This window comes from Streptomyces sp. HUAS TT11 (assembly GCF_051553595.1).
In the GTDB taxonomy this organism is placed as follows: Bacteria; Actinomycetota; Actinomycetes; order Streptomycetales; family Streptomycetaceae; genus Streptomyces.
In genome coordinates, this window is sequence record NZ_CP196184.1 from 1138103 (window position 1) to 1250791 (window position 112689).

A 112689-nucleotide genomic window follows, 5' to 3' on the forward strand; every position below is an offset into this window, starting at 1 on the left:
CCACACACAGCCGCTCGCCCTCCCGCAGCGGGGAGGCCACGGTGAGGCGGGCCAGGTCACCGGTCGCCTCGCTCTGCGTCGTGGTCCGCCCGGGGCCTGTGACGACGTGGTCGGCCGCTGCCCCGATCCTGAGGCCGCTCCTGCGCGTACGGTGCACCAGCCTCAGCCTTCCGTCCTCGGCGAAGTGCTCCTCCGTCTCCAGCGGCGAGTCCAGGACCACGGCGGCGCGCGGATCGCCTTCGCGCGCGGGCAGTTGCTCGTTGGCGACCAGTTCGGACTGCACGACGATGCGGGCCGGACCGCCGACGGCCTCCACCTCGTAGGCGACCGCGGCGATCGCGCGCTGGGTGAAGGAGACGAGCCGGGTGGAGCGCACCCGGACCGTCGTGCCGGCCGGTGAGGTCCACTCGCAGGTCCGGGTGAGCGTCCCGGCCCGCAGATCGAGCACTCGCTCGTGGGAGCGCAGCAGCCCGTACCGCAGATCGAAGGGCTCGTCGTCCACCAGCAGACGGATGATCTTGCCGTTCGTGACGTTGATGACCGTCTGCCCGGACTCCGGATAGCCGTACCCCGCCTCCGCGTACGGCAGTGGATGCAGCTCGTGGACGCCGTTGAGGTAGGAGCCGGGCAGTCCGTGCGGCTCGCCCTCGTCGAGGTTGCCGCGCCAGCCCACATGCCCGTTGGACAGCGCGAACACGGACTCGCTCTGGGGAAGGACCTCCAGGTGGAGTCCCCGTTCGCGCAGTGTCCAGGGGTCGACGGCATAGGACGCGTGCGTGATCACGAGCGCTCCCCCAGTTCGGCGAGGTCCGTGACGACGACGTCGGCACCGTGGGCGCGCAACGCGTCCGCCTGGCCGACCCGGTCCACTCCGACGACGTACCCGAAGTGGCCCGAGCGCCCGGCGTCCATGCCCGCGAGCGCGTCCTCGAAGACGGCGGCGGACTTGGCCTCGACGCCGAGGTCCCGGGCGGCGGCGAGGAAGGTGTCCGGATGCGGTTTGCCCGGCAGATGCCGCTCGGCGGCGACGATTCCGTCGATACGCACGTCGAAGAGCTGTTCCGCGCCGATCGACCGCAGGATGTCCCGGCAGTTGGTGCTGGAGGAGACGACGGCCGTTCGCAGACCGGCGGCGCGCACGGCCTCGACGTACCTGATCGTGCCGTCGTAGGCGTCGACGCCGCGTGTCCGGATCAGCTCGAGGACCAACTCGTTCTTGCGGTTGCCGAGGCCCTGGACGGTCTCCCTCTCCGGCGGGTCACCGGGACCGCCCTCGGGCAGGTGGATGTCCCGGGAATCCAGGAAAGTGCGCACCCCGTCCGCGCGGGGGCGCCCGTCGACGTACTCGTCGTAGTCGGCGACCTCGTCGAAGGGCCGGAAGGAGTCCCCGTCCCGCCGGTGCAGGAAGTCGTCGAACGTCTGCTTCCACGCGGCCGCGTGGACGACGGCGGTCTTGGTGATGACCCCGTCGAGATCGAAGAGGCAGGCCTGGATGCCGTCCGGAAGACCGAGCTCTGTCATAAGGGCCAGCTTCCCCGAAGTACGCCGGGCAGTGGGTGGCGAGCGCCACATTTCGGCGCCCGCGCACCACGGACGGGCGACGGCGGCGGCACGGACGGCGCGGTGCCGGGGCGCCTCACGAACGTCTGACGCGTTCGCCGCCCCGGCCTCGGCCCAGCTCGTGCAGGTGCTCCAGGGCGTCCATGACCACCGTGCGGTCGTACCAGACCAGCCACTCCCCCGCCTCGCGGCCCAGCATGGCGAGGGTCCGGGACTGGGCCGCCGTCAGCCCCGGGACGGGGTGCTCGAGATGGGCCGACGCCATCCCCACACACGCCCCGGACACCGTCGCCAGCGGCACGCTGTGGCAGGCGCGGCTGCCGGCCCGGAGGATCGCCTCGCGCGCGGGTTCGGTGAACACCGGGTCCGTCTCGACGTCCTCGACGGTGACCTGTGCGACCTTGCGGGCGGCCATCGCACAGGCCGTGCCCTCCTCACCGACATGGCCGAAGAAGTCGACGAAGTCGGCGGAAAGTCCGGTGTGCTTCTCGATGCGCAGACCGCCTTCCGCGCGGTCGACCGTCTGGACGTTGCCCATGCCCGCGTCCATCACGGCGAGCGTCTGGCTGAGCACGGCGCTCAGCATCGCACCCCGGTTCCCGCCCCGGGCCCGGTGGGCGGTGTCGAAGGTGAGCCGAGGCTCGGGCCGCCGGACCCGTCGGGGAAACCACAGCGTCCGGCGCGGGTCCGGGCGCGGGGCGAGCACCAAGGCGCCCGCGAGGACCCGCAGCTTGACGTTGTACTGCTGGGAGGCGCGCTGGAGCAGGGCGAAACCGCTCTCCGCGTCCGGCAGCGCATAACGCTCGCGCAGCAGTCCCTGGGCCTCGGAGATCAGCGGATGGGCCCGCAACCGGGCCCGCAGATGCCGGACCTCGGCCCGCAGACGCTCCAGCTCCGTGTCCTCGTCGTCCTGAGGTGATCGCAAGTCGCTCATCCGACGCCCCGGTCTCCTTCCCCTGCCCTCTCGAGCCGCCGAGCCCGCTCGGGCAGGCACACTGTGCGCGCCTTCCCCGTTCGCCCGCTCGTAATCCGGCGAATCCCCGGACCGCGTGGCCGGGGGTTCGCCGTGCTCGCCATCCGTCGCCGCCTCTGGTCCAATGACGAGGACCAACTCCCCGGCACCGAGCGGCGCACCCACATGAACTTCGACGACCTGCTGAAGCGGGCCGCGTCCCTGGTGGGACCCGGCCGCCGCGCGATCCTCGGCATCACCGGCAGCCCCGGGGCGGGCAAGAGCACGCTCGCCCGGCAGGTGGTGCGGGAACTGAACGGCGACGGACCGCCATGGGTGGCGCACGTGCCCATGGACGGCTTCCACCTGGCCGACGTGGAACTCGACCGCCTGGGCCGCCGCGACCGCAAGGGCGCGCCCGACACCTTCGACGCCGCCGGGTACGCGGCACTGCTCGATCGGCTGCGGACGGAGGACGACGAGACCGTGTACGCGCCGGGTTTCGAGCGCGTGCTGGAACAGCCGATCGCGGGCGCGGTCCCGGTGCTCGCGGCGGTCCGGCTCGTCGTCACGGAGGGCAACTACCTGCTGCTGGACAGCGGTGCCTGGGGGCGGGTCCGTGCACGGCTGGACGAGGTGTGGTTCTGCGAGATCGACGAGGACGAGCGCATCCGGCGACTGGTGGCCCGCCACGAGGAGTTCGGCAAGGACCACGGGACGGCGGTGGCGTGGGTGCTCGGCACCGACCAGCGCAACGCGGACCTGGTGGCGACGACCAGGGACCGTGCGGACCTGATCGTTCCGAGCACGGCGCTGCCCGCGCCGTGCACCCCGACCGGTGCGGCCGAGCCGCTCCGCTGATCCGCGGGCGGGCTCTCACCCGTGCAGTGTCAGTTCCGGATTTCCATGGGCATCGCCGTCGATCCCGCCGACCAGCGCGGTGAACGCCTCGGTCCGTACGGTCAGACCCGGTGCGGCCGCCTCGAAGGCGGGCGTGAACGGGCCCGGCGTGCCGTACCGCACGGCGAAGACGTGCAGGTCCTGCGGTGCACCGGCCACGGGGCCGGCCTCGAGCGCCGAGGAGGACACCAGATGGCGCCAGCCCTCGTCCGGGTCGCCGTAGCCCCGCGGGTCGGCGGCCAGCGCGAAGGCCGCCTGCTCCTGCGTGGTCTGCGTGCGGGTGTCGAAGTGGTCCGGTGCCTGTCCCCATGGGTGGGTGAGGCGCAGGTCGCCCGCGGAGGCCACCTGCGCCTCGGCCGTCCTGCGCACCCGGTCGCCGTCGTCGGCCGCGTACGGCAGCCCGGCGAGCAGGTAGGGCTCTGCGCCGAGCCGTTCCACGGCGACCGTGACCCACAGGCTCGTACCGTCGGTGACGTACAGGGACCGCACATGCCGCAGGACATGGTCGCGGTCGACGACCGGTTTCGTGACCAGTTTGGCCGCCAGGTCCGCGGTGCGGACGTCCCGCACCCGGACCTCGCCCATCGGCCGGCACAGCAGGAATCCGTCGACGACCGGTCCGAAGCCGTGCCGGCGGTCCACCGCGGCCGCCAGGCAGTAGGTGCCCGCGGCCTCGATCAGCGCCGGGGTCATACGGTCGTCGAAGGCGACGGACACGGTGCCCGCGCGCAACTGGTGCCGGGCGACCGCGGTCGAGGGTGTGCGGTGCCAGCGGGTCGGGTCCTGGATCTGCCAGACGAGCATGAAGGCGAAGTGGCCGTCGATGCCGCCGTCCGGATGGACGGCATGCCGTCCCCAGAGGGTGTCGCCCCGGTAGCGGCCAAGGTCCGAGGCGATACGCCGGCTGAAGTAGCGCAGCCCCAGGACGGATTCGAAGCCGGAGTGCTGTTCGCTGTAGCGCGGGCCGCCGATGTCGAAGCCGCCGTTCGTCAGGCGTGCGTCGATGTAGCGGGCCAGTGCCTCACCGTCCCGGGCGAAGACCTCCTCGCCGCTGATCCGGTGCGCCTGGGCGAGGAAGGAGAGGGAGATCGGACCGTAGTTGTTGTCGTACGCGCCACCGTGCTCGGGCGGCAGCAGCGCGCCCCGGTCCCGTACCCGGCGGGCCCGGATTCCGTCGGCGTACAGGGCCAGCGCCCGCGCGCGGACCGGCTCGCCCTCGGCCGACGGCAGGTGCCGGGCGAGCATCAGTCCGCCCACGACGCATCCGATCGCCTGGTTGCCCGCCTGCTGTGGATCGAAGAAGGTCGCCTCGGTCAGCCAGCGCCAGTAGCCGTGTGCCACGGCGAGGAGTTCGGCGCGCTGGGCGCCGTCCAGGAGCCCGTCCGCCGCGTCGAGGACGTTGACCGCCTGGAGCAGTGCCCACACCGTGCTCGGCCAGTCGCCGATGGGGTGGGCCCCCGCTTCGATGACGTAACGGGCGTACGGGAGGCCCGAGTTCCGGACCCTCAGGTTCGGGTAGCCGGGATTGTCCTGTGTGTAGACCCGCTCGCGCAGATGGAAGGACAGGCTGCGGCGCACCGCCTCGGGCACCCGCGGGTCCTGTGTGCGCTGCCATGCGAGCGCGAGCAGCGCGGTGATGCCGAGCGAGGTGTCGCCGACGTCGAGCACGGCACCGGGATGTTCGAGGTTGCCCTCCGGTGTGATGCGCTCCAGAGCCTCCTCGGTGACCTCGGCGAGGACGGTGCCGTACGCCACCGGGGTGTCCGCCAGGTCGTGCAGCGGGCCGCGCTGGTAAGGGAGATGCACGTCGGTGAGCCCTTCATGCCGGAGGTCGCAAGGCCTTCCACCAGCCTCGGCCGTAGGGTGAGGGAGCAGATGAGCGTCGGGAGGAGGGCGAGCGTCGGCAGGGCGAACATCGCGCCCCCCCGGGGGCTTCGCTTCCGCCGCGCGTGTCGGCCCGTGAGGCCTGACCGCTCGGGCGCGAACGGGAGGAGCCGTCGGCGCTTCACCGCGCCGCGGGAGGTGGCGGTGCGAGTGCCCCGGTGACGGCGTGGATGCCTCGGGCCACCGCGAGACGGGCGGCCCCGGCGACCGTGCCGCTCTCTCCGGCCTCGCAGCCGGCCACCTCGGTGGGCAGTCCCAGGCGGTCGAGTTCGGCCCGGACGCCGGGCAGCAACTGCGGGTTGGCGCCGATGCCGCCGCCGAGAACGATCAGGCCGGGGTCCAGTACGGCGGTGACCGCGGCGGCGAGACGGCCCACCTCGCGGGCGTGCTCGTCGACGAAGGAACGGGCCTTGGCGTGTCCCCCGGATGCGAGCGCGAAGAGTTCGACGGCGTCGTGCGGTTCCGGGCCGTCGGCGGCGGTCCAGGCGGCGGTGACGCGTCGGACCAGGGAGCCGGCTCCGGCGTACTCCTCCAGGCCCTCCGGGACCGGCTCGTGTCCCGAGCCCCACGGATAGGGAAGGCGGGCGATCTCCCCGGCCGCGCCGGCCGCCCCGCGCAGCACCCGGCCCCCGGCCACGATGCCGAGCCCGATGCCGTGGCCGACCTGGAGATAGCAGAAGATGTCGCGGCCGCGGGCCGCACCCTCGTGGAGTTCGGCAAGGGCGGCGCAGTTGACGTTGTTCTCGATCCGGACGGGAACGCCGGCCGGCAGGCCGAGCGTGTCCACGGCGGTGGCGACGGCCGGGGTCGCGGGGCAGGGACCCGAGCCGCCGGTGTCCCTGGCGATGTCCGGGACGGCCACGACGGCGGCCCGCACCGGGCCTGGTGACAGTGCGTCGAGGACCGCGCGCACGGTGTCCGCGGGCCGCGGGTCACCGTAGGTGGTGCGGGCGGCGAGGACGGTGCCGTCGAGTGCGCAACCGCGGACGGCGGTGCGGGTGGAGCCGAGATCGACAGCGAGAACGGTGCCCGCGGCCGGGCCGAGGCGGTAGACGGCGGCCGAGCGTCCGGTCGCTCCGTGCGCGGTGCCGGACCGGGCGGCGAGGCGGGTGCCTTCCAGCTCCGCGACGGCGGAGGACACCGTCGGCTTGGACAGGCCCGCCAGGTGGGCCAGTTGGGGTCGGGTCGCGCGGCCGGCCCCGGCCAGCACGGCGAACACCGCGCCCGCGCTGGCACTCGGCCGAGGACCTGCCGCAACGTCGTGCTCCACGATTCCCTCGCAGGTCGCGGCCGCGCTCCCGGGGACGCTGGTCCGCGGAAGGACGGCGACGGATCTCGGGTCCGGCGCGTCTCGGGCCGCGGCCCGCTCCGACGGCGCAGTGCGCGGCCCGTCTTGACGCACCCTACTCGGTTAGTTAATTTCCTGACGAAATCAGGGTACTCACCTGCCGTGTTCCGCCGGAAGCCCGTACCGGGGCACTCGACATCCCCGACTCCCGTTCGCCCGGGTGCGGTTCGCCCACCGCCCGTAGCACGGCGCGACGATCGAAAGAGGATCCGTGCAGGACTCCATACCCCTTGTGGTCGGCATCGACGTGGGCGGCACCAAGACGCATCTCCGCGCCCTGACGGGGAGCGGATCCGTCGCCGATCACGTCCGTCCGAGCAGTGGCTGGCGGCCGCACGAGCCGGCAGTGGCAGCCGACTGGCTGACCGCACTGATCCAGGAGGCCCTGCCGCACGGCGCCCCTCCCTCGGCCGTCGCCGTCGGCGGGCACGCCTGCGAGACGCCACGCCAGTGCGAGCACATACGCGCCGCCCTTCACCAACGGCTGGGCGTACCCGTGTCGGTGGTGGGCGATGCCGAACTCCTCGTGCCCGCGGCAGGCCTCGACAAAGGCGTCGGCCTCGTCGCCGGCACCGGTTCGGTGGCCGTGGGCAGGCTCTGCGACGGCACAGCCGTCCAGGTCGGGGGCTGGGGCGCGGTCCTCGGTGACGAGGGCGGTTCGGCCGGTCTCGTACGGGAGGCCGCACGGGCCGTCTGGGCGGCACACGACTGCGGTGAGGCACCGGACGAGCTGGCGCTGCGGCTGATCGCCGCGTTCGGAGTGAGCGAGGTACCCGCGCTCGGCGCGGCGTTGGAGGGTGCGTCGGACGTCTCCGCGGAGTGGGGTCGGCATGCGCCCGCCGTGTTCGCGGCCGCGGAGGCCGGTTCGCGCCTAGCCGCGGAAGTGATCGCCGAGGGCGGCCGAGCGCTCGCCGCGCTCGTCGTGCGGCTCGCCGAACGCGGGGTCCCGGTCGACGACGTCGTCGTCGCGGGCAGCACCGTCCTGGCCCAGCCCATGCTGTACGGCGCCTTCACCGCCTCGCTCCGGACCGTGCTTCCCGGGGCCCGGCCAAGGCCGCTGGACGTCGCTCCGGTCGACGGCGCGGTGGCACTGGCCCGTTCGATCCTGTGACCGGGACGCCGCCGGGCGCCTCGCGGTGCTGCCGGAATCCCCGCCCCGGGAGGACAGGCGTGTCGCGTCGGGGGAAATGCGACACGCCGTCCTCCCGGGGGGCACGGAGCCGTACGGCTCAGGGTGAGCGGCCACCGTACGCGCACCGTGCCCACTGCCGCACCCGCTACAGCGTGGTGCGGGTCTCGAGGTCGCGCCGGGTGTCGTTGCCGTACACCCCCGTCTCGTCGCCGCGGATGCCGTACCAGAGCTGGAAGCGGGCGACGGCAGCGGTGAGCGCGGCGTCGTAGCGGCCGTCGATCGCGCCGCGGGCGTAGACGTCGGGGATCCGCGACAGGCGCTTCTGCAGTTCGGTCACGTCCGGTCCGCTGTCGCCCTCGCGCAGTGTGCCGGGTCCGTCGGGGTCGGTGCCCCGCTGCCGGTCGGAGGCGGTGGCGGGCGCACTCGGCGGCATGGCCGCCTGCTGCCGCGGCGCACCGCCGTTCTGTGGGCCCGGGAGGAGCAGGGCGGCACCGAAGCCGATGAGGGCGGCCGCGGTCACCCCGACCACGACCGCGGCGCGGCGCAGGGTGAGACCGTCGTCGGACGCCACCCGGCCGCCGACGGACGGCAGCTGCTGCGTGGCGTCCTCGGCGGTGGGCGGCGCGACATGGACGACGACGGGTTCGTGGACCGGCTCCGGCGCGCGGGACTCGCCCTCCCGCAACTCCCGCACCAGTTCGGCGAGCGCTTCGGTGCGACGGCGGCGCACGATGTGGGTGGGTTCCAGCACCGGGCGCTTCGGTGGCTGCCCCGGCTCGGTCGGTGTCGACACACTGCTCTCCTTCCGTGCGCACTGTCCCCTGCCGTCCCCGGAGAGTGATACGTGGCCGCCCGCCGCGCGGTTCACCGTCCGGTTCCGGGATCGCCACTGATCGTGGCGCCTGGGAGGGGCGGCTGATGCCGGAGGTCATGTCGTGACCTCCGTGCTGGTCCTTGGGGCGTCCTCCTCGGGGCGCCGCGTCAGGACTCCTCTCCCACCCGGACGGTCCATCTCGCGCCACTCCGGCCGCAGTCCGGCCAGGTTCGTGGTGAGGAAGTACACGGCCCCGCAGGCCAGTAGCACCGGCGCAAGCCCGACGGAGACCACCGCAGCTCCGGCGATCAGTCCACCGACAGGGATGCCCGCCCATGCCAATGAGTCACCGAGCGCGTTGACCCGGCCCAGCATCCGGCGCGGCACCCGTTCGAGGAGGACGGCCCCGATCACCGGGTTGATGAAGCCCGCGCCGAATCCACTGACGGCAAAGACGGCCAGAACCGCTCCCAGCGGGACGTCGAAGGCGAGGATCAGGAATCTCGGCGCCCCGGCCAGCAGGAACCCGGTGAAGAACACGACTCTGCGCCGCAGCTGGTGCGAGGCCAACGCGGCGATCAGGCTTCCGGCCACTGCCGCGATCCCCATCGCGCTGCCCATGAGGCCGATCGCAGACGGCCCGTTGCCGGACTCCTTGGCCCAGACAGGCATGAGAACCGTCATGAACGCCGCGTCGAGCAGGTTGGTGATCCCCACCATGACGGCGACGGTGAGCAGCAGCGGCTCGGTGCGCAGAAAGGTGAAGCCTTCACCGAAGCGCTTCCAGTAGCCCGCTTTCGTCTCTCCGGCCTGTGACGAATCGCCCTCGGCAGGCCTTCCCACCCGGCGCGGCAGGGCCAGTGCGATGATCACGGATCCGAGAGCGAAGCAGCCTGCGTTGACGACAAGACCCGTCAAGGGGCCGAGCAGTGCCACCAGGGATCCGCCGGCCGCCGGACCGACGGTGGAGGCGAGCCGCTCGGTCACTCCGGACAGCCCGGTGGCCCGCTGCAGTGGCACCCCGCCGCGCTCGGCCGCTTCCGGGACCATGACTTCCTTGGCCAGGTCGCCGGGTCCGCGGGCGGCGCCGATCACCGCGACCAGGGCCAGCAGGAGCGGAAAGGACAGCAGATGCACGGCGTGGAAGAGGGGGACGGCCGCGGCGGCGGTTGCGCTGGCGAGGTCCGTGGTCCAGGAAACGGTCCGTGGGCCGACCCGGTCCACCAGTGGTCCGGAGAGTGCCTTGACCACCACGTAGGGAGCCATCTCGAAGAAGGCGACCAGTCCGGTCCGGGTGGCGCTGCCGGTCGTGACCAGTACGAACCAGGGCAGCGCGACCGCCGACACCCGCGTACCGGTCAGCGACACGGCCATGGCCGCCAGCACTCCGCCCAGCGGCCGTAAGGACCGCCTGTCGGATATGCCGTTGGCGCTCCGGGGGCCCTCCGTCACGACGTCTCCGTTCCTGTCACGGTCTCAGGGTCGGTGTGCACCTCCGGCGTGGTGGGCGCGTCCAGTTCCGGCAGGAGGTGCGTGACGACGCCGACCCGCTCGGCTCCCTCCGGGGCACTCGCTGCCGCCTCGGGCGTATCTCTCCGGTAACGGGCGATGACGGCCCCCAACTCCTGCCGCAGGGCGTCGGCCTCTTCGGGCGTCAGCCGCAGGGCCCAGTCGCTCATATGGAAGGTGTCCCGCCACGCACGGGGCATCGTCTGCAACTCGTTCAGCGTCTGCTGAGTGCGCAAGGTGTAAGTGGCGGCGACGGACTGCAGGAAGGCCAGCGTGGCCTCGGGCTCTCGATCGGCCAGCTCCCGGTCGTTGAACTCCGTCGTCCGGTGCACCGAACGCCACCAGCGCTCGCGCGCGTTGCCGCGCTCGGCGTCCTCCTCGACAAAACCGGCCGCTCCGAGCTGGCGCAGGTGATAGCTGGCCGTCCCGGAGTTCACGCCCAGCCGCTCCGCGAGGCGGGTGGCTGTCGACGGGCCGTACTTCCGCAGCAGGCCCACCAGCTGCACGCGCACCGGATGCGCCATGGCGCGCAGCCCCTTGGCGTCCAGAACGACCGAGTCCTCTTCAACGTTCGGGCTCTCGGGCCTCTTCACCGCATCGGTCACCCCGCAAGGCTAGACCGCATAGACTTCTTCGCAAAGAGGTCTTCGCGAAGAAGTCTTTGCGGTTTGTTCGCTCGCGAGGTTCCACTGCTCATCCGCCCACAGGTGGCGACCCGCGGCCGGAACGGCGCCTGAGCATGCGCGAGAAACGGCGTCAAGAAGTCGGCGCGCTCGAGAACCCGGGACACTCCGTTTTCTGTACGATCTCGCGGGTGCAGACGGCTTCGGACGGCGACACCGCCGATCTACTCGCCCCACTCCCCACCGCGCAGGGCGCGTTCGCCGGGTATTCCCGGGTCCCGGCTCGGGGACAGTTGCCCTCACTCGATCGGCCCGACCGCTCGATTCAGGACCTCGTCGCCATCGTCTCCGGCCCACGAGTGCGCGGCATCGGCTTCACCTGGCCGCACGAGGCACTCGGCACCACCAACCCGGGCGGACGTCTGCACGCCCGGGACCCGCGCGCTCGCCCGGAGATCACCCTCACCTCGATCGCCCGGCTCATCGGTGTCCACCGCGACACGATCCACACGTACACACCCGGACCGAAACGCGGCCGGGCCACGCTCGGCGAGACGACGAGTACGCCCCCTCGGCCCCGCTCCGCGCAGTCGGCGGACTGATCGACCGCTACCGCTCAGTTCCGTTCCGACACGCCGCAAGGCCGTACCGGACCGTCAGGGAGAAGGGCATCCCTCATGTGGCATGCGATCGGGCACGCGTTGTCCATCACCGGCTCGATGACCTGGGAGATCGCCTGGGCGCTGGTCCTCGGGTTCACCCTGTCCGCCGTGGTGCAGGCGCTGGTGCGCCGGTCGACGATCGTCCGGCTGCTGGGAGACGACCGGCCGCGGACACTCGCTCTGGCCTCGGGCCTCGGTGTGGCCTCCTCCTCCTGCTCGTACGCGGCGGTGGCCCTCGCGCGCTCGCTGTTCCGCAAAGGGGCGAACTTCACGGCGGCGATGGCGTTCGAGATCGCCTCGACCAATCTGGTGATCGAACTGGGCGTGATTCTCGCCTTGCTGATGGGATGGCAGTTCACCCTGGCGGAGTTCGTCGGCGGGCCTTTGATGATCGTGATCCTCGCCGTCCTGTTCCGTGTTCTGCTGCGCGAGCGACTGCTGCGTGAGGCCCGCGAGCAGGCCGAGCGCGGGCGGGCGGGATCGATGGAGGGGCACGCGGCGATGGACATGTCGGTGGGGGGCGAAGGCGGCTTCCTCCGGCGGCTGCTCACCGGCAAGGGCCTGACGTCCGTGGCGCACATCTTCGTCATGGAGTGGGCCGCGATCCTGCGGGACCTGGTGGTCGGCCTGCTGATCGCGGGCGCGATCGCCGCCTGGGTGCCGGACGACTTCTGGCGCACGTTCTTCCTGTCCGACCACCCGCTCGCGGCCAGGCTGGTCGGGCCGCTGGTCGGGCCGCTGGTGGCGATCGCCGCCTTCGTGTGCTCCATCGGGAACGTCCCGCTGGCGGTGGTGCTGTGGAAGGGGGGCATCAGCTTCGGCGGCGTGATCGCCTTCGTCTACGCGGATCTGCTGATCCTGCCCATCCTCAACATCTACCGGAAGTACTACGGCGTGCGCATGGCCGGGTTCCTCCTGGCCACCTTCTATGTCGCGATGATGGTCGCCGGATACGTGGTGGAGTTCGCCTTCGGCGGACTCGGACTGGTCCCCGACCGGTCCGACGCCAGAATCCCCCACGAGGGCCCCACCTGGAACTACACGACCTGGCTCAACATCGTGTTCCTGCTGCTGGCCGCGGCGCTGACCGTACGCTTCGTGCGCACCGGCGGCCCCGCCATGCTGCGGATGATGGGCGGCACACCCGACGGTGGTGCACACCACGGGCACGGCGCGAGCCGAAGCGGCCACCACTGATCGGCAGCGCACCGCAGAGGACGCCGCAAGGAAATCGCGGCGTGGACGCACGGAAGGATCACCTGCCGCCTTTCCCCCCGCACGGCCGAACCTCGATGATGGGACGATGAGACGACGGGCACACCCGGACGAGAACTGGGCCACACAGCCTGACCCCCTTCTGGCCCTCGCCCGGAAGGACTTGGCGTTCTACGGCCGGCAGCGTGATCGCGCGAGGCGGGAACACTACGCCACGGAGATCGGAGCCCTAGCGGCGACGTCGTCCACGGTCGTCGCGGCCGGACTGCACGCACCGGCCTGGCTGACCGCCCTCATCGCCGGCAGCGCGGTCTTCTTCACCGGTATGCGCCAGCTGTTCAACCCGGCGCCGCGCTGGGTGCTCGCATCGCAGTCCGACCAGACTCTGCGCAGGTCCCTCGATCGCTATCTGCTGCTCCCCGAGGCGGAGCGCGACACGGCGGCTCGGACGGCGTTGCGCACGGCGATCGAGGAGGTGGGCGAGAACGAGCTGCGCGAGTGGGCCGAGTCGCAGCGTGGTTCGGCACCGCCCGCCCCGACCGTCGGGGCCTGATCGGCGGCCGACCCGCCCCCCTCGTCCGACGCACGCCGCACACTTGACGGCTCGTCATCCGCGCACCATGCAGGGCCGTTTGCCGTCGAAGGTCCAGTCCTCGATCAGATACCGCATGCCCACGGCGTCGTCGCGGTCCGACAGGTCCATGCTGCGGTAGAGGTCGTGGGCGGCCAGGAGCCGGTCCCGGTCGAGCCGGACACCGAGCCCGGGGGCGTCCGGTACGGCGATCTCGCCGCCGCTGATCCGCGGCGGGGCCGTGGTGAGGCGCTCCAGTCCCTCCTGCCAGATCCAGTGGGTGTCCAGCGCGTTGTACTCGCCGGGAGCCGCGGCGCCGCAGTGGGCCATCATGGCGAGGGAGATGTCGAAGTGGTTGTTCGAGTGGCATCCCCAGGTCAGCCCCATGGTGTGGCACAGCTGGGCCACCCTCACCGACCCCTGCATCGTCCAGAAGTGCGGGTCTGCGAGCGGGATGTCGACGGACTGGAGCGCCAGCGCATGGGTGAGCTGGCGCCAGTCCGTCGCGATCATGTTGGTGGCCGTGGGCAGCCCGGTGGCCCGCCGGAACTCCGCCAGGATCTCCCGGCCGGAATAGCCCTCCTCCGCACCGCACGGGTCCTCGGCGTAGGCGAGGGTGCCGACGAGGGGCCGGCACAGCTCGACGGCCTCACGCAGGGACCACGCCCCGTTCGGGTCGAGGGTGATCCGGGCCTGCGGGAAACGCTCCTTGAGTGCGCGCACCGCACGGACCTCCTCCTCCCCCGGCAGGACTCCGCCCTTGAGTTTGAAATCGCTGAATCCGTAACGGTCGTAGGTGGCCTCGGCCTGCCGGACGATCGCTTCGGGGGTGAGCGCCTCCTCGTGGCGGATCCGGTACCAGTCCACGCTCGCGTCGGGTTCGCGGACGTAGTCCAGGTCGGTGCGGTCGGGATCGCCCACATAGAAGAGGTAGCCGAGGACGCGGACCGAGTCGCGCTGCTTTCCGTCGCCCAGCAGAGCGGCGACGGGCACCTCGAGATGCTGCCCGAGGAGGTCCAGGAGCGCCGACTCGACGGCGGTGACCGCGTGCACGGTCGTGCGCAGGTCGAAGGTCTGCTCGCCCCGGCCTCCTGAGTCCCGTCCCGCGAACCTCTCCCCCATCTCGCGCAGGACGCGCTTGTGATCGCCCAGGCGGGCACCGACGACGAGCGGTCCGGCCTCACGCAGGGTCCGGGTGATCTTCTCCCCGCCCGGCACCTCGCCGAGTCCCGTCCGCCCCTCGGAGTCCTCCAGGACGACGACGTTGCGGGTGAAGTAGGGGCCATGGGCTCCGGAGAGGTTGAGCGCCATGGAATCCCGGCCTGCGACCGGATACACGGAGAAGGAGGTGATGGTGGGCTGGCTCATGGACGGGACTCCTCGGAACGGTGGCAGGGGTCGGCGGCGGTCCGTATGTGTCAGGCGTCGAGGATGTCCGGGATCGACTCCGCGGCCAGGACGCTGCCCGGTCCGGGGACCGCGAGGACCAGGGCCGCGTCCGTGAACGCCATCCCCCTATGAAGATAGCGTCTACACATGGAGATGGAAGGCCGGGGTGACGGACAGCCATGGTCAAGGGGTGGATGTGCGCCGACGACTACGACCCCGCGTCCGCGCGCGACGCGAATCATCGTCCGACCGGTCGGGGGTTCCGTCACCGGCAGGAGGGGCGCGAGACGCACGGGAGGACGGCGCGGGCGCGGTGCGTCCGGGAACGGAGCACCGCGCCCGGCCCGCCGGGGTGTTGTCCGCTCGCCGCCGTCCCGGCGGCGAGCGGGTCACGCCGAGAGCGTGACCCGGATGCCCACCGTCCCCTCCCGGCCCCGGCGCAGCCGGCTGCCGAGCAGGGTGAGACGGCCGAGGACCCCGTACTTGCGCCCGATGAGGTCCCGATAGCGGGCCGCGGTGGCCGGATCACCGATCTCGGCGGTGGCCGCGACCTGATCACCCGTCGGATTGCCGCGCACGTCGCAGGGGCCGACCAGGACTTCGGCGCGGGCCCGGATCCGCTTGACCTTCCAGGAGTCACCGACGGTCCAGACGCCGAGCGCATCGCCGTCGCGCACCACCCACACCGGGGTGGCGACCGCCGTTCCGTTCTTGCGGTAGCTGGTGACCAGCAGATACTTGCCGGTTGCGAGCCGGTCCAGCGTGGCTTCGTCCATGGGGGCAGTCTAGGCACGGGGTGCTGCCGTGCGCAGGGCGCCGGCACGGACGTACGTCCGTGCCGGCGCCCTGGAGCCCGAGAGGTCCGTCAGGACAACTGGCCGTCGTAGTCGGGGAGCTTGAAGGTGCGCTCGGCGTGTCCGCCGACCAGGTCGGAGGCATTGTTGCCGACGTTCGCGATGATCGAGTAGCCGAGGGCCTCGATCGCGGCGCGCTTGCCCGTCTTGTACTCGCTGACCTCGTCGAACAGGTCGGGCAGATCACGCACGTACAGACCGTCGACCGGGTAGCCCACGGCCTTGAGGTTCCACTTGGTCTCGGACGCGATGATGCCGGGGCGCGCGGTGACGAAGAAGACGGAGACACCACGGGACTTGGCGTACTTCGCCAGCTCCAGGGAGGGCCTCACCGCGAGGGTGGGCAGCTGGTACCAGGGGTGGAAGTCCGTCTCCAGCGTGGTGTTGTCGATGTCGAAGACGATGGCCGTCCTCTGCCCGGCGGTGTTCGCCGTGCGCTGCTGGACGTACAGCACCGCCTGGTCGACGACCGCCTTCACGTCCGCCTGCCAGGTGGCGTAGTCGACCTCGGAAGCCCGCGCCGCCGCCGCGCTCACAGCGATCCGCGCGGGCGCGGCGGAGGCCGCATGCGCCGCCGTGACCGTGCCACCGAGGCCCAGCGCCACGACCACCGAGACCGCACCGATCCGGCGTCCCACACCCGGTCTTGTCATGCCCGTCCCTTCTCCAGGGTCCAACTCGCGCCAAAACGGGGACAGTTCCTCGACCGTCGCCGCTGCTCGCCATGTTCACGTCCAAGGATGGACGACAGACGACCGAAAAGTTACTCCCCGGTAGACAGTTACTCGCGAGTAGACACAACCGTGCCGCGTGCAGCTCGCCGACTTCCTCGCCGGGATCGCCGGAAAGATCACCTCGGACGAACTGAACGAGCGCAACGATCCGGGGCTCACCGCGCTGCCGCGGCCGTACGGTGGACGGCGACTCGCTGTGGAGCGACGAAACCAGCGGTGACTCACTGCTGCCGTCCTCTGCGTCACCGACGGGGTGACTCGCACCGGTCGTCGGTGAACTCCCGTGCCCCGGCCCACGTATGTAGTGAGGGCGCTCGCCGACCGGAGCGCTCCGCGGTGGTCACGCCGTGCCGTTCGGGGTTCGGGAGCCATGGATGAGGCATGCACGACGACGGATCGTCCGGCGGGGGGCACGCATCGCCGCCCTCGGCGGAGTGCTCCTGGGAGGCCTGATGGTCACCCAGGCCCTGGCCGTCGAACCGTCCGGCGCGCCGGACCCCGGCGGCGCGTCCGCGCAGGGCACCTCCCGGACGGCTGCCGGACTGATGTCGCAGCTCGGCATGGCGCGCACCGCGGGCAGTTGGATCGGTCCCGACGGGAAACCGGTCGTCGCCGTGACCGACAGGGCCGCGGCCGGCCGGGTCACGGCCGCCGGAGCCCGGGCCAAGATGGTGCGGCACAGCATGGATCAGCTCAAATCGGCCACCATGGCGCTGAGTTCGGCGCCGAGGGTGTCCGGTACCGCCTGGGCCGTGGACTACCGGTCCAACCAGGTGGTGGTGCAGGGTGACAGCTCCGTCTCCGCCTCCGACTGGTCCCGGATGACCCGGCTCGCCCACGACACGGGCGACTTCGTCCGCATGGAGCGCACGGAGGGCAGGTTCACCACCCGGGTGAACGGCGCCCAGCCGGTCATCTCGGCCACGGGCCGGTGTTCGGCCGGGTACAACGTGACCGACGGGCAGAGCGAGTTCATCCTCACCGCCGGGCACTGCGGCCCCGGTGGCACACTCTGGTTCTCCGACAGCACGGGCCGTACGGTGGTGGGACGGACGGTGACGTCGGAGTTCCCCGGCTCGGGCGACTTCTCACTCATCCGGTACGAGAACGGTCAGGAGACACCCGGCGCGAACGTCGTGGCCATCGGCGGCGGGCGCGGGGTGCGCATCGCGGGGACCGGGGATCCGGTCGTCGGGCAGCGGGTCTTTCGCAGCGGCAGCACCACGGGCCTGCACGACGGCCAGGTCACCGCGCTCAACGCGACGGTGAACTACCCCGAGGGCACGGTCACCGGCCTCATCCAGACCACGGTCTGTGCCGAACCGGGAGACAGCGGGGGCCCGTTGTTCTCCGAGGGCATCGCGCTCGGGGTGACATCGGGCGGCAGCGGGGACTGCCGGTCGGGCGGCACGACGTTCTTCCAGCCGCTCACGACGGCGATGTCGGCACTCGGGGTGCGGCTCACCGGGCAGTCACAGGCTTCGGGGAGCGCGACCAACCAGGCGCCCGCCGTCCCCGCGCCGTCCACTTCGGCCGCGCAGGGTGCGGCCGCAGCCCCCGGTGCGGGGGCGCCGGGGTCCGCGGCACCGGGCGCGGTCCAGGAGGTCGGCACCAAGGGCGGCTTCGTGACGCGGCTCACCGACGTGCGCAACGTAGGCCCGGGGCTGCTGGTCATCGCGGGCAGTCTGGTCGCCCTGGTCGCCACCCGCTACATCCGTACGGAACACGAGCGCAACGCCTACCGCCGGGCCTACTCCGGCACCTGGGGCTGAGCGGGAGAGAGGCGGGCGGTCCCGGGCCGCCCTGCCGGTCGGCGCGGGGACGGCGCGCGGTGAGCGCCGTCAGGCCTTCACGCCGCCTGGGTGGGGTCCGGGGAGACCGTCGCCCATTCCATGACGAGCCGCTGGTACTCCCGCCGCTCGTCCATGTTCAGCATTCCGCCGCTGCGGAACCACAGGGCCCGGATCTCCTCGTTGACCTCGTCGGCGGAGCGTTCCGCTGCGGGTTCAGGAGTAGTGGGCATGGCGTGAAGCATACGGGGCCCGACGTGAAGGCGCTGTGAGCAATCAGGCACCTCCCGGCATTCCGGACCGTGAAGCTGATCACTCCGTGCGCGTCCGGCCCGGCCGTCCCGGGGACGGCCGGGCCGGGGCCGTGTCAGGTGCCCGGCTTGCGGCCGTACACGAAGACGTCGTCGCCGGACTTGAGCAGCGACCAGTACTTCTTGGCGTCGGTCTTCGTCATGTTGACGCAGCCGTGCGACCCGGGCGGGTTCCACATGCTCAGGCCGACGGAGTGGAAGGCCTGGCCGCCGTCGAAGAACTGGCTGTAGGGCATGGCCACGTTGTACAGGCTCGACACGTGGTCGATGTCACGCCAGTAGATCTTCTTCAGACCGGTTCGGGTCTCGTAGCCGTTGCGGCCCGTGCGGACCGGGACCGGACCGTACACGAGCCGGCTGCCGTCCTGGATCCAGCTGAGCTGGAGCGTGAGGTTCACGCAGGCGATACGGCCCTTGTTGACCGGGCACTTCCCGTCCTTGTTGGGATGCTTGCCCACGGCCTTCTGCTTGTTCATCAGGTCCATCACCCCCCAGGTGACGGGGCCCGCGTAGCCGATGGTCGGGGTAATGCCGTGCTTCTTCTGAAAGGCCTGGATCGCCTTGCAGTCGGCGGCGGACTGCTTGCCGTCGACCGGCCGGCCGAGGAACTTCTCGACCTGCTTCTGGTACGGCCCCTTCTGCGTGGTGCAGCTCGCCGCGTCGGCAGGCGCGGTGCCGAGTGCGAGCGTGAGCGGGGTCACCAACGCGGTGACCCCCAGTGCGACGGCACCCCGTCGGCGTATGTCCCCCATGGCGGTCTTCCATCCTCGTCTGCGCGCCTGCGTACGGCGCGTTCCAGCGTGCCTGCCAGATAGACAGGCAACGGGGCTCGCTGGTTGTAGGACGGGGGGCTCTGCGACGAAACGGTGACATTCCGCCGTCCAGGGACGTTCCGCCGGAATCCGCCGGAGACGGACCGCGGGGCCGGGGCGCACGGAGGCGCGCCCGCGTGGAGCGCCGTGCTCGCCCGGCCCGGGGTGAGCTGGACCGGCTCCTCGATCACGGATCCGTGACAGGGATGCAGACCACGATGCGTGCTCCCGGATCGTTGTCCTCGATCCGGATCCGCCCGTGGTGCGCGGCTACCAGGTCGTGCACGATGGCGAGGCCGAGGCCGCTGCCTCCGGTGTCCCGGGCGCGGGCCGAGTCCAGGCGCGTGAACCGGTCGAAGACGCGGCAGCGGTCGGCCACCGGGATCCCGGGCCCGTCGTCGGCCACGGACAGGCACGCCTGTCCGTCCCGGACCCGCAGGCTCACGTCGATGCGTGCGGCGGCGTGACGAAGTGCGTTGTCCAGCAGGTTGCGTACGACCCTGGCGAGGGCGTCGCCGTCGCCGCACACGCGGGCCGCGCCGACGGCGCGCTGGTCGACGACGAGCGGTGTGCGCAGGCGCGCGTGGCGTACTTCACGGAAGACGACCTCGTCCAGGTCCACCGGATGTCTGCGCAGCCGCGGCCGGGCGTCGAGACGGGCCAGCCGCAGCAGGTTGTCGACGAGCCGGGACAGCCGTTCGCTCTCCTCGACCAGGGCCGGACCGCGGGCGTTCCAGTCCGCCGAGGCCGGATGCCGGACGGCCACCTCGAGCTGGGTGTGCAGGCTGCTCAGCGGACTGCGCAACTCGTGTGCGGCGTCCGCGACGAACCCGCGCTGCTGCCGGGCCGAGTCGTCCAGCCGGGCGAGAAGGTCGTTGAGGGTCCGGGCCAGCCGCCCCAGAGCGTCGTCGGCCGGCGGGACGTCCAGCCGGCGGCCCAGGTCGCCGGCGGTGATCTCCGCCGTCTGGGCGCGCAGGTCCTCCACGGGCCGCAACGCCCGCCCGGTCAGCATCCAGACCACCCCGGTGAGCAGGGCGACGGCCGGCGGCACGGAGATGGCCAGCCCCACCGTGAGCAGGGCCAGGTTGTGGTGCACTGCCGCGGTCGGCACCGCCACGTACACCGTCGCCCGGTCGCTGCCGCCGCCCGCCGCGAGACCCACGGCCCGCCAGCTGCCGTCGCCCTTCAACGGCAGATCGCGCACGCTGTGGGCCACGGGCGTGCCGGAGGTGGTCGGAGCGAAGGAGAACAGGGCGGGTTGGCCCGCCAGATTCGCCGAACTGGCCCGCACCCCGCCGCCGCATCCCACGACCTGGACGGCGGTGTCACCGTTGCCCGTGGCCGGAACGATGTGGGGCAGACTGCCGCTGTCGGCGTTCGCCGCGATGACCTGGGCCTGCTGGAGTGCGGCCTGGTCGAGCCCGCTCAGCAGGCTCATCCGCAGCCACACCGCGAGCAGACAGGCCGCGCCGACGAGTGCTGCCGCGATCATCAGAGCCGCCGCGGCGGTCAGTCTGAGCCGCAGGGAGCGACGGGCCCAGCACACCGGAACACGGACGCGCACCCCGTCACCTCCCGGTGCCGCTCAGCCGGTAGCCCGCGCCGCGCACGGTCTCGATCGTCCTGCGGCCGAAGGGAGCGTCGATCTTGCGCCGCAGATAGCCGACGTAGACCTCGACGATGTTGGTGTCGCCGTCGAAGTCCTCCTCCCACACGTGATCGAGGATGTCGGTCTTGCTGACCACCTCGTCGGGGTGCCGGAGCAGGAATTCCAGCAGGGTGAACTCCCGGGCGGTCAGGGTGATCTCACGGCCCGCCCGGTGGCAGCGGTGGCCCGCCGGGTCCAGTGCGAGGTCGCCGGCCGCGAGCACGGCGGGCCGGGCGGGCGCACCTCGGCGCAGCAGCGCCCGCAGATGGGCGACCAGCACCACAAAGGAGAAGGGCTTGCTCAGATAGTCGTCGGCGCCGAGGTCGAGGGCGTCCGCCTCGTCGTACTCGCCGTCCTTCGCGGTCAGGACGAGGACGGGGGTCCACACGTCGGCCGCTCGCAGCCGCTTCAGCACCTCGTAACCGGACATACCCGGCAGCATGAGATCCAGGACGATCACGTCGTACGGCTCGTGCACGGCCCGCCAGAGCCCCTCGACGCCGTCGTACACGACGTCGGCGACGAAGCCCTCCTCGGCGAGCCCATGATCGATCGCCTCGGCGAGCCCCCGTTCGTCCTCGATCACCAGCACTCGCACGAACCGACCTCCCCTCCACCCTACGAAGAGGTCATCGACGCCGCGCGCCGACGGGCCGCGGCCCTGTGCGGGCGAGGGCGGCGCCGAGGGCGCGGGTTCTCTCAGGCTCCTCTCAGCGGCGCTGCAGCAGGCTTGAGCCGACGGAAGCACGAGGGCTTCCGCGCCTGTCAGAGAAGGAGAGACCCGATGACGAACATCCGACGCAGGGTCGCACTGATCGCCGGCACGATGCTGCTGGCCGGCGCGGCGAGCAGTGGGGTCGCCCTGGCGAGCACCCCGACGGCGGCGCCCACCACGGCCGGGACGGCCTGGGCCCACCACGGAGGGCACGGAGGCTATGGCGGCCACGGCCACCACGGCGGCTACGGCCACCACGGCGGCCATCGCGGCTACGGCCGGTAGCACCGCACCGATTCGTCGCCCGGTGCCGGTTCGCGCCGTACGGCGCGAACCGGCACCCGCACGTCAGGCCGCCCGTCGGGACCGGCCCCGGTGATCACGCACGATGTCCGCGTACAGGTGCCCGGTGCCCTTGATCGTGCGGACCTGCGAGCGGTAGTCGACGTGGACGAGGCCGAAGCGCTTGTCGTAGCCGTACGCCCACTCGAAGTTGTCCAGCAGCGACCACGCGAAGTAGCCGGCCAGCGGGGCGCCCTTGCCGGCCGCCGACGCGCAGGCGGCGAGATGCTGCACCAGGTAGTCCTGGCGCTCGGGGTCGTCCACGGTGCCGTCGGGGCGCACGACGTCGGGGAAGGAGGAGCCGTTCTCGGTGACGTACAGCCTGCGCGCGCCGTACTCCTCGGTGAGGCGCAGCAGCAGCGTCTCGATGCCGCTCGCATCGATCTCCCAGTCCATACCGGTGCGCGGCACACCGTCCAGGCGCACCGAGCGTGCGTGCGGGACCGGCCCGTCCGGGTCGTCCGCGACGGTGGCCGGGAAGTAGTAGTTGAGCCCCAGCCAGTCCAGCGGTGCGGCGATCGTCTCCAGGTCGCCCGGGCGCTCGGGGAGCTCGACGCCGTAGACCTCCCGCATGTCCGCGGGGAATCCCCGGCCGTGGACGGGGTCGAGCCACCAGCGGTTGACATGGCCGTCCATCCGGCGCGCGGCGGCCTCGTCCTCCGGGCTGTCGGTGGCGGCGTGCACGGTCGAGAGGTTGTTGACGATGCCGATCGCCGCGTCCGGTACGGCCGCGCGGATGGCAGCGGCGGCCAGGCCATGGCCGAGGAGCAGGTGGTACGAGGCACGGACCGCGGCGGTCAGATCCGTCAGGCCCGGGGCCATCAGTCCCTCGAGGTGGCCGATCCAGGCCGAGCACAGCGGCTCGTTGAGCGTCGTCCAGTGGGTGACCCGGTCGCCGAGACGTTCCGCGACCGCCGAGGCGTACGCGGCGAAGTGCTCGGCGGTGTCCCGCTCGGGCCAGCCGCCGCGGTCCTGGAGCACCTGCGGCAGGTCCCAGTGGTACAGGGTGACGGAGGGGGTGATGCCCGCCTCCAGCAGGCCGTCGATCAACTCGTCGTAGAAGGCCAGGCCCTTGGCGTTCACCGGGCCGTCGCCGCCCGGGACGACCCGGGGCCAGGCCACGGACAGCCGGTAGGCGTTGGTGCCGAGCTGCTTCATCAACCCGACGTCCTCGCGCCAGCGGTGGTAGTGGTCGCAGGCGACGTCGCCGTTGTCGTCACCCGCGATCTTTCCCGGAGTGTGCGAGAACGTGTCCCAGATCGAAGGCGAACGGCCGTCCTCGGCGACGGCCCCCTCGATCTGGTACGCCGATGTGGCCGTGCCCCACAGGAAGTCGTGAGGGAGCGCGGCGAGGTCGATGCGTTCGGACACAGAAGCCCTTTCAGGAATAGGCATGTCGGTCACTTCACGGCTCCGGCGGTGAGCCCGGTGACCAGGTAGCGCTGCAGCAGCAGGAAGCCCGCGACCACGGGCACGCTCACGACGAGCGAGGCGGCCATGATCTGGTTCCAGTAGACGTCGTTCAGCGTGGAGTAGCCCTGGAGCCCGACGGCGAGGGTGCGGGTGGTGTCGTTGGTCATCACCGAGGCGAAGAGCACCTCGCCCCAGGCGGTCATGAAGGCGTAGACGGCGACCGCCACGATGCCGGGGATCGCGGCCGGCACGACGATCCGGAAGAGCGCCCCGAGCGGCCCGCAGCCGTCCACCAGCGCCGCCTCGTCGAGATCACGCGGCACCGAGTCGAAGTACCCGATGAGCATCCAGATCGAGAAGGGCAGCGAGAAGGTGAGATACGTCAGGATCAGCCCGCCGCGGGAGCCGAACAGCGCGATTCCGGTGGCGTTGCCGATGTTGACGTAGAGCAGGAAGAGCGGGAGCAGGAAGAGGATGCCGGGGAACATCTGGGTGGACAGCACAGTGACTGTGAACACGCGCTTGCCGCGGAAGTTGTAGCGGCTGACCGCGTACGCGGAGAACACCGCGATGATGACCGAGCAGATCGTCGCCGCACCGGCCACGACCAGCGAGTTCACAAAGTACCGGGCCAGCGGGACCGTCGACCAGATGTCGATGTAGGGGCGGAAGGTGAGGCCGCTCGGCAGCCACCGGAACTTCCCCGTGACGTCCGCCAGCGGCTTCAGCGAGCTGGAGATCATCACATAGACCGGCACCAGTACGAAGACCGTGAGCAGCGTGAGGAAGATCCCCCGGGACCACAGGAAGGACCTGGGCGGGGCCATCGGCGAACGCGGTGTCCGCGAGGTGACCGGCGGCTGCGGCGCCCTGGTGGTGCTAGACATCGGCCGTCTTCCTTCCCCGGGAGGTGAGCAGCAGGTAGACGCCCGTCACGACGAGCAGGAACAGCAGCAGCAGGACGGACATGGCGGAGCCGGTGCCGAAGTTCCAGGTGACGAACGAGGCCTGGTAGATGTGGACCGAGATGAGGTCCGCGGCCTCCGGTGCGGCCTTGCCGAACAGGACGTACGGCGTGTTGAAGTCGTTGAACGTCCACAGGAACAGCACCAGGATCAGCACCTGGTTGACCGGGCGCAGCGACGGCAGGGTGATGCGGCGGATCTGCTGCCACATTCCGGCACCGTCGAGGGCGGCGGCCTCGTACAGCTCCCTGGGGATGTTCTGCAGGCCGGCCATGACGATGAGGAAGGCGAACGGCCAGCCCTTCCACACCGACACCACGAGCAGCGCGACGAAGCTGTTGTCGCCGATGAGCCAGAAGGACGGCTTGTCGGTGAGGTGCAGCTGGTCGTGCAGGACGTGGTTCACCAGGCCGTTGTCGTGCTGGAACATGAACACCCAGGTGATGACGGCCGCGTACACGGGCAGCGCGTACGGGATCAGGAAGAGTGCGCGCAGCAGACCCCGGCCGCGGAAGGTGTCCTGCATGTAGACGGCGGCGGCCGTGCCGATCAGCCAGCACAGGCCCACCGAGAGCAGGGTGAAGCCGACGGTGACCAGGAACGAGTGGAGCAGCGCCTGGCCCACGGGGGCGTTGAAGTCCAGCGAGATCTTGTAGTTGTCGAAGCCGGACCAGGGCGCGGTGCCCCAGTCGCGGATGTAGAACTGCGTGAGCTCCTTGAAACTCATCACGATGCCGATCACCATCGGCACCAGGTGGACCAGGAGTTCGAGCAGCAGGGCGGGCAGGAGCAACAGGTAGGGCAGTCCGATGCGGCGAATCCGCCCGGTGCGGCGCGGGCCGCGCGCCGCACCGGGGGAGTTCTTGCGCACGGTCCGCTCGCCGGTGTCGGTCGAGGCGGTCGTGGTGGTCATGATGGTGCCCGTGCTCACTTCGTCGGCATCTGCTGCTGGGCCTTCTCGAGCTTGGCCTTCACCGACTCCGTGGTCACCGGCCGTCCGGCTGCGGCGTCGGAGAACAGTTCCTTGACGGCCGTACCGACCGCCGTCTCGAACTGGGACTCGTCGGCGACCTGCGGGAGCGCCGAGGCGCTCGTGGCGAGGGTGTCCTTCAGCACGGCGTTGGACGGCGAGGTGAACGCGGGGTCCTCCTGTGCGGCCTTGACCGGCGGGATGGAGCTGTAGGCCGTGTTGAGGACCTTCTGCTCCTCGTCACTGGTCATGAACTTCACGAACTTCGTGGCCCCGTCGAGGTTGTGGCTGTTCTTGAAGACGGCCAGGTTGATGCCCGCGACCATCGAGTTGACCTGGTTGCCGGTACCGGGGGTGCCGGACTGCACGGGGACCGGGGCGATGCCGTACTGGTCCTCGCTCATGCCCTGCGACTTGAGGTTGGCGGCCGCGGACTGCCACAGCAGCATCGCCTGCTTGCCCTTGGCGAAGTCGCTCACCGACTGGTTCTGCGCGTACTCCGCGTTGCCCGTCGGGATGACCTTGTCCTTGGCCATCAGATCGACGTACTGCTTGACCGCCGCCACCACACCGTCGCTGGTGAAGTCGGCCTTGCCGTCCGGGGTGAAGAAGTCGGCGCCGTGCTGCTTGCCGAAGACGAAGACGTGGTGGATGTTCTCCGACAGGTTCGCGCCCTCGGCGCCGAGCACCGACTTGCCCTTCGCGGAGATCTTCTTGCCGTCGGCGATCAGCTCGTCCCAGGTGACCGGCGGCTTGGCGATACCGGCGTCGGCGAAGATCTGCTTGTTGTAGTAGAGCGCGTACGCCATCGAGTACAGCGGTACGGCGGCCGGGTCCTTGCCCTCGGCTCCGGTCGAGCCGAGCGCCGAGTCGACGAAGCGGTCCTTGCCGCCGATCTTCTCGAAGTTCTTTGCGTCCCACGGCAGCAGCGCGCCCGTGGCCTGCAGGGAGGCACTCCAGGTGTTGCCGATGTTCAGCACGTCGGGGCCCTGACCGGAGGTGGTCGCGGTCAGGATCCGGTTCAGCAGGTCCGACCAGGGGACAACCTCCAGCTTGACCTTGATTCCAGTCTGCTTCTCGAACTTGTCGAGCTCGGGCTGGAGGACCTTCTTGTCGACCTCGATGCTGGCGCCCTGGTTGGAGGCCCAGTAGGTCAGTGTCTTGGGCGAGTCGTTCGACCCTCCGCCCGTTGACGAACCGCCTCCGCAGGCCGAGGCGGCAAGGGCGAGAGACATGGTGACGGCGCCGACGGCCGCGGCTCGGATGCTGCGCATGGCTCCTGGTGTCCCTTTCCGGGAGTCGTGTACGCCGATGAAGGCTCCGGACGACACACGTTCGACTTCCGAAACCCTCACGGCTTAATTTAGGACGTGAGTTAAACCCCGCGCGAAACCCACGTCAAGGGATCCGGCAGGGGTTAATCGCCGGCGGGCCGCGGCACGGGCGGCCAGGTGGGCGCGGTTCGACCGCCACAGGGCATGTGACCTGCGACGGAGGGCGGAGCCCGGCGTACTGCAACGGTTGGGTCTCGACGGGGCGACGGTCCACGGTCCGAGCCGCCGCCGTGGCTCGACCGGGAGGGTCGCCCGGCGGGAACACGTCGGCAACCTCTGACGGAACTCCGACCGTCGCTCGTGGCGCTGCTTTCAAGCTGCTGAGGCAGCTCCCGGACCGGGCGGCGACCCCGGCCCCACATCGTTCACTTCATGAACCCGCCTGCCCGCGGCGGACGTCGGCGTGCCCCGGCCGTCGCCGGGGCACGGACCGTCAGCGCTCCAGGAAGTCGAAGAGCTCCTCCCAGCGACGGGTGATCACGCCGGGGGCGAAACGCCGCACGTTCTGCCGCGCCCTCTCCCCCATCGTGTCGCGGAGATTCTCGTCGGACATCAACCGCACCAGGTGACGTGCGAGTTCGGAGGTGTTGCCGTGCCGGGCCAGCAACCCGTCCTCGCCGTCCGCGACGATCTCCCGCACCCCGGGAGAACAGTCGAACGCGGCACACGGCACCCCGCAGGCCATCGCCTCGAGGAGAACGAGCGGAAAGCCCTCGCCGCGCGAGGACTGCACGAACACCGACGACCGTGCGAGCGCCGCGGTGACATCGTCGGTCCGCCCGGCCCACTCCACCGAGTCGTCGAGCCCGAGCTCCGTGCACTGCTGCCGCAGCACGCCCTCGTGTTCCCCCGCGCCGTAGATGCGCAGGATCCAGCCGGGCTGTCGCGGTGCGGCCTCGGCCCAGACGTCCAGCAGCAGGTCGACGCCCTTCGCGTGGCTGAGCCGGCCGATGCTGGCCACCGCCTTCTCGGTACGGGGCGAGGGGGCGACGGGCGTCAGCGGCAGCGGGTTCGGCATGAAGCCGACGTTGTTGAGGCCCTCCGCCACCCAGCGGTCGGCGTCCTCCTGGGTGAGGACCAGCAGCCGGTCCACGTCCTTGTAGTGACTGCGCACACGCGCGAAGCGCGACGAGCGCCTGGAGGCGTCGAAGGATTCGTGGCTCATGCCGATCACCGGATGCCCGGCGGTGTCCGCGAGCGCCACCCACTCCATCGCCCAGACCTGCGTCACGACGATCACGGCTCCGGAGGCCGCGGCCCGGAACAGCCGGGACAGGCGTTCGGCGGCGGCGCGCATGTCCGCCTCCTGGCGCCGGACGGCCGGATCGATACGGCCGAGCGGAAAGCGGGGCCTGCGCCGGCCCGGGGGCCGCCGCTCGTACAGGGTGAGCGTCTCGAACGGCGGATCCTCTCCGAGATCCATCGCCACCTCGGGCGGGGCGATGCCGATGATCCGCACCCGATGGCCGCGCTCCGCGAGCAGTCGGGCCATCTGGGCCTGCCAGCGGCCCACGCCGCCCAGTTCGTTGACCTCGTTGGCGACGAAGAAGATCTCACGCTGCGTCATCGGGCCTCTCCCGCAGGGCCGAAGAAACGGTCCACGATGCGAGCCGCCGCGTCCCCGCGGTCGTACTCGCCGTACTTGTCCACGAACTCCTTGAGCTGCGCCTCGTACTGGGTGACCACCGCGGGCAGGTCCGACACCGCGGCGAACAGTTCGTCCTCGGTACGCGCCACCGGGCCCGGGGCCTCCTCGAGGAGGTCGAAGTACGTGCCGCGCATGTCCTCGGAGTACTCCTCCCAGTCGTAGGCGTAGAACACGAGCGGCCGACGCAGCAGCGCATAGTCGAACATCACGGAGGAGTAGTCGGTGATCAGGGCGTCGGCGAGCAGCAGGAGCGGGGTGATGTCCGGTTCACCGGTCACATCGATCACCCGGTCCGCCACCGACGGCGGCAGAGCGACCCGGTTCAGGTAGTGGGAACGCACCAGCAGGGTGTACCGGTCGCCGAAGCGCTCGGCGAACCGTTCCACGTCGAAGGGGAATTCGAAGGCCCTGACCGCGCCGTCGGGGCGGGCGCGGAACGTCGGCGCGTACAGCACCACACGGCGGTCCGGGCGGACACCGAGGCGTTCGGCGAGCCGGCGCAGTTCGGCGTCCGGCGCACGATGGTCACGGGCCGCCCGCACAAGGGCGTCGTTGCGGGGATACCCGGTGCGCAGCAGCTTCTCCTCGGGGAGGCGGTAGGCCCGCGCCAGGGTGCGGACATCGTGCTCGCTGCGGACCACGAAGTGGTCGAAGCGGTCCAACGCCTCCTGGTACGAGCGCTGTTCCTGCTCCGACATCACCCGGTGGGCGGGCTCGTCGAACCCCATCCGCTTCAGGGCCGAACCGTGCCACGTCTGGATGTACGTGGTCTCCGGGCGTTTGGCCAACCGAAGCGGGAAGCCCTGGTTGTCGATCCAGAACTCGGCCTGCGCCAGCGCCCTCAGGTAGCGCCAGGACCACCGGCGGACGAGTTCGGCGTCCTCGGGGAAGCCCTCGGGCCTCGCGCCCGAGTACGACCAGATGGCGGTGACGGGCAGCCGGCGACGGCGTAGTTCCTCGTGGATGGCCCGTGGACTGTCGCTGTACTGCCGGCCCAGGTGGCTCTCGAAGACGACGGTGCCCTTGCGTACCGGGAGCAGCCGGAGCATGCGGTGGTACACCTGGACCTTGCGGGCGCCCGAGGCCAGGTCCCTTCTGACGGTGCGGAGCATGCGGTAGGAGCCCTTGATCGTCCTCGCCGCCGGGCCGTGCAGGTTCCGGACCACGACGGCCCGACCGTGCCGGGCCGCGGTGCCGTGCTGGGTGAGCCGGAAGGCGAGATGCCCCTTGGTGGAGACCTGGGGTTCGAGCCGGTCGGCCACGAGCCGGCTCAGCCGGGGCTGCACGGGCACGGACGCGGCGTTCTCCAGGTCGACGCGACCGGCCGTGAGCCGGGTGGTCGTCCTCTTCCCGTCGGCCGTCAGATGCATCCGCACGTCCCACACCTCGTCGACGACGCCGAGCGGCCGGAACCGCGCCGACAGCGGGACGACGGCCTGCCACGTGATCCGGTCGCCCTCGTGACGCACCGTCCGCACCGGGAACCGGAACATCTGCAGACTGCGGCGGCGGGCCCGGAACTCCAACTCGGCGGTGAGAACCGCGTCGGCGGCGACGGTGTGCAGTGGATTGACCATCGCGCCCTCGAGCACCACCAGGTCCCCGCGCACGGCGTAACCGGTGAGCAGATTGCGCAGGAACATCCCCTCCAGTGATCTGCCGTGGTGGCCGAGGCCCGTGACGTCCATGACCGCACGCGACTTCGGGTCGTCCAGGTACTGGTCGCACCAGTAGACACGGCCCTCGCGCTGGACGAGCGGAGCGGAGATCTTGTTCCGGTTGATCAGCGTGTCGACGGCCGGCATCAGGTTGTCCCAGTCCTCCCGCATCAGCAGGTGGGCGCAGATCGCGTGCACCCGGTCCAGCTCGGCGTACGCCTCCTGGGGGAAGTCCTGGACGTAGCCACGGGCCAGTTCCGCGAAGCGGTGCCGGTAGTCGTCGTCGAGGAAGGGCAGTTCGCGCAGGTAGAGGACGAGGTCGTGCTTGAGGAACTTGATGTCCTTGTGCAGCTTGAGCCCGTCGAGTCCGCGCCGGTCCAGCACGGCGTCGATACGGCGGTGGATCTCCAGCCGGTCCGTGAAGTTGTTGATCTCGTGGCGCCGGTTGCTGATCGACTTGGTGGTGGACTTCTCCGCCACGTGCCAGAAGTAGACGGTGTTGGGGATCAGCGTGATCCGTCCGGCCGCGAGATAGGCCTGTGCGGAGAACAGCAGGTCCTCGTAGTGGATGCCGCGCGGGAAGGTGAGCCCGTTCTCGACGAGGAACTCGCGCCGGTAGCACTTGTTGGTCGACAGGGTGTCGAAGACGAACAGGTCCGGCAGCTCGGCGATCGACTCGACGGTCCGTGTGGACCGGTACAGCCACGGGTACCAGGGGACCCTCTTGTCGTGCCTGCTGTCGGTGTGCACCCGGACGCACTGTCCGGAGACCAGATCGGCACCGGTGCGGTCGGCCGCTTCGAGCATGTTGCGGCATGCATTGGGTTCGAGGGTGTCGTCGCTGTCCAGGAACATCACATAGCGCCCGCGCGCCACGGCGAGGCCCTGGTTGCGGGGCTCTCCGCAGCCGCCGCTGTTCTCCGCCAGCCGGATCGCCCGCACGCGGCCGGGGTGGCCGAGGGCGAGTTGCTGTGCGACACCGTAGGAGCCGTCGGTCGAGCAGTCGTCGACGACGACCACTTCGACGTTGCGCAGTGTCTGGTCGAGTACGGAGCGCACTGCTGCCGGGAGGCGCCGGGCATCGTTGTACACGATGACGACGACGCTGATGTCCGGCACCGCGGCGCCTGCCTCGGGGGTATCGATCGACACGGCCACCTCTCGTCTCGGATTCGGCTCTCCGGACGGCGGACCCGTCACCGCCGCGGATCGGCGGCGTTCCGCGAGGGCATCCCGCGGACAGGGTGCGTCCGGGTTCGGCACGGGCCGGCGGCCCCGCTCCGTGCAGGGTCACCGGGTTGCGACTCACCGCGACCGGGCGGTGCCCCACCTCCCTTCTTCCACGCTACGTGAGGACGCGGCCACGGAGGCCCCGCGGCGCCGCCGCCCGGTGCCGAGGCCGTGCCGCAGCGGCGCTGCGGACGGCCTGGGCGACGGTGTGCCGGACATCAGCGGGCCCGGTGGCCGCAGGCGCACCGCGCCACGGCGACCGCCTCCCGCGACGGCGCCTCTGAGACCCTTGGTGCCGCGGCGTCCTCCACGGCGGCCGGCGTGATCTCCCGTGCCGCCTCCGGCAGCGGCGGTGGGACAGCCCGGCCCCGGAGCCCGGCGGCACCGTCCGCGACAGGTCGGCCGACGGCACACACGGCAACCACCTACGTACGGTCGGTCACGCCGAAGGCCCGGTGGGCGCGGGTGACCGGCCCGTCCCGGTTCTCGGCGGCGGGCGGCAGCCCTTCCGTGCCGGGCATCCCGCGCTCCCACCGGGTCGGGGCCGTGCCCTTGGCCCGACGGCGGGTCGGCGAGGAACGCGGCACCGCGAACGGCGCGCTGTCCGGTGAGGTGGGTCATCGTGCGGTCCTGAAGGGAGGGGGACTGCATTGTCTTCCCCGTGCTCCGCCCGTGTACCTCCCGCACGGCCGAGCGGACCAAGCCCTTCACCTGATCGCCGGACCGGGTCGGTGGCCGCCCGTCCCGATCGGCCGAGCGGCCGCCGGATTCCCCTAGGGTCGGGAGCCGCTCTCGGCGCCCGCCCGCAGAGCCTGGTGGAACCCGGTGTTCACCGCGAGCAGACCGCCGTCGACGTGCAGCGCCGTCCCCGTGATCCACGCGGCGTCCCGCGAGGCGAGGAACGCGACGGCCGCCGCGATGTCCTCCGGCTCGCCGACCCGGCCCAGCGGGTAGAGCCGGCTCACCGCGTCCAGTTCCGCGTCACGGCCTTCCCACCCGGTGGTGCGGACCGTACCGGGCACCACGACGTTGACCCGGACGCCGCGGGGGGCCGCGTGTCCGGCGAGGGTGCGGGTGAGGGACGCGAGGCCGGCCTTCGCGGCGCTGTAGGCGTGGTTGCCGAAGTCCTGGGCGCCGTTGACCGAGCCGATGTTGACGACGGCACCGCGCCCCGAGGCGACGAGATGCGGGAGCGCCGCGCGGCTGCAGCGGTACGCACCGGTCAGGGTCCGGTCGATGTCGCGCGCCCACACCTCGTCGGACTCGTCCTCGAAGAGCGCTGCGTCGGGGGTGCAGCCGTAGGCGTTGTTGACCAGGACGTCCAGCGTGCCGAAGACCTCGACGGCACGGGCGACCGCCGCCTCCACGTCGGTCCGGTCCGTGACGTCGCACCGGAACGCCTCGGCCCGCGCACCCTGCTCGCGCAGCGCCCCCGCGGTCTTCTCGGCCTCCGCGGCGTCCACGTCGGTGACGAGCACACCGGCGCCCTCCTGTGCGAGGCGCCGGGCGGTCGCGGCGCCGATGCCGCGCGCCGCGCCGGTGATCAGGATGCCGTACCCCTCGAACCGCCCCATGTGCTCCATGTCGCAGACGCTACAGCGCCGATGGCCGAAGAGCGCCGGTCAGGACGGGGTCGCCGGGGTGGACGCGGGCACCCCCAGGAACTCCTCCCAGCCGCCGATCGGGGACTGTCCGGGGTTGAGGGTGCGCAGCTTCCCGAGGACGGCGGGGTCCTGCGCCTCCAGCCACTGCACCAGCTGGCGGAAGGACACGAAGCGCACGTCGTCGTACTGCGCCATCCGCCCGATGGCCTCCTCCACGGCATCCATGTAGATGCCGCCGTTCCAGCGCTCGAAGTGGTTGCCGATGAAGAAGGGCGCGCGGTTGGTGTCGTGTGCGCGCCGGAACCCGGCCAGATACGTGTCACGGGCCTGGACGCGCCAGGCTTCGTACTGCGCGCTGTCGCCCAGAGGGTTACCGGCGGACTGGTTGGCCATCATGTTGTAGTCCATCGACAGGACCTGGAAGGAGTGGCCGGAGAACGGTATGGACTGCAGGGGGAAGTCCCAGATCCGTCCGCCCTGCACCTTCCCTGGCCAGATCTGCAGGCCGCCGGGCGAGCTGGCGTCGTACTTCCAGCCGAGCTCCGCCGCGGTGGGCAGCAGGTTGCCCTGGCCCTCCAGGCACGGCGTGCGACCGCCGATCAGCTCCTTGCGGTAGTCGAAGGGCAGCGGGTCGAGGTCCGTGAAGCCGGTGTTGGTCTTCCACTCGGTGACGAAGCCCGTCGCCTGGTCGATCTCGCTCCTCCACTCGGCCGGCGACCAGTTGCGCACCCCGTCGGCGCCGCAGAAGTGGCCGTTGAAGTGGGTGCCGATCTCGTGCCCCTCCAGCCAGGCCGCGCGCACCTGCTGGAGTGTGGCGTGGATGTGCCGGTCGGCGAGGTAGCCGATGGCGGAGGCGCCGACCGGGTGCCGCGGCGGACGGTAGAGGTCCTTCTTGGACTCGGGCAGCGTGTAGATGCCGCTGAGGAAGAAGGTCATGGAGGCCCCGTGGTCGGACGCGACCTTGCGGAAGCGGGAGAAGAGCTGGTTGCTGAGCTCGCCGGCGCCGTCCCAGGAGAACACCACGAACTGCGGGGGCCGCTGACCGGGCTTCAGCCGTTCCACCGCGGGCTGGTGCGGCTGAGCGCCGGTGTCGGCGGTGGAGCCGTCGCCGATCAGCTTCAGCGGCCGGGCCTCGACGGTGCCCTTGCCACCGGCGGAGCCCCCGCCGCCCTCGGTGCTTCCCCCACCCACCGACCAGCCGCCGGGCGCGCAGGCGGACAGTGCGCCCAGGGCGCCCGCCGTCGCCCCGGCGGTCAGCAGACGCCTGCGTGTGATGCCGTTCATCGTCGTCCCCGTTTCCTCGTCGCGCGGCTCCCGGAGGGAGCCCTCTGCGGTGTGGGTCGACGGGTTCGATGAGCGGGAAGCGGCGGAAAGATCGCAAAGCCGGGGACGTGTTGCCGTCCTGTGACAACCGCAGCGGTTCCATGACGGACCCCGCTGCCGGCGAGCGGACAGCGGGGTCGGGGAGCAGCGGGGTCAGGCGCCGGTACCGGCGCTGAAGACCGTCAGGGTCACCGTGGAGGAGTTGCCCGAGACGGGGACGGGGCCGCCGGACCACTTCACCTTCAGGGAGTCCTTCTCATCGGGCGGGGTGATCAGGATCGCCGCGGGCGTGGCCTTCTGAGCCTCACTGATCTCGGGGTTGGAGAAGGTCAGCCCGGCCCAGGCGCTCTTGCCCGGGGCCAGCGTGATCTTCGTGGGGCTTCCGGTGCTGCGCTTGGGGTCCGGGCCCAGCTGCTTGCCGGAGGCGTCCACGAAGGCGGCACCCGGGTAGCCGTCGACGGTGCATGTGCGCCCGGAGTCGTTGGTGAGGACGAGGGGGAAGTTCTCCTGGCCGGCACCGGGGTTGTTGCGGCCGACCGTGGCCCGCAGTTCGGACGTGTGGCAGCGGGTGCCGGCGGCCCCGCCCTTGTCGCTCGACGGGGAGGCCGCCGTGCCGGGACTGTCCGATGCCGTGGTCGCGGGCTCGGTGCCGGCCGTGCTCGTCGAGCTGCCGTCGGCGCTTGTGTGGGCGCCGGTGGCGGGCTGTGCCGCCCCGGGCAGCTTCTCCGGGGCGCTGGCGCTGCTCGTGGCATGGCCGTCGCCGCAGGCGGTGAGCAGGCCCAGGGCGACGAGCGCGCCTACCGCGGACACCGCACGCCGTGCCGTCAGGAAGGGGGCCGTGCCGTCGCAGGCCTGGTCCGCCGGGGCGCGTCGGAAGGTCACCATGTCTGTCGCTCCTCGAAACTCACCGCACACGCCGGGCGCGTGGGGACGGTGCCGTTTGCCCGTCCTCTCTGTCCGATGCGCTCCGGTGCGGAAAAGTTCGCGTACATTGTCCGGCCTCCGGGCGCGCCGACGGCCACGGCGTGACGGTTGTCACCCGCTCAGCCGTACGGAGTCCAGAATCCGGTCGGTCTCGTCGGTGCCGCCGTCCTGGCGCAGCTGCACGTACACCTGTGAATCACCGGTGCCGCTGCCGGCGACCGGCTTCAGGGCGGCCTCCGTGACGGATCCACCGCCGCCCGCGCAGTCGTTCCAGGTGCGTACGGTCCCCTGCCAGTCGGTGCCCCGGTAGTCACGGCCGCCCTGGTCGTGGCAGTCCGCGTGACGGATCGCGCGCACCTTGGCCGTGAGGTCTCCGTGCTCGCTCAACCCGATGAAGGCGCCGTTCGCGCCGGTACCCAGGTCCTGCCAGCGCGAGAGGTCGTCGGCCACCGCGAGGGCGGGCTCATGCCCGGTCGGCAGGCCCAGTGACGCCGGGTTCCAGCCGGCGTCGCGCAGCTGGCGCCCCCAGGACGCGGGCACGATCGCGTGGACACGCCCGGTGGAGTCCTGGACCTTCACATCCGCCGCCGGATGCGGCCGCAGCAGCACGGTGGTGCCGGCTGCGGCGGCACCCGCGACGGCCAGGGCGGCCAGGGTGAGGACCAGAGCGCTGCGGCGGCGGCCGGGCTGCCCCGGGGCCGCAGCGACGGCCTCCCCTCGGCGACCGGGCCGCTCGGGCGCCGAGGTGACGGACACGTCCGCAAGCCGTTCGAGGGCGTCCGCGAAGGCCTCGGCGGTCGGCCAGCGCCGCTCGCGCTCGGGGTCCATGGCCCGCAGGACCGCCCGCTGGACCTCGGCCGGCAGACCGGGGCTGAGCCGGTCGGGGGGCACCACCCGGCCCGGGCGTGCGGGGACCGTGCCGGTGAGCAGGTGATAACCGAGGGCCCCCAGGCTGTAGACGTCCGCCCGCGCGTCGATGCCGGAGCCGGGTTCCGACTGTTCGGGCGCCGCGTATCCGGCGGAGCCCGCCGCCATGGTGAGTCCCGAGGCCTGGGCGAGGCTCTTGGCCAGCCCGAGATCGGCGAGCAGCAGCCTGGTGGAGCCGTCGGGCGCGGTCCGCAGGAGGACGTTGGAGGGCTTGATGTCCCGGTGCACGATTCCGGCGTCGTGCAGCGCGGCCGCCGAGCGGGCGGCCAGGGCCGTCAGGCGCAGGGCCTCCGCCACCGGGAGGGGACTGCCGGTGATCCGGTCGGCGAGCGTGCCGCCGTCGGCGTACTCCATGACGAAATAGGGTCTGCCGTCGGGGAGCTCGCCGATGTCGTAGACCTGCACCACCCTGCTGGAGTGGGCCCGGCGCAGCAGGCGCGCCTCGGACAGGAACCGCTCCCGGACATCCAGCCGGTGGGCCCAGTTCTCGGCAAGCACCTTCACGGCGACGGGCGCCTCGAGCACGTCGTCGTGGGCAAGCCAGACGACGCCGAACGCGCCGCTGCCCAGGCGTCGTTCCAAGCGGTAGCGGTCGATCCGCTCCAGGGACTGCATAGGACTATCATGCCTGGTCGGATATCCACATCGAGGGGAGCTCCCAGTGAGGGACGCCGCAGACCCCGAAGAGCTGGCTCGGCGCGCGGCCGCGGGCGACACGGCTGCCCTGGACGCGCTGCTCCATCACATCCAGCCGGAGGTCGTACGGCGCTGCGCGCGCTTCCTGCCGTGCCGGGAGGACGCCGAGGAGGCGGCACAGGACGTGCTGCTGCAGGTGGCCCGGAAGATCGACACGTTCCAGGGCCGCAGCCGCTTCGGCACCTGGCTGTACACGGTCGTCGCCAACTGTTCCCGGCAGAAGTACCGGGAGCTGAAGCGACGGGCCGCCGAGCAGCCCGGACCCATCGACGCCGCACAGCATGTGGATCCACGGACCACCAGTGTGATCGCGGGATCCCGCGTCGATCTGCTGGAGGCCCTGGAGCGACTGGAGCGCGAGCATCCGCACCTGGTGGCGCCGCTGGTCTACCGGGACATCTGCCAGCTGGAGTACGCGGAGGTCGCCGAACGCGTCGGTGTCCCGCTGGGCACCTTGAAGTCCCGCCTTCACGAGGCGCGCCGGCAGGTCAGGCCCTGGCTGGCCGGTTCCCTCTGAGCGCGCCCGTCGTCCTCCGCCGGGGCGGTACCGTCGTCGCGTACCGCCCCGGCGTGTGCCCCAAGAGAGTCAGTGGCCCTTGACGGGGTGCGGCCGGTAGGACTCCTCCAGCGACTGGACGTCCTTGTCGGTGAGCTCCACGTCCAGTGCGGCGACCGCGTCGTCGATGTGCTGCGGCTTGGTGACCCCGACGATCGGCGCGGCGACGGTGTTCTGCCGCAGCAGCCAGGCCAGCGCGACCTGCGCCCGGGGGACGCCCCGCTGGGCCGCGACCGCCGACACCGCCTCGACGACGGCCCGGTCACCTTCCTGGTAGAGCCCCTTGCCGAACTCGTCGGTGCGACTGCGCTCCGTGGTCTCGTCCCAGTCCCGGGTGAGCCGTCCGCGGGCCAGCGGGCTCCAGGGCAGGGTGCCGACTTCCTGGTCCGCGCACAGCGGCAGCATCTCGCGCTCCTCCTCGCGGTAGAGGAGGTTGTAGTGGTTCTGCATCGACACGAACCGGGTCCAGCCGTTCAGGCGGGCCGTGTACTGGGCCTTGGAGAACTGCCAGGCGTACATCGAGCTCGCGCCGATGTACCGGGCCTTCCCGGCCTTCACCACGTCGTGCAGGGCCTCCATCGTCTCCTCGATCGGGGTGACGTGGTCGAAGCGGTGGATCTGGTAGAGGTCGACGTAGTCGGTGCCGAGGCGGCGCAGACTGTGGTCGATCTCCGTCATGATCGCCTTGCGGGAGAGGCCGCCGCCGTTGGGTCCGGGGCGCATCCGGCCGTGCACCTTCGTCGCCAGCACGATCTCGTCACGTCGCGCGTGCTCGGCCAGTGCCCGGCCGACGATCTCCTCGCTGGTGCCGTCGGAGTAGACGTTCGCGGTGTCGAAGAAGTTGATGCCCGCGTCGAGCGCCCGGCGGATCAGGGGGCGGGACGCCTCCTCGTCGAGACTCCAGCGGTGAGTGCCTCGGTCGGGGATGCCGAAACTCATACAGCCCAGGCAGATCCGGGACACATCGAGGCCCGTGGCGCCGAGCTTCACGTACTCCATGCACTCCTGCTTTCCCTCGGGGCGGGGCAGGGCGCCCGGGAACCACGAGTCCGGACGGCCTCGTGCGGTGGCGCCGCAGCCCACGACGACGTGATGCCTGCCCATCCTGAGTGCGGCCAAGCACGGGCGCGTCCTCAGCGGTATCCCGTGGCGTCCGCCGTGTGGCCCTTGTCCTGGACCTCGACGAGATAGCGCCAGGCGTCGGGGCGGCTGCCGTCGCGGTCCGTGAAGCCGTATTCCTGTGCGAGCTGCCCGCTGGACAGCGAGGTCCCGTTCCAGCGGAAGACCTGCGGGTCCGCGGCGAGCGCGGCGACCGCCCGGCCGACGTAGTACGGGCTCTCGGAGATGCAGAAGTGGGGCTCGCGCTCCAGGGCATCGCGCCAGTTCTGCTCGGTCACCCCGAACGTCTCGAGCATCAGCTCCGAGCGCAGCCAGCCGGGGGTGAGGGCGACCGCGGTGGCCCCGCGCGACCCCAGCTCGTGGCCGAGGGCGAACGCCATCCGCAGCACGGACGCCTTGGCCAGGTCGTAGAAGAAGGACACCCGATAGGTGTCGCGGTTGTACTCGGCCGTTCCGTCGGTCATCTCCACGACCAGGCCGCCGGGGTGCCGCAGCAGCAGGGGCAGCGCGTGGTGGTTGGTGATCGCGTGCGTCTCGACGGCGAGCCGCAGCAGACGAAGCCCCTTGTCGAGGTCGTGCTCCCACACCGGGCGGTCCCAGTCGAAGAGCTTCTCGCCGCCCCAGATGTCGTTGACGAGAATGTCCAGGCGGCCCTGCTCGCGCTCGACACGGTCCACGAGCGCGCGCACCTCGGCGGGGACAAGGTGGTCGGTGGGGACCGCGACGCCGTGCCCGCCCGCCGCGGTCACCAGCTCGGCGGTGTCCTCGATCGTCTCGGGCCGGTCGTACTCCGAGCGCCGCTCGCGGGTGCTGCGCCCGGTCACGTACACCGTGGCGCCCGCCGCGCCCAGTTCGACGGCGATCCCCCGCCCCGCCCCTCGTGTCGCCCCCGCGACCAGTGCGACCCTGCCTGTCAGCGGTCCCGGCATGTCCGACCTCCGCGCTCGTTCGTAGAACCGTCTCGCCGAGGATGGCGCGGAAGCCGGACATCTTCTGTCGCCTATTGCGGGCGCCTGCCGGGATCAGTGGCCGCGCGCGATCCACTCCTCGAGGTGGGGCGCCTCGGCCCCGATGGTCGTCGACTCGCCGTGGCCCGTGCGGACCACCGTCTCGGGCGGGAGGGTCAGCAGCCGGTCCCGGATCGAGTCGATGATCGTCGGGAAGTGCGAGTACGAGCGTCCGGTCGCCCCGGGGCCGCCCTGGAAGAGGGTGTCGCCGGTGAAGACGGTGCCGAGGCCCGGGTCGTACAGGCAGACGGCACCGGGCGCGTGGCCGGGGGTGTGCAGCACCGTCAGATCGGCACCGGCCGCCTCGACGACCTGGCCGTCGGCCAGCCAGTGGTCCGGGAGGCGGTCGGGGTGCGTCATCTTCCACAGCGGCAGGTCGTCGGGGTGCAGCCAGATCGTCGCTCCGGTCCGCTCGGCGAGCGCGGGCGCGGCGTCGATGTGGTCGTTGTGGGCGTGGGTGCACACGATGGCCCGCAGTCGCCGGTCACCGACGGCGGCGGCGATCGCGTCGGCGTCGTGGGCGGCGTCGATCACAACGGCCTCCTGGTCGTCGCCGACGATCCACACGTTGTTGTCGACCTCCCAGGTGCCGCCGTCCAGGGAGAAGGTGCCGGAGGTGACCAGTCGGTCGACGCGTGCGCTCATCACAGCACCACCACCGAGCGCAGGACGTCTCCGTGATGCATCCGCTCGAAGGCCTTCTCGACCTCGTCGAGCGCGATGGTCTCGGTCACGAACTTCTCCAGCGGCAGGCGCCCCTGCAGATGCAGGTCGATGAGCATGGGGAAGTCGCGGGAGGGCAGGCAGTCGCCGTACCAGGAGGACTTCAGGGCCCCGCCGCGCCCGAACACGTCCAGCAGCGGCAGCTCCAGCTTCATCTCGGGGGTGGGCACGCCGACCAGGACGACGGTGCCGGCCAGGTCGCGGGCGTAGAAGGCCTGCCGGTAGGTCTCGGGGCGGCCCACGGCGTCGACGACGACGTCGGCCCCGAAGCCGCCGGTCAGATCCCGTACCGCCTCGACGGGGTCGGTCTCCCGGGAGTTGACGGTGTGGGTGGCGCCCAGTTCCCTCGCGGTGCCGAGCTTGCGGTCGTCGATGTCCACCGCGATGATCTTCGACGCGCCCGCCAGGCGCGCCCCTGCGATCGCCGCGCCGCCGACCCCGCCGCAGCCGATGACCGCGACCGTGTCGCCCCGGCCGACGCCTCCGGTGTTGATGGCGGCGCCGAGGCCGGCCATCACGCCGCAGCCCAGCAGCCCGGCCACGGCCGGGGAGACGGACGGGTCGACCTTGGTGCACTGCCCGGCGGCCACCAGCGTCTTGTCCGCGAAGGCGCCGATACCGAGGGCCGGGGAGAGCTCCTGACCGGTCGCGGCGAGCGTCATCTTCTGCTTGGCGTTGTGGGTGTCGAAGCAGTACCAGGGGCGGCCGCGCCGGCAGGCGCGGCACTTGCCGCACACCGCCCGCCAGTTGAGGATCACGAAGTCGCCGGGGGCGACGTCCTCGACGCCCTCGCCGACCGACTCGACGACGCCGGCCGCCTCATGGCCGAGCAGGAACGGGAACTCGTCGGTGATACCGCCCTGCTTGTAGTGCAGGTCGGTGTGGCACACGCCGCAGGCCTGGATGCGCACCACCGCCTCACCCGGCCCCGGGTCCGGTACGACGATCGTCTCGATCCGGACCGGCTCGTCCTTGCCAGGAGCGATCACGCCGCGTACTTCCTGCGCCATGCTGCTGCCGCCTTCCGTCGGTGCTGCGGGCGCCGCACGCGCCCGGCGCGGGCCACAGCGGCCCACACTCGTGATCCTCGCGCGGTGGGCATGTGTTGCGCACGCATTCCGCGCGGAACATCTCGGATCACCCTCGCGACGGGGCATGTCCGACCGGCCTTCGGGTGACACCCCGACACCTGTGAGCGGGCCCCGGACCCTTGCGGCGACCGCCGCCGTGGTGCAACAGCTCCGCGGTCGGCTCGACAGGGGCCGAGTGATTCGAGTCGCCGGTCCGGCTCGGTGGCCGGGCCCGACTCCCTGATCGGGCCGGCGCGGTGCGTCACCACTCGCCGCCCGTGCCCGGCGAGAGCGCCGGACAACGGGTCACTGCGCAGGGCCGTCACTCGTCCGCGGTCCACCCCGGAACAGTCGGGAGTACCGTCTCGGCGACACGGAGGAGCACCGCGTCGTCCGGTACCAGGCCGTCCGTGCGCCACAGGGTGACGTCGAAGGAGCCGCCGCTGTCCTTTGCGTCCCGGGCCACGGTGAGGGCGCGGGCCGGTACCCCCGGGCCGCTGTGGCTGTCGCCGCCGTCGAGGCGGAAACCGATGCTGATGGTGCGGTCCTCGTACAGGACCGCCGGGCGGCCCAGAACGGTCCGCTTCCCCGTGCCGTCCCCGAGAAGTGCGGCGGACTCGGACACCGGAAGACGGTCGTAGCTCTCCGACAGCGACACGGTGTACGTGGTGAACTCGACCCGGGCCGAGGGGTTGGGGATCTCCTCGCCGCCGGTGAGCTTGACGGAGCCGCCGCCGCCACTGGCGCTCTTCGCGGTCTCCTGCGGGGTGCCCAGCAGCCGGGCGAGGTCGGGACGGTTCAGTGCCTCGCACAGCTGCGCCCCTGAGACGACGTCAGGTCCCTTGCCGGGCTTCCCCGACACCGTCTCGGCCTCCCCGCCCAGACACCTCGCCGGCGACTGACCGCTCTGCGAGGACGACGGCTTCGCGAACGCCCACAGACCGACGACGAGTGCGCCGACCAGCACCACGGCCGTGATGGCCTGCCCCCACGGGCCCGCACCCTTCTCGGGCACGCCGTTGTCGTCTGCCATGTCCCCCACCTGCTGTGATCCCCGGTTCGCGCTCCGGCACCCTAACCCGTGTTCACCGGAGGGACCACGCAGTTCCCGTCCCGTTCTCCTGCACCCCTGGGCCGTCGTGCTGCGGGGAAATGACCGGCTCCGACTCGGCCGGAGGCCCGAAAGGCGCAGCGGCCCCTCCGAGTCCCCGGCAGAGAGTCCTGGACGCGCGGCGTCCGGAGCGAGGCCGGCGGACGGCCTCGTCCGCCGCCGCGCGTCCCTTGCCGTCAGATCGGGTGTCCCCTGCGGCGGCCGTTCGTCTCGGGCGCGAGCTCACGGGCGGCCGGTACGGACACCATCGACTCGGGGTCCAGGGCGGTGATGTCGGTCGGCCGCGTGGCGTACGCGTCGGCGCTGCACAGGAGTTCGGTGACGCGCAGGGCAGTGGGGGAACGCGGGCTGCCCACGCCCGCGCGTATGGCGGCTCCGCTCGGGTCCTGCGCCCACTGATCGGCGCACTCGGTGCGGTCACCTCCGTCCTGGCAGCCTCGCCCTTACCAACCGCCCCACGGGCGAGCCCACTCGGCAACCGGACAGGAAGCCTCCTTCGCACCCCGCCGACACATGTCACCACATGAGCCGTGCCGCCACCGACGGGTCCGGCAGGAGTGGGAGGAAAATGGCTGGACCAGGAAATGCACCCCGGGCGAGGGGGCGTTGCGCGGGACCCCGCCGACGGCACCTGTCCCCCCTTCTAGGATGCGGACCGCGTAGACCTCCGCTCTGCCCTCACCACCCCTGCCGGGCGTGGCCCATGGGCCGGAGTGGACCAGCCCCTACTCTGCAAGGACCGCCGTGAGCATCGTTGTGACGGAAGCCGAACCGGGACCGGTGCCGCCCGCCTGGCGGCTGCTCCTCGGATATGTACGGCCGCATCGGTGGTCCCTGCTCGCGGGCGCGGTGCTGGCGCTCGCCACCGGCGCCACCGGGCTGCTCCTGCCGCTGGTCGCTCGCGGTCTGATCGACGACCTCGCGCACGACCGGTCCATCACCCCGGCGCTGCTCGGCATGTCGGGCCTGGTGGTCGCCAACGCGGCGGTGGGCGCCCTGGGTTCCTACGTGCTGCGGCGTACCGCCGAATCGGTCGTGCTGGGTGCCCGGCGCGCTCTGTCGTCGTATCTGCTGCGGCTGCGGATCTCCGTCGTGGACCGTACGGAGCCCGGCGATCTGATGGCCCGCATCACCTCCGACACCACGCTGCTGCGCGAGGTCACCACGGACTCACTGGTCGGGCTCGGCACCGGCGGGCTCACACTGGTCGCGACGGTGGTGATGATGGGACTGGTCGACGCGGTGCTGCTCGGAGTCACGCTCGGGGTGATCCTGGCCGCGGGCCTGGTGCTCGGGCTCATCGTGCCGCGCATCAACCGGGCGAGCCGGCAGGCGCAGGACGCGGTGGGCGCCATGGGCGCCTCGCTGGAGCGGGTCCTCGGCGCGCTGCGCACGGTCAAGGCGTCCGGCGCGGAGCACCGCGAGGAGGAGGCCGTCCACACGGCGGCCGAGGAGTCGTGGCGGCAGAGCGTGCGGGCCGCCAAGTGGGCGGCGGCCGCGGGCAACACGGCGGGTCTCGCGATGCAGATCGCCTTCATCACCGTACTGGCCGTGGGCGGCGCACGGGTGGCGACCGGCGCCGTCGACGTCGGCACCCTGGTCGCGTTCCTGCTCTACGTCTTCTATCTGATGTCGCCCATCCAGCAGGTCGTCGGCGCGGTCACCCAGTACCAGACGGGTGCCGCCGCACTCGCCCGGATCCAGGAGGCGCTGCGGCTGCCCGCCGAACCACCCGCGAAGCATGCGGAGTTGCCGGCCCCGGGCGCACAGCCCGCCACGCTCTCCTTCCAGGACGTGCGCTTCCGGTATGCCGAGGACCTGCCCCATGTGCACCACGGCGTGACCTTCACGGTGCCGGCCCGGGGCATGACCGCGTTCGTCGGCCCGTCCGGGGCGGGCAAGACGACCGTGTTCTCCCTGATCGAGCGGTTCTACGATCCCGAGTCGGGCTCGATCTCGCTGGACGGACGGGACATCGCCGAGTGGGAGCTGCCCCGGCTCCGAGCGGCCATCGGTTACGTCGAGCAGGACGCTCCGGTGCTGTCCGGCTCCCTGCGCGACAATCTCCTCCTCGGCAGTCCCGAAGCCGACGACGCCGAGGTGCAGCGGGTACTCAAGACGACGCGGCTCGACGGACTGATCGAGCGGCTCCCCCGCGGTCTCGACACCCTGGTCGGGCATCGTGGGACCAAGCTCTCCGGCGGCGAGCGCCAGCGTGTCGCGATCGGGCGGGCGTTGCTGCGCCGTCCCCGGCTGCTGCTGCTCGACGAGGCGACCTCACAGCTGGACGCCGTCAACGAGGCGGCTCTGCGGGACACGGTCGCCGATGTCGCGCGCTCCACGACGGTCCTGGTGGTCGCGCACCGGCTGTCCACGGTGACCACGGCCGACCGGATCGTGGTCATGGACGCGGGCCGGGTCCGCGCGGTGGGCACCCATCGCGAACTGATCGCCGCGGACCCGCTGTATGCCGAACTGGCCGCGACGCAGTTCCTCGCCACGGCCGACTGACACCGGGATCCGGGTCAGGATTCGGGGCCAGCGGCCTCGAGGACCTCCTGGCCCGTCTCGTCGTCGACGGCATAGGCGAGGAAGTCGTCGACCATGCGGTGGAAGAGGGTGGCCAGCTGGCGGAGTTCCTCCGGTGACCAGGCGCCCAGCGCCGCCTGCATGCCGCGGACCCCGGCGTCGCGGATCCGGTGGATGGCCTCACGGCCGAGGACGGTGAGTTCGATACGCTGGGCGCGGCCGTCGTCCGGGTCCGGTACGCGGGAGACGTATCCCGACTTCTGCAGCTGGTGCACCTGCCGGGTCACATGGGACGCCTCGACCCCCAGCCGGTTGGCCAGCTCCCCCGGGCGCAGCGGTTCGGAGTCGGCGATCTGCCGCAGCAGGGCCACCGCGGCGCGGTCCAGCGGCACACCCGCCAGGGCCATCAGGCGATCGTGCTGCCGCGCGCGCGTGCTCAGATATGTGATGCGGGTGAGCGCTCGCTCGATGTCGATCACTTCCGGCGATGCGGGGGCGGAGGGGGGCTGCGGGTTGGGCATACCGCCCAGTTTACCATATCGTTGCCTGACTCAAGTAACTACCTGTCTGGGAACGGATGCGGGCCGGGCTAGCCCGGCTTCCCGGGGCGTGCCGCTCGGTGACGCCTGCCGGGTGCGCAGGGCGGCGATGCCGATGAAGACCATGGAGGACACACCCCTCAGCGCGAAGGCGGTGAAGCCCCGGTCGCCGTGACGTCCGGCGAGCAGCCGGCCCCCGAGCCACGGCCCGAAGACGGCGCCGAGGCGGCCCGGGCCGGATGTCCGGCCGACCGCGGTGGCACGGCTGTCGGGGGCGGCGCGGAGGGAGACCGTCGCGTAGATCGTCGTCTGGGCGCTGTGCAGGAACACACCGGTGAGGAACACGATCAGGAAGGTCACGCCGCGCGGCGTGTGGACGCTGAGCAGGAAGACGCCGACGGCGGCCGGGGCGAACCCGCCCCGTCGCGGGGGACCGCGACGCCGCCGTCGCGGCCCGCCGGTCAGTCCATGCGGTAGAGGCAGACGAGAAGTTCGACAACGGGCTGCATGGCGGGATGCGGGCCGTCCCGCCACCAGGCGAGCCGCACGGCGATGGGCTCGGCGTCGCTCACCGGCCGGTAGACGACGCCCGGCCGGGCGTACTGGTTGGCCGTGGACTCCGCCGTGACTCCGATACGGCGACCGGTGGAGATCGCGGCCAGCCAGTCGTCCACGTCGTGCGTCTCCTCGGTGGCCGGGCGCGATTCCTGGGGCCACAACTCCACGCTGGTGGTGCCTGTCCGGCGGTCGACCAGCAGCGTGCGTCCGCTCAGATCGGCCAGGCGAACCGAGCGGCGCCTGGCCAGCGGATCGTCCGCGGCCATCGCGCACAGCCGCTGCTCGAGACCGACGATCGCCGAGTCGAAGCGCCGGTCGTCCACGGGCCTGCGCACCACCGAGAGGTCGCAGGCACCCTCCGCGAGCCCCGCGGTGGCCGAGTTGACGCGCACGAGGTGCAGTTCGGTCTGCGGGTGCCGTTCGCGCCAGCGCCGCTGGAAGGCGAGGGTATGTCGGCCGAGCGCGGACCAGGCGTAGCCGATCCGCAGCCGGGCCGGACCGGAGGTGGCGCCGCGCACCAGGTCGTCGACCTCGGTGAGCACCCGCCGGGCGTGCGCCACGACGCGCAGTCCGGTGCCGGTCGGAGCCACTTCGCGGGAGGTCCTGCGCAGCAGCCGTACACCCAGCGCCTGTTCGAGCGAAGCCAGTGTGCGGGACACGGCCGCCTGGGAGACGCCGAGGGCGATCGCCGCGTCCGTGAAGGTGCCTTCGTCGACGATGGCGACAAGGCAGCGCAACTGCCGCAGTTCCACTTCATGCATGAGTCAAGCGTATGGATGGCCCGCCGGATGCATTTTCCGCACGGGCCGGGTTCTCGCACGATCGGAGCATGCACGGAGCATCGGCACGCCCGTCCGCATCACCCGCACGCCGGTTCCGTCCGGCAGCCCCGGGGCCGGAACCGGCCCGCACGAGCCCGGCCGGAGTCCTGACCATGGTCGGCAGCGGCCTGTCCAACCAGGTCGGCGCCGCGATCGGTTCGCTCGCCTTCCCGGTGCTCGGACCGGTCGGCGTCGTCGCGGTGCGCCAGTACGTCGCCGCGTTCGTCCTGCTCGCCGTCGGCAGGCCGCGACTGCGCTCCTTCACCTGGCACCAGTGGTGGCCGGTGCTGCTGCTGGCCCTGGTGTTCGGCACCATGAACCTGTCCCTCTACAGCGCCATCGACCGCATCGGCCTCGGTCTGGCGGTGACCCTGGAGTTCCTCGGCCCGCTCACCATCGCCCTGGCCGCCACACGGCGGCGTGTCGACGCCTGCTGCGCGCTGATCGCCACGGCCGGTGTCGTCGTCCTGATGCGCCCTCAACCGTCCACCGACTACGCCGGGATGTGCCTCGGCCTGCTGGCCGCCGGCTGCTGGGCGTCGTACATCCTGCTCAACGGCACCGTCGGCCGGCGCATCCCCGGGGCGCAGGGATCGGCGGCCGCCGCCGCGGTGTCGGCGATGGTGTTCCTTCCGGTCGGCGCGGCCGTCGCCGTCCAGCATCCGCCGACCCCGAAGGCCGCCGCCTGCGCGATCGCCGCCGGGCTCCTCTCGTCCGCGGTGCCGTACCTCGCGGACCTGTTCACGCTGCGCCGGGTGTCGGCCCCGGCCTTCGGACTGTTCATGAGCGTCAACCCCGTCCTGGCCGCCGTGGTCGGCCGCCTCCTCCTCGGGCAGCACCTGGAGTGGACGGCATGGGCCGGCATCGGCGCCGTCGTGACCGCGAACACGGTCGGCATCGCCACACGACGTGGTTGACGGGAGCGCCCGCCTCCGGCTCGGCCTCCCGGTGACGGGGGGCCGCACGCGTTTCGGCATCCCGGCGGGCGATTCGATTGCTTGACTCAAGTAAGTCGCTGTGCTTGCCTCTGTCGAGAACCTGAAACCGTCCGGCCGCCACGGTGGTCGTGACGCCCAGGACCGGGGGCCGCCGATGAGCGGCGGCGGACCCCCGCGCACCGCATCCCGTGGGGACGGGGGCGGTGCGTCCTCGGGCCCGGCCCGGCTCTCACCCCGTCCGGAACCGGGCCCGAGGACGACGGTGCGCGCGTTTCCGCGACCGTCGACCCGCGCGCGAGGGCGGTCCTTCGGATCCGCGTGCCGAGATGCGAGGCAGCGGGTGGTGCCGGCCCTCGGCGCGTGACGAACCGGGCCCAAAGGGCCTGACGACCGCTCCCGGTCCGCGGCCTCAGGGCCGGGCGGCGCTCCCTGAGGGCGTGCGCCGCACGCTCCAGTCGAAGCGGCCCCGGCACACGACCCTGCCCGCCGCGTCCGTGATCTCGGCCCAGGTGGAGATCCGCACACGGTCGGTCTCGCCCGCCCACAGCGGCTCGAGGGCACTCCGGGCCTGGTCGTCGAGGCGGCAGCCGGCGGACAGGCGCCCGCGGGCGGGAGCCAGGAACTCCGCTGCGGCCGCGGTTCCCAGGGGCACGATCCGCTCCAGGGCCCCGGCATGCGGCCCCGAGGCGATGAGGGCGGCCAGCCCGGCCGCGTCGAGCAGGGCGATCAGCCCGCCGGAGTGCAGCGAGCCGATGACGTTGGTCAGCTCCGCGGGGGTGTCGCACGCGAGTTCGGCCTCGCCGTCCACGGCCCGGACGACCTCGATCCGGGCCGTGCGATGCGCCGGTACGGACTCGAGCAGCGTTCGGGCCAGTGCCGTCATGTCCACCCCGCCAGCCTCGCAGGGTGCGATGGCGCACGGGTGTCCACCGGGCAACGCCCGGACACCGACGTCCGGTCGCCCCGTCAGAAGGGGTAGTGAGCGTGCCGGGTGGCGACGGTGACCCAGCGGGTGTTGGAGAACGCCTCGATACCCCACCGTCCACCGAAACGGCCGTAGCCCGACGCCCGCACCCCGCCGAAGGGAGCCTGGGGCTCGTCGGCCACCGACTGGTCGTTGATGTGCACGATGCCGGTGCGGACCCGACGTGCCACGGCCAGTCCATGGGTGGCGTTCTCGGTGATGATGCCGCAGGTCAGCCCGTTCTCGGTGTCGTTGGCGAGGGCCACCGCGGTGTCGTCGTCGGCGAACGTCGCCACCACGCACACGGGGCCGAAGGATTCGGTGCGGTACAGGTCCGCGTCCTGCGGTACACCGGTGAGGACGGTGGCCGGGTGCACTGCGCCCTCGGGTTCGCCGCCGACGAGGACCGTGGCCCCCTTGCCCACGGCGTCCTTCACCAGCCCGGCCACCCGCTGCGCGGCCTGCGCGCTGACCAGCGGACCGATCACGGTGTGCGGATGCGCGGGGTCGCCGGACCGCAGCGAGGCGGTCTTCTCCACGAACTTCCGGGTGAACTCCTCGGCGAGCGACTCGTGGACGAGGATGCGGTCGCCGGACATGCAGATCTGGCCGGCGTTCAGGAACACGCCGAAGGCCACCGCGTCGACGGCGTAGTCCACGTCCGCGTCGTCCAGCACGAGGACCGCGTTCTTGCCGCCCAACTCCAGTACGGCGGGCTTGAGATGGCGCGCCGCGAGCTCTCCGACGATGCGCCCGACCCCGGTGGAGCCCGTGAAGTTCACCGCGCGCACCCGCTCGTCGGCTGTCAGCGCCTGTGCGATCCCGGCGGCGTCCTCACGGTCGTTGGTGACCACGTTCAGCACGCCGTCCGGCAGTCCGGCCTCGCGCAGGATGTCGGCGATCAGCAGCCCGCACGCGATCGGTGCGTCCTCGCTCGGCTTGACGACCACCGTGTTGCCGGCGGCGAGCGGCGCCGCAACGGCCCGGACGCCGAGGATGACCGGCGCGTTCCACGGGGCGAACGCCGCGACCACCCCGAGGGGTTCACGCACCGCCAGCCCGAGTACCCCCTCCTCCTGCGCACTGAGCACCTCACCGCGCGGCGCGGTGACGGCGGCCGCGGCCTCGCGCAGGATGTTGGCACCCAGACCCACGTTGAAGAGGGCCCACGGCCGGGTGCCGCCCGCCTCGTGCGCCATGATCTCGGCCACCTGCTCGCTCCGGGCGTCCAGCAGATCGGCCGCCTTCAGGAAGATCGCGCGGCGGGCGAAGGGGGCGAGCGCCGCCCAGTCCGGGAAGGCCGCGTCCGCGGCGTCCACCGCCCGCTTCACGTCCTCCGGGCCGGCCGCGGCGAGCGTCGCGTACACCTCGCCGGTGTAGGGGGCGACGTCGACGGTGGTGCGGCCGGACGCGGCGGGTACGTCCTTGCCGCCGATGAGGAGTTCACGGGTGACAGGCATGACGGCTTCCTTCGGTACATGGCCGGGACGGTGCTCGGAGGGACCGAGCTTGTTCGCCTGGTGAAATGTCATTCACTGATCTGCTGCGATGCTCCGGCCGGTCCCCGCGAATGTCAAGGCCCCCGGCATGCCGCACAGCCGGGGGCCTTGGGTCTTCGTCCCGGGGTCACCTAGGAGGCGACGTCCGACACCAGTCCCGTCACGGGCGCGACCTTGTCGGTGGCCTGCTGCACCGGCTGGATGCCGTTGACGCGGTTCAGCTCCCCGAGCTGCTTCGACGGCAGCGGGACGTCGTCCTTGTACTGCGCCGGGACCTCGCTGTGGGACAGCGAGTCGAGCAGGGTGACCGGGCTCAGCCTGCTCGCGTCCGAGTTGTCGGCGGGGGCCGCGGTGGCCATCGGCGCCGCAAGGCCCGTGACGCCGAGGGCGATACCGACCGCGGCGACGATACGTCGTGTTGAGATCATGCATGCAGCAACGGGGTGGGACACCGGGCGGTCACGGGACCGGCCGCGCCCTCACCCGACAGGCGCACAGCTCCCGCTGCGCTTGCCGGGGGCCCCGTGCCGGGGGAGGCTCGAAGGAGAGGTCCTCGCGGCCCACCGCACGCCGGGCCCGGCCTTCGAAGGAGGTCTCCATGCGCACCGCGGCAGACACCGCCGCCGACACCCGCAACCCGTCCCGCAGTTGCCCGCCGACGCCGCCTGACGGCAGGCTCGCCGGAAAGATCCCCCTCGAGGCATGGGACGGCTAGGCGGGCAGCGCCGTCTGAAGGTCCGGATCAGCTCCCGGCTCTCCTGGACCTTCTCGGCGGGCGCCGAACTCGGCGGCCGGGGCCGGAGGCTGCCGCCGCCCTCGGCGTGCGCGGCAGGCCTGCGCGCCTCCGCCGCCCTGGTGCGGGCGGCGCTGCGGGCGGGCCGTGCGCGCCCCTGCCCCCCGGCAACGCGCGGCGCTCGAAGGCGGCGTCTCGCGCGTCGATGAGCCGCCGCACCCGGAACCCGTCACCTGGCCTCGTCACGCACCCGGAACCCATCCGCCCGGCCGCAGGATCGCGAGCAGCTGCCGGACCAGCTCGTCCACGATCTCGTCGAGGGTCGCGTCCACCCAGCCGGCCCGCCAGTCGTGCAGCAGACCGTTGACGCTGCCGATGAACGCAGTGGCCGCGATCCGGTAGTCACGCGGGGCCGCCTCCCCCCGCGCGGCGGCGTCGGCGGCCTCGGCGCAGATGAAGTCCACCCAACGGGAACGCCGTTCGAGCCGCTGCTCCTCCAACCTGGGGCTGACCCCGATGATCTCGACGAAGGTGATGCGGATCCGCCGCGGATCGCAGGTGACGTTCGCCGCGTACGCCCGGAAGACCGCGGTGGCGCGCTCGGCGAGCGGCAGGGCGCGGGCCTCGGCGAGGGCGGCCGATGCGGCCCCCTCCGCCCAGTCGTTGACCTGGAGGTGCAAGGCGGCCAGCACGTCCTCCAGGGTGCGGAACTCCTCGTAGAACTGGCGCGTCGACAGACCGGCCGCCTCGCTCAGTGCGGCGACCGTGGTGCTCCGGAAACCGGGGCTGTCGCCGAAGAGCTGCAGCGCGGCGTCCAGGAACCTCCGGCGCCGCTCGGCCTGCCGCTCCTCGGCGGACCTGCCCCCGTAGCGGCCCGTCGGCTGCCTGAGCCTGCCTGCCACGCGCATCCCTCAGCTTTCGTCGATCCGTTCGACAGTCCGCCAATTTTGTCGTGCACGAAGTCTTGTGGAGAGGTCCGACTCTTCCTTACTTTCCAGTAAGTCAATCTGAACGCACCCGTATTCAGATTCGCGGGCCGCAACCCCCGGCGGCTCCAACGAACGGCACCACCCCGGCTTGTCATGTCCTCATCACGGCTGACCACCACAGACAGGGACCCGCCATGTCCGTCCTCAGATCCCGTCACCTCTTCTCCCTCGCTGCCGCCCTCGCCCTGACCGCCGGCGGAACGGCGACCGCCGTCGCGCAGGACACCACCGCCGCCCTGCGCGAGGTGATGTTCGTGGGCAACAACTGGGACGGCACCGCCGATGTCATCGAGTCCACCGGCGACTTCGCCCGGCTCGGCCGTGTCGACGTGGTCCCCGACAAGGCACAGCGCATGGCGGAGATCAACGCCGACCCGATCAAGTGGATCTACTTCATGGCCATCCGCAACAGCGTCGGCGAAGGACACGACCAGTTCGTCGACGACATGTACTCCACTCCGGACGGCAGATCGATGGTCGTCTCCCGGCCGAGCTTCGCCGACGTCGTGTCGATCGACCTGACTACCGGCAGGATCAACTGGCGGTTCCCCGTGGCCGGTTACCGCGCCGACCACATGGCGGTCTCCCCCGACGGCACCCGCGTCGCCGTTTCGGCCTCCACCGCCGGCAAGGTGCAGGTGCTGGACATCGTCACCGGCCGAGGACTGGGCGAGTTCACCACCGGCGACAAGCCGCACGAGAACATCTTCACCAAGGACGGCAAGTACATCTGGAACATGGCCATCGGCGAGGTCAACACGGCCCTCGACGATCCCGTCTGGGACTGGACGAAGGGCGACCGCCACATCACGGTCGTGGACGCCACCACGTTCAAGCAGGTCAAGACCATCGACATGCGCGGCAGGCTGGACGCGATCGGGCTGAAGGACTTCTCCGACGCGGTGCGTCCGGCCGTCTTCAGCCCCGACGAGTCCACGCTCTACTTCCAGGTGTCGTTCTTCAACGGGTTCCTCGAGTACGACCTGGCGACCGACCGGATCACCCGGGTGAAGACCCTGCCCAAGAACCCGGCCACCAGCCCGGATCGCACCACGTGGGTCAACGACTCGCGCCACCACGGCATATCGATGAATCCCTCCGGCACCAAGCTGTGCGTCGCGGGGACGATGGACGACTACGCGACCGTCGTGGACCGCGCCACGCTCCAGGAAGGTCCGCTCGTGACCGCCGCCAAGCCCTACTGGGCGACCGTCAGCGGTGACGGCACGGACTGCATCGTCTCGGAGAGCGGCGCCGACCGGGTCACCGCGATCGACTTCGCGACCGGCGAGAAGGTCGCCTCGGTGCAGGTCGGCGACCACCCCCAGCGGGTACGCCTGGCACACGTCCCCGCCGACTGGACGGGGACGTCCGCCGGCTGACCCCCGGGCCGCCCACGACCACGGTTCCGTCCGTGCCGCGCGCGGCACGGCACGGACGGAACCGTGCCCCGACGGGACCGGCGCCCGGAAAGCATGCGGGCCCGAACCGCACTCAGCCACCGACCCGGCGGCTCACCTTCAGCAGATACTCCTTGCGGTTCAGCGGGTTGTGGTCCGTGCGCGGCCGCTCGGGCATCGATCCGCCCGTCACCGGCGCATAGTGCCCGAAGGCGCTCTCCAACTCGCCCTCGCCCCGCGTCAGGCCCGGCAGTTGCTGCTCCAGGGTGTGCACCCACGCCGCCGGGACCGCGCCCTCGAGGACACAGACGGAACCTCGCGTCTCGGTCGCCCGGGGCACCGCCCGCACCGCGGCGAGCACCGGCAGCAGGGCGCCGAGCGTGTCGGCCGGGGCCTCGATGCGGAAGCTGTGCATCGGCTCGTGCACACGGGTGCCCGCCCGGCGCAGCGCCTCGATCAGTACCAACGGGGTCAGGCCCCGGAAGTCCGCTCCCGTACTCGACATGCTCTTGTCGAACCCCTGGTGGGCATGGCTCTGCCGCGGCGAGTAGCCGGAGTGGGTCATCGTGACCGTGCAGTCGGTGACCTCCCAGCCGTGCAGCCCCTGTCCGAGCACCTCCCGCACGGTGTCCTCGACCGCCTTGAAGAACGCGTACGGCATCGAACCCAGCTCCACCTCCAGGCGGAAGTCCACGCCGCCGCCCGGCGGAGCGGGGTCGACACGCAGACCGACCGTGGCGAGGAACGGGTTCAGGTCCCTCTTGTTGAACTCCACGGCCGCTCCGGTGCCCACCGGCCGTTCGATGCACAGCGGGGTCGTCTCCCGGAAGGTGACGTCCAGGGCGAACTCATCGGCGAGCGTGGCCTGGACGACCTCCTTCTGCACCTCGCCGTAGAGGGACACCGAGGTCTCCTGACGCACCTCGTCGTGCCTGAGGTCGATCAGCGGGTCCTGCTCGGCCAGCCGGACGAGCGCCAGATGCAGGGCCCCTCGGTCGACACCCGGCCCCGGTACGACCACGGTCTCCAGCGTCGGTGGCGCGAAGAAGCGCTCCTGCGCATGCCGCCTCGCACCGATGTCGTCGCCGATCCGGACGTCGGAGAGTCCCCACAGCTTGCCGATGCGACCGGCCGGCACGGCGTCCTCACGCACGTCCGTACCCCGGTCGAAGACACTGATCGACGTGACCCGCCCCTCGGGACGGCCGTCGCCGAAGAGGATCCGGTCGCGGACGCGGAGCGTCCCCGTGAACATCCGCGCATAGGCCACCTTCTCCCCCGCCGGTCCCCGCTCGACCTTGAAGACCGTGCCGGAGAGCGGTCCTGCGGGGTCGCCGCCGGCGGCCGGAAGCAGTTGCCCGATGCCTTCGATCAGCTGCGGCACACCGGCGCCGGTGATCGCCGAACCGAAGAACACCGGGTGCGCCCGGGCACGCCGGGTCTGCTCCACGAGCGCGGTGTGCAGCCGGTCGTGGGACACCATGTCCTCGACGTACGCGGCCAGCAGCTCCTCGTCGTGTTCGGCGAGGACATCGAGCAGTCGCTCCGTGAAGGCGGGGTCGTCGGCGTCGTACGGCGTGACCTGTGCGGTCCGCGTGCCGATCCGGTCCGGCCGCACCATGGGGACGACCGACGGGGTCAGCCGGCGTGCCAGTGCCTCGAGCGTGCGGCCGTGCCGCGCGCCGCCCCGGTCGATCTTGTTGATGAACACGAGCGTGGGGATGCGCAACCGCCGCAGGGTCCGCATCAGCACGCGCGTCTGCGCCTGCACGCCCTCCACGGCCGACACGACCAGGACCGCACCGTCGAGCACGCTCAGCACCCGCTCCACCTCGGCGATGAAATCCGGGTGACCCGGGGTGTCGATGAGGTTGACGGTGACGTCGTCCAACGTGAAGGAGACGACGGCCGACTTGATGGTGATGCCGCGCTGCCTCTCCAGCGCGAGCGAGTCGGTCAGGGTGTTGCCGTCGTCGACGCTGCCGATTTCGTCGATCACCCCGGCCGTGTACAGGAGCCTCTCGGTGAGGCTCGTCTTACCGGCGTCTACATGCGCCAGGATTCCCAGGTTCAGCGTGTGCACGAAGCGTCATGTCCTTCGGAAGGGGGGTGGTTCCTTGCTGGCTGGACATGGACGCTGTGCGCATTTCCGCTCCTCTGGGTCGACTGTTCCTCACGCGCAGTGGACCAGCGACCCCTTGGCCACGGCAACGGATTAAGCGTCAACCAATTCCGCCTCCGGCCGCTCTCCGCACCCGGACGGCGGTCACGGACCGCATCCGCATCCGTCCGCTGCGCGCCCGCGAGCCCTCCTCGACCGGGTGCCGCCGCCGGTCGGCCGAAGACCGCCGGCCGACGGTCACCGCCGCCCCGGGGGCACCGACCGCACCGGCCTTCGCACCGGGTGACCCGGTCCGGGCGGCCCCGGACCCGCCCGGCCCGCTGCGCGTCGCCGGCGCCCGGTATGGCGGTGGCGCCGCCGAGCGTGGAGTCTGTTGTCGAGGGGCGGATTCCGGCCACGCCGGAACGCCTGACCGCGGTGTGAGAGGAGCGGAAGCGTGATCGAGGGAACGCGCGATGCGTGAGATCCTCCCGGCGCTGCACCGGTGGTACACGACGGGATCCCCTTTCGGGCTCGCCACGGTCGTGGCCGTGAGCCGCAGCGCGCCCCGCGGGCCGGGAGCGGCGATGGCCGTCGGTCCCGGCGCCGAGGTGGTCGGCAGCGTCTCGGGCGGCTGTGTCGAGGGGGCGGTGTTCGAACTCGCCCAGGAGGTCGTCGAATCGGGCGAGACGCGCGTGGAGACCTTCGGCTACAGCGACGAGGACGCGTTCGCCGTGGGACTCACCTGCGGCGGGGAGATCACTCTGCTGGTGCGCCGGGTGACACCGGCGCAGGACGTCTCGTTCGGGGCGGTGGCCGAGTCGGTGGCGGCCGGTCGCCCGGTCACCGTGGCCACGGTGATCGACGGCCCCGCACCGCGGGGGGCCACCCTCGCCGTATGGCCCGACGAGGTGTCGGGGTCGCTCGGCTCGAGCGGTCTGGACGCCGCAGTGACCGCCGACGCGCGCGGCGGACTCGCACTCGGTGCCACCGGCCGGCGGCACTACGGCCGGCACGGCGAACGACGCGAGGACGCCGTCACGGTCTTTCTGCACTCCTTCGCGCCACCGCCCCGGATGCTGGTCTTCGGCGCCATCGACTACGCGGCCGCGGTGGCCCGTATCGGCGACTTCCTCGGCTATCGGGTCACGGTCTGCGACGCCCGTCCGGTGTTCGCCACTCCGAAGCGGTTCCCGGAGGGCGTGGAGGTCGTCGTGGACTGGCCGCACCGGTATCTGCACGCCACCGCCACCGACGACCGCACGGTGATCTGCGTGCTCACCCACGACCCGAAGTTCGACGTGCCGCTGCTGGAGGAGGCGCTGCGCAGGCCGGCCGCGTACATCGGGGCGATGGGCAGCCGCCGCACCCACGACGACCGGACGAAGCGGCTGACCGAGGCGGGACTGACAAAGGCCGAACTCGCCCGGCTGCGCTCGCCCATCGGCCTGGATCTCGGGGCGCGCACCCCCGAGGAGGTGGCGGTGTCGGTGGCCGCCGAGATCGTCGCACTGCGGTGGGGCGGCACCGGAGGACCGCTGGCGGCGACCTCGGGGGCGATCCATCCGAACCGGGTCCGCTGCGAGTCGCTGTAGTGGTCGTCCGGCGGCGGGCGCCCTCGTCGGGGCGGTCCTGGCGTGGGCCTGCGTGCGACGGTCCGGGCGCGCACGCCCCGGCGGCGTGACGAGCCGGGCTCAGACCCGCGTCGCCCTGCCGGCGCGCGGCGGCAGCCGGTGCAGGACCACGTCCGTCAGCCGACCGCCGGACACCGTCGCGGTCAGGTAGGTGCAGTGCGGCTGACGCCTGCGGTCGGTCGGGGAGCCCGGGTTGAGCAGACGCAGCCCGGTGTCCGTGACGGAGTCCCACGGGATGTGGCTGTGACCGAAGACCAGCACGTCGAGGTCGGGGAAGCGCTCGGCACACCGGCGCTCCCGGCCCTGGGCGCCGCCCGTCTCGTGGACCACGCCGAGGCGCAGACCGCCGAGTTCGGCACGCGCCACCTCGGGAAGCCGGGCGCGCAGTTCGGCCCCGTCGTTGTTTCCGTGGACGCCGATCAGCCGCGCGGACCGGCTCTCCAGCAGGTCGAGAGCGGCGACGTCCACCCAGTCGCCGGCATGGATCACGACGTCGGCGCGCGGCAGTTCGGCGATCAGTTCCGGGGGCAGTTGCCTGGCCCGAGCGGGCAGGTGGGTGTCGGACATCAGGAGCAGACGCACGACGTCAGGGTGTCATGTCGCCGGACCCCCGGCATCCGGGTCAGGGGGGTGGTGCCGACGGCCCCTGCTCCAGGAACACGTCCGCCCACACCTGCTTGCCGCCGCTGACGGGGACGGTCCCCCACGCCGCCGACACGGCCTCGACGAGGAGGATGCCGCGGCCGCCCGTCGCCTCCCAGCCGATGCTCGTCGGCTTGACCGGCGTACGCGGTGAGTTGTCCAAGACCGCGATGCGCAGCCGGTGGTTGAAGAGGGTGAGGTGCAGACGGACCGGACCGCCGGTGTGGACCAGGGCGTTGGTGACGAGTTCGGAGACGACGAGCAGCACCATGTCGACGTCCTCGGTGACGCCCCAGGCGCGCAGGGTGCGCCGGGTGAAACGGCGGGCGTGCCGGACCGCCTCCGGGACACGCCACACCGTCCAGCTCTCGCGCCGCGGGCGCGTCGCCATGCCGTCGTAGCGCACGAGCAGCAGCGCCACGTCGTCACTGCGGTTCGCACCGGCGAGCAGGGCGTCCGCGACCAGCCCGAGGTGGCCCGGATCGGCGGCGGACAGTTCGTCGGCCAGCCGCGCGAGACCGACCTCGATGTCGACGGCCGCCGACTCGACCAGGCCGTCCGTGGTCAGCGCGATAACCGTGCCGGGCTGCAGCCGCAGCGGGCTCATCGGGAAGTCGGCGCGTTCGACGACGCCGAGGGGCGGACCGCCGTCCGACTCGGGGATCTCCGTGCGGCCGTCCGGATACCTCAGCACGGGTGCGAGGTGACCGGCGCGGACACACCAGGCGGAGCCCTCCTCCATGTCGACATCGACGTAGCAGCAGGTGGCGAACAGGTCGGACTCCATGTCCACGAGGAGCCGATTGGCGTGCGAGACGACGACGTCCGGGGGGTGGCCCTCGACCGCGTACGCCCGCAGCGCCGTGCGCATCTGGCCCATCAGCGTGGCAGCGCCGGCGTTGTGCCCCTGGACGTCGCCGATGACGAACGCGACGTGGTTGTCGGTCAGCGGAATGACGTCGTACCAGTCTCCGCCGAGCTCGAGACCCGCGGTGGTGGGCAGATAGCGCGCGACGGCGACCGCGCCGGGCAGCCGGGGCAGGCGGCGCGGCAGGAGGGCCCGTTGAAGCATGCCGATCAGTTCGTGCTCGGCGTCGAAGGCGTGGGCACGCACCAGTGCCTGTCCGGCGAGGCCCGCCACGGCGGTGAGCAGTGCGCGTTCGTCGGGTGCGAAGTCGTGCGGCTCGTCCCAGCCGATCAGGCAGGCGCCGGCGGTACTGCCTCCGGCGGTCAGCGGCAGCACGGCGAGGCCGCCGGGACCGACGTCCGCGAGCGCCGGCTCCAGTTCGGAGCCGGCGGGCCAGACCGCGGCGCGGCCCTCGCCCAGCGCCGCGGCGAGCGTGGGCATGGCCCGCACCGGTGCGTCGGGCCACTCCGAACGCCACTCGGTCCGCCACAGCTCCGGCCATGCCTCCGGTTCCGGCGGGTCGAGCACGGTCACCACGAGCCGGTCGCCCTCCAGCTCGGCGAGGGCGACGCGGTCGGCCCGCAGCGGTTTGCGCAGCGCGGACACCACGGCCCGGCCGACGTCGCGGACGGTGCCCGCGGTGGCGAGGGCCGCAGCGAGCCGCTGGATGCGGGTGACGTCGCTGACGGCGGGGCGCAGCTTGGAGGCGTCGGCGACCGTTCCCACCAGCCGCGCCGGGTGGCCCCGCCCGGCCGGCAGCAGCCGTCCGCGCAGCCGCAGCCACTTGGGCTCGCCGGACGGCTGGAGGATGCGGAACTCCAGTTCCCGGTCGCCGATGGACATGTGGTCGGCCTCGACCACGGACATCAGCGAGGGGAGATCGTCCGGCACGGTCCGGGAGAGCAGGGTCTCCACCCTGTCGTCGAACTCGTCGGGCTCGATGCCGAACAGGCGCAGCATCTCGTCGTCGACCTCGACCCGGCCGCTGTCCACCGCGAGGCTGAAGAAGCTGCCCGACAGCTCCTTGGCGTGGTCCTCGGCCGGAGCGGGACCGGTGACGGCCTCGGCCAGAAGACGGAGACATTCACGTTCCTCGGCGTCGAAACCCTCCAGGGCGTCTCCGACGGCGACCAGGCACCCCCCTTCCCGCAACGGCAGGGCCGCGAGCGAGAAGTCCCTGACGGGCAGGCGCTGCGCGGCGGGCCGGCGGGCCAGGTCCTCGGCCGTCAGCCACACGGGCCGTCCGGAGCGGTGCGCGTCCGCCGCGGGACCACCGGCGGAGAGGGGGTAGACGTCGCGGAGTCCGTACAGCACACGCGGTACGCCGGCGGACTCGGTGAGGCACAACCGGTCCCCGTCGGCTGCCGGGACGTAGACGGCCGCCAGCGTCGCTCCGGCGAAGACGAGCGCCTGTTCCAGGGTGCGGCGCAGGCGCTCGCGCGGATCGAGGTCCGCGCTGAGGGTCTTGAGGGCAAGTTCGGCACGGAGTGTCCTCGTTCTGCGTCCCGCAGCGCCGTCACTGCCCATTCGGCCATTACAGCGCTTTGCAGACGCTCGCGCAGCCCCTGTGAACGTGCCGATCCCACGTGTCGGTGGTGCGCAGCGACGCGCGCCCCGTCGGCCGGCCGGTTCCTGGGAGTGACAGGGCCACCCAGGAATCCGGGACCGGTCCTACGGTGGTCATATGAACGGCACGAACGCGCTCGGCGACTTCCTGCGCGCCCGGCGGGCCCTGATCCGGCCCGAGGACGCGGGCATCGCCGGTGGCGGACTGCGCCGGGTGCCCGGTCTGCGCCGTGAGGAGGTCGCGACGCTCGCCGGAATCAGCTCCGACTACTACCTGAGGCTCGAACAGGGTCGCGATCGCCATCCGTCCGTCCAGGTCCTCCAGGCGCTCGCCCGGGTGCTGCAGCTGGACGACGACGCGACCGCGCATCTGATCGGTCTGACACAGCCCGGTGGATCCGGCTCCCGCAGGAGGACCACGCGGTCCGAGAAGGTCCCCATGAGCATCCGTCAGCTCATCGACGGCTGGACGGGCAATCCGGCGTACGTCCAGAACAGGTTCACCGACGTCCTCGCGGTCAACGCGCTGGCCGCCGCCCTCTCCCCCGCCTACGCGCCCGGTGTGAACCTGCTGCGGGCCGTCTTCCTCGACCCGGCCGAGCAGGCCCTGCGCCGGGACTGGGAGGAGGCGACCGCGGAGGGCGTCGCGAGTCTGCGCGCCCACGCCGGCGCCGATGTCGACGACCCACGGCTGGTGGAGCTGGTGGGCGAGCTGTCGGTGCGCAGTGAGCGCTTCCGCCTGCTGTGGGGCCGGCATGACGTGCGGCCGCGCCGCAGCCGGCTCAGCAGGCTGAACCATCCCCAGGTCGGTGATCTGGAACTGCACTCGAACAAGTTCGAGGTCGGCGGTACGGACGGGCTCACGCTCGTCGTCTTCCACCCCGAGCCCGGCGGCCGCAGCGCCGAACTGCTGGCGCTCCTGGCGAGTCTGCACGCCTCCGGCGAGCGACCGGCCGAGCCCGGCGCGCCGGGAACCGCTGCGGGCACGGCCTTCGGTGCCGCCCCCGCCGGCAGCCGGGGTGCCGAGGACGTCGCACCGCGCACTCGTCCTTCCGGCCGGCACGCCCCTGACGGAGGGTGACCTGCCATGAGCGGAACGGATCCGATCCCCGGCCTGCGGGCGGCCGCCGTACGCGCGGCCGCCCCCGGGGAGAGCCTTGCCCCCGGGGACCCGTAGGGGGCCGAACGAGGAGGTGGTCGGCGTGCCGCAGCGGCAGGCGCCGACACGGGAACCCACCGTCCTGGCGCCGGTGGTACGGCCGCTGCTCTCGTCGGCCCTGGCCGCCATGCTGGACGACGTGCACGCCCAGTCGGGCGCGGTGTATCTGCTGGCGCCCGACGAGCCGGTCCTGGAGATGGCGGTCAAGGCGGGACTGCACCGCGCGTTCACCGCCCCTGGGAGCGCGTCGGCCTCTCCGCGCCGCTCCCGGTCGCCCAGGCCCTCAGGGAGCTGCGGCTGATCTGGGTGAACGGCGAGCAGCAGATGGCCGCCCGCTTCGCGCGCATCGCCGTGGTGCTGCCCTATCCCTTCGCCCTGGCCGCCCTGCCGGTGGCGACACCGGGCACGGTGTACGGCGCCATCTATGTGACCTGGCCCGGTTCCCGTCCGCCGGAGCTCGCCGAGTGGGAGCACGAGCATCTGACCGCCGCCTGCGCGCGACTGGCATGGCGCCTGGAGCAGGCGGACGCCGCCGGTAATCTGCCGCTCGGCCCCGACCCCGGTCGGCTCACCACCCGGCGCACCGGCTCGCCGGGGCCACGGCCGGTGCCACCGAGGCGGCCCGGATGGCGGCCTGGCGCTGTACACCGACGGGCTGGTCGAGTCCCCGGGCGTGGACATCGAGGACGCTCTGGCGGAACTGGGGGAACGGCTCGCACTGTACGGCGACGCGCCCCTTCAGACGCTGGCCGACCAGTTGGTGCGGGACACCGCCACCGCGGTCGAGCGCCCGGACGATGTGGCCCTGCTCCTCCTGCGGGCGGTGAGGCCCGCGTGACACCTGCCGCGCACGGCGGTCCGGCCTTCCCGACGGAGGGCCGGACCGTGTGGTCGTCCGGGTGGGACCCGAGTGGAGTCCCCGTGGGTCAGTGACCCGACTCCGGTGCCTGGCCGGCGCCCGCCCCGGGGCTGTCCGACCGGCCGGACAGATCCGCTCCGCCGGCCGCCGGATCGCCGGCGCCGGACTGGTCACCGGGGTCCGCGGTGTTACCGGGATCCACGCTCCGGTCGCCCGAGCCGGCGGCGTCACCCGCGCCGAGCGTCGCGCCGGTGGCCTGGAGCGCCGTGGTCACCGGCTGGAAGAAGGTCTCACCACCGGACGTGCAGTCACCGCTGCCGCCCGAGGTCAGTCCGACCGCACTGCCGTCCTGGGTGAACAGGGAGCCGCCGCTGTCACCCGGCTCGGCGCAGACGTCGGTCTGGATCAGACCGGTGACCGTGCCCTCCGGGTAGTTCACGGTGGCGTCGAGACCGGTGACGGAGCCGTCGTGCAGACCGGTGGTGCTGCCCATCCGGAAGACCTGCTGGCCCACCGCGGCGTCCGCGGCCTGGTTGATCCGGACCGTCTGCCCGTTGCCGGCGTCGACCTCGCTCGGCGCCTGGGTGGCGGGGTCGTCGTACTTCACGAGCGAGAAGTCGCCGTCGCCGGGGAAGGTTGCCTGGTCGACGGTGGCGATGGGCCGGCCGCCCGCACTGTCCGACCACTGGGCGGCGGCCACACCGCAGTGCCCGGCGGTCAGGAAGGCGGGACTGCCGTCGCTCGCGGTGACGTTGAAGCCGAGGGAGCAGCGGACGGTTCCGCCGTTCTCCTGGGCGAAGACGGCGTCGCCACCCGACACGAACGTCTTGAACGTGCCCGCCGACTTCTTGATGGTGGCCACACCCGAACCGAGGCTCTCCACCGCCGACTCCAGGTTGTTCCACCTGTTGCCGGTGACGGTGCTGTCGGCGGTGACCCGGATCTCGTTGGTCCTGGGGTCGACCGACCAGGCCGTGCCGGGAATGGTCGCCCGGCTCCTGAGCATCCCGGCGGCGGCCCGGAGCGTGGAGGTGCTGTTCTGCACCTGGTTGGGGACGGCGCCCGCGTTCTTGACCGTAGTGACGGCGTTGCGGTCGTTACCGACGACATTGACGACGATCTGCTGCTTGTCCGCGTTGTAGTACGAGCCCGCGAAGGCATCGCCGAGTTGTGAGGCCAGCCGCCCGGCGAGGTCGGGTACGTCGTTCGCCCTGAACGTCCTGGGCGCCGCGTCGCCGGACGGGTCCGTCTGCGACGCGTTGGCGTTGGGCAGCAGAAGGGCCGCAGCTCCGAGCGCCGCCACGCTGCCCGCCGCTATCGCGGCCTTGCGCTTGGGTATGCGTTTGTGACTCAACTCTCGACCTCCTGGGACGGGGTGCGCAGCCGCCGTCCGGCAGCTGACCGGGGCGCCTGGTTGCCCGTTGATACGCACGCGTCACATGAGGTGTTCAACCGCCGCCGCAACTGGTCGAGTTGGCGTATGCAAAAGCGTGAAATAAGTGGCAAACGCGTCTGGCGGGGCGCGGCGGCGGGAAGGAATCTCGTATGACACCTGCCGAGGCCGACAAGCTCCTCTCCGACAACTTCGCCCCCTGGGTGCTCGAACTGGGCCTGACGGTCGTGGAACTGGACGACCGGCGGGCCGTCCTCCGGCTGCCGTGGTCCACGCGGCTCGCCCGGGAGGGCGGGGGCATGTCGGGGCAGGCGCTGATGGCGGCGGCCGACACGGCGACCGTCGTCGCCGTGTCGGCGGCGCGGGGCGGCTTCGTCCCGATGACGACGGTGCAGCAGTCCACCAGTTTCCAGCGCGCGGTGACGGACGCGGACGTCCTGGTGGAGGCGGTCCTCGGCAAGCTCGGACGGCGCATGGCGTTCGCCGACATCACGATGACCGCGGAGGATTCGACGGAGATCGCGGCACGGGCGAGCACCGTGTACGCACTGCTCGGCTGAACACACGCCAGGTCACCGAACCGCCCGTCGCGAGTACGCTGGGCCATCGGCCGGTGACCGTCCGTCTCCGATTCCGAACGAAATCCCGGTTTCAGGGAATCTGCACAGCGAATGCGCAACCAGGTCACCGCGCGCGAGGGATCTGCACACGCGCGCGCCGGTGGGCGCGCCATTGGAGCGGACTGTCCTATTCGGTTCCGGGGCGACAAGGGACTTTTTCGCGACGAAGCCGCGCAGCATGTGAAGAACTCGCCGCCAAGGCGTGCGCAAGCCTGCACGGATCGCCGAATCCGACTGCCAATTGCCCTGGTGGGAGCGGCGGTTGAGTGGAATCGCCGCGCACCGCCGTGCTTTGATCCATTGCACCGCGGGACCGCTGAGGAACCCGGCGACGGGTCCACGCCCCCGCGGGTCCGCGGTCGTTCGCCTTTCCCCAGAGGCGGGCCGCTCTCCCCTTATGAGTACCCATATGAAGGGAAGTTCCCACATGAACTCCACCCCCCAGGTTGAGACCGCCGAGATCTCGGACGCCGAGCTCGACGCCGTTTCCGGTGGTCTGCAGCTGAACGCCGTCGGCACCGTCACCGGCCTGGTGGACGGCGTCGCCCCGGTTTCCGGCCTGGTCGGCACGGCTGTCGGCACCGTCGAGGGTGTCACCGGCCTGAACACCTCCCCGGTCACCCAGCTGGTCTCCGGCCTCTGATCGCACCACTGTGCCGTTGAGTCCCGGAGCCGTATCCCGGCTCCGGGACTCTCCGATGCCCACATCTCTCCGACAGGTGAGGGAAGTTCCGTGCAGTTCCGCCAACAGGCCCTCGCCAAGCTGCAGTCGCCCGAAGAGCTCGACCTCCCGGTGCGCTTCGCGCGCCCCCAGGGCTGGCTCGTACTGAGCGTCACGGTGATCGCCATGGCCGCCGCGTCCGTGTGGGCCGTCACCGGCTCGGTGCCCTCCACGGTCGGCGCTCCCGCCATCCTCACGCACGGGGAAGGCAGTTACATCCTCCAGAGCCCCGTGGCCGGACAGGTCACCGCGGTCCTGGCCAAGGAAGGTCAAAGGCTCCCCGCCGACGCCCCGGTCCTCAAGGTGCGTACCGAAGGGGGCGACTCGGTGGTACGCACGGTCGCCGCGGGCCGCATCACGGGACTCGCCGCCACCATCGGCCAGATCATCCAGACCGGGACGAACGTCGCCGCCGTGGAGAAGGTCGCACACGCCTCCGATCCCCTGTACGCGACGGTGTACGTCCCCGCCGAGACCGCCGCCTCCATCCCGGCCGACGCCTCCGTCGACCTCACCGTCCAGTCGGTGCCCGCCCAGTCGTACGGCGTGCTGCGCGGCCATGTGCGGTCCGTGGACCGCACGGCCCAGTCGGCGCAGCAGATCGCCGCCTTCCTCGGGGACAGCCAGCTGGGCGAGCAGTTCACCAAAAAGGGCCGACCGGTGGCCGTCCTCGTGCGCCTCGACCCGTCGAGCCGCACGAAGAGCGGCTACAAGTGGTCGTCGGCGGAGGGACCGCCGTTCGCCCTCTCCTCCATGACCCTGGCCACTGGTTCGATCCGCCTGGCCGATCAGCGTCCCGTCGATTGGCTCCTGCCGTGACCGCTCCCCAGGACACCTTGCCCCCGGTGCGGGGCAGACGCCGTACCGCACCGCCCAGGCGCACCGTCCCCAAGGGCCGGCAGAAGACCGTGCGCACACCCACCGTGCTGCAGATGGAGGCCGTCGAATGCGGCGCCGCCTCCCTGGCGATGGTGCTCGGTCACTACGGCCGGCACATCCCGCTCGAGGAGCTGCGCATCGCCTGCGGTGTCTCCCGCGACGGCTCGCGCGCCAGCAATCTGCTGAAGGCCGCGCGCAGTTACGGCCTGACGGCCAAGGGCATGCAGATGGACACGGCCGCGCTGGCCGAGGTCAAGGCGCCCGCGATCCTGTTCTGGGAGTTCAACCACTACGTCGTCTACGACGGCATGGGCCGGCGCTTCGGCCGCCGGGGCGTGTACATCAACGACCCCGGCAAGGGACGCCGGTTCGTGCCGATGGAGGACTTCGACACGAGCTTCACCGGGGTCGTGCTGGTGATGGAGCCGGGCGAGGGCTTCACCAAGGGCGGCCGCCGACCGGGCGTCATGGGCGCGATGCCCGCACGGCTGCGCGGTACTTCGGGCACGATGCCGGCCGCGGTCCTCGCGAGCCTCCTCCTGGTGGTGGTCGGCGCCGCGCTGCCCGCGCTCAGCCGCACCTATATCGACATGTTCCTCATCGGTGGGCAGACCTCGCTGCTGGGGGTGCTCTTCACGTCGATGGGCGCATGCGTGGTGCTCACCGTCGTGCTGACCTGGCTGCAACAGGCCAATCTGCTGCGCGGCCGGATCATCTCCTCCACGCTCTCCAGCGCCCGCTTCCTGCGCCATCTGCTGCGGCTGCCGGTGACGTTCTTCGCCCAGCGCAGCCCGGCCGACCTGGTGCAGCGGCTCCAGTCCAACGACGCGGTCGCCGAGACCCTGGCCCGCGACCTCGCGGCGGCCGGCGTGGACGCGATCGTCGTCGTGCTCTACGCGGTGCTGCTGTACACCTACGATCCCCAGCTGACCTTCGTCGGCATCGGCGTGGCGCTGCTCAACGTGGTGGCCATGCGGGTCGTCGTACGGCTGCGCGCCACCCGCACGGCCAAGCTGCGTGCGGACAGCGCCCGGCTCACCAACACCGCGTACACCGGTCTGCAGCTGATCGAGACGATGAAGGCGACCGGCGGTGAGGACGGATACTTCCGCAAGTGGGCCGGCCAGCACGCCACCACACTGGAGGAGCAGCAGCGGCTCGGCGCGCCCAGCGCATGGCTCGGGGTGGTGGCGCCGACACTCGCCACGCTCAACAGCGCGCTGATCCTGTGGATCGGCGGTCTGCGGGCGGTCGAAGGCCATATCTCGATCGGTCTGCTGGTCGCCTTCCAGGCCCTGGTGACCCGGTTCACCGCGCCCATCACCCGCCTCAACGGCGTCGCGGGCCGCATCCAGGACTTCGCGGCGGACGTGGCACGGCTGAAGGACGTGGAGAACTTCCAGGCCGATCCGCTCTACGGGCGCCCCGGCTCCGGGGAGTCCACCCGCCGGCTGCACGGCCATGTGGAGCTGGAGAACATCACGTTCGGCTACAGCCCGCTGGACAAGCCGCTGTTGAGCGGCTTCAGCCTGTCGCTCGGGCCGGGCGAGCAGGTGGCGCTGGTCGGCGGCTCGGGCAGCGGCAAGTCCACGGTGTCCCGGCTGATCTCCGGTCTGTACGCCCCGTGGGAGGGCGAGATCCGTATCGACGGCCAGCGCCTGGAGGACATTCCGCGCGGCTCTCTCGCCGCCTCGGTGTCCTTCGTCGACCAGGACGTCTTCCTCTTCGAGGGCACGGTCCGCGACAACGTGGCGCTGTGGGACCCGTCGATCCCGGACGACGCGGTGGTCTCCGCACTGCGGGACGCGGCCCTGTACGACGTCGTCATGCGGCGCCCGGGCGGCATCCGCAGCCGGGTCGAGCAGGACGGGCGGAACTTCTCCGGCGGTCAGCGCCAACGACTGGAGATTGCGCGGGCGCTGGTGCGCGACCCCAGCATCCTGGTGCTCGACGAGGTGACCAGCGCCCTGGACGCGGAGACCGAGCAGATCGTGATCGACAACCTGCGCAAGCGCGGCTGCGCCTGTGTGGTGATCGCGCACCGGCTCAGCACGGTGCGCGACAGCGACGAGATCGTCGTGCTCCAGCACGGCACGATCGTGGAACGCGGGCGGCACGACGCCCTGGTGGCGTCCGGCGGCGCGTACGCCGATCTGGTCAGGGAGCGGTGACATGACGGCGGTTCACGAGGGCGACCTCGTTCTCGATGCCCTCGGCCAGATGGGAGCACCGGTCGACTGCTCCGGGACGGGCCGGCTCGATCTTCAGGGCCCGCAGGTGCTCTGGCTGGTCGCCTCCGGTGCCCTGGACCTGTTCGCCGTGGACGCGGCCGTGCAGGGCCACTGGCACCATCTCGGCCGTCTGGAGGCGGGCTCCCTGCTGCTCGGCCCGGTCGCGGGCCCCCAGCACACCCTGGTCGCCCGGCCGGTGCGCGATTGTGTGGTGCGCCGTATCCAGCTGCGCGAGCTGTACCAGCCCGTCGACACCCAGACCTGGTCGTACGACGCGTACGGAAACCCCCAGTACGTGCCGCCGACGACGAGCCCGCTGGAGTACGCGCTGGCGCTCGGGGTCGGCCGGGGCCTGTCCATCCTGTTCCAGGCGCCGATGGCCACCGATCGGGCCGCCGACATCACCGACGACGACGTCTTCTGGATGCAGGTCCCGCCGGGCAGCGTCCAGTACGGCTCCGTGTACGGCGCGGAGGCCGCGGCCGACCTGCTGATGGATCCCGCGGTCTGGCAGGGCATGGTCGACCAGCAGTACCGCCTCCTCGCCACCCTCGACCGGTGGATCGAGCAACTGGAGCGCACCCACGAGACCCGTACGGCCGCGGGCATCAAGGCGGGCGAGGCGGTGCGCGCCCAGGCCGACCGGACCCTGCTCGCCTCGATCGGCAAGCCGTCGGCGAAGAACACCACGGCGGCCGACGCCGACGCCACGTACTCGGCCTGCCGGCTGGTGGCGCGTGCCGCCGGGATCACCCTTTCCGAGGCCGCGCAGAGCGGCACGGAGAGCGACCGGCTCGATCCGGTGGAGCGCATCGCGCTGGCCTCCCGTGTCCGCATCCGCACCGTCCGGCTCAACGGGCACTGGTGGCACGAGGACGTCGGTCCGATGGTGGGCCTGAGGGCCCTGTCCGGCGCGCCCGTCGCACTGCTGTGGCGGCGCGGCGGTTATGTCGCCGTCCAGCCTTCGTCGGGGCGGGAGACGCCGATCGAGAAGGCGAACGCGGCGGAGTTCGAGCCCCGCGGCGTGATGTTCTACCGCCCGCTCCCCGAACAGCGGCTGAGCCCGCTCCGGCTGCTGCGCTTCAGTGTGTGGGGCACGCGCGGCGATCTGTCGGCCCTGCTGCTCAGCGGTCTGGTCACCGTCGCCATCGGCGCGCTGGTGCCCATCGCCACCGGCAAGGTGCTCGGTGAGTTCGTGCCGCGGGCGCAGGAGGGGCTGATCGTCGAGGTCTGCCTCGCCCTGATGGTGACCGCCGTGGTGGCGGCGGCGTTCATGCTGCTGGAGAACCTGACCATCCTGCGCCTGGAGGGGCGGATCGAGGCGACGCTGCAACCCGCCGTCTGGGACCGCCTGCTGCGGTTGCCGACGAAGTTCTTCACCGAGCGTTCCACGGGTGAGCTGGCCAGCGCCGCGATGGGCATCAGCGCCATCCGGCGGCTGCTCGCCGGGGTCGGTCCGGTGGTCGCCCAGTCGCTGACGGTGGGCGCCATGAACCTGGCGCTGCTGCTCTGGTACAGCGTGCCCATGGCGCTGGCCGCGATCGGCATGCTGGTCGTCATCACGGCCGTGTTCCTGGGACTCGGACTGTGGCAGGTGCGCTGGCAGCGGCGGTTGGTGCGGCTCGGCAACAAGCTGAACAACCAGGCGTTCCAGACCCTGCGCGGTCTGCCGAAGCTGCGCGTGGCGGCGGCCGAGAACTACGCGTACGCGGCCTGGGCGCGGGAGTTCGCGCACAGCCGCGAACTGCAGCAGAAGGTCGGCCGGATCAAGAACCTGACCACGGTGATGGGCGCCGTCTACCTGCCGTTGTGCTCACTGCTGCTGTTCATGCTGCTCGCCGGGCCGGCCAGGGGCGCTCTGTCGCCCGCCGGCTTCCTCACCTTCACCACCTCGGTGACCATGCTGCTCACCTCGGTCACCCAGCTGACCGGCGCGTTCGTCTCGGTGGTGGCGGCCCTGCCGCTGTTCGAGGAGATCAGGCCGGTGCTCGACGCCACACCTGAGGTGCGCACCGCGAGCACGCGCCCGGGTGTGCTGTCCGGCGCCGTCGAGGCCCGCCGGCTGTCGTTCCGGTACTCCGACGACGGCCCGCTGGTCCTCGACGACGTGTCCTTCTCGGTGAGGCCGGGCGAGTTCGTCGCGATCGTGGGCCCGAGCGGCTGCGGCAAGTCCACCCTGCTGCGCCTGCTGATCGGCTTCGACAAGCCCGTCTCGGGCAGTGTGCTGTACGACGGGCAGGACCTCTCGGCGCTGGACCAGTCGGCGGTGCGCCGCCAGTGCGGGGTGGTGCTCCAGCATGCTCAGCCGTTCACCGGCTCGATCCTGGACGTCATCTGCGGGACCGAGCCCTACACGCCGGAGGAGGCGATGGCTGCCGCGGAGATGGCGGGCCTCGCCGAGGACATCAAGCGGATGCCGATGGGCCTGCACACCATCGTCCAGGGCAGCGGCGCGGTCTCCGGCGGCCAGCGGCAGCGACTGATGATCGCGCAGGCGCTGATCCGCCGGCCGCGCATCCTGTTCTTCGACGAGGCGACGAGCGCGCTGGACAACGAGACCCAGCGCAGGGTCATCGAGTCGACCCGGGCCCTCAACGCCAGCCGCATCGTGATCGCCCACCGGCTGTCCACGGTGCTGGACGCGGACCGGGTCATCGTGATGGAGGACGGCAGGGTCGCCCAGCAGGGCCCGCCGGCGCAGCTTCTCGCAGACACGTCCGGGCGGCTGCACGAGCTGGTGCGCCGTCAGATGGCGTGATCGGTCAGGAGTCGGCGCCGGGGACGGGGGCTCCCGAGGGGATCCCGGCCGCGACATAGCCTTCGTAGAACGCCTTCCAGGGGCTGCTCATCCCGGCGTGCGGGCCCTCGAAGCGCTCGCCGCGCGCCGTGGCGTCCAGGGCGGAGAGGCACACCTCCCAGCCCGCGCCGTTGCGGGCGGCGGTGTTCCGCTCGCCGAGCACATGGGTGAGCGTGAAGCGGGTGCGCTTCTCCTCCACCGCCTCCAGGTCGAAGCGCAGTTCGTCTCCGCCCCACTCGAAGGAGAGGTGCCGGGGCGGGTCGACGGCCACGACCGTACCCGTCGACTCGGGCATGTTCGGGTCCCCGCTGAAGGTGACGGTCCCGCCGGGGCGGAGATCGAACTCCGCGCGGGAGGGGAACCACCGGGCGAGTTCGTCGGGGTCGGTGACAAATCGCCAGACGCTCTCGACGGGGTGGTCGTAGACACGGCTGAAGCGGACGGCGGGGCGGCCGTCGTCGAGGGTGACATAGGTGCCGGTGAGTTCGGCGGCCATGGCGGATCAGTCCTTCGCTGAGGGTTCTTCGTTGTCGTCCGGGGTTTCGTCGAGACGCCTCCCCAGCACGGCCAGGCTGCTGTTCCAGAGCCTGCGGTAGGGGGCGAGCCAGGCGTCGAGGGCGGCGATCGGGGCCGGGTCGAGCGCGTACACCCGGCGCTGCGCGTCGTGGGTCACGCGGACCAGGCCCGCGTCACGCAGCACCTTCAGGTGCTTGGACGTGCCGGGCTGGCTGAGACCGCACGCGTCGACGATCTCACCCACGGTCCTCGGCCGCTCCAGGAGCAGAGCGACGATAGCCCGTCGATGGGGGTCGGCGAGTGCGTTCCACAAGGAGGCGTCGGACACCAATTCAATATGCCTCAACGGTTATATTCCCGTCAAGGCATGTTCGTCGTTGTCGCCGGCCTCCGCCACTCCACCGGACAGTCGGCCGCAGCCGGTCGATGTGACCTGGCACACCCACCTATCGAAACGTTGCCGTTTCGCGAAAACGTCCGTACGCTCTAAGTGTACGAAACGGTTTCGTTTACGAATTCATGACCCGAGCGACGACTTTCCCTGGAGTGGTTCTCCGATGACCCAGACGGTCAAGGACGGCGCCCTCACCGGCACCGTGGACGCGCCCCCGGCGGCCTCACCGAAGCGGTGGTGGATCCTCGCGATCATCGCGATCGCCCAGCTGATGGTGGTCCTGGACGCCACCATCGTGAACATCGCCCTGCCGTCCGCCCAGGCGGACCTGGGCTTCTCCGACGCCAACCGGCAGTGGATCGTCACCGCCTACGCACTGGCGTTCGCCTCCTTGCTGCTCCTCGGCGGACGGACAGCCGACCTCTTCGGACGCAAGCCCGCCTTCCTCATCGGGGTCGTCGGCTTCGCGGCGGCCTCCGCGCTGGGCGGGGCCGCGACCGGCTTCGGCATGCTGGTCACCGCCCGCGCCCTGCAGGGCGCCTTCGGCGCGCTCCTCGCACCCGCCGCGCTGTCACTGCTGAACACCACCTTCACGGACGCCCGTGAGCGGGCGAGGGCCTTCAGCGTCTACGGCGCGATCGCGGGTGCGGGCGGTGCGGTCGGGCTTCTGCTCGGCGGTGTGCTCACCGACGCGCTCGACTGGCGCTGGACCCTCTATGTGAACGTCGCCATCGCCGTCGTCGCCTTCGCCGGCGGCTGGATCCTGCTGGGCAACCACCGGGACGCCGCCGACTCCAAGCTGGACGTGCCGGGCACGGTCCTGGTCGCGGGCGGCCTCTTCTGCCTGGTCTACGGCTTCTCCAACGCCGAGTCGCACCACTGGGGTTCACCGTTGACCTGGGCCTACCTGGTCGTCGGCGGCCTGCTGCTCGCGGCCTTCTCCTGGTGGCAGACCCGCGCCGCGCACCCGCTCCTGCCCCTGCGCGTCCTGCTCGACCGCGACCGGGGATCGTCGTTCGTCGCGGTGCTGATCACCGGCGCGGGCATGTTCGGCGTCTTCCTCTTCCTCACCTACTACCTGCAGTTGAACCTGGGCTTCAGCCCGACGAAGACCGGCGTGGCCTTCCTGCCGATGGTCGGCGCGCTGATGGTGACGGCCCAGCTCGGCACCACGGTGCTGCTGCCGCGGATCGGCCCGAAGACCGTCATCCCGCTGGGTTTCGCGATCGCGACGGTCGGCATGGCCTGGCTGACCGGCATCGGGCTCGGCTCGCACTATATGAGCGCGGTGCTGCCGCAGCTGATCGTGATCGGCGTGGGCCTCGGTCTGGTGATGCCGACGGCGATGCAGCTCGCCACCGGCGGGGTGGCGCCCGAGGACGCGGGTGTCGCCTCCGCGACCGTCAACGCGATGCAGCAGGTGGGCGGGTCGATCGGCACGGCGCTGCTGAACACGCTCGCCGCGAGCGCCGCGACCGGCTACCTCGCCGGCAGGAACCCGGCCGACAGGGCGGCCCGGGCGCAGGCGACCATCGAGAGCTACACCACGGCCTTCTGGTGGTCGGCGGGGCTGTTCGCCGTGGGCGCGGTCGTCACGTTCCTGCTCTACCGCCGCGGCACACGGCAGCCCGGCCCCGACGATGCCCCGGTCGTCCACATGTGATCAGTCCGCCGAGGCCGAGGGGCCGCCGTCCGCAGGCAGACGGCGGCCCCTCCCACCGTTGTGGTGGCGGGCGGCAGCGGCGGCCAGGCGTGCCTGCTGGGCGATCTCGTCCCCCGGAACGGCGGGCCGGTACACGACGAGCGTGCCGCGCCGCTTCTCCAACCGCAGCCCACCGGTGGCCGGATGGACCTCGCCGTCGTACGCGAACGTGTCCGCACCCTCGATATCGTCCATCTGCACCCAGGACACGCGCTCGGCCCGGTACACCCGGGAACGGCCGAGCGCTCCGGCGAGCGCCGAGACCACCACCCTGGTGCGCGCGAGCCGGTGATCGCCGTCGATCACGCGCAGATCGAGCAGTCCGTCATCGAGGCGGGGCCTGAAAGCGGGGGCGAAGCCGTCCGGGACGTAGCGGCAGTTGCCGGCGAACAGCAGCCACAACCGGCGGGAACGGCCGTTCAGGGTCAGCTCGACGGGGGTCGCGTCACGCAGCACCCGCACAAGCGCCAGGCCTGCCGCGGGCCACTTGCCCCACCTCCGCTCGAGCCGCTCGCGGAGGCGGACCAGGTCGGGGTAGAGCCCGATGCTGAAGGTGTTCAGGAACTCCACGGGTTCCGCATCGGGGCCCCCGCCCGCCACGGGTGCGGCCACCGCGACGTCCACGGTGACGGCGTCGCCCCGCACGACCGCGGACGCGGTGTCCTCGGGGTGCGGTACACCGACGTCGAGGGCGAAGTGGTTGAAGGTGCCGCCCGGGAACACCGCGAGGGGCAGCCCGTTCCTGGCGGCCTCCCGGGCCGCCGAGTTGACCGTGCCGTCTCCGCCGTACACCCCGAGCGCGCCACCGCGCTCGACAGCCCGTCGCACCGCACGGTCGAGCAGTGCGGCGACGTCGTCGTCCGGGCCGCACTCGACGATCTCGGCGCGCGGCAGGAGTTCCTCGAGCAAGGCGGCGGGCGGCAGCACCGCGGGCCCGGCCCCTGTTCCGGCGCGGGCGTTGACGAAGACGACGAGCCCGTCGCCGCCGGGCAGGGCGGGCGCCACGGCCGGTGACCGCTCCGGCTCCGGGCTCGCCGGGCGCGGCGGCCACCAGCGGCAGGTGAGCACCGCGGCGCCGGCCCCGATCGCCGCCCCGGCCAGGACGTCCCCGGGATAGTGCACGCCCACGTAGACCCGGGAGAACGCCACGGCCGCCGCGACGGGGGCGATCAGTGCCCCGTAGCGGGTGGATTCGAGGGCGACCCCGGTGACGAACGCCGCGGCCGAGGCGGAGTGACCGGAGGGGAAGGACGTGCTCCGGGGCTGTCGGGTCAGATGGCGGACCGACGGCACGAGGTCGAGGAGCGGGCGCTGACGCCGGGCACTCCACTTGACGACGGTGTTGACGGTCAGCGAGGCCAGCGCGAGCGAACCGATCCCGCGCACCGCGGCACGGCGGGCCCGGTGACCGCCGAGCGCGGCAAGTCCGGCCGCCGTGCCCAGCCACAGCCGGCCGTGGTCGGCGCCACGGCTCAGCCGGGTGAGCGCCGGATCGGCACCCGGCACCCGGGCGGTGGCGACCCGGGTGAACAGACGCTGGTCCAGCTCGCCGAGGATGCGCATGCTCCACGGCTACCGGGGCGGGGCCGCGCGGGCATCCGGGGCGCGCCCAACCGGTGACGGGACTGCCCCGGGCGGCGCAGCGGCAGGGACCGCTCCCACACCTCCGGAACACACCGCCACCGGGCGGAAGCGGAGCCGGAACCACGCCGCCCTTCCCGCCGGGAACGACCGCCCCGGGCCCCGATGGCGACCGGCTCGCGCGGGAGCCGGTCCGCGACCGGCACGCAACGGCGGACCCGGTCGTCGGGGAGCCGGCCCATCACGGATCGGCCGTCTGCCGCGTCGTAAGGGTATGAGCATCACTCTTCGACGGACTCCGCCGGCGGCCCGCCCCGCCGAGGACCTCCGCGCGGTGTCCCCGCGGCCGGCGGCCTCGCGCCTGTGCGCCACACCTGCCGCACATGCCGCGCGTGCCACCGGAACCTCCCGCAGAAGTCGGGTCCGATGATCACCGACCTGCATCTGGACGTGCGCGGACCGGCGCTGCGCGCCGGCCTCACCCACGCTCTTCGGGAGGCCGTGCGCATTGGGCGGCTGGCGCCCGGCACCCTGCTGCCGCCGTCACGTTCGCTCGCCGCCGATCTCGGTGTCTCCCGCAACACCGTGGCGGACTCCTACGCCGAGCTCGTCGCCGAGGGGTGGCTCACGGCGCGGCAGGGCTCCGGCACCCGGGTGGCCCGCCGCGCCGAACCGAACCCGGCCGCCCACCCGGCCGCCCGGACGAAACCCGCACAGCGTCCTGCCTTCGGATTGCAGCCGGGATCACCGGACCTTGCCGGATTCCCCCGCAGGGCGTGGCTCACCGCCGCGCGCCATGCGCTGACGGCGGCACCGCACGACGCCTTCGGCTACGGCGACGCCCTCGGGCAGGTGCAGCTCCGCACCGCCCTCGCGGGCTATCTGGCACGGGCCCGTGGCGTGTACGCCGAGCCGGAGCGGATCGTCGTCTGCTCCGGCTTCCACCACGGTCTCGCGCTGACGGCCCAGGCGCTCAGGACGCGGCAGGTACGGGCGGTGGCCGTCGAGGCGTACGGTCTCGACCACCACCGCGGGCTGCTGACCGGTGCCGGCCTTCGAACCCCTCCCCTCCACGTCGACGAACACGGCGCCCGCATCGACGACTTGGCGCGGCTGCGCGGAGTGGGCGCGGTGCTGCTGACACCCGCGCACCAGCACCCGACCGGCGGCACGCTGCATCCCGACCGGCGCACGGCGGCGGTGGACTGGGCGTGTTCCACCGGCGGGCTGATCATGGAGGACGACTACGACGGGGAGTTCCGATACGACCGTCCGCCGGTGGGCGCACTGCAAGGGCTCGCCCCGGAGCGGGTGGTGTACTTCGGCTCGGTGAGCAAGTCCCTGGCCCCCGGTGTGCGGCTCGGCTGGATGGTGCTGCCGGCAGAACTGGTCCCGGAGATCGTGGCGGCCAAGGGCCACGGCGACTACATGTCCAGCGCCCTGGGACAGTTGACGCTCGCGGAGTTCATCGCCTCGGGCGCGTACGACCGTCATGTGCGCTCGATGCGGCTGCGCTACCGGCGGCGCCGCGACGAACTGGTCACGGCTCTGGCCCGGAGGGCACCGGCCGTCCGCGTGACCGGTCTGGCCGCCGGACTCCAGGCGGTCCTCGAACTTCCCCGCGGAACCGAGTCCTCGGTCGTCCGGGCGGCGGCCCGGGAGGGACTCGCGGTGACCGGGATCGCGGCGTTCCGCTACGAACCGGCGGGATCGGACCGGGAGTCGCCCCGAAGAGACGCGCTCGTGGTCAACTACGCGGCTCCCCCCGACAGCGCGTGGGCCTGTGCACTGGACACCCTGTGCAGGGTGATGCCGTGAACCGCGGCCGTCCGCACCCGGGATGCCGCCGCTGTTCCACGCCCGAGGACATGTCAGCCGGCCGTTCATGGACGTTGCCGGGAGTCAGGAGAAGAGGACACAGATGAACGGCCGCCATGGCATCGCGCCCCTGTCCGAACTGCTCGAAGAGCGGCGGTATCTCCTCGACCTCGCGTACGGCCTCCTCCGCTCCGCGTCGAGAGCGGACGACGCGGTCGAGGAGACCTACAGACGCTGGTACGCCATGGGCGACGGCGAGATACCGAACCCGAGAGCATGGCTGGCCGACACGCTGGTGACTCATTGCCGGTCGCGCCCGGACGCGCCGGGCGACCCCGAGGCGTACGACGCGCCGGAGCGTGCGGAGCGCGGCCACGACATCGCCGCGGCGCGGGACGCCCCGGCACTCGGGGACGTCACAAAGGCCCCCGGCGCTCACGGCCCGGGCCGGAAAGCGGCGTTGCCGGGTGCCGAACCGTTCGGCGCCGCCGCACGCGGGGCGGGCCGGGCCCGTGATCACGGGCCGCGGTACGAAGCCCTCGGGGAGCTGGCACGGCAGTCCTTGCGCGCTCGTGCGGCCGGGCATGTGACGGCGGCGCAGCACCGGGCGGTCGTCGGTGAGTTCCGGACGGCGTGCCAGATCGGTGACGAGGGCCGTCTGGCGGCTCTGCTCGCCCCCGATGTCTCGGCGGTCTTCGACGGGGGTGGCCGGATCCGGACACCGGATCGTCCCGTCGGCGGGGCCCCGCACGTGGCGCGGAGCCTTGCCACGTTGCTGGCTCCGAGTACCGGCACCGCCCTCGCCGAAGAAAGCGTGAACGGCCGGGCCGGGCTGGTGGTGAGGTGCGGCCACCGGGTGGCGGCGGCGATCACCCTGGACACGCGCGCCCACCTGATCGTCAACGTCTGGCTCGTCCTCAACCCGGACAAGCTGCGCGGCTGGAACAGGTCATGACGGGTGGGCCGGAAGTCGCACCGCGCCCGCTGTCCCGGTCCCGCACGTCACAAACGCGCACGCTGTTCCGTCATACAGGGGTGAGGGTGACGGCCCGGCCAGCCGCCGCGGGCCGGCCATGGAACCGTCGCACAGTGACCATAGCCTCTGCCTATCATCGTCCGCGTATATGCGTCTTGGACGTTATGGTACTGGCCTTTCTACCATCCCAGACATGACACTCAGCGTCAGCTCAGGACCGCGGCCGGCGGGCTGCGCCACGTGCACCGCTTCAGCAGCCGAACCCGCCACCGTGCGGACGGCTCGACCAGCAGATTCCCGGCCGGACAGCGCCACCCCGGCGTCCCGTCCCGCGCCGGGGCCCCCGGAGCGACCGGACCGTCCGCGTGAGGAGGTTTCCATGAATTGGCGCGAAGCCGCGGCGTGCCGCACGGAGGATCCCGAGTTGTTCTTCCCCATCAGCGCCAGCGGCCCCGGAGCGGCGCAGACCGCCGCCGCGAAGGCCGTGTGCCTGCGGTGCTCCGTCCGGTCCACCTGCCTGGACTGGGCCCTGAACCGCCATGTGCAGGGAGTATGGGGCGGGACCACGGAGAGCGAACGGCGCGCGATGCACGGTCACGACGCCCGCGAGCGCGCCCGGTCGACGGCGGAAACGGCGGCCTGACCTGGTTCGGCCGTACACCCACTCCATCGCCGTACGCCCGGTTCGTCGCCGCGCGGGCGCGATGGAAGCAAGACACCCACAGAGACCCGGCGCGTTCGCGCGGACGTCTCGTCGTCCCTAGGATTTTGGCTCATGCGGGGTAAGGACGCGGGGCAGCTGAGCCCCGGCTCGAACCCGACACCGGACGACCAGCCCATGCTGATGGCGCTGGCCTTCAGGATGCTCGGCTCGACACACGATGCCGAGGACGTCGTGCAGGAGGCCTACGCCCGGTGGTACACGATGTCCGCCGCGGCCCGCGCGGACATCAAGTCCCCTTCGGCCTGGCTGGTGCGGGTGGCCGGCCGGATCTGCCTGGACCACCTGAGGTCCGCGCAGGTGCGCAGGGAGAAGTACACGGGTCAATGGCTGCCCGAACCGCTGCCGGACAGCGCGGCGTGGAGCAGCGTACCGGCCTCGGACCACACAGGAGATCCCGCCGACCGGGTCGCCCTCGACGAGTCCGTCACCATGGGGATGCTCGTGCTGCTGGAGGCTCTCACCCCGGCCCAGCGAGTGAGCTTCGTCCTGCACGACGTGTTCAAGGTCCCCTACGCCGAGATCGGCGCCATCGTCGGCCGCAGCACGGAGAGCTGTCGGGCACTGGCCGCGGCGGCCCGCAGGAGCATCACCTCCGCGCGCCGCAACGAGGCGGACCTGAAGGAGTACAGGCAACTGGTCCGCGAGTTCAAGAGGGCCTGCCAGACAGGCGAACTGGACAGTCTGATCCGGTTGCTGGACCCGCAGGTCACCGCCCGGGCGGACGGCGGAGGACACGTCCGTGCCGCTCCCCGGCCCGTCCACGGATCGGACAAGGCCGCTCGCTACCTCATCGGCGTGTGCCGCAGGGAGCCCGGTCTCACCATGGCACTCACGACGGTCGAGAACGCAGGGCATCGTCCGGCACTGGTGTGCCGGGTGGACGGAGCGGTGGCGGCCGTCGTCTCCCTGCAGATCGTCGGGTCCCGGATCACGGATGTGTGGATCACTCGGAACCCGGACAAGCTCGCTTCCTGGGCCTGACGACGGCAGCCTGCGGGGCCCGCCCGACGAACGCCGGGCCCACCGGCCGAGCACACTGCCACGGAATGCCCGGAACAGTGATCGACCACCGAATTGTCCCGGGGATATGTCATGAAATTGGACCACACTCCGCTGTCGCCGAGTGCGTAGCCTGGCGGACATGAAGACGAACGAAGCACAGGGGAGTCCGGGGCGCCGCCCCGGGAGCCTTCGCACCCCTGATCCGTCCGGGCACGGCGGTGGGGTGGCACCGGCGGTCCGCCCCGTCTGACGAGCCGAGGCCAGGTCGCGGGCGGGGCGGTGAACGTCCCGTCCTGCCCGCCTCGCCCGATTCGCTCCCCGACCTGATGCCGGCACACACCACCCGGCCACGCACTCGGAGAGTCCGCATCGAGGGGGGACACAGAAGGAATGAACGGTGGGCAGTTCCACGCAAACGGCAGGATCCGAAGCCCGGAAGGCCTTCGAGGCGGTCGGCGCGGCGCTCGCCGTGCTCGACGCGGAAGGCACGGTGGTCGGATGGTCGCAGGCCGCCCAGCGGCTCGTCGGACACTCCGCCGCGGAGGTGGTCGGACAGTCCGCGGCCATCCTGCTGGCGGCCGAGGAGGACCGGGCCAAGGCCGCGGCGGTCGCGGACCGGAGCGGTCCCGGGGGACGCTGCTCCTGCACGGCTCGGGTCCTTCACCGCGACGGCCGCGAGATCGACGTGGGCCTGTGCGCCGAGTCGCTGGCCGGCCCGGACGGCCGGGCCCAGTGGGTCGTCTCGGCGACGGACCCCGCCCTGCCCCCCTCCGGGACGGCGGAGGACACCGTCGCCACGAAGTCGCCCCCGGCCCCTTCCGGCCCTTCGCAGCACCCACCGATCGGCGTCGACATACAGGACACCCGGTTGCGTTGTATCTGGGTGAACGGCGTCCGGGGCGCCCAGGCCGAGATGCTCGAGGGGGTGATGCGCCAACTGCTCGACAACGGCGGCCTGCTGATCGACCCGGATCAGCAAGCCCTCCTTCAGGAGGATGCGTGCCAGGACGCCACGTCGACGGCCCCCGTCTTCCGTCTCGACGACGTCCTGGGCCGTGCGCTGGGCGTGTGCACCGTGAATCCCGGCACCACCGACGCCCGGCGCGCGCGAGAACGCCGGGCGCTTCTGGACGAAGCCGGCAAGCGCATCGGAACCAGCCTCGACGTCATGCGTACCGGACAGGAACTGGCCGACCTCGCCGTGTCGTTCCTCGCGGACTACGCCACCGTCGACCTGGCGGACCCGGTCCTGCTGGGTGAGGATCCGCTGACCCGCCCCGGCCCGGGGAAGCGACGCGACGCCCTCTTCCGCCGCGCAGGCCTCGCCTCGATCCACCCGGGAGCGCCGGAGTCCCTGTTCGCCCGGGGGGAGCCGGTGCTCGTCCCGCCCACCTCGCCCTACACCACCGCCCTGTCCGGCGGATCACATCTCTACCCGGTGGTGGACTCGTCCTCCAAGACGTGGCTGGACCAGGACCCGCTGCGCGCCCGAAGGATGAGCGAGACCGGGATGCACTCCCTAATGATCGTGCCGATCCACGCGCACGGCTCGGTGCTGGGCATGGCGGCGTTCATGCGGAGCCAGGACCCCCGGCCGTTCGAGGAGGACGACCTGCTCCTGGCCGAGGAACTCGTCGGCCGGGCGGCCCTGTCCCTGGACAACGCCCGCCAGTATGCGCGGGAACGCTCCGCGGCCCTGGCCCTGCAGCGCCATCTGCTCCCGCACCGGGCCACCGGCGCGCCCGCCGCCGACGTCGCCTGGCGCTACCTGCCCGCCGACAGCCACCACGGCGTCGGGGGCGACTGGTTCGACGTGATCCCCCTGTCCGGCGCGCGCACCGCGCTGGTCGTCGGCGACGTCCTCGGCCACGGCATCAACGCCGCCGCCACCATGGGCCAACTGCGCACCGCCGTACGCACCCTGGCCGACATGGACCTGCCGCCCGAGGACCTGCTGGCCCACCTCGACGAACAGGTCGTCCGACTCGCCGAGAAGGACGTCGAGCCGGGAGACCCGGCAGCCGCGACCATCGGGGCCACCTGTCTGTACGCCGTTTACGACCCGGCCACCGGGCAGTGCACGATGGCCCGGGCCGGCCACCCGCCGCCCGCGATCATCGACCGCCACGGCCAGGTCACCTTCCCCGAACTGCCCATCGGGCCACCGCTCGGGCTCGGCCTTGGCCCCTTCGAGTCGGTGACCCTGGACTTGCCCGGGAACAGCGTGCTCGCCCTGTACACCGACGGCCTCATCGAGTCCCGCGACCAGGACATCGACGCCGGCATGGACCGCCTGGCGGCCGCCCTGGCCCACCCCGGCCTGGACCTGGAGGACCTGTGCTCGAGCGTGGTGGACGCCCTGCCCGCCCAGGCGCCCATCGACGACGCCACCCTGCTCCTGGCCCGCACCCGGTCGCTGGGCCCGAGCCGGACGGTCTCGTGGGAGTTCGCGGCCGACCCGGCCGTCGTCGGCCACGCCCGGGCCCTCACCACCCGCCAGCTCGCCCGGTGGCAACTGGAGCACCTGGCCGATTCCACGGAACTGATCGTCAGCGAGCTGATCACCAACGCCGTCCGCCACGGCAGCGGTCCTGTCCGGCTGCGCCTGATCCGCCACCGGTTCCTGACCTGCGAGGTGTACGACACCAGTTGCAGCTCGCCGCGCCTGCGCCACCCCCGCGCCACGGACGTGAACGGGCGCGGGCTCTTCCTCGTCGCCCAACTGAGCCGCAAGTGGGGCACCCGCCACACCCCGGACGGCAAACTCATCTGGGCCGAACAGCAATTGACACCGAGGTGCATCGATCACTAGCGCTGCCCGCCGCCGCAGGCCCCCGATCACCGTTCACCGCAAGATCAGCGGTCGCCGTCGGTGTACGCGGGCCCTCCCGGACCGGCCCGGCGCAGTTCCCTGACGGGGTCGCCTCCCGCACCCCTCAGAAGCCGTTTCCGGCCGGTCATCGCTTCCAGGTCCAACTGGAGGGGCGACGGCGGCACGACGAGCACCGGGCACGAGGCGTGGGTGAGACAGTACCGGGCGACCGGAGAGCGCCATCGGCCCAGCCTCCTTCGATGCCCTCCCCCCACGACCAGCAGGTCGTCGTCCCGCCGAGCGATCTGGACGAGCGTGCGGCCCGCCGTCCCGGACACGGCCAGTCCCTCGACCTGCACGTCGTCGTCGGTGGCACCGAACACGTCGTTCAGCGTGTCGGCCAGGAGCCGCATCGCTGCCCTTCTGGTGCCCTTGGGTGCCGACGCGGCAGACCGGTGCGGCGGATCAGTGTCCCTCGGCCGCCAGACCAGTACGGCCAGCAACCGACGCCCGCTGAGCCGGGCTTCGACACCCGCTCGCTGCAATGCAACCACGCTGTTCAGAGAACCGCTGACCCCGACCACGATGCGCCGCTGTGCCGGTCCGTCCATGGGACTCCTCCTCCTGCCCTCGAGGAGATGACGTCCCGGCGCCGGGGTGTGTGATGTAGGACCGCTCACATCCGGCCATGCGCGGTCCTGCCGGCGAGGCGCTGAGACCAGGGGGAGAGCGGGTACGCCGTACGGCGCACCCGTCACGGCTGTGACAGCCGTCACCTCACGCCCGCCCGTGTTGTGTCGTCGATCCGGTGAGCGCGGCCCCCGGCCGTGCACATTCCCGGCGCTGCCTCTCGTCGCCCTCTGCACGCAGTGAGGAGACGTGCCGCCGGCCCCACCGGAACGGAAGGAACACATGTCCGACTGTCTTGAAGAACACCACGAGCCCAAGGGCGTCAGGACCGGCAGGACCACCCGGCGGGGAGCCGGGCGATGACGATCCCACTGCACAAGGACGCCCCCGTCGTCGGAGGAACCCGGCGCAGCGGCCATCCGGGACTCGCGCTGTTCGTCATCGCCACATGCCAGCTGATGATCGTGCTCGACAGCACGATCGTGAACATCGCGCTGCCGGACATTCAGCGCTCGCTCAGCTTCTCCACGACGGACCTGTCATGGGTCCTGAGCGCATACACCCTCACCTTCGGCGGGCTGATGCTGCTCGGCGGACGGGCGGGCGACATCCTGGGGCGCCGACGCGTTTTCACGGCAGGCATCCTTCTCTTCACCCTCGCGTCCCTGCTGGGCGGTCTGGCGCACGAGCCCTGGCAGCTCCTTGCCGCGCGGGCTCTGCAGGGGATCGGCGGCGCCATAGCGTCTCCCACCTCGCTCGCCCTCATCACCACGACGTTCCCCGAGGGACCCGAGCGCAACCGGGCGATGGGGGTGTTCGCCGGCGTCTCGGGCGCCGGCGCGGCCGTCGGTCTCCTGGCGGGCGGCATGCTCACCGAGTGGCTGAACTGGCGCTGGGTGCTGTTCGTCAACGTCCCCATCGGCATCGTGATCGCAGTGCTCGCACCGATGTACATCAACGAGTCCACGCGTCGCCCCGGGCACTTCGACATCGCCAGCGCCACGACCTCCACCCTGGGCATGGCGTCACTGGTCTACGGGTTCATCCGGGCCTCCGAGGACGGGTGGAGCGACTCCTTCACCGTCGCCTCTTTCGTGGCGGCGGCCGTACTCCTCGCCGCTTTCGTGCTGGTCGAATCCCGCGCCGCGGATCCCATCGTCCCGCTGCGCATGTTCGGCGACCGCAACCGCGTGGGCTCCTATGTCATGATCCTCTGCCTGGCCGGCGCGATGTACGGCATGTTCTTCTTCATCGTGCAGTTCTTCCAGATCGTGCTCGGCTACAGCCCGATCACCTCGGGTCTGGCCTCACTGACCTTCACCGGGGCGCTGGTCGTCGCGGTCGGGTTCACTCAGCGGTTCCTGCCCGTCCTCGGCCCCAGGCCGTTCGTGATCGTCGGATCCGCCCTCTCCATCGCCGGGTTGTACTGGCTGACGTTCATCGAGCCCGACAGCACGTACTCGGGCAGTGTGCTGGGGCCCATGCTCATCTTCGGTGCGGGGATCGGACTCAATTTCGTGACGCTGACCCTCACCGCGGTCTCGGGCGTCGCCCACCACGAGGCGGGAGCCGCGTCCGGTGTGCTCAACGCGGCACAGCAGGTGGGCGGCTCCCTGGGGCTCTCCATCATGGTGACCGTGTTCGGGACGGCGAGCCGTGACGAAGCGGAGCGCCGGCTGCCGTCCTTCATGGCACAGGCCAGTCCTGCGGAGAGGGCCCAGCTGACCCGGACGGGGCAACTGCCCGGCCATTGGGGACACGCAGTACTGACACAGGGCATTTCGTCGGCCCTCCTGACCGCCGCGGCCATGGCCGCCGTGGCACTGCTGATGGCAGTGGTACTCATCCGGGTACGCCGGAGCGACGTGGACGTCCTCAACGGCAGTGCCGGGGCGGCGGGTCACGTCCTGTAGCGCGCCGTCCCGGGTCAGAAGCCCGACCGTGCTCGAGGGCACGTCGGCAGGGCTCGCGGGAGGGGCCGGACGTCCGGCCCCTCTCATGAGCTCCACGGTTCAGAACGCCCGCCCGCCGCTCCCCCACGGCGCGCTACGCGGCGTCCCGGCTGCGCCAGGCATGCAGCTTGTCCGGGTGCATCATCACCCACAGACGATCGATGCGGTCCTCGTCGTCGAGATCGATCGCGATGACGAGGACGGTGGCCCCGCCGATCCGCCCGACCAGTCCCGGTCGCCCGCTGACCAGCTCCTCCTCGAAGGAGACTCCCGGCTCCTTGCGCAGGACTCCATGGCAGAACCGCGCGATCCGGTCGGCGCCGACCACCGGCCGCAGCGCGGTGCGGACCTTTCCGCCGCCGTCCGAGGTGGCCGTGGCGTTCGCGGCGAGCAGTCCGACCAGCATGTCCAAGTCGCCGGTCTCACAGGCCCGTTTGAACGCCGACACAACGTCACGATGCCGTGAGCCACGGACGCTCCGCGGCTGCGCCGCTCTGACGCGGCGCCTTGCCGACGAGGCGAGTTGACGGCATGCGGCCGACGAGCGGCCCACGGTCTCCGCGATCTCGGTGAACGGCACTCCGAAGACGTCGTGCAGGATGAACGCGACACGTTCGGCCGGGGTCACCGAGTCCAGGACCACCAGGACCCCCATGGTGACCGACTCGTCCAGACTGACCTGGTCCGCGGGATCCGTTCCCGGACCGGCGGGGCGCCCGGTGTCCCACGGCGCCCCGGGCAGGGGCTCGGGCAGCCACTCCCCCAGGTAACTCTCGCGTCGCACCCGCGCGGAGGACAGCTGGTCGAGACAGATCCTGCTGGCCACCCGCACCAGCCAGGCCATCGGTGTCCTGATGCCGCGCCGGTCCTCTTCGGAGAGGGCGTACCAGCGCGCATAGGTCTCCTGGACCACGTCCTCGGCGTCGTACGACGACCCGAGCATCCGGAACGCAAGGTTGAGCAGGGCCCGGCGCTCGCCGAACACGGCCGTCAGCGACCGGTCGTCGGCGTCGGACAGCGGTGTGTCAGTCATGCGGCTGCTCCCGCAGCACGACCTCCGCGCGGAGGGACCCGGTCCAGGGCTCGCGCTCCGCCTCGCAGCAGTGTCTCTTCGGCATGTCTCTACGACGGAGCGGGACCGGAAAACGTGAGGCCGGCCGTGCGGGTCCCGACAACCGGCCCCTGCGTCGCGCGCCGCGCGTTCCACCGCGACGCGGCCTTCCGGTCCCGGCACGGGAGCGGTGCTGTGGCCTCCGTCACCTCACATCCGCACCTCGCGCACCGTCGTAACTCGCGACACTTCCCGCCCGTGAACCGCTGACGCGGTCCTGAGAGAAGAGCTCAAGGTGACGATCAGCAACACCGAGGACCCACGCGAGTCGCCCCGCGGAGAGCGGCTGGCCGACTGGGCGGACGCCCGGCTGGGCCTCTACACCATCGCCAAGGCCAACATGCGCAAGATCTTCCCGGACCACTGGTCGTTCATGTTGGGCGAGGTCTGCCTGTGGAGCTTCGTCGTGCTGGTGCTGACAGGGGTCTACCTCACCTTCTTCTTCCATCCGTCGATGAACGAGGTCGTGTACCAGGGCGGCTACCTCCCGCTCAACGGCATCCGCATGTCGGAAGCCTTCGCCTCCACGCTCGACATCTCCTTCGACGTACGCGGCGGACTTCTCATCCGCCAGATGCATCACTGGGCGGCCCTGGTGTTCGTCGCCGGAATGTTCGTCCACATGATGCGCCACTTCTTCACGGGTTCCTTCCGCAAGCCCCGGGAAGTGAACTGGCTGTTCGGCTGGATCATGCTGGTCCTGGGCATGTTCGAGGGATTCGTCGGATATTCGCTGCCCGACGACCTGCTGTCCGGCACCGGGCTCCGGTTCCTCGAGGGTGCCATCCTGTCGGTACCGATCGTCGGCACCTATCTCTCCATGCTCCTTTTCGGCGGGGAGTTCCCGGGCACGGAATTGGTTCCGCGCTTCTACTCGATCCATGTCCTTTTGTTTCCCGCCGTCTTCGCCGCGCTGATCGTCGCGCACCTGATCCTGATCGTCTATCACAAGCACACCCAGTGGGCGGCGCCCGGCAGGACCGATCGCAACGTCGTGGGCATGCCGCTGCTGCCCGTCTATGCGGCGAAGGCCGGCGGGTTCTTCTTCCTGGTCGCCGGGACCCTGGCCACCATCGCCGCCATCGCCTCCATCAACCCTGTGTGGAGCTATGGACCGTACCGCCCCGATCAGGTCTCGACCGGAGCCCAGCCGGACTGGTACATGGGATTCGCCGAAGGTCTCATCCGCATCATGCCCGGGTGGGAGATCGACATGGCTGGGCATACCCTCGCCCTCGGTGTGCTCATACCCCTGATCGTGTTCCCGGTGGTTCTGCTGCTCATCGGCGTTTACCCCTTCCTCGAGGCATGGATCACCGGTGACAAGCGCGAGCACCACCTGCTCGACAGGCCGAGAAACCGGCCCGTGCGCACCGGGCTCGGCGTCGCCTGGATGAGCCTCTACTTCTGTCTGCTCGTCGGGGGCGGGAACGACATTTTCGCCACGCACTTCCATCTGTCCATCAATGCCGTCACCTGGGTCGTCCGCATCGCGCTTCTTGTCGTACCCGTGGCCTCATTCGTGATCACCAAGCGCGTGTGCCTCGGCCTGCAGTACCGCGACCGGGAAAAGCTGCTGCACGGCTCGGAAACGGGTGTCGTCCGCCGTCTGCCGCACGGCGAGTACGTGGAACTGCACAAGCCGCTCGATGCCGCACGGCGACATGTCCTGACGTCCCATGAGCAGTACCGGCCCCTGACACCCGGGCCGCAGGGGGACACGCGTGCGCGTTCCCGCCTCCAGCGGGTGAGGGTGCGCCTGTCGCGCGGCTTTTACGGGCCCTCGGCGCAGGTGGCCGAGCCGGCCGACGACGAGACGCGACGCAGCGTCGAGCACTGACCGCCCGGCCTTGCGACGGTGCCGCGCCGTGGCGGCGCCGCGGTGCTCATGACGCAGGGGATCGGCCTCGGGGCGGAACGCGAATGGCGTACCTTCCGGAGTGATCGACCGATGGTCATCAAGGAGGCCCGCGTTGTGGCGCGGGCCGGGAAGGCACGCCTGTGCTCAGTGTGATCGACGGCAACGGCACCGCCGGCGGCGGCTCGGGGATCGGCGAGGCCGTCCGGGGCGGCACCCGTCGGATGCCGACCGCCGCGCCGGAGGCCGATATGGCCCTGCCGACACGGCCTCGATGGGCCGCCGAACTGCTCGGGCGCGCCGAGGGTTTGACCGCATGAGCCGGCCGTCGCACGGCACACTGCATCACGTCGAACTGTGGGTGCCCGACCTCCGCCGCGCGCTCGCATCGTTCGGCTGGCTGTTCCAGGCGCTGGGGTACACCGTCCACCAGAACTGGGACGGCGGCCGCAGTTGGCGGCTCGGGCCGACCTATCTGGTCGTCGAGCGGTCGCCGGCTCTCACCGCCGAACGGCACGATCGCTGCCGGCCCGGACTGAACCACCTGGCCTTCCACGTCGAGGACGCCACCACGGTCGAGAAGCTGGTGGCCGACTCCGCCGGGCACGGCTGGCAGCTGATGTTCCCCGAGCGGCATCCGTACGCGGGCGGCGGGCGGCACTACGCCGCCTACCTGGAGAACGACGACGGATTCGAGGTCGAACTCGTCGCGATCGACCCACCCGAACCGGACCGGGACCGGCCGGCCCACAGTTCGTGACGATCACTCGGGGCGCTCACGGACCCGGCCCGCGCCGCGAGCGCTCGCCGGCGTTCAGCCGTTCTCGCGCCGCCGGATGGTCACATACTCGCGGGCGTCTCCACCGTGCAGCCTCCGCAGCAGGGAACCGGCGATACGGACTGCCTGTGTCTTCGCCAACTCGGCCTTCTCCCCGAGGAACAGCGAGTCCACGGTTGCCCGCCAGATACCGAGCCACCTCGCGAAGTGTTCCTGCTCGAGGGCGATGGAACGGTTCAGGGCCATGTGCGGCTGCAGTGCGTTCCCGTGGTACGTGCCCGCCCTGAAGAGCACCGATTCCCAGAAGTCACACATCACGGGCATGTGCGCTTCCAGATCCATCTGCGCCACGTCGGTGAAGACGGGGCCGATCAGCGGGTCCGCGAAGGCCGCCCGGTAGAAGCCGCGCACGAGATCCTCCACGTCCGTTCTGCCGGACAGATCCGGGAGCGACGGCCGGTCCGGCCCGGCGGCCGCAGGGCTCGCGGGCCCGCTCGGTGTCACCGGGCTCCGGTCAGCGGAAACGGCCTTCACACGACTCTCCCTTCCCAAGTGCACCAGGGGCCGACACACCCCTCGTCGCTGCGGTGCGGCGCCACGGATTCTAGCAAAACTTTCATTCCAGATGCATATTTTCCTTCCGTGACGCCGCTCCCTCCGGCCCCACCCGGGGTCCGGGCGGGCGACCCGCGTCTCGGGCGGTCGGGCCGTCGGGCGGTCGGGCGGTCGGGCGGAACGGGACATCACATTCGTGGCCGCCGTTTCGTCTACTGGGCAGGGTCATGGAAGCGACAGGGAGTACATGACTCCGCGATCCGGTGTCGCGGCGTGCGCACGCCCGCTGGATACGCGCGGCGCGCCCGCACGGGACGCCCGACGACCTCCCCTCATCGATGCAGGAGTTTGACGTGCGTGTATTCGTCGCCGGCGGGACCGGGGTCATCGGCCGGCAGCTGATTCCCCTCCTGGTCAAGGACGGCCATGACGTCGTCGTGGCGACCCGCAGTGAGGGCAATGTGCCGGCACTGCGTGCAGCGGGCGTCGAGGGTGTCGTGATGGACGCCCTCGACGCCGCATCCGTGACGGCGGCCGTCCTCGGCGCCGCCCCGGACATCGTGGTGCATCAGCTGACCTCCCTGGCCACGCACGATTCGGTGGCCAACGCGCGGATCCGCCGGGAGGGAACGCGTCATCTCGTCGACGCCGCCGAGAAGGCCGCGGTCCGCAGGATGGTCGCCCAGTCCATCTCATGGGCCTACCGGCCCGGAACCGGACCTGCGGACGAGGAGACCCCCCTGGACACGGAAGCGGACGGTCCCCGCGCCGTACCGGTCGGCGGTGTGCGGGCGCTGGAGTCGGCCGTGGCCGAGATGGAGGAGCATGTGGTGCTGCGGTACGGCACCCTCTACGGGCCCGGTACCTGGTACGCGCCGGACGGCCTCATCACCGCAGCACTGGCCCGGGGCGCCGTACCGGCCGACGACGCCGTGTCGTCGTTCCTCCACGTGGCGGACGCCGCGATGGCGGCCTTGTCCGCGCTCACCTGGCCCAGCGGAACGTTCAACATCGTCGATGACGAACCCGCACCGGCCCACGAGTGGGTACCCGTCCTCGCCGACGTCCTGGGAGCCCCCGTACCCCCGCGCACGGAGGGAGGCGGTGCCCCCTGGGAGAGGGGCGCCGACAACGCCCGGGCCACGTCGCTGGGCTGGCGCCCGATCCACCCGAGCTGGCGGTCCGGATTCCGGACGGCTCTCGTATGAACGCCGGTCACGTCGCCCCGGTGTGACGGCGGTTCGCGCTTCGGTGGCGGCGCTCATCTGCCCCGTCCCCGTCCACTGAGGCGAAAGCCCGGAGCACAACAGCAGAACCCGAACGAGGAAGCGAAATTCTCATGATCACTGAACTCCTGACACAGGTGCCCCCCTTTGTTCCCGACCGTCCGCACGCCATGACGGTCGTCGTCGAGGTTCCGCCCGGCGACGCCGGAACACCACCGCACCGTCACTCCGGACCCGCCTTCGGCTACGTGCTCGAGGGCGAGCTCGTCTTCGAACTCGAGGGCGAGCCCGAACGGGTCATCAACGCGGGTGAGGCCTTCTGGGAACCGGGCGGCGACGTCATTCACCACCAGGCCGCCAACAACAGGGACGATGTGCCGGTACGGTTCCTGGCCGTGATGCTGTGCGCGGAAGGCGAACCCATGCTCACCCTGGTCGAGCCCGAGGAACTCGAGGCGCGACGCCATCGGCGTGCGAAGCGGCCGGCCGACGCCCGGTTCTGAGCGTCGGGTCAGCGATCGTCGCCCTCCGCGGGCTCGTAGTCGAACCAGTCGAAGGCGACCGTGCCCTCGGTGGCGTACATACCGATCACCCGGCCGGTGAAGCCGGTGGCGACCTGGGTGGAGAGATAGCGGCCGTCGAGTCCGGCCAGGCGCACCGGGGCGCTGCCGCCGAGCGAGAAGGTGATGGTGTCCGGTCCGCCCGCCCGGACGCCCGCACCCTCCTGGCCCTCGGCGATCACGGTGGGCGGCAGCACATCGGCCGTACGGATGTCCACGGTCAACGTCACCTCGCCGGACGCCACCCGGTGCCGCGCCAGGCACTGCCGTACCGGCCCGATACGGGCCAGCACGCTCACCGTTCCGGAGCCGATCTCGATGTCGTAGTGGTGGGCCTCGTCCATGCGAACGGACAGTCCGCCCCGGCCCGGACCGGGGTCCACACGGACGGCCACCCGGCAGTCGTGGTGCTGCTGCCGCCGGCCGACAAAGGTGTGCCCGGGACGGTCGAGGGTGTCCCCGGTGGCGGTGAGGGTCAGCCATCCCGGCCGCTCCTTCAGCGACCAGGAGCCGTCCGGTCTGCGACGCGGCGAGATCCAGTGCGGCGCCAGGTCCGCGGTGTCGAAGTCGTCCCGTACCGGCGGTGGTTCGACGGGCCGCCAGGCCGCGGGGGCGGGGTGCCGCTCCCGCACCGGTCCGACCCGGGGCCAGCCGTCCACCCACTCCACGGGGGTCAGAAAGGTCTCGCGGCCCAGGACGTGGAACTCCGGGAAGTACCCCCGGGGACGGGTCGCCAGCAGCAGCATCCACCAGGTGCCGTCCGGCGCGGACACGAGGTCGGCGTGACCGGTGCTCTGGATCGGCAGATCGGTGCTGCGGTGCGAGAGGATGGGATTGGCCGGGGCGGGTTCGTAGGGGCCACGCGGAGAGCGGGCCCGGGCGATCGACACGCTGTGCCCGTGGGCGGTGCCGCCCTCGGCCACCATCAGGTACCACCACTCACCGACGCGGTACAGATGCGGCGCCTCGGGATGCTGCATTCCCGTACCGGACCAGACGGGAATCGGCCCCTCCAGTACCGCGCCGGTCTCCGGGTCGATCCGGGCCACCCGGACGCCGGAGACCGCGCACCAGCACGAACCGTCGTCGTCCCAGGCGAGGTCGGGGTCGATGCCCTCCAGCGCGATCGGGACCGGGTCCGACCACGGGCCGTGCGGACGGTCGCTGCTGACCAGGAAGTTGCCTCTGCCGCCGACGTCCGTGGTGATCACATGGAAACGGCCGTCGTGGTACCGGATCGTGGGCGCGTAGATGCCGCCGGAGGCGGGCGTCCCGTCCGTCGCGTACCACTGCCCCGGCCGGTCCAGGACGTTGCCGATCTGCCGCCAGTGGACGAGGTCGCGGCTGTGGAACAGGGGAACGCCGGGAAAGTACTCGAAGCTGGAGCACACGGCGTAGTAGTCCTCGCCGACCCGGCACACGCTGGGGTCGGGATGGAACCCGCCGATCACGGGGTTGGCGTACGTCCGCATCGTGTTCGGCACTTCCCTCCGGCGCAGGATTCCGAAAGTTTCGCGCTGATGAGCGAACCTTCCGAAACCGCACTGTAGGTCGCGGCCGCGGACCTGGGCAAGGCAGGGCGTTCATCGGTCCGTCGGGGCCGATTCGGATTCCCGGGGTCGGTCGGCAGTCTGCCGCTCCGCGGGCGCAGGGCCCGCCGCCGGAGTGGGACCCCCGGGCGGGATCCGCGCAGCCGGCGGCCGCCCCTCCGGCGGACCGGCCGCAGCCGGCCGGTGACTACTCGCCCGCGTACGCCTTCTTGAGCGCGGCGATGTCGAGCTTGCCCATGGAGAGCATCGCCCGGGTGGTGCGGGCGGCCTTCTCGGGGTCCGGGTCGGCGGTCATCTCGATGAGACCGTCCGGAATGACCTGCCACGACACGCCGTACTTGTCCTTCAGCCAGCCGCACGGGCCCGGCCGGCCCCCGCCCTCGGTGAGCTTGGCCCAGTAGTAGTCGACCTCCTCCTGGTTCTCGCAGTAGATCTGGAAGGAGATCGCCTCGTTGAACGTGAACTGGGGTCCGCCGTTGAGCGCGACGAACCTGTGGCCGTTGGCCACGAATTCGGCGGCGATCACCGAGCCTGCCGGACCCGGTCCGGCCTCGGTGTAGCGGCCGATCCGTCCGATGCTCGAGTTCTTGAAGATCGAGACGTAGTAGTGCGCCGCCTCTTCGGCCTGGCCGTCGAACCAGAGGCAGGTGGTGAATCCATCGGTGGCCATGAGTTCCTCCTGGAGCAGGATGCGGTCATCCGTATCGACCTGTCCCGGCACCGGAACTCATCGGCCGGACGCGAATCAATCCGGATGGCACGCGAACCGCGCCGAACTAGCATCCCCACCATGACGTCTTCGCCCGAGAGCATCAGGCCCTTCCGTCTCGCGATCCCGCAGAGCGACCTCGACGATCTGCACGACCGCCTCGACCGCACCCGCTGGCCCGGGGAACTGCCCGGGGTGGGCTGGGCGTACGGAGTCCCCCTCGGCTATCTGCGAGAGCTCGTACGGTACTGGCGTCACGACTACGACTGGCGGGCCGCGGAGGCGCGGCTGAACGAGTGGCCGCAGTTCACGACGGAGATCGACGGGGCGAGTGTCCACTTCGCCCACATCCGCTCGCCCGAACGTGACGCCACCCCGCTGATCGTCACCCATGGCTGGCCGGGCTCGATCGCCGAGTTCCTCGACATCGTCGGACCGCTCACCGACCCGGCTGCGCACGGCGGGGACCCGGCGGACGCGTTCCACGTCGTCATGCCCGGCATTCCGGGGTTCGGACTGTCCGGGCCCACCCGGGACACCGGCTGGGAGGCGGGCCGGGTCGCCCACGCGTGGGTGGAACTGATGGAGCGTCTCGGCTACCCGCGCTTCGGCACGCAGGGCGGGGACTGGGGCGCGGCGATCTCCCGCGAGCTGGGCCGAGCCCACCCCGACCGGGTGATCGGCGTCCATCTGAACCTGCTGCCGGGCGCACAGCAGCTCACCGAGCCGTCCCCCGAGGAACTGTCCGCTCTGGACGCCGAGGAACGCAAGCGCACACTCGCCTCGTGGCGGCGCTGGTCGCAGTGGGAGCGGGAGGGGACGGGATACGCGGTCCTGCAGTCCACCCGGCCGCAGACCCTCGCCTACGCTCTCACCGACTCCCCCGTCGGCCAACTCGCCTGGATCGTGGAGAAGTTCAGGGAGTGGACGGACTCCGACGAGCTGCCCGAAGAGGCCGTCGACCGCGATCGGCTGCTCACCGACGTGATGCTCTACTGGCTGACCGGTACCGCCGGTTCCTCGGCGCGGATCTACTACGAGCGGGCACATGCCTCGGGCCGGGCCGCCGCGCCGGCCGAGCCGTCGAGCGCGCCGACCGCCGTGGCCGTCTTCCCCGCCGAGCTGCAGATCCCGCTTCGGCACCGGGCGGAGCGCACCGAGAACATCGTACGCTGGACGGAGTTCGACCGGGGCGGGCATTTCGCCGCGATGGAGGAGCCCGATCTGCTGGTCGACGACGTCCGGGCCTTCTTCCGGCAGTTGCGCGAGAAGGGCTGAGCCGGCCCTCTGCCCAGGGCGAATCTGCGGCAGGCAGAGAAACCTCCTGCGGGCGCCGTCCGCGGTCGACAGTGGAGTCGACGGCTTCCGCGCCACGACAAGGAGACACGATGACTCCACCGACCACCCTCTCGCCCCGTGCGCAGGAGGGCGACACCCCACCCAGCCGCTTCGACGACCATCTCGCCGCACAACTGCTCGCCCAGCGGATCGTCTTCCTGGGCACCCAGGTCGACGAGGTCTCGGCCAACCGGGTGTGCGCCCAGCTTCTGCTGCTCTCGGCCGAGGACCCGCGCACCGACATCAGTCTCTGCATCAACAGCCCCGGCGGGTCCGTCACGGCGGGGCTCGCCATCTACGACACCATGCGGCTCATCCCCAACGACGTGTCGACCCTGGTGATGGGGTTCGCCGCCAGCATGGGGCAGTTCCTGCTCACGGTCGGCGCCACGGGCAAGCGGTTCGCGCTGCCGAACGCGCGGATCATGATGCACCAGCCGTCGGCCGGCATCGGAGGCACCACTGCCGACATCGAGATCCAGGCGGAGAACCTGGAGTACACCAAGAAGGCCATCGAGCGGATCACCGCCGAGCACACCGGGCAGAGCGAGGAGACCATCGCGCGGGACGGCGACCGGGACCGCTGGTTCACCGCGGAGCAGGCCAGGGACTACGGAATGGTGGACAGGGTGGTGGAGTCGCTCGCCGATGTCCGCCCGGCCGCCGCACGTCGACGGATGGGGTTGTGACATGGGGTCGTACACGGTTCCCTACGTCGTCGAGCGGACCGCACAGGGCGAGCGTTCCTACGACGTCTTCAGCCGGTTGCTCAACGAGCGGATCATCTTCCTCGGCACCGAGATCGACGACGGGGTCGCCAACGTCGTCATCGCGCAACTCCTGCATCTGGAGTCGTCGAACCCGGAGCAGGAGATCTCGATCTACATCAACTCGCCGGGCGGATCGTTCACTTCGCTGATGGCGATCTACGACACGATGACGTTCGTGCAGGCCCCGATCTCCACGTTCTGCGTGGGGCAGGCCGCCTCCACGGCCGCGGTCCTGCTGGCGGGCGGGGACCCCGGGCGGCGGTTCGTGCTCCAGCACGCCCGGGTGCTGCTGGGGCAGCCGGCCAGCGGCGGGCGGCAGGGCACGGTCTCGGACCTCAGCCTCCAGGCCAAGGAGATGGTCCGTGTCCGCGCCCAGGTGGAGGAGGTTCTCTCCCGCCACACCCCGCACGATGCGACGACCCTGCGGGCCGACATGGACCGGGACAAGGTGTTCACCGCGCAGGAGGCCGTCGCCTACGGACTCGCCGACGAGGTGCTCAGCCGCCGGCTCGCGTTCGTCTGACGGGGACCGGAGCCCCGTATCTCCCTGAGCCGGTCAGGCGGCGAGGCACAGCCCGTCGTGCTGCGCCGTCGGCGCCGTACGGCCCCGGCCGGACCGCGACCGGGTGTGCTGCGCCAACTCGCCCTGGGCGAGCGAGAGCAGATCCGCGAGGCCGAGGCCGAGGGCCTGGGCGGCGGCCGCGAGGACCTCGGAGGAGGCCTCCTTGCGGCCCCGCTCGAGCTCGGACAGGTACGGCATGGAGATCCTGGCCGACTCCGCGACGTCCTTGAGCGTGCGTTCCTGCGCAAGGCGCTCGCGCCGCAGCACGTCACCGACGAGGTCGCGCCACAACGGCTCCCGCGGAGCCGGGGGGCGCGGCGCCCGCTCCTGCGGCTGCGCAGGCCGGGCCGGGCCGCCGGTGCGGGGCGGAGCGGTCTGCGGACGCAGGGGAATGACACGGGCTTCGTTCGGCGCTCGTTTGCTCACCCCTTCAGCCTAGGCATCGGGGGCCGTACCGGAAGGGAGCGGCATTCCGCCCTGGGTGAATCCCGCTCCGCGGTGGCCGCCACCGCCGGGGCCGAGCCGCGGCGCGGGGCGCCCCTACTGGCCGACGCGCCCGTCGATCCGCTCCCGCAGAAAGTCGGCGTGGCCGTTGTGCCGGGCGTATTCCTCGATCATGTGGACGAGGACCGCTCGCAGAGCGATCGGCTCATCGCCGACCGTTCCGGTGACGTCGAGGCCCGGTGCCTCGGAGACGAAGCGTTCCGCGAAGGCGACTTCGGCGCGCCAGGTCCGCCACGCCTCGGCGACGGCCTCCGGATCCGCCACCGCGCCGTTGAAGTCCGCGTCCCGGTCGTCCTCGGTGCGATAGGGCCGCGGCGTGTCCTGACCGGCCAGCACCTGCCGGAACCAGCGGTGCTCCACGCCGGACATATGACGGACGAGGCCGAGCAGTGAGAGGTCGGAGGGCGGCACCGAACGGCGGGCCATCGCCTCGGCGTCCAGCCCCGCGCACTTCATCTCCAGCGTCAGCCGCTGGTCGCGCAGATAACCCACGAGCGTGTCCCGCTCCCCCACGAAGCCACTCCCGCCACGCGGATCGTCGTCGGGCCGGACGAACATGTCCCACCACCCGAACTTCCGTTCCGCCGAAGGGGACGAGCCTTGTTCCGTTCCGGTGAGATCCGTCATGGCACGAGCATCGGCCGCGGTCCGCCCGCGCGCCACCCGTTTTCGGGACCGCCCTCCCCGTGCCGCGGTGGCCCGTGTCATGCCGGGGTGACCGGTGCCACGAGGTTGTCGCGCATGTGCCCACATGGTTCGCCGAGTCCGGGGTACACGCGCACCCACGACGCCTGGACAACGCCGAGAGGCCCAACAGTGAGTTTCGTGGGAGAGGTAATGGACACCGCCATGAGCTGGTCGACGGTCACCGACAGGACGGTCCGGACCAGGGTTGGTGAGGAGAGCCTGCCGACCGTCACGGACCCGAGGAAGATCGCTCCTCGTGATGCACGGGAGCTGTCCCGTCAGTTCTTCCAGCGGCTGAGCACGTTGGAGGAGGGCACACACGAGCACCAGTACGCGCGCAACACCCTGATCGAGATGAACATGTCGCTGGTGCGGTTCGCGGCCGGTCGGTTCCGCAACCGCGGCGACGACATGGAGGACATCGTCCAGGTCGGCATGATCGGCCTCATCAAGGCCATCGACCGGTTCGAGATCTCCCGCGAGGTGGAGTTCACCTCCTTCGCGGTGCCGTACATCGTCGGCGAGATCAAGCGGTTCTTCCGCGACACCACCTGGGCCGTCCATGTGCCGCGCCGGTTGCAGGAGTTGCGGGTGGAGCTGGCGAAGGCGCGCGAGGAGCTCGCGACCCGTCTGGACCGTGAGCCGACCGTCGCCGAACTGGCCGCGCTGATGAATCTGCCCGAGGACGAGGTGATCGAGGCGCAGATCGCGGCCAACGGCTACAACTCGTCCTCGCTGGACGCGACGCTCACCGGGGACGACCAGGACGGAGAGGCCGTGCTCGCCGACTTCATCGGCGAGGAGGACGACGGCATGGCCCTCGTCGAGGACTTCCACACCCTCGCCCCGCTGGTGGCCAAGCTCAGCGAACGCGACCGGACGATCATCCACATGCGCTTCGTGGAGGAGGCCACGCAGGCGGACATCGGCGCCCGGCTCGGCTGTTCGCAGATGCATGTCTCGCGTCTGATCAAGCGCATCATCCAGCAGCTGCGCTGCGGGATGCTGGACGACGTCAGGCGGGTCGACGCCACCTGACGGGCGGCAGGGCGCGACCGCACGGCGCGGCCCGCGGACACGAGGCGTCCGCGGGCCGCGTCGCGCGGCCTCAGCCCCCGAGCCGCACCACGGCCGTGACCCGCTTGCCGACCGGGACCCGCTCACACGTCACCCGGGTGGCAAGGGCGTGGACGATCTCCAGCCCGTGCATGCCGATGCGCCCGGGGTCCTTCGGATAGCGCCGGGGCAGCGCGGCACTGCTGTCGTAGACGGCCACGGTCACATCGGTGTCGGTGCCCTCGAGCTCGAGGATGTACGGGCCGTGGCTGTGCCGCTGCGCGTTGGTGACGAGTTCGCTCACCACCAGGAGCACATCACCGGTGGTGCGCCCGTCGATGGCGGCGCACCACTCGGACCGGAGCTGCTCGAGGAACAGTTCACCGAAGGCCCTCGCCTCGGTGACGGACCCCGGCTCGCCGGTGTAGTGCGCCGCTCTGCGCAGCGGCTCGACGGGCGTGTCGAAGTGTGTCGGTATCACCACTTCGTCCAGGTGCTCCCTCATACGGTCTCTCTCGAATGCCGGTCCTCGTGGTCACGGCGCTCCGAGGGCACCGCACCAGTGCTCGTACCCAGTGACACGTTCCCCAGTCACCGTGGTTGCCGGCCCCGCCGTCGCGGGGTCGACGGCCCCGTCCGCTGGGGGCATCTTCGCGTCGGTCCGGGGCATTCGCAGGGTACGACGCCCTGCCGTACGCCGTCAGGGCCGGGGTACCGGAGGTGGACCGTGAGCTGGTGGCTGTGGCCGGTCCTCGTGGTGGCGGTGGTGGTGCTGCTGTCCGGGCTGCTCCTGTGGGTGCAGGCGCGCCGGCGGAAGGGCACGGTGATCGCCGTCCAGCGGGGACACGACTCCGGAAGGCAGGAAGCGCGGTGAACGAGCTGACGGGCGCGCGGGAGTTGTCCGGGCGCCCCGTGGTGACCTTGGGCGGGGACGTGGTCGCCCAGGTGAGGGACACGGTCTTCGACGGCCCGGCCGGTCAGGTGACCGGATTCACGCTCAGCGGCCGGGGCCTGCTGGCGGGACCGCTGCGCAGGAGCCTGCCGTGGGCCTCCGTGCACGCACTGGGCCGGCACGCCGTGATGATCCGCGGTGTGGAGGTGCTCGCGGAGCGGTCGGCGGTGGTGGCGCGCAAGGAGGCTGCGCACGGCCGGCTGGTCGGTGCCAGGGTGCTGACGGACGCGGGCACGGAGATCGGTGTCGTGCTGGACGTCGTGGTCGAGGCGGGCACCAGCGGTCGCGTCGTGGGTTTCCGGCTCGACGCCCGTGAGCCGCCGGTCACAGGGTCGCGCAGGCGCCGCCGCCAGGTGTTCGTGCCTCGTGGCGAGACGCTCGCCGTGTCCGGGCGGGCGCTGGTGGTGCCCGCGGACGCCGTTCGGTTCGTCGCCGACGACCTCGCCGGATTCGCCGCCCGGGTCGCGGCGTTCCGGGCACGCGGCAAACCCGCGGCGGACAACGTGGAGAGGGGGCCGCTGCCATGACGACGTACTCCCGGGTCCGGGGCCTGCCGGTGGTGACCCTGGGCCAGGCACAGGAGATCGGGACGCTCGGCTCGCTCACCGTCGACGCTGCGGGCGGACGGATCACACACATCCGGGTGACGGGACGGCGCGGCCGTACGCAGGGGGCGGTCGGCTGGAACGCCCTGCACGCGATCGGCACCGACGCCGTGCTCGTGGAGTCGGACGTCCTGCCGCAGGCCGGTCCACCCGGCCCGGGCCACGAGGCGCTCGGGATCAGGGTGCTGTCCGAGGACGGCGACGACCGCGGGACGGTCCAGGACATCGTGTTCGACGCGTCCAGCGGCCTGATCGAGAAGGTCGTCACCACACTGGGCGAGGTCGCAGGCGATCGGCTCCTCGGGCTCGGGGACTACGCGCTCGTCGTGCGGGGCGACCGGCCGGCCGGTCCGGAGGGCTGAGCGGGGTCGAACGCCCGGGTGGCGGGTCCGCCGCCCGGCGGACGCGACCGGACCGCTCGGCAGGCGCGGCGTGGAGGGGCTGCTTACCGTGGCAGCGTGAGCGCCTCGACCCCGTCCCGACAGGCCGACATCCCCACCGCGAGCCCACCGGCCGTGCCGCACGGCTCGGGCCGGGCTCTCGCTACCGTGCTCGCCGGGCTGATCGCGATGGTGGTGCCGGCCGCGCTCGGCCTGTGGGCGGCGGGCCTCACCGGCGTTCCCGACTACGGCTTCCCCCGAGTGGTCGCGGCCACGGTGGTCGCTGCCGTCGGAGGCACCGTGAGGCTGGCGGGCGACGCCGGCGCCCTCGCCGACACCCGGGGGGAGCTGACGGTGATGCCGTTGTCGGTGACGCTCTGCGGAGCGTTCGTGATCGCCGCGGGGTTTCTGCGCCCGCTGCGCCACCGGGCCGTCGCCCCGGCATCCGAGCTGGCGGGATGGGCGGCCCGGATCGCCGTGCTGTGGCTGCTGGCCCTGCTCGGACTCGCACGGGTGGCCCGTCAGACGTTCACGGCCCCGCCCGGCAACGGGTCCATCGGCGACATCGAAGACCTGCTCGGCGTCGAGCCGCAGATCGGCTACCGGGCCGACCTGCCGCTGACCGTGCTCTTCGGGCTCCTGTGGCTGGCGGGGGTGCTCGTCCTCGCTCTGCTGGTCTCACGCAGCGCCCCGCTCCCGGCCCGGCTGCTGCGCCTTCAGGACCGGGTCCGCCCGGCCGCCTACGCCATGGTGGGTCTGCTCCTCACATGTGTCGCCGTGGGCCTGGTGATCGGGCTGGTCGTGGCCGCGACGCGCGGGCACCCCGCCCGGACGTTCGCCCTCGTTCTCCTGGGGTTGCCCAATGTGGTGTGGCCGGCGCTCACCCTCGGACTGGGCGCCACCTGGAACGGCCGGGTGGACGGACCGTTCGGACTTCCCGTGCCGCACCTGCTCGACCAGGTGCTGCGCACACCGGACGTCTCGACGCTCGACCTCGGCACACTCGCCGAGCACGACGTACGGGTGTGGTGGCTGGTGGCCGTCGACGCGCTGCTGATCCTCGTCGCCGCCTTCGTGATGGCGGCGCGGTCGCCGACTCGGGTCCGGCCCTGGCGGAACTCCCTGCACATGGCCGCCGCGCTGGTACTCACCGTGCTGATGATCTGTCTGGTCTGCCGGGTGTCGGCGCAGTACGGTCTGACCCTGATCGGCATCGGTGACCTGGGAGGCGAGCTGTCCGGCGAGCTGCTCCTCTCGCCGCAGCTGTGGACCGCGCTGGGTCTGGCGGCGTTGTGGGGACTGGTGACCGGATTCGCCGGCGGACTGCTCGCGGGGAGGGTGCGCCGACGACGCGAGGTGGCCTAGGGACCTGTCCGGTCGATCTCGGCCCTGCGCCGAGCGCCGCACGATCAGGTCGTACGGGTCCCGGTCCGATAGGGGGAGGCCGGGTCGGGCCGGCACGAGCGGCACCGCCAGGTGCTCGGACCGCTGCTGAGAACCGGGCCCGAGGTGGTACCCGACGCGGCTCCGGCCTCGGCGATCCCGCTTGTCCTCGGGTACGAACGAGAGCAGCCGCTCGGCTGGAGCGCGGGCAGCGCAGGCAGCCGACGGGTCGGGCATGAGCGGGTGCCGAAGCCCGCGTTGCGGTCCGTGTGAACCCGGAGCACGTCGCCTGGGCATTCGACGAGAACGACGGCCCGGCGCCGTCCGGCCGGCAGAGGCCGACCGAGAGCGGTCTCCGGCCTGCGCCCCGGATTCGTCAGGTCCGAAGCCGGATGACCACGGCTGCCGCCGTCACCGTGCCCGGACAGCACACCTGGCGCCCGAGGGCCGCGAGGCCCGGTGTCAGGCGGCGGGGGTGGACAGCGCGGGGACGAAGCGCTGCATGCGCAGCGCGTCCACGGACTCCGCGAGCAGTTCGTACTCCGTGGTGTCGTCGCTGACGGCGACGCGGACCAGCCGTCCGGCGGCCAACTCCTCGGCCGCTTCCTGCTGTCGGCCGTCGTCACCGCACCAGTCCCGCAGCACGCCCGGCACGTCGGGCACGGTGTCGGCGACGGGGGCGAGGGAGTTCGGCGGGAGGAGCGGGTTGTCGGGGTGCGGATCGAGCCGCTCCGCGATCCAGCACGCACGGTCCCGCATCCACCACAGCGCCAGGGCGAGAGTGGGCGCCCGGTAGGTGCCCAACGGCACACCGACGCGTCGGCCGCCGCAGATGCCGTATGCCGTGACATGGCACAGGAATTCGTCGTGCACGATCGTCCCCCAGTGCGGTACTCGGTGCCGGGTCGGGCCCGTGGTGCCTTGCATGCGCTCGCTGTGCACGGGGGTGACCCGAGCGCGGCGCGACGGCGCGTTCCGGTCCTGGCCGGATCACCCTGTCACTCGAGTATCGCCACTCCTGACTCTCTGTCACCACGCCATTTCGGCCAGTCTCCTGGCATATTCACGCGAGCCCCCTGGCGGAAACGATTCGGCAGAGGCTCGCAGCGTCACTTACCCCGGAGGTAATCGACGCCCGGGGGCGCGTCCGGGCATCGTTGCCGTACCGGTCCGAGGGGCACCGAGCCCCGGGATCCGGCTCCCGCCCGGCACCATGACCTCGATGGAGGCTGATCCGCCATGTCCGCAGACACCGCCCGCCACGAAACCGCCGTCGCCCGCTACTTCGAGGCGTGGAACACGAACGACCCGCAGGCGCTGGCGAAGGCCGTCGCCGCCGCCTGGGCCGGCGGCGGAAGCTACACCGATCCACTGGCCGACGTCAGCGGGCACGAGCAGATCGCCGCGGTGATCGCGGGGGCGCACCAGCAGTTCCCGGGCTTCTCCTTCCGGCTCTCGGGTGCGGTGGACGGACACCACGGCATCGCACGCTTCGCCTGGGAACTGGTGAGCGAGACGGACGGGTCGGCCCCCGTCGCCGGCTTCGACGTGATCACCCTTGCCGACGACGGACGGATCCGCGCGGTCCTCGGCTTCCTCGACCGCGTCCCGGCGGGCGCGGCCCCGAGCCCGCGGTAGACCGCGTTCCGGCAGACGAAACCCCGAGCACACCGCGACCCGCCGGGCGCGGTCCGGAGCACGCGGTCCGGGCCGGCCCGGGGGTCGCTGCCGTCCGCCGGACCGGACCGCCGCTGCCGCTACGCGCCGTCGGTCTCCTTGCCGCCTCCGGACTCGCCCGCCTTGCGGGTCTGTGCGGCCTTCCCGCCCTCGCCTCCCGGCTTGAGACGCAGCGTCAGATCGCCGTCCGCGACGTCCGCCAGGACCGTGTCACCCGGGTTGACCGTCCCGTCCAGCAGCATGTTGGACAGCCGGTTGTCCAGCTCGGTCTGGATGGTGCGGCGCAGCGGACGGGCGCCGAACTCCGGCTGGTGGCCCCGTTCGGCCAGCCAGTCCTTGGCCGCCTCGGTGACCTCCAGTCGGACGTCCTGCGCGTGCAGCCGCCGCCGGGTGCCGTCCAGGAGCAGGTCGACGATCTGCACCAGGTCCTCGCGGACCAGCGAGTGGAAGACGATGACGTCGTCGATCCGGTTGATGAACTCGGGGCGGAAGTGCGCCTGGAGCTCGGCCATCAGATCGTCCCTGATCTCCTCGACGTCACCCCGGTGGTCCAGGATGTGCTTCGAGGCGATGTTGCTCGTCATGATGACGACGGTGTTGCGGAAGTCGACCGTGCGCCCCTGGGCGTCGGTGAGCCGCCCGTCGTCCAGGACCTGCAACAGCAGGTTGAACACGTCCGGATGGGCCTTCTCCACCTCGTCGAAGAGCACGACGCTGTAGGGCCTGCGGCGCACCGCCTCGGTGAGCTGGCCCGCCTCCTCGTAGCCGACGTAACCGGGCGGGGAGCCGACCAGCCGGGAGACGGTGTGCTTCTCCTGGAACTCGCTCATGTCGAAGCGGACCATGCGGTCGGGGTCGCCGAAGAGCAGGTCCGCGAGCGCCTTGGCGAGTTCCGTCTTGCCGACGCCGGTGGGGCCGAGGAAGAGGAAGCTGCCGGTGGGCCGGTCGGGGTCGCCCATCCCGGCCCGGCCCCGGCGTACGGCCTGGGCCACGGCGGTGACCGCCTGGTCCTGGCCGATGACCCGCTCGTGCAGAAGGTCCTCCAGCTTCATCAGCCGCTCGCGCTCGGTCTCCGTCAGCTGGGAGACCGGGATGCCGGTGCGTGCGGAGAGCACCTCGGCGATGTCGTCGACGGTGACCATGGAGGCCGTCGCAGCGCCGCCCTCGCCGATCTCCGACAGCTCCCGCTCCAACTCGGGGATCTGCCGCTTGACCTCACTCGCGCGCTCGAAGTCCTCCGCGCCGACCGCCTGGTCCTTCTCCCGGCGCAGCCGCTCGATACGGTCCTCCAGGTCCGCGACCTCCGTGGAGTCGACCACGGCGCGCAGTCCCACCCGGGCCCCGGACTGGTCCATGAGGTCGATGGCCTTGTCGGGCAGGAACCGGTCGCTGATGTAGCGGTCGGACAGCGACGCCGCGGCGTCCAACGCCTCGTCCGAGTAACGGACCTGGTGGTGGGCCTCGTACGCGTCGCGCAGTCCGCGCAGGATCTCGATCGTCTCCTCGACGCTGGGCTCGGGCACCATGACCGGCTGGAAGCGGCGCTCCAGCGCCGAGTCCTTCTCGATGTGCTTGCGGTACTCGTCGAGGGTCGTGGCGCCGACGACGCTGAGGTCGCCCCGCGCCAGGGCGGGCTTGAGGATGTTGCCTGCGTCCATCGAACCCTCACCGGTGGCGCCCGCGCCGACGACCTGGTGCAGTTCGTCGATGAAGAGGACGATCCCCTTCTTGGACGCCGAGACCTCGTCGATGACCTTCTTCAGCCGTTCCTCGAACTGCCCGCGGTACTGCGACCCGGCGACGAGCCCGGCCATGTCGAGCGAGACGACTCGACGGTCCTTCAGCACTCTGGGCACCTCACCGCCGACGATGCGCTGCGCCAGGCCCTCGACGATCGCGGTCTTGCCGACGCCCGGATCGCCGATGAGCACCGGATTGTTCTTGGTCCGGCGGGAGAGGACCTCGACGGTCTGCTCGATCTCGGAGGACCGGCCGACCACGGGGTCGAGGCGGCCGCTGCGCGCCTCGTCGGTGAGGTCGCGCCCGTACTCGTCGAGCGTCGGTGTGTCGGGGTGCCCGCCTGCCGCCTGTGCCCGGCGGCCGGGGGTGCTCAGCGCATCCGGGGACGCGCCCTCCGACTGGAGGGTGCGGGCCAGCGGGGAGCGCGGATCGTCCAGGAGCGCGGCGAGGATGTGTTCCGGGCCGATGTAGGAGGCACCGGCCGCCTGGGAGCGGGCATGAGCGGCGAGCAGGGCACGTTTGGCCGCGGGGGTGAGCGCGGGCTCCCCGGTGCCGGTCCCGGCGGGCAGCGAGTTCTGCAGATCGGCGGCGAGCCGGTCGGGATCGACGCCCGCCTGCTCCAGCACCTGGCGTGCGGCCGGCACCTGGGTGGCGGCCCACAACAGGTGTACGGCGTCGAGATCGGAGCCGTCCTCGGCGGCCCGCCCGCCGGCGGCGGCGAGGAGCTCGTTGGAGGAGTCGCTGAGCAGGCGTCCGATGGGTACGCGTTGCACGGCCGGCGGCGAGGTGGCCGGGCTCATGCCGAAGAAGCGATTGAAGAGATCGGAAAACGGGTCGCCTGACCCGAAGGGCGAGATCGTCACGATTGCCACCCGTCCGGCGGCGACACACGGCCGCGTATCGCCCGCCGTAGTCGAATTGCCCGTACTTGCCCAGTGTTGGCCAGGTCCTGACGCATCACAACCGCAGCCCAACCCGGTCGATCCGGGTGATTGCGGCGGGATTGCACGGGTACTCGCGCAGCGTCCTGTGCGCCCTCGCCGACCGAAGGGTTCCGGTGCCCCGCCGGGACGCGGGATCTTCCGCACGCACGGACGGGCCGGGGCCCGCAGAACGATCGACGTGGACCGCCGGACGTCCGCGAAGCGATTCAGGCGCACCCGTTCCACGACCCGTTCACGGGCGCGGGTGACGGCGCCCGTGAACCGCCGATACGCGTCGGCCCGGACACGGCGACCCGGGAGCGGACCAGGTGCGGCTCAGCCCTTGACCGCCGCCCGCGCCGCGTCCCGGTAGCGCCTCGGCGCGACACCCACCGTGCGCTTGAAAGCGTTGCTGAAGGCGCTCTCCGAGGTGTAGCCCACGGACTGGGCGAGCGCCGCGACCGGCGTCTCCTCCTCGCGCAGGGCGCGCGCCGCCAGGGTCATGCGCCAGTTGAGGAGATACGTCAGCGGCGGGACGCCGGCCGCCTCCTTGAAGCGCAGGGCGAACGCGGTCCGGGACATGGCCGCTTCCCGGGCGAGTTCCTCCAGTTGCCAGGGGCGCGACGGATCGCCGTGCATCAGCCGCAGCGCCGGGCCGAGGCGCTCGTCGGCGAGGGCCCGCAGCCACCCGGCGGGGAGGACCTCGGCGTCGGCCAGACAGACCCGCAGAACCTGGACGAAGAGCAACTGGGCGAGCTGGTCGGACGCGAACGCGCTGCCGGCCCGGCCCGTCGTCATCTCCCCCACCAGCTGTCCGATCAGCCAGCCCAGCACCGGGGCCTCGACCTCGGCGGCCCGCACGTGAATCAGCTCCGGCAGGGCCCGGCGCAGCAGATCGCCGCCGTCCCGGCTCAGGTCGATGTGGCCGGAGACGCACAGGAACTCCTCGCCGCCGCCCAGGTGGGCCATGCGGTTGCCCGGGTCCATGGCCACCTCGCCCGAGTCCAGCGGCTCGACCCCCGGGGCGCTGCACAGCACATAGGGACGGCTGCCGTCGGAGACGACGACGTCCCCCGCCTCGAGCGCGAGGAACCGCCCGGCGTCCTCGCGGACGAGCAGGCAGCGTCCCCGCACGACCACGTTGACCTTGAGCTTGTCCCGTCCTCGAAGCCTGATGGCCCAGTCGCCGCCGGCCGTGAAACCACCGGAGAAGACACTCCGGGCGTCGGCGACGGCCAGGGCGTCGGACAGGGGATCGGCACGCATGACTGAACTATCGCGCAAGTAATCCGTACTCTCAAGCATTCATCGTACGAACTGCGCGACCTACGGTGGTCCGGACAGCCTGCTGACACCAGCGTTACGAGGAGATGCCCACCATGTCCACCACCCCCCAGCGGCCCCTGCCCTCCGGCTTCGGCGCCGCCTCCACCGCCGACGACGTGATCAAGGGGATCGATCTGACCGGCAAGGTCGCGATCGTCACCGGCGGCTACTCCGGCATCGGCCTGGAGACGGCCCGCGTGCTGCGTGCCGCAGGTGCCGATGTCGTCGTGCCCGCCCGCGACACCGAGCGGGCCCGGGCCGCCCTCAAGGGCGTCGACGGGGTGGAGGTCGAACAGATGGACCTGCTGGATCCGGCCTCCGTGGACGCCTTCGCCGAGACGTTCCTGGGTTCCGGCCGCCCCCTGCACATTCTGGTGAACAGCGCCGGCATCATGGCGACGCCGCTGCACCGGGACGCGCGCGGCTACGAGGGCCAGTTCGCCACCAACCACCTCGGGCACTTCCAGCTCGTGTCCCGCCTGTGGCCCGCGCTGGTGGCGGCCGGCGGAGCGCGGGTGGTCGCGGTGTCCTCCCGCGGGTTCCGCTTCTCCCCCGTCGTCTTCGAGGACCTGCACTTCGAGCACCGGGCGTACGAGCCCTTCGCCGCCTACGGCCAGTCGAAGACCGCGAACGCCCTCTTCGCCGTGGAACTGGACCGGCGCGGGCGGGCGGAGGGCGTGCGGGCCTTCTCCGTGCACCCGGGCATGATCATCGACACAGGTCTCGCCAGGCACATCTCCGAGGAGACGATCCGGGCGGCCGGTGCCGTGGACGAGCAGGGCCGCCCCGTACGCGACCCCTCCCGCCAGTTCAAGACGATCGCGCAGGGAGCCGCGACCGGCGTCTGGTGCGCCACGAGCCCGCAGCTGGACGGGCTGGGCGGCGTCTATTGCGAGAACTGCGACATCAGCCCGCTGGTGACCGACGCGGAGGAGGCCGCCTGGCGGGCCGGGACGGAGACCGCCGGTGTCCTCGGGTACGCGGTCGACCCGGAGGCGGCCACCCGCCTGTGGCAGGTCAGCGAACGGCTCACGGCCTGATCGCCCGGCGGGCCGCCCCTCCCGTTCGGATGCCGTGCACCCTACTTCTTGAGGATCTCCTCGATCCGCGCCAGCTCGTCCGCGTCGAAGTCCAGGTTGCGGGTGGCCGCGACGCTGTCCTCCAGCTGCTGCGGGCTGCTCGCACCGACCAGGGCCGAGGTCACCCGGCCCTCGCGCAGCACCCAGGCCAGAGCCAGCTGGGCCAGCGACTGGCCGCGGGACCCGGCGATGTCGTCGAGGGCGCGCAGCCGGCCCACCAGGTCCTCGGTGACCGACTCGGAGGTCAGGAACGGGCTGTCGCTCGCGGCCCGGGAACCCTCCGGGATTCCGTCGAGGTAGCGGGCGGTCAACAGGCCCTGCTCGAGCGGCGAGTAGGCGATGGACCCGACCTGGAGCTCGTCCAGGGCGTCCAGCAGCCCTTCGTCCTCGGGGCGGCGGTCGAGCATCGAGTAGCGCGGCTGGTGGATCAGCAGCGGGGTGCCCAGTTCACCGAGGATGCGGGCGGCCTCACGGGTCTGCTCGGCCGAGTAGTTGGAGACACCGACGTACAGCGCCTTGCCCTGCTGGACCGCTGAGTGCAGGGCGCCCATCGTCTCCTCGAGCGGGGTCTGCGGGTCGGGGCGGTGCGAGTAGAAGACGTCGACGTAGTCCAGGCCCATCCGCTGCAGGCTCTGGTCCAGCGACGACAGCAGGTACTTGCGGGAGCCCCATTCGCCGTACGGGCCCGGCCACATCAGGTAGCCGGCCTTGGTGGAGATCACCAGCTCGTCGCGGTAGGACGCGAAGTCCGACCGCAGGGCGTCGCCGAGGGCGGACTCGGCGGCGCCGGGCGGCGGGCCGTAGTTGTTGGCCAGGTCGAAGTGCGTGACACCGAGGTCGAAGGCGCGGCGCAGGATCTGCCGCTGGGTCTCCGCCGGCCGGTCGGGGCCGAAGTTGTGCCACAGGCCGAGGGAGAGCGCGGGCAGCATCAGACCGCTGCGTCCGGTGCGACGGTAGGGCATGGCCTGGTAGCGGTCGGGGGCTGCCGTGTACAACGTGCACTCCAGATGGGATCGGCTGACGACGCGGTCCACTCTCACCCGCCCGTCCGGCAGCGGTCCAACAGAGGAATCCGATGGGATTGAGCATCTACACTTCTCAATCATGGAACTGCGCCATCTCCAGCACTTCGTCGCCGTCGCCGAGGACCGGCACTTCACCCGGGCGGCGGAACGCCTGATGGTCTCCCAGTCGGGCCTGTCCGCCTCGGTGCGCGCCCTCGAGCGGGAACTCCAGGCACCGCTGTTCGTCCGCACCACCCGCAGCGTCACGCTCACGGAGGCGGGCCGCGCCCTGCTGGTGGAGGCGGAGCGGATCCTGTCCCAGGTGCGCGCCGCCCGGGAGGCCGTCGCCGCCGTCCAGGGAGTGCTGCGCGGCACGCTGTCGCTGGGCACCGAGCAGTGCATCGCCGGGGTGGACGTCGCCCGGCTGCTCGCCGCGTTCCGGCGCCGCCACCCCGACGTGGAGATCCGGCTGCGCCAGGCCGGTTCGGGCGCACTGGCCGAGGAGGTCGCGGCGGGCCGGCTGGATCTGGCGTTCGCCGTGCGCACCCAGGAGGACAGCGACCAGCTGCGCTCCCTCCCGCTCACGAGCGAACCGATGACGGTGCTGTGCCATCCGTCGCACCCGCTGGCCGACGGTGGCTCGGTGAGCCCCGAGGATCTGGGCGGGGAGGCGTTCGTCGACTTCCACCCCGATTGGGGGCCGCGTCGCACGACGGACGCGGCTTTCGCGGAGGCGGGGGTTCAGCGGACGGTGACGCTCGAGGTCAGCGATGTGCACAGCCTGCTCGAGCTGGTCCACGAAGGACTCGGTGTCGCCGTCGTCCCGCGTCACTTCGGACAGAAGCGTGAGGCGTCCACCCTTGTGTCGCTCCCGGTCAAGAGCGACGCCCTGTACGAGACCGTCGCCGTGCTGCCGCCGCACGAGGCGACCAGCCCGGCCGCCCGGGCGCTGATGGGTCTGCTCACGGCGGAGACCGAGGACGGCATCCGCGCGGACTGACGGGCATTGCGCCCGACCGCCCGACGCCGCGCCGTCCGATGCGCGATGGTGGACCCATGCATGCGAAGGACATCCTCATCGACGCGTACAGCCGCATCCAGGAAGAAGTCCATGCCGCCGTCGACGGGCTGGGGCCTGACGAGCTCAACGCCCGGCCCGTCGAGGACGCCAACTCGATCGCGTGGCTCGTCTGGCACCTGACCCGGGTGCAGGACGACCACGTCGCCGACGCCGCCTCCCTCGACCAGGTCTGGCTCTCACAGGGCTGGGAGAAGCGCTTCGGCCTCGATCTTCCCCGCCGGGACACGGGGTACGGCCACAGCCCGCGGCAGGTCGCCCGTGTCCAGGTGGAATCGGGCGACCTGCTCACCGGCTACTACGACGCCGTGCACGAGCAGACGCTCGGGTTCGTGCGGGGGCTGACCGCCAAGGACTTCGAGCGCATCGTGGACGAGGGCTGGGATCCGCCGGTCGGCCTGGGCGTTCGGCTGGTCAGTGTCCTGTCCGACGATCTGCAGCACGCCGGGCAGGCCGCGTACCTCCGCGGGCTGCTTCAGAGCGCGGCCTCGTAGCCGGGCAGGATCACGTCCCGGATCAGGGCGTTGCGTTCGTCGAACGGGATGAACGCGCTCTTGACCGCGTTCACCGTCACCGTACGCAGATCCTGGACCGTCCAGCCCGCCTCGTCGACCAGCAGGGACATCTCACGGGTCATCGTGGTGCCCGAGACCAGCCGGTTGTCGGTGTTGAGGGTGACCCGGAAGCCCAGGTCCTTCAGCGCCGTGATGGGATGCCCTGCGATCGAGGAGGCGGCGCCCGTCTGGAGGTTGGAGGTCGGGCACATCTCCAGCGCGATACGGCGGTCCCGCACCCAGCCCGCGAGCCGGCCGAGCTTGCCGTCGACGATGTCCTCGGTGATGCGCACGCCGTGGCCGATGCGCTGGGCACCGCAGACCTGCAGGGCCTGGTGGATGCTCGGCAGGCCGTACGCCTCGCCCGCGTGGATGGTGAAGGGCACGCTCTCGTGGCGCAGATGCTCGAAGGCGGCGAGGTGGTCGGCGGGCGGGAAGCCGTCCTCGGCGCCGGCGATGTCGAAGCCGACCACACCCGCGTCGCGGAAGGCCACCGCGAGGTCGGCGATCTCGCGGCTGCGGTCGAACATGCGCATGCCGCACAGCAGGGTGCCGACGCGGACCGGGGTGCCGGCGGCCGCCGCCTTCGCCCTGCCTGCGGCGAGTCCCTCCTGCACGGTCTCGACCACCTCGGGCAGGGTGAGACCGCCCTTGAGCATCAGTTCGGGGGCGTACCGGACCTCGCCGTACACGACGCCGTCCTCGGCCAGGTCGAGGACGTACTCCTCGGCGGTGCGCAGCAGGCCCTCGCGGGTCTGCATGACGGCGAGGGTGTGCTCGAAGGTGGCTATGTACCGCACCAGGTCACCGGAGTTGGCGGCCTCGTAGTACCAGTCGGCGAGTTCCTGCGGGTCGGTGGCGGGGAGGGTGTGGCCGACCTCGTCCGCCAGTTCCACCAGGGTGGCGGGGCGCAGACCTCCGTCGAGGTGGTCGTGCAGAACGGCCTTGGGCAGGCGGCGGAGGTCGGCGGTGTTGATGCGCGCGGCGGTCATGTGCGGTGGATCCTCGGCAGCTGGTTCTCGTCGGTGGGTCATTCGGCGGGCTGGAGCAGATCCCAGCGGTTGCCGTACAGGTCCTGGAAGACGGCGACGCTGCCGTACGGCTCGTGCCGCGGCTCCTCCAGGAAGGTCACGCCTGCCGCGGTCATCCGGGCATGGTCCCGGGCGAAGTCGTCGGTGTGCAGGAAGAAGCCCACGCGCCCGCCGGTCTGATCGCCGACCCGGCCGCGCTGCGCCTCGTTCTTGGCCCGGGCGAGCAGCAGTCCGCTGCCCGGGGCCGCGGCGCCGGGTTCGACGACGATCCACCGGGAGCCGTCCGGCCGCGGCTCGTCGGCCGCGAGCCGGAACCCGAGGGCCTCGGTGTAGAAGCGGATCGCCTCGTCGTAGTCGTCGACGACGAGGGTGACCAGGGCGATGCGTCTCATCGGACCTTCCGGGGAGGGAGTTATACGTAACACGTAGCGTACGGCATCGCGTCGAGTGCTCCGGCGCGCGGCTCGGGAGGTGCACGGCGGCGCTCAGCGGCCCGCTTCGCCCTGAGCGGCCTCGACATCGTGGTGGAGGCCGGCGACCCCGGTCGCCGAGGCGGCGGCGGAGACCGAGGCACAGGTGCCGAGGAGCACGGCGGTCCAGGGTGCCGCCCGGCGCGAAGCGCGCGGTACCGCCGGCAGCGCCGCGACCCGCTGCGGCACGGGTGCGCTGCTCGCGGCGGGCACGAAGGACGGGCGCTCCCCGGCAGAGGCCCGCGCGGCAAGGGTGGCTCGGCCGGGTGGCACGGGCGGTCGGCCGACGGTCGCCCACCACCTCGGCGGCGGCCTCGTCCGCGGCGCGTTCGGCAGCGAGCCGGACGGCCGCCGCCATGGGACGCAGGCCGGGGCGACAGCGCGCGGCGATCTCGGCGGCCGCGCGGAAGCGGGTGGTGCCGGCCCGCGTTGTGGGCCCCCTCGTGGGCGAAGAGCGCCTCCCGCTCGTCCGGGTCGAGGGCGCGGAGCATCCCGGTGGTCACGACGACGCGCTGCGGCCGGCCGGGGCGTGGGCGTCCGGTCCCGGCGAGCCGATGACACAGAGGTCGCCGGCGGTGGCGCGGCGGGCCGCCT

The 112689-nt window shown here is 71.6% G+C and carries 105 protein-coding genes and 1 pseudogene (2 of these 106 only partly in view); 45 read left to right on the forward strand and 61 right to left on the reverse strand.

From position 1 onward, the window contains the following. The 3 genes from ACSHXN_RS05360 to ACSHXN_RS05370 form a co-directional block, all read right to left on the reverse strand. Window positions 1-784: the 5' end (the start) of a glycoside hydrolase family 65 protein gene (locus ACSHXN_RS05360; RefSeq protein ID WP_355138219.1), read on the reverse strand. 1574 nt of this gene lie to the left of the window's left edge; only the first 784 of its 2358 coding nucleotides appear in the window; its start codon is at window positions 782-784; its stop codon lies beyond the left edge, outside the window. After that, window positions 781-1521, reverse strand: coding sequence for an HAD family hydrolase (locus tag ACSHXN_RS05365; protein WP_355138217.1), 741 nt, complete (start codon window positions 1519-1521; stop codon window positions 781-783). The genes ACSHXN_RS05360 and ACSHXN_RS05365 overlap by 4 nt, the downstream gene beginning before the upstream one ends. A gap of 115 nt (window positions 1522-1636) precedes the next feature. Then, window positions 1637-2494, reverse strand: coding sequence for an ANTAR domain-containing protein (locus ACSHXN_RS05370; protein ID WP_355138215.1), 858 nt, complete (start codon window positions 2492-2494; stop codon window positions 1637-1639). Between the two features lie 204 nt (window positions 2495-2698). Here ACSHXN_RS05370 and ACSHXN_RS05375 point away from each other — a divergent pair, with 204 nt between their 5' ends. Then, window positions 2699-3373, forward strand: a complete 675-nt coding sequence (locus tag ACSHXN_RS05375) for a nucleoside/nucleotide kinase family protein (protein ID WP_356110433.1) — start codon at window positions 2699-2701, stop codon at window positions 3371-3373. 15 nt (window positions 3374-3388) lie between these two features. On the opposite strand, the gene ACSHXN_RS05380 is transcribed toward ACSHXN_RS05375, so the two are convergent. Continuing rightward, window positions 3389-5218 carry a hypothetical protein gene (locus tag ACSHXN_RS05380; protein WP_438302736.1) on the reverse strand — a complete coding sequence of 610 codons (1830 nt, stop codon included), beginning with the start codon at window positions 5216-5218 and terminating at the stop codon, window positions 3389-3391. Window positions 5219-5417: 199 nt separating this feature from the next. Next, a complete protein-coding gene (locus ACSHXN_RS05385) occupies window positions 5418-6566 on the reverse strand; it encodes an ROK family protein (RefSeq protein WP_356110400.1) in 1149 nt (382 codons plus the stop codon). A 289-nt stretch (window positions 6567-6855) separates the two neighbouring features. Here ACSHXN_RS05385 and ACSHXN_RS05390 point away from each other — a divergent pair, with 289 nt between their 5' ends. Then, window positions 6856-7755: an N-acetylglucosamine kinase gene (locus ACSHXN_RS05390; protein ID WP_438302737.1), complete on the forward strand. Its 900-nt coding sequence runs from the start codon at window positions 6856-6858 to the stop codon at window positions 7753-7755. A gap of 166 nt (window positions 7756-7921) precedes the next feature. On the opposite strand, the gene ACSHXN_RS05395 is transcribed toward ACSHXN_RS05390, so the two are convergent. From ACSHXN_RS05395 to ACSHXN_RS05405, 3 genes are all read right to left on the reverse strand, one after another. Beyond that, window positions 7922-8569 carry a peptidoglycan-binding domain-containing protein gene (locus tag ACSHXN_RS05395; RefSeq protein ID WP_355138207.1) on the reverse strand — a complete coding sequence of 216 codons (648 nt, stop codon included), beginning with the start codon at window positions 8567-8569 and terminating at the stop codon, window positions 7922-7924. A gap of 135 nt (window positions 8570-8704) precedes the next feature. Continuing rightward, window positions 8705-10042: an MFS transporter gene (locus ACSHXN_RS05400; protein ID WP_438302738.1), complete on the reverse strand. Its 1338-nt coding sequence runs from the start codon at window positions 10040-10042 to the stop codon at window positions 8705-8707. Further along, window positions 10039-10704, reverse strand: coding sequence for an ArsR/SmtB family transcription factor (locus ACSHXN_RS05405; protein ID WP_355138203.1), 666 nt, complete (start codon window positions 10702-10704; stop codon window positions 10039-10041). Before ACSHXN_RS05405 ends, ACSHXN_RS05400 begins: the two co-directional genes overlap by 4 nt. 209 nt (window positions 10705-10913) lie before the next feature. Here ACSHXN_RS05405 and ACSHXN_RS05410 point away from each other — a divergent pair, with 209 nt between their 5' ends. From ACSHXN_RS05410 to ACSHXN_RS05420, 3 genes are all read left to right on the forward strand, one after another. Next, on the forward strand, window positions 10914-11324 hold the full coding sequence (locus ACSHXN_RS05410) for a hypothetical protein (protein WP_438302739.1): 411 nt from the start codon (window positions 10914-10916) through the stop codon (window positions 11322-11324). A gap of 75 nt (window positions 11325-11399) precedes the next feature. Next, window positions 11400-12581, forward strand: coding sequence for a permease (locus ACSHXN_RS05415; protein WP_438302740.1), 1182 nt, complete (start codon window positions 11400-11402; stop codon window positions 12579-12581). Between the two features lie 106 nt (window positions 12582-12687). Then, window positions 12688-13152, forward strand: a complete 465-nt coding sequence (locus ACSHXN_RS05420; RefSeq protein WP_355138197.1) for an SLATT domain-containing protein — start codon at window positions 12688-12690, stop codon at window positions 13150-13152. Window positions 13153-13206: 54 nt separating this feature from the next. On the opposite strand, the gene ACSHXN_RS05425 is transcribed toward ACSHXN_RS05420, so the two are convergent. From ACSHXN_RS05425 to ACSHXN_RS05435, 3 genes are all read right to left on the reverse strand, one after another. Continuing rightward, window positions 13207-14538: an enolase C-terminal domain-like protein gene (locus ACSHXN_RS05425; RefSeq protein WP_438302741.1), complete on the reverse strand. Its 1332-nt coding sequence runs from the start codon at window positions 14536-14538 to the stop codon at window positions 13207-13209. Window positions 14539-14948: 410 nt separating this feature from the next. Next, entirely contained in the window at window positions 14949-15335 is a 387-nt protein-coding gene (locus tag ACSHXN_RS05430) for a PPOX class F420-dependent oxidoreductase (protein WP_355138193.1), read from the reverse strand. 89 nt (window positions 15336-15424) lie between these two features. Then, window positions 15425-16066: an HAD family acid phosphatase gene (locus ACSHXN_RS05435; protein ID WP_438302742.1), complete on the reverse strand. Its 642-nt coding sequence runs from the start codon at window positions 16064-16066 to the stop codon at window positions 15425-15427. Between the two features lie 157 nt (window positions 16067-16223). Between ACSHXN_RS05435 and ACSHXN_RS05440 the strand changes: the two genes are divergently transcribed. Together ACSHXN_RS05440 and ACSHXN_RS05445 are read left to right on the forward strand one after the other, a co-directional pair. Continuing rightward, window positions 16224-16367 carry a hypothetical protein gene (locus tag ACSHXN_RS05440; protein WP_438302743.1) on the forward strand — a complete coding sequence of 48 codons (144 nt, stop codon included), beginning with the start codon at window positions 16224-16226 and terminating at the stop codon, window positions 16365-16367. Window positions 16368-16521: 154 nt separating this feature from the next. Further along, window positions 16522-17919, forward strand: a complete 1398-nt coding sequence (locus tag ACSHXN_RS05445; protein WP_355140904.1) for a S1 family peptidase — start codon at window positions 16522-16524, stop codon at window positions 17917-17919. A 77-nt stretch (window positions 17920-17996) separates the two neighbouring features. Here the strand turns inward: ACSHXN_RS05445 and ACSHXN_RS05450 are convergent, their stop codons facing one another. From ACSHXN_RS05450 to ACSHXN_RS05465, 4 genes are all read right to left on the reverse strand, one after another. Continuing rightward, window positions 17997-18182 (reverse strand): hypothetical protein, encoded by a 186-nt coding sequence (locus tag ACSHXN_RS05450; RefSeq protein WP_355140906.1) that lies wholly within the window; start codon window positions 18180-18182, stop codon window positions 17997-17999. 122 nt (window positions 18183-18304) lie between these two features. Next, a complete protein-coding gene (locus tag ACSHXN_RS05455) occupies window positions 18305-19000 on the reverse strand; it encodes a L,D-transpeptidase family protein (protein WP_355140908.1) in 696 nt (231 codons plus the stop codon). Window positions 19001-19247: 247 nt separating this feature from the next. Further along, window positions 19248-20624, reverse strand: a complete 1377-nt coding sequence (locus ACSHXN_RS05460; RefSeq protein ID WP_438302744.1) for a HAMP domain-containing sensor histidine kinase — start codon at window positions 20622-20624, stop codon at window positions 19248-19250. Window positions 20625-20628: 4 nt separating this feature from the next. Next, window positions 20629-21306 (reverse strand): response regulator transcription factor, encoded by a 678-nt coding sequence (locus tag ACSHXN_RS05465; protein ID WP_355806271.1) that lies wholly within the window; start codon window positions 21304-21306, stop codon window positions 20629-20631. A gap of 186 nt (window positions 21307-21492) precedes the next feature. Between ACSHXN_RS05465 and ACSHXN_RS05470 the strand changes: the two genes are divergently transcribed. Beyond that, window positions 21493-21708, forward strand: coding sequence for a hypothetical protein (locus tag ACSHXN_RS05470; protein ID WP_355140914.1), 216 nt, complete (start codon window positions 21493-21495; stop codon window positions 21706-21708). Window positions 21709-21771: 63 nt separating this feature from the next. On the opposite strand, the gene ACSHXN_RS05475 is transcribed toward ACSHXN_RS05470, so the two are convergent. From ACSHXN_RS05475 to ACSHXN_RS05520, 10 genes are all read right to left on the reverse strand, one after another. Further along, the gene (locus ACSHXN_RS05475; RefSeq protein WP_355140916.1) at window positions 21772-23160 is read right to left on the reverse strand and encodes a GH1 family beta-glucosidase; all 1389 of its coding nucleotides are present in this window, start codon (window positions 23158-23160) and stop codon (window positions 21772-21774) included. Window positions 23161-23165: 5 nt separating this feature from the next. Continuing rightward, window positions 23166-24065: a carbohydrate ABC transporter permease gene (locus ACSHXN_RS05480; RefSeq protein WP_355140918.1), complete on the reverse strand. Its 900-nt coding sequence runs from the start codon at window positions 24063-24065 to the stop codon at window positions 23166-23168. Beyond that, the gene (locus ACSHXN_RS05485) at window positions 24058-25056 is read right to left on the reverse strand and encodes a carbohydrate ABC transporter permease (protein WP_355140920.1); all 999 of its coding nucleotides are present in this window, start codon (window positions 25054-25056) and stop codon (window positions 24058-24060) included. The genes ACSHXN_RS05480 and ACSHXN_RS05485 overlap by 8 nt, the downstream gene beginning before the upstream one ends. Window positions 25057-25070: 14 nt before the next feature. After that, entirely contained in the window at window positions 25071-26387 is a 1317-nt protein-coding gene (locus ACSHXN_RS05490; protein WP_355140922.1) for an ABC transporter substrate-binding protein, read from the reverse strand. Window positions 26388-26880: 493 nt separating this feature from the next. Then, entirely contained in the window at window positions 26881-28014 is a 1134-nt protein-coding gene (locus ACSHXN_RS05495; RefSeq protein WP_355140924.1) for a glycosyltransferase family 4 protein, read from the reverse strand. After that, window positions 28011-30911, reverse strand: coding sequence for a bifunctional glycosyltransferase/CDP-glycerol:glycerophosphate glycerophosphotransferase (locus ACSHXN_RS05500; RefSeq protein WP_438302745.1), 2901 nt, complete (start codon window positions 30909-30911; stop codon window positions 28011-28013). Before ACSHXN_RS05500 ends, ACSHXN_RS05495 begins: the two co-directional genes overlap by 4 nt. Window positions 30912-31756: 845 nt before the next feature. Next, window positions 31757-32566 (reverse strand): SDR family NAD(P)-dependent oxidoreductase, encoded by an 810-nt coding sequence (locus ACSHXN_RS05505; protein ID WP_355140928.1) that lies wholly within the window; start codon window positions 32564-32566, stop codon window positions 31757-31759. A gap of 39 nt (window positions 32567-32605) precedes the next feature. Then, window positions 32606-33871: a hypothetical protein gene (locus ACSHXN_RS05510; protein ID WP_359457368.1), complete on the reverse strand. Its 1266-nt coding sequence runs from the start codon at window positions 33869-33871 to the stop codon at window positions 32606-32608. 192 nt (window positions 33872-34063) lie between these two features. Further along, window positions 34064-34795, reverse strand: coding sequence for a DUF4232 domain-containing protein (locus ACSHXN_RS05515; protein ID WP_438302746.1), 732 nt, complete (start codon window positions 34793-34795; stop codon window positions 34064-34066). A 150-nt stretch (window positions 34796-34945) separates the two neighbouring features. After that, entirely contained in the window at window positions 34946-36376 is a 1431-nt protein-coding gene (locus ACSHXN_RS05520; RefSeq protein WP_438302747.1) for a serine/threonine-protein kinase, read from the reverse strand. 46 nt (window positions 36377-36422) lie between these two features. On the opposite strand from ACSHXN_RS05520, the gene ACSHXN_RS05525 reads away from it, so the two are divergent. Next, on the forward strand, window positions 36423-36974 hold the full coding sequence (locus ACSHXN_RS05525; protein WP_355140936.1) for an RNA polymerase sigma factor: 552 nt from the start codon (window positions 36423-36425) through the stop codon (window positions 36972-36974). Between the two features lie 69 nt (window positions 36975-37043). Here the strand turns inward: ACSHXN_RS05525 and ACSHXN_RS05530 are convergent, their stop codons facing one another. From ACSHXN_RS05530 to ACSHXN_RS05555, 6 genes are all read right to left on the reverse strand, one after another. Next, window positions 37044-38012 carry an aldo/keto reductase gene (locus tag ACSHXN_RS05530; RefSeq protein WP_355140965.1) on the reverse strand — a complete coding sequence of 323 codons (969 nt, stop codon included), beginning with the start codon at window positions 38010-38012 and terminating at the stop codon, window positions 37044-37046. A gap of 134 nt (window positions 38013-38146) precedes the next feature. Next, the gene (locus tag ACSHXN_RS05535; protein ID WP_359457373.1) at window positions 38147-39061 is read right to left on the reverse strand and encodes an SDR family oxidoreductase; all 915 of its coding nucleotides are present in this window, start codon (window positions 39059-39061) and stop codon (window positions 38147-38149) included. Window positions 39062-39154: 93 nt separating this feature from the next. Continuing rightward, window positions 39155-39784, reverse strand: coding sequence for an MBL fold metallo-hydrolase (locus tag ACSHXN_RS05540; RefSeq protein ID WP_438302748.1), 630 nt, complete (start codon window positions 39782-39784; stop codon window positions 39155-39157). After that, window positions 39784-40872 (reverse strand): S-(hydroxymethyl)mycothiol dehydrogenase, encoded by a 1089-nt coding sequence (locus ACSHXN_RS05545; protein WP_355140943.1) that lies wholly within the window; start codon window positions 40870-40872, stop codon window positions 39784-39786. Before ACSHXN_RS05545 ends, ACSHXN_RS05540 begins: the two co-directional genes overlap by 1 nt. A 382-nt stretch (window positions 40873-41254) precedes the next feature. Beyond that, window positions 41255-41965 carry a DUF6215 domain-containing protein gene (locus ACSHXN_RS05550; protein WP_438302749.1) on the reverse strand — a complete coding sequence of 237 codons (711 nt, stop codon included), beginning with the start codon at window positions 41963-41965 and terminating at the stop codon, window positions 41255-41257. 254 nt (window positions 41966-42219) lie between these two features. Then, window positions 42220-42399, reverse strand: a complete 180-nt coding sequence (locus ACSHXN_RS05555) for a hypothetical protein (RefSeq protein ID WP_355140947.1) — start codon at window positions 42397-42399, stop codon at window positions 42220-42222. 394 nt (window positions 42400-42793) lie between these two features. Between ACSHXN_RS05555 and ACSHXN_RS05560 the strand changes: the two genes are divergently transcribed. Further along, a complete protein-coding gene (locus tag ACSHXN_RS05560) occupies window positions 42794-44554 on the forward strand; it encodes an ABC transporter ATP-binding protein (protein ID WP_438306433.1) in 1761 nt (586 codons plus the stop codon). 14 nt (window positions 44555-44568) lie between these two features. Here ACSHXN_RS05560 and ACSHXN_RS05565 read toward each other — a convergent pair whose 3' ends face one another. The 3 genes from ACSHXN_RS05565 to ACSHXN_RS05575 all read right to left on the reverse strand — a co-directional run bounded on the left by ACSHXN_RS05565 (window position 44569) and on the right by ACSHXN_RS05575 (window position 46430). Beyond that, the gene (locus ACSHXN_RS05565) at window positions 44569-45093 is read right to left on the reverse strand and encodes a MarR family winged helix-turn-helix transcriptional regulator (protein ID WP_355140949.1); all 525 of its coding nucleotides are present in this window, start codon (window positions 45091-45093) and stop codon (window positions 44569-44571) included. Between the two features lie 30 nt (window positions 45094-45123). Continuing rightward, window positions 45124-45471: a hypothetical protein gene (locus ACSHXN_RS05570; protein ID WP_438302750.1), complete on the reverse strand. Its 348-nt coding sequence runs from the start codon at window positions 45469-45471 to the stop codon at window positions 45124-45126. Between the two features lie 101 nt (window positions 45472-45572). Continuing rightward, a complete protein-coding gene (locus ACSHXN_RS05575) occupies window positions 45573-46430 on the reverse strand; it encodes a LysR family transcriptional regulator (protein ID WP_438302751.1) in 858 nt (285 codons plus the stop codon). 68 nt (window positions 46431-46498) lie between these two features. On the opposite strand from ACSHXN_RS05575, the gene ACSHXN_RS05580 reads away from it, so the two are divergent. After that, complete coding sequence (locus ACSHXN_RS05580; protein ID WP_438302752.1) at window positions 46499-47407, forward strand: EamA family transporter; 909 nt, start codon at window positions 46499-46501, stop codon at window positions 47405-47407. Between the two features lie 430 nt (window positions 47408-47837). Here the strand turns inward: ACSHXN_RS05580 and ACSHXN_RS05585 are convergent, their stop codons facing one another. The 4 genes from ACSHXN_RS05585 to ACSHXN_RS05600 form a co-directional block, all read right to left on the reverse strand. Next, on the reverse strand, window positions 47838-48311 hold the full coding sequence (locus ACSHXN_RS05585) for a DUF4442 domain-containing protein (protein WP_355140969.1): 474 nt from the start codon (window positions 48309-48311) through the stop codon (window positions 47838-47840). An 83-nt stretch (window positions 48312-48394) separates the two neighbouring features. Continuing rightward, window positions 48395-49852 (reverse strand): aldehyde dehydrogenase family protein, encoded by a 1458-nt coding sequence (locus tag ACSHXN_RS05590; RefSeq protein WP_356113342.1) that lies wholly within the window; start codon window positions 49850-49852, stop codon window positions 48395-48397. Between the two features lie 170 nt (window positions 49853-50022). Then, the gene (locus ACSHXN_RS05595; protein WP_355140959.1) at window positions 50023-50319 is read right to left on the reverse strand and encodes a hypothetical protein; all 297 of its coding nucleotides are present in this window, start codon (window positions 50317-50319) and stop codon (window positions 50023-50025) included. A 547-nt stretch (window positions 50320-50866) separates the two neighbouring features. Continuing rightward, window positions 50867-51526, reverse strand: coding sequence for a TetR/AcrR family transcriptional regulator (locus tag ACSHXN_RS05600; RefSeq protein WP_355140961.1), 660 nt, complete (start codon window positions 51524-51526; stop codon window positions 50867-50869). Between the two features lie 221 nt (window positions 51527-51747). On the opposite strand from ACSHXN_RS05600, the gene ACSHXN_RS05605 reads away from it, so the two are divergent. Further along, a complete protein-coding gene (locus tag ACSHXN_RS05605; RefSeq protein ID WP_383358207.1) occupies window positions 51748-52995 on the forward strand; it encodes a YncE family protein in 1248 nt (415 codons plus the stop codon). A gap of 112 nt (window positions 52996-53107) precedes the next feature. On the opposite strand, the gene ACSHXN_RS05610 is transcribed toward ACSHXN_RS05605, so the two are convergent. Beyond that, window positions 53108-55096, reverse strand: coding sequence for a translation factor GTPase family protein (locus tag ACSHXN_RS05610; protein WP_355130142.1), 1989 nt, complete (start codon window positions 55094-55096; stop codon window positions 53108-53110). Between the two features lie 494 nt (window positions 55097-55590). On the opposite strand from ACSHXN_RS05610, the gene ACSHXN_RS05615 reads away from it, so the two are divergent. Continuing rightward, complete coding sequence (locus ACSHXN_RS05615) at window positions 55591-56709, forward strand: XdhC family protein (protein ID WP_355130140.1); 1119 nt, start codon at window positions 55591-55593, stop codon at window positions 56707-56709. Between the two features lie 99 nt (window positions 56710-56808). Here the strand turns inward: ACSHXN_RS05615 and ACSHXN_RS05620 are convergent, their stop codons facing one another. Continuing rightward, window positions 56809-57330, reverse strand: a complete 522-nt coding sequence (locus tag ACSHXN_RS05620; RefSeq protein ID WP_438302753.1) for a metallophosphoesterase family protein — start codon at window positions 57328-57330, stop codon at window positions 56809-56811. Between the two features lie 40 nt (window positions 57331-57370). Further along, complete coding sequence (locus ACSHXN_RS05625; RefSeq protein ID WP_356113337.1) at window positions 57371-59824, reverse strand: SpoIIE family protein phosphatase; 2454 nt, start codon at window positions 59822-59824, stop codon at window positions 57371-57373. A gap of 157 nt (window positions 59825-59981) precedes the next feature. On the opposite strand from ACSHXN_RS05625, the gene ACSHXN_RS05630 reads away from it, so the two are divergent. The 3 genes and pseudogenes from ACSHXN_RS05630 to ACSHXN_RS05640 all read left to right on the forward strand — a co-directional run bounded on the left by ACSHXN_RS05630 (window position 59982) and on the right by ACSHXN_RS05640 (window position 61860). Beyond that, the gene (locus ACSHXN_RS05630; protein ID WP_356113335.1) at window positions 59982-60944 is read left to right on the forward strand and encodes a helix-turn-helix transcriptional regulator; all 963 of its coding nucleotides are present in this window, start codon (window positions 59982-59984) and stop codon (window positions 60942-60944) included. A gap of 205 nt (window positions 60945-61149) precedes the next feature. After that, window positions 61150-61554, forward strand: a pseudogene (locus tag ACSHXN_RS05635) (PAS sensor protein); the annotation flags it as partial. Window positions 61555-61695: 141 nt separating this feature from the next. After that, a complete protein-coding gene (locus ACSHXN_RS05640) occupies window positions 61696-61860 on the forward strand; it encodes a hypothetical protein (protein WP_355130132.1) in 165 nt (54 codons plus the stop codon). 88 nt (window positions 61861-61948) lie between these two features. Here the strand turns inward: ACSHXN_RS05640 and ACSHXN_RS05645 are convergent, their stop codons facing one another. Then, window positions 61949-63235: a S1 family peptidase gene (locus ACSHXN_RS05645; RefSeq protein WP_438302754.1), complete on the reverse strand. Its 1287-nt coding sequence runs from the start codon at window positions 63233-63235 to the stop codon at window positions 61949-61951. 191 nt (window positions 63236-63426) lie between these two features. Between ACSHXN_RS05645 and ACSHXN_RS05650 the strand changes: the two genes are divergently transcribed. The 5 genes from ACSHXN_RS05650 (at window position 63427) to ACSHXN_RS05670 (ending at window position 70483) form a co-directional block, all read left to right on the forward strand. Continuing rightward, window positions 63427-63834 carry a PaaI family thioesterase gene (locus ACSHXN_RS05650; RefSeq protein WP_355130128.1) on the forward strand — a complete coding sequence of 136 codons (408 nt, stop codon included), beginning with the start codon at window positions 63427-63429 and terminating at the stop codon, window positions 63832-63834. A 487-nt stretch (window positions 63835-64321) separates the two neighbouring features. After that, window positions 64322-64537 (forward strand): type A2 lantipeptide, encoded by a 216-nt coding sequence (locus ACSHXN_RS05655; protein WP_355130126.1) that lies wholly within the window; start codon window positions 64322-64324, stop codon window positions 64535-64537. Between the two features lie 90 nt (window positions 64538-64627). Continuing rightward, window positions 64628-65434: an HlyD family efflux transporter periplasmic adaptor subunit gene (locus tag ACSHXN_RS05660; RefSeq protein ID WP_355130124.1), complete on the forward strand. Its 807-nt coding sequence runs from the start codon at window positions 64628-64630 to the stop codon at window positions 65432-65434. Further along, complete coding sequence (locus tag ACSHXN_RS05665; protein WP_438302755.1) at window positions 65431-67665, forward strand: NHLP family bacteriocin export ABC transporter peptidase/permease/ATPase subunit; 2235 nt, start codon at window positions 65431-65433, stop codon at window positions 67663-67665. Before ACSHXN_RS05660 ends, ACSHXN_RS05665 begins: the two co-directional genes overlap by 4 nt. A gap of 1 nt (window position 67666) precedes the next feature. Beyond that, entirely contained in the window at window positions 67667-70483 is a 2817-nt protein-coding gene (locus tag ACSHXN_RS05670) for an NHLP bacteriocin export ABC transporter permease/ATPase subunit (RefSeq protein ID WP_356113330.1), read from the forward strand. A gap of 4 nt (window positions 70484-70487) precedes the next feature. Here the strand turns inward: ACSHXN_RS05670 and ACSHXN_RS05675 are convergent, their stop codons facing one another. After that, window positions 70488-71018, reverse strand: coding sequence for an SRPBCC family protein (locus ACSHXN_RS05675; RefSeq protein WP_355130121.1), 531 nt, complete (start codon window positions 71016-71018; stop codon window positions 70488-70490). Between the two features lie 6 nt (window positions 71019-71024). Continuing rightward, window positions 71025-71366: an ArsR/SmtB family transcription factor gene (locus tag ACSHXN_RS05680; protein WP_355130119.1), complete on the reverse strand. Its 342-nt coding sequence runs from the start codon at window positions 71364-71366 to the stop codon at window positions 71025-71027. A gap of 229 nt (window positions 71367-71595) precedes the next feature. Between ACSHXN_RS05680 and ACSHXN_RS05685 the strand changes: the two genes are divergently transcribed. Beyond that, entirely contained in the window at window positions 71596-73095 is a 1500-nt protein-coding gene (locus ACSHXN_RS05685; protein WP_355130117.1) for an MFS transporter, read from the forward strand. Here ACSHXN_RS05685 and ACSHXN_RS05690 read toward each other — a convergent pair whose 3' ends face one another. Continuing rightward, entirely contained in the window at window positions 73096-74697 is a 1602-nt protein-coding gene (locus ACSHXN_RS05690; protein WP_438302756.1) for a bifunctional phosphatase PAP2/diacylglycerol kinase family protein, read from the reverse strand. 444 nt (window positions 74698-75141) lie between these two features. On the opposite strand from ACSHXN_RS05690, the gene ACSHXN_RS05695 reads away from it, so the two are divergent. From ACSHXN_RS05695 to ACSHXN_RS05715, 5 genes are all read left to right on the forward strand, one after another. Continuing rightward, window positions 75142-76533, forward strand: coding sequence for a PLP-dependent aminotransferase family protein (locus ACSHXN_RS05695; protein ID WP_438302757.1), 1392 nt, complete (start codon window positions 75142-75144; stop codon window positions 76531-76533). A gap of 103 nt (window positions 76534-76636) precedes the next feature. Then, a complete protein-coding gene (locus ACSHXN_RS05700; RefSeq protein ID WP_355130111.1) occupies window positions 76637-77488 on the forward strand; it encodes an RNA polymerase subunit sigma in 852 nt (283 codons plus the stop codon). A 400-nt stretch (window positions 77489-77888) separates the two neighbouring features. Then, window positions 77889-78152: a WhiB family transcriptional regulator gene (locus ACSHXN_RS05705; protein WP_355130109.1), complete on the forward strand. Its 264-nt coding sequence runs from the start codon at window positions 77889-77891 to the stop codon at window positions 78150-78152. 132 nt (window positions 78153-78284) lie between these two features. Beyond that, a complete protein-coding gene (gene sigJ / locus ACSHXN_RS05710; RefSeq protein ID WP_355130107.1) occupies window positions 78285-79214 on the forward strand; it encodes an RNA polymerase sigma factor SigJ in 930 nt (309 codons plus the stop codon). Window positions 79215-79632: 418 nt separating this feature from the next. Beyond that, window positions 79633-82047 (forward strand): SpoIIE family protein phosphatase, encoded by a 2415-nt coding sequence (locus ACSHXN_RS05715; RefSeq protein ID WP_356291503.1) that lies wholly within the window; start codon window positions 79633-79635, stop codon window positions 82045-82047. A 44-nt stretch (window positions 82048-82091) separates the two neighbouring features. Here the strand turns inward: ACSHXN_RS05715 and ACSHXN_RS05720 are convergent, their stop codons facing one another. Then, entirely contained in the window at window positions 82092-82658 is a 567-nt protein-coding gene (locus tag ACSHXN_RS05720) for a universal stress protein (protein WP_438302758.1), read from the reverse strand. A gap of 378 nt (window positions 82659-83036) precedes the next feature. Between ACSHXN_RS05720 and ACSHXN_RS05725 the strand changes: the two genes are divergently transcribed. After that, complete coding sequence (locus tag ACSHXN_RS05725) at window positions 83037-84590, forward strand: MFS transporter (protein WP_438302759.1); 1554 nt, start codon at window positions 83037-83039, stop codon at window positions 84588-84590. A 133-nt stretch (window positions 84591-84723) separates the two neighbouring features. Here the strand turns inward: ACSHXN_RS05725 and sigJ (ACSHXN_RS05730) are convergent, their stop codons facing one another. After that, window positions 84724-85662 carry an RNA polymerase sigma factor SigJ gene (sigJ, locus tag ACSHXN_RS05730; RefSeq protein ID WP_356291499.1) on the reverse strand — a complete coding sequence of 313 codons (939 nt, stop codon included), beginning with the start codon at window positions 85660-85662 and terminating at the stop codon, window positions 84724-84726. Window positions 85663-85975: 313 nt separating this feature from the next. Between sigJ (ACSHXN_RS05730) and qcrB the strand changes: the two genes are divergently transcribed. The 3 genes from qcrB (at window position 85976) to ACSHXN_RS05745 (ending at window position 88358) form a co-directional block, all read left to right on the forward strand. Next, the gene (qcrB, locus tag ACSHXN_RS05735; RefSeq protein WP_356291497.1) at window positions 85976-87580 is read left to right on the forward strand and encodes a cytochrome bc1 complex cytochrome b subunit; all 1605 of its coding nucleotides are present in this window, start codon (window positions 85976-85978) and stop codon (window positions 87578-87580) included. Window positions 87581-87750: 170 nt separating this feature from the next. Beyond that, a complete protein-coding gene (locus ACSHXN_RS05740) occupies window positions 87751-87918 on the forward strand; it encodes a hypothetical protein (RefSeq protein ID WP_355130095.1) in 168 nt (55 codons plus the stop codon). Next, window positions 87915-88358 carry a VOC family protein gene (locus ACSHXN_RS05745; protein ID WP_355130093.1) on the forward strand — a complete coding sequence of 148 codons (444 nt, stop codon included), beginning with the start codon at window positions 87915-87917 and terminating at the stop codon, window positions 88356-88358. The genes ACSHXN_RS05740 and ACSHXN_RS05745 overlap by 4 nt, the downstream gene beginning before the upstream one ends. 54 nt (window positions 88359-88412) lie before the next feature. Here ACSHXN_RS05745 and ACSHXN_RS05750 read toward each other — a convergent pair whose 3' ends face one another. Continuing rightward, the gene (locus ACSHXN_RS05750; protein ID WP_355130091.1) at window positions 88413-88910 is read right to left on the reverse strand and encodes a group III truncated hemoglobin; all 498 of its coding nucleotides are present in this window, start codon (window positions 88908-88910) and stop codon (window positions 88413-88415) included. 374 nt (window positions 88911-89284) lie between these two features. Between ACSHXN_RS05750 and ACSHXN_RS05755 the strand changes: the two genes are divergently transcribed. Both ACSHXN_RS05755 and ACSHXN_RS05760 read left to right on the forward strand, forming a co-directional pair. Next, window positions 89285-90139 carry an NAD-dependent epimerase/dehydratase family protein gene (locus tag ACSHXN_RS05755; RefSeq protein WP_355130089.1) on the forward strand — a complete coding sequence of 285 codons (855 nt, stop codon included), beginning with the start codon at window positions 89285-89287 and terminating at the stop codon, window positions 90137-90139. 131 nt (window positions 90140-90270) lie between these two features. Continuing rightward, window positions 90271-90660, forward strand: coding sequence for a cupin domain-containing protein (locus tag ACSHXN_RS05760; protein WP_355796968.1), 390 nt, complete (start codon window positions 90271-90273; stop codon window positions 90658-90660). An 8-nt stretch (window positions 90661-90668) separates the two neighbouring features. Here the strand turns inward: ACSHXN_RS05760 and ACSHXN_RS05765 are convergent, their stop codons facing one another. Further along, entirely contained in the window at window positions 90669-92189 is a 1521-nt protein-coding gene (locus tag ACSHXN_RS05765; protein WP_355130085.1) for a glycoside hydrolase family 43 protein, read from the reverse strand. Between the two features lie 265 nt (window positions 92190-92454). After that, window positions 92455-92937 (reverse strand): VOC family protein, encoded by a 483-nt coding sequence (locus tag ACSHXN_RS05770; RefSeq protein WP_355130083.1) that lies wholly within the window; start codon window positions 92935-92937, stop codon window positions 92455-92457. Window positions 92938-93057: 120 nt separating this feature from the next. Between ACSHXN_RS05770 and ACSHXN_RS05775 the strand changes: the two genes are divergently transcribed. The 3 genes from ACSHXN_RS05775 to ACSHXN_RS05785 all read left to right on the forward strand — a co-directional run bounded on the left by ACSHXN_RS05775 (window position 93058) and on the right by ACSHXN_RS05785 (window position 95607). After that, entirely contained in the window at window positions 93058-94254 is a 1197-nt protein-coding gene (locus ACSHXN_RS05775) for an epoxide hydrolase family protein (protein ID WP_355130081.1), read from the forward strand. 110 nt (window positions 94255-94364) lie between these two features. Continuing rightward, window positions 94365-95003, forward strand: a complete 639-nt coding sequence (locus tag ACSHXN_RS05780) for an ATP-dependent Clp protease proteolytic subunit (protein ID WP_355130079.1) — start codon at window positions 94365-94367, stop codon at window positions 95001-95003. Window position 95004: 1 nt separating this feature from the next. Next, complete coding sequence (locus tag ACSHXN_RS05785; RefSeq protein ID WP_355130077.1) at window positions 95005-95607, forward strand: ClpP family protease; 603 nt, start codon at window positions 95005-95007, stop codon at window positions 95605-95607. A gap of 33 nt (window positions 95608-95640) precedes the next feature. Here the strand turns inward: ACSHXN_RS05785 and ACSHXN_RS05790 are convergent, their stop codons facing one another. After that, entirely contained in the window at window positions 95641-96072 is a 432-nt protein-coding gene (locus ACSHXN_RS05790) for a helix-turn-helix domain-containing protein (RefSeq protein ID WP_355130075.1), read from the reverse strand. 114 nt (window positions 96073-96186) lie between these two features. Beyond that, window positions 96187-96708 (reverse strand): DinB family protein, encoded by a 522-nt coding sequence (locus ACSHXN_RS05795; protein WP_356113370.1) that lies wholly within the window; start codon window positions 96706-96708, stop codon window positions 96187-96189. 279 nt (window positions 96709-96987) lie between these two features. On the opposite strand from ACSHXN_RS05795, the gene ACSHXN_RS05800 reads away from it, so the two are divergent. Next, entirely contained in the window at window positions 96988-97875 is an 888-nt protein-coding gene (locus tag ACSHXN_RS05800) for an RNA polymerase sigma factor SigF (protein WP_355130162.1), read from the forward strand. 70 nt (window positions 97876-97945) lie between these two features. Here the strand turns inward: ACSHXN_RS05800 and ACSHXN_RS05805 are convergent, their stop codons facing one another. Further along, window positions 97946-98398: an ATP-binding protein gene (locus tag ACSHXN_RS05805; protein ID WP_355130073.1), complete on the reverse strand. Its 453-nt coding sequence runs from the start codon at window positions 98396-98398 to the stop codon at window positions 97946-97948. A 222-nt stretch (window positions 98399-98620) separates the two neighbouring features. Here ACSHXN_RS05805 and ACSHXN_RS05810 point away from each other — a divergent pair, with 222 nt between their 5' ends. From ACSHXN_RS05810 to ACSHXN_RS05825, 4 genes are all read left to right on the forward strand, one after another. Further along, window positions 98621-98767: a hypothetical protein gene (locus ACSHXN_RS05810; protein ID WP_356113311.1), complete on the forward strand. Its 147-nt coding sequence runs from the start codon at window positions 98621-98623 to the stop codon at window positions 98765-98767. Beyond that, on the forward strand, window positions 98764-99372 hold the full coding sequence (locus ACSHXN_RS05815) for a PRC-barrel domain-containing protein (protein ID WP_438302760.1): 609 nt from the start codon (window positions 98764-98766) through the stop codon (window positions 99370-99372). Before ACSHXN_RS05810 ends, ACSHXN_RS05815 begins: the two co-directional genes overlap by 4 nt. Beyond that, window positions 99369-99812 (forward strand): PRC-barrel domain-containing protein, encoded by a 444-nt coding sequence (locus ACSHXN_RS05820; protein WP_355130067.1) that lies wholly within the window; start codon window positions 99369-99371, stop codon window positions 99810-99812. Before ACSHXN_RS05815 ends, ACSHXN_RS05820 begins: the two co-directional genes overlap by 4 nt. A gap of 96 nt (window positions 99813-99908) precedes the next feature. Next, window positions 99909-101195 carry a streptophobe family protein gene (locus ACSHXN_RS05825; RefSeq protein ID WP_438302761.1) on the forward strand — a complete coding sequence of 429 codons (1287 nt, stop codon included), beginning with the start codon at window positions 99909-99911 and terminating at the stop codon, window positions 101193-101195. A gap of 480 nt (window positions 101196-101675) precedes the next feature. On the opposite strand, the gene ACSHXN_RS05830 is transcribed toward ACSHXN_RS05825, so the two are convergent. Continuing rightward, entirely contained in the window at window positions 101676-102086 is a 411-nt protein-coding gene (locus ACSHXN_RS05830) for a hypothetical protein (protein WP_355130158.1), read from the reverse strand. Window positions 102087-102452: 366 nt separating this feature from the next. Between ACSHXN_RS05830 and ACSHXN_RS05835 the strand changes: the two genes are divergently transcribed. Continuing rightward, complete coding sequence (locus tag ACSHXN_RS05835) at window positions 102453-102851, forward strand: nuclear transport factor 2 family protein (protein WP_355130065.1); 399 nt, start codon at window positions 102453-102455, stop codon at window positions 102849-102851. Window positions 102852-102970: 119 nt separating this feature from the next. Here ACSHXN_RS05835 and ACSHXN_RS05840 read toward each other — a convergent pair whose 3' ends face one another. Together ACSHXN_RS05840 and ACSHXN_RS05845 are read right to left on the reverse strand one after the other, a co-directional pair. Then, a complete protein-coding gene (locus ACSHXN_RS05840) occupies window positions 102971-105502 on the reverse strand; it encodes an ATP-dependent Clp protease ATP-binding subunit (protein WP_438302762.1) in 2532 nt (843 codons plus the stop codon). 387 nt (window positions 105503-105889) lie between these two features. Then, window positions 105890-106819 (reverse strand): AraC family transcriptional regulator, encoded by a 930-nt coding sequence (locus ACSHXN_RS05845; RefSeq protein WP_356113307.1) that lies wholly within the window; start codon window positions 106817-106819, stop codon window positions 105890-105892. A gap of 113 nt (window positions 106820-106932) precedes the next feature. Between ACSHXN_RS05845 and ACSHXN_RS05850 the strand changes: the two genes are divergently transcribed. Further along, window positions 106933-107919, forward strand: a complete 987-nt coding sequence (locus ACSHXN_RS05850) for an oxidoreductase (RefSeq protein WP_383358187.1) — start codon at window positions 106933-106935, stop codon at window positions 107917-107919. A gap of 41 nt (window positions 107920-107960) precedes the next feature. Here the strand turns inward: ACSHXN_RS05850 and mgrA are convergent, their stop codons facing one another. Continuing rightward, window positions 107961-108953, reverse strand: a complete 993-nt coding sequence (mgrA, locus tag ACSHXN_RS05855; RefSeq protein WP_355130057.1) for an L-glyceraldehyde 3-phosphate reductase — start codon at window positions 108951-108953, stop codon at window positions 107961-107963. A 109-nt stretch (window positions 108954-109062) separates the two neighbouring features. Here mgrA and ACSHXN_RS05860 point away from each other — a divergent pair, with 109 nt between their 5' ends. Together ACSHXN_RS05860 and ACSHXN_RS05865 are read left to right on the forward strand one after the other, a co-directional pair. Further along, a complete protein-coding gene (locus tag ACSHXN_RS05860; protein WP_355130055.1) occupies window positions 109063-109962 on the forward strand; it encodes a LysR family transcriptional regulator in 900 nt (299 codons plus the stop codon). Window positions 109963-110018: 56 nt separating this feature from the next. After that, a complete protein-coding gene (locus tag ACSHXN_RS05865) occupies window positions 110019-110534 on the forward strand; it encodes a mycothiol transferase (protein WP_355130053.1) in 516 nt (171 codons plus the stop codon). Here the strand turns inward: ACSHXN_RS05865 and ACSHXN_RS05870 are convergent. The 4 genes from ACSHXN_RS05870 to ACSHXN_RS05885 form a co-directional block, all read right to left on the reverse strand. Beyond that, on the reverse strand, window positions 110516-111586 hold the full coding sequence (locus ACSHXN_RS05870) for an adenosine deaminase (RefSeq protein WP_355130051.1): 1071 nt from the start codon (window positions 111584-111586) through the stop codon (window positions 110516-110518). The genes ACSHXN_RS05865 and ACSHXN_RS05870 overlap by 19 nt on opposite strands. 38 nt (window positions 111587-111624) lie before the next feature. After that, complete coding sequence (locus ACSHXN_RS05875) at window positions 111625-112017, reverse strand: VOC family protein (protein ID WP_355130049.1); 393 nt, start codon at window positions 112015-112017, stop codon at window positions 111625-111627. 93 nt (window positions 112018-112110) lie between these two features. Beyond that, the gene (locus ACSHXN_RS05880) at window positions 112111-112308 is read right to left on the reverse strand and encodes a hypothetical protein (protein WP_355130168.1); all 198 of its coding nucleotides are present in this window, start codon (window positions 112306-112308) and stop codon (window positions 112111-112113) included. 286 nt (window positions 112309-112594) lie between these two features. Continuing rightward, window positions 112595-112689 carry the end of a hypothetical protein gene (locus tag ACSHXN_RS05885; protein WP_356291489.1) on the reverse strand. Its footprint extends 103 nt past the window's final position, so the window shows 95 of its 198 coding nt (coding positions 104-198); its start codon lies off the right edge, out of view — the gene reads right to left on this strand; its stop codon occupies window positions 112595-112597.

Bases quoted from the DNA above. Each gene is read 5' to 3' on its own strand.
- ACSHXN_RS05780 (WP_355130079.1), top strand. From the start codon at position 94,365: ATGACTCCACCGACCACCCTCTCGCCCCGTGCGCAGGAGGGCGACACC.
- ACSHXN_RS05705 (WP_355130109.1), top strand. From the start codon at position 77,889: ATGAATTGGCGCGAAGCCGCGGCGTGCCGCACGGAGGATCCCGAGTTG.
- ACSHXN_RS05590 (WP_356113342.1), bottom strand. From the start codon at position 49,852: ATGCCTGTCACCCGTGAACTCCTCATCGGCGGCAAGGACGTACCCGCC.
- ACSHXN_RS05760 (WP_355796968.1), top strand. From the start codon at position 90,271: ATGATCACTGAACTCCTGACACAGGTGCCCCCCTTTGTTCCCGACCGT.
- ACSHXN_RS05690 (WP_438302756.1), bottom strand. From the start codon at position 74,697: ATGCGCATCCTCGGCGAGCTGGACCAGCGTCTGTTCACCCGGGTCGCC.
- ACSHXN_RS05370 (WP_355138215.1), bottom strand. From the start codon at position 2,494: ATGAGCGACTTGCGATCACCTCAGGACGACGAGGACACGGAGCTGGAG.
- ACSHXN_RS05605 (WP_383358207.1), top strand. From the start codon at position 51,748: ATGTCCGTCCTCAGATCCCGTCACCTCTTCTCCCTCGCTGCCGCCCTC.
- ACSHXN_RS05520 (WP_438302747.1), bottom strand. From the start codon at position 36,376: ATGCAGTCCCTGGAGCGGATCGACCGCTACCGCTTGGAACGACGCCTG.
- ACSHXN_RS05505 (WP_355140928.1), bottom strand. From the start codon at position 32,566: ATGGAGCACATGGGGCGGTTCGAGGGGTACGGCATCCTGATCACCGGC.
- ACSHXN_RS05865 (WP_355130053.1), top strand. From the start codon at position 110,019: ATGCATGCGAAGGACATCCTCATCGACGCGTACAGCCGCATCCAGGAA.
- ACSHXN_RS05470 (WP_355140914.1), top strand. From the start codon at position 21,493: ATGACGAACATCCGACGCAGGGTCGCACTGATCGCCGGCACGATGCTG.
- ACSHXN_RS05630 (WP_356113335.1), top strand. From the start codon at position 59,982: ATGAACGGCACGAACGCGCTCGGCGACTTCCTGCGCGCCCGGCGGGCC.
- ACSHXN_RS05565 (WP_355140949.1), bottom strand. From the start codon at position 45,093: ATGCCCAACCCGCAGCCCCCCTCCGCCCCCGCATCGCCGGAAGTGATC.
- ACSHXN_RS05820 (WP_355130067.1), top strand. From the start codon at position 99,369: ATGACGACGTACTCCCGGGTCCGGGGCCTGCCGGTGGTGACCCTGGGC.
- ACSHXN_RS05425 (WP_438302741.1), bottom strand. From the start codon at position 14,538: ATGAGCCAGCCCACCATCACCTCCTTCTCCGTGTATCCGGTCGCAGGC.
- ACSHXN_RS05550 (WP_438302749.1), bottom strand. From the start codon at position 41,965: ATGGCAGACGACAACGGCGTGCCCGAGAAGGGTGCGGGCCCGTGGGGG.
- ACSHXN_RS05835 (WP_355130065.1), top strand. From the start codon at position 102,453: ATGTCCGCAGACACCGCCCGCCACGAAACCGCCGTCGCCCGCTACTTC.
- ACSHXN_RS05670 (WP_356113330.1), top strand. From the start codon at position 67,667: ATGACGGCGGTTCACGAGGGCGACCTCGTTCTCGATGCCCTCGGCCAG.
- ACSHXN_RS05510 (WP_359457368.1), bottom strand. From the start codon at position 33,871: ATGAACGGCATCACACGCAGGCGTCTGCTGACCGCCGGGGCGACGGCG.
- ACSHXN_RS05545 (WP_355140943.1), bottom strand. From the start codon at position 40,872: ATGGCGCAGGAAGTACGCGGCGTGATCGCTCCTGGCAAGGACGAGCCG.
- ACSHXN_RS05685 (WP_355130117.1), top strand. From the start codon at position 71,596: ATGACCCAGACGGTCAAGGACGGCGCCCTCACCGGCACCGTGGACGCG.
- ACSHXN_RS05675 (WP_355130121.1), bottom strand. From the start codon at position 71,018: ATGGCCGCCGAACTCACCGGCACCTATGTCACCCTCGACGACGGCCGC.
- ACSHXN_RS05795 (WP_356113370.1), bottom strand. From the start codon at position 96,708: ATGTTCGTCCGGCCCGACGACGATCCGCGTGGCGGGAGTGGCTTCGTG.
- ACSHXN_RS05580 (WP_438302752.1), top strand. From the start codon at position 46,499: ATGCACGGAGCATCGGCACGCCCGTCCGCATCACCCGCACGCCGGTTC.
- ACSHXN_RS05455 (WP_355140908.1), bottom strand. From the start codon at position 19,000: ATGGGGGACATACGCCGACGGGGTGCCGTCGCACTGGGGGTCACCGCG.
- ACSHXN_RS05535 (WP_359457373.1), bottom strand. From the start codon at position 39,061: ATGCCGGGACCGCTGACAGGCAGGGTCGCACTGGTCGCGGGGGCGACA.
- ACSHXN_RS05725 (WP_438302759.1), top strand. From the start codon at position 83,037: ATGACGATCCCACTGCACAAGGACGCCCCCGTCGTCGGAGGAACCCGG.
- ACSHXN_RS05860 (WP_355130055.1), top strand. From the start codon at position 109,063: ATGGAACTGCGCCATCTCCAGCACTTCGTCGCCGTCGCCGAGGACCGG.
- ACSHXN_RS05650 (WP_355130128.1), top strand. From the start codon at position 63,427: ATGACACCTGCCGAGGCCGACAAGCTCCTCTCCGACAACTTCGCCCCC.
- ACSHXN_RS05720 (WP_438302758.1), bottom strand. From the start codon at position 82,658: ATGGACGGACCGGCACAGCGGCGCATCGTGGTCGGGGTCAGCGGTTCT.
- ACSHXN_RS05770 (WP_355130083.1), bottom strand. From the start codon at position 92,937: ATGGCCACCGATGGATTCACCACCTGCCTCTGGTTCGACGGCCAGGCC.
- ACSHXN_RS05430 (WP_355138193.1), bottom strand. From the start codon at position 15,335: ATGGACGAAGCCACGCTGGACCGGCTCGCAACCGGCAAGTATCTGCTG.
- ACSHXN_RS05450 (WP_355140906.1), bottom strand. From the start codon at position 18,182: ATGCTTCACGCCATGCCCACTACTCCTGAACCCGCAGCGGAACGCTCC.
- ACSHXN_RS05845 (WP_356113307.1), bottom strand. From the start codon at position 106,819: ATGCGTGCCGATCCCCTGTCCGACGCCCTGGCCGTCGCCGACGCCCGG.
- ACSHXN_RS05485 (WP_355140920.1), bottom strand. From the start codon at position 25,056: ATGACCACCACGACCGCCTCGACCGACACCGGCGAGCGGACCGTGCGC.
- ACSHXN_RS05655 (WP_355130126.1), top strand. From the start codon at position 64,322: ATGAACTCCACCCCCCAGGTTGAGACCGCCGAGATCTCGGACGCCGAG.
- ACSHXN_RS05745 (WP_355130093.1), top strand. From the start codon at position 87,915: ATGAGCCGGCCGTCGCACGGCACACTGCATCACGTCGAACTGTGGGTG.
- ACSHXN_RS05615 (WP_355130140.1), top strand. From the start codon at position 55,591: ATGCGTGAGATCCTCCCGGCGCTGCACCGGTGGTACACGACGGGATCC.
- ACSHXN_RS05530 (WP_355140965.1), bottom strand. From the start codon at position 38,012: ATGGAGTACGTGAAGCTCGGCGCCACGGGCCTCGATGTGTCCCGGATC.
- ACSHXN_RS05870 (WP_355130051.1), bottom strand. From the start codon at position 111,586: ATGACCGCCGCGCGCATCAACACCGCCGACCTCCGCCGCCTGCCCAAG.
- sigJ (WP_355130107.1), top strand. From the start codon at position 78,285: ATGCGGGGTAAGGACGCGGGGCAGCTGAGCCCCGGCTCGAACCCGACA.
- sigJ (WP_356291499.1), bottom strand. From the start codon at position 85,662: ATGACTGACACACCGCTGTCCGACGCCGACGACCGGTCGCTGACGGCC.
- ACSHXN_RS05875 (WP_355130049.1), bottom strand. From the start codon at position 112,017: ATGAGACGCATCGCCCTGGTCACCCTCGTCGTCGACGACTACGACGAG.
- ACSHXN_RS05695 (WP_438302757.1), top strand. From the start codon at position 75,142: ATGATCACCGACCTGCATCTGGACGTGCGCGGACCGGCGCTGCGCGCC.
- ACSHXN_RS05800 (WP_355130162.1), top strand. From the start codon at position 96,988: ATGGACACCGCCATGAGCTGGTCGACGGTCACCGACAGGACGGTCCGG.
- ACSHXN_RS05540 (WP_438302748.1), bottom strand. From the start codon at position 39,784: ATGAGCGCACGCGTCGACCGACTGGTCACCTCCGGCACCTTCTCCCTG.
- ACSHXN_RS05495 (WP_355140924.1), bottom strand. From the start codon at position 28,014: ATGACGCAGCGTGAGATCTTCTTCGTCGCCAACGAGGTCAACGAACTG.
- ACSHXN_RS05805 (WP_355130073.1), bottom strand. From the start codon at position 98,398: ATGAGGGAGCACCTGGACGAAGTGGTGATACCGACACACTTCGACACG.
- ACSHXN_RS05575 (WP_438302751.1), bottom strand. From the start codon at position 46,430: ATGCATGAAGTGGAACTGCGGCAGTTGCGCTGCCTTGTCGCCATCGTC.
- ACSHXN_RS05375 (WP_356110433.1), top strand. From the start codon at position 2,699: ATGAACTTCGACGACCTGCTGAAGCGGGCCGCGTCCCTGGTGGGACCC.
- ACSHXN_RS05415 (WP_438302740.1), top strand. From the start codon at position 11,400: ATGTGGCATGCGATCGGGCACGCGTTGTCCATCACCGGCTCGATGACC.
- ACSHXN_RS05625 (WP_356113337.1), bottom strand. From the start codon at position 59,824: ATGGGCAGTGACGGCGCTGCGGGACGCAGAACGAGGACACTCCGTGCC.
- ACSHXN_RS05765 (WP_355130085.1), bottom strand. From the start codon at position 92,189: ATGCGGACGTACGCCAACCCCGTGATCGGCGGGTTCCATCCCGACCCC.
- ACSHXN_RS05850 (WP_383358187.1), top strand. From the start codon at position 106,933: ATGTCCACCACCCCCCAGCGGCCCCTGCCCTCCGGCTTCGGCGCCGCC.
- ACSHXN_RS05420 (WP_355138197.1), top strand. From the start codon at position 12,688: ATGAGACGACGGGCACACCCGGACGAGAACTGGGCCACACAGCCTGAC.
- ACSHXN_RS05365 (WP_355138217.1), bottom strand. From the start codon at position 1,521: ATGACAGAGCTCGGTCTTCCGGACGGCATCCAGGCCTGCCTCTTCGAT.
- ACSHXN_RS05480 (WP_355140918.1), bottom strand. From the start codon at position 24,065: ATGTCTAGCACCACCAGGGCGCCGCAGCCGCCGGTCACCTCGCGGACA.
- ACSHXN_RS05785 (WP_355130077.1), top strand. From the start codon at position 95,005: ATGGGGTCGTACACGGTTCCCTACGTCGTCGAGCGGACCGCACAGGGC.
- ACSHXN_RS05445 (WP_355140904.1), top strand. From the start codon at position 16,522: ATGAGGCATGCACGACGACGGATCGTCCGGCGGGGGGCACGCATCGCC.
- ACSHXN_RS05585 (WP_355140969.1), bottom strand. From the start codon at position 48,311: ATGACGGCACTGGCCCGAACGCTGCTCGAGTCCGTACCGGCGCATCGC.
- ACSHXN_RS05435 (WP_438302742.1), bottom strand. From the start codon at position 16,066: ATGACAAGACCGGGTGTGGGACGCCGGATCGGTGCGGTCTCGGTGGTC.
- ACSHXN_RS05700 (WP_355130111.1), top strand. From the start codon at position 76,637: ATGAACGGCCGCCATGGCATCGCGCCCCTGTCCGAACTGCTCGAAGAG.
- ACSHXN_RS05595 (WP_355140959.1), bottom strand. From the start codon at position 50,319: ATGATCTCAACACGACGTATCGTCGCCGCGGTCGGTATCGCCCTCGGC.
- ACSHXN_RS05775 (WP_355130081.1), top strand. From the start codon at position 93,058: ATGACGTCTTCGCCCGAGAGCATCAGGCCCTTCCGTCTCGCGATCCCG.
- ACSHXN_RS05490 (WP_355140922.1), bottom strand. From the start codon at position 26,387: ATGCGCAGCATCCGAGCCGCGGCCGTCGGCGCCGTCACCATGTCTCTC.
- ACSHXN_RS05515 (WP_438302746.1), bottom strand. From the start codon at position 34,795: ATGGTGACCTTCCGACGCGCCCCGGCGGACCAGGCCTGCGACGGCACG.
- ACSHXN_RS05475 (WP_355140916.1), bottom strand. From the start codon at position 23,160: ATGCCTATTCCTGAAAGGGCTTCTGTGTCCGAACGCATCGACCTCGCC.